The organism is Streptomyces sp. Y7, assembly GCF_043195415.1.
GTDB lineage: Bacteria > Actinomycetota > Actinomycetes > Streptomycetales > Streptomycetaceae > Streptomyces.
Genome location: NZ_JBIDDQ010000005.1, coordinates 230008 through 345350, shown reverse-complemented (window position 1 = coordinate 345350; position 115343 = coordinate 230008). Strand labels below are relative to the sequence as shown.

95 protein-coding genes (2 of these 95 only partly in view) are annotated in these 115343 nt (G+C 72.3%); 46 read left to right on the top strand and 49 right to left on the bottom strand.

All coding sequences use genetic code 11. The annotated features are described in order from the left end of the window. From ACGFW6_RS16985 to ACGFW6_RS16970, 4 genes are all read left to right on the top strand, one after another. Positions 1-53, top strand: the 3' end of a protein-coding gene (locus ACGFW6_RS16985) for a ferric reductase-like transmembrane domain-containing protein (protein WP_393509621.1). The gene continues 1285 nt to the left of window position 1, outside the view; the window shows 53 of its 1338 coding nt (coding positions 1286-1338); the start codon falls outside the window, past its left edge; it ends in the stop codon at positions 51-53. A gap of 18 nt (positions 54-71) precedes the next feature. After that, on the top strand, positions 72-554 hold the full coding sequence (locus ACGFW6_RS16980) for an FMN-binding protein (protein ID WP_393509619.1): 483 nt from the start codon (positions 72-74) through the stop codon (positions 552-554). A 22-nt stretch (positions 555-576) separates the two neighbouring features. Beyond that, positions 577-1296, top strand: coding sequence for an FAD:protein FMN transferase (locus ACGFW6_RS16975; protein WP_393509901.1), 720 nt, complete (start codon positions 577-579; stop codon positions 1294-1296). A 71-nt stretch (positions 1297-1367) separates the two neighbouring features. Further along, positions 1368-2654: a DUF4241 domain-containing protein gene (locus ACGFW6_RS16970; protein WP_393509616.1), complete on the top strand. Its 1287-nt coding sequence runs from the start codon at positions 1368-1370 to the stop codon at positions 2652-2654. A 16-nt stretch (positions 2655-2670) separates the two neighbouring features. Here ACGFW6_RS16970 and ACGFW6_RS16965 read toward each other — a convergent pair whose 3' ends face one another. Then, positions 2671-3174, bottom strand: a complete 504-nt coding sequence (locus tag ACGFW6_RS16965) for a hypothetical protein (protein WP_393509614.1) — start codon at positions 3172-3174, stop codon at positions 2671-2673. Beyond that, entirely contained in the window at positions 3174-4400 is a 1227-nt protein-coding gene (locus ACGFW6_RS16960) for a molybdopterin-dependent oxidoreductase (RefSeq protein WP_393509611.1), read from the bottom strand. Before ACGFW6_RS16960 ends, ACGFW6_RS16965 begins: the two co-directional genes overlap by 1 nt. Positions 4401-4514: 114 nt before the next feature. Here ACGFW6_RS16960 and ACGFW6_RS16955 point away from each other — a divergent pair, with 114 nt between their 5' ends. Continuing rightward, positions 4515-5882, top strand: coding sequence for a hypothetical protein (locus ACGFW6_RS16955; RefSeq protein WP_393509608.1), 1368 nt, complete (start codon positions 4515-4517; stop codon positions 5880-5882). Positions 5883-5949: 67 nt separating this feature from the next. Then, the gene (locus ACGFW6_RS16950; protein ID WP_393509605.1) at positions 5950-6657 is read left to right on the top strand and encodes a DUF2470 domain-containing protein; all 708 of its coding nucleotides are present in this window, start codon (positions 5950-5952) and stop codon (positions 6655-6657) included. 86 nt (positions 6658-6743) lie between these two features. Here ACGFW6_RS16950 and ACGFW6_RS16945 read toward each other — a convergent pair whose 3' ends face one another. From ACGFW6_RS16945 to ACGFW6_RS16900, 10 genes are read right to left on the bottom strand one after another with little or no spacing between them, the layout of a single operon-like run. Then, positions 6744-8462, bottom strand: coding sequence for an ABC transporter ATP-binding protein (locus ACGFW6_RS16945; RefSeq protein WP_393509898.1), 1719 nt, complete (start codon positions 8460-8462; stop codon positions 6744-6746). Beyond that, positions 8366-9154 (bottom strand): ABC transporter permease, encoded by a 789-nt coding sequence (locus tag ACGFW6_RS16940; RefSeq protein ID WP_393509603.1) that lies wholly within the window; start codon positions 9152-9154, stop codon positions 8366-8368. The genes ACGFW6_RS16945 and ACGFW6_RS16940 overlap by 97 nt, the downstream gene beginning before the upstream one ends. Then, entirely contained in the window at positions 9151-10143 is a 993-nt protein-coding gene (locus tag ACGFW6_RS16935; protein ID WP_393509895.1) for an ABC transporter permease, read from the bottom strand. Before ACGFW6_RS16935 ends, ACGFW6_RS16940 begins: the two co-directional genes overlap by 4 nt. 41 nt (positions 10144-10184) lie before the next feature. After that, entirely contained in the window at positions 10185-11753 is a 1569-nt protein-coding gene (locus ACGFW6_RS16930) for an ABC transporter substrate-binding protein (protein ID WP_393509600.1), read from the bottom strand. Between the two features lie 24 nt (positions 11754-11777). Continuing rightward, the gene (locus ACGFW6_RS16925) at positions 11778-12566 is read right to left on the bottom strand and encodes a class I SAM-dependent DNA methyltransferase (protein WP_393509597.1); all 789 of its coding nucleotides are present in this window, start codon (positions 12564-12566) and stop codon (positions 11778-11780) included. Then, complete coding sequence (locus ACGFW6_RS16920) at positions 12563-13786, bottom strand: MFS transporter (protein ID WP_393509594.1); 1224 nt, start codon at positions 13784-13786, stop codon at positions 12563-12565. The genes ACGFW6_RS16925 and ACGFW6_RS16920 overlap by 4 nt, the downstream gene beginning before the upstream one ends. Beyond that, complete coding sequence (locus ACGFW6_RS16915) at positions 13770-14807, bottom strand: dipeptide epimerase (protein WP_393509591.1); 1038 nt, start codon at positions 14805-14807, stop codon at positions 13770-13772. Before ACGFW6_RS16915 ends, ACGFW6_RS16920 begins: the two co-directional genes overlap by 17 nt. Beyond that, positions 14804-15880, bottom strand: a complete 1077-nt coding sequence (locus ACGFW6_RS16910) for a PLP-dependent cysteine synthase family protein (RefSeq protein WP_393509588.1) — start codon at positions 15878-15880, stop codon at positions 14804-14806. The genes ACGFW6_RS16915 and ACGFW6_RS16910 overlap by 4 nt, the downstream gene beginning before the upstream one ends. Continuing rightward, complete coding sequence (locus ACGFW6_RS16905; RefSeq protein WP_393509585.1) at positions 15877-16722, bottom strand: Rossmann-like domain-containing protein; 846 nt, start codon at positions 16720-16722, stop codon at positions 15877-15879. Before ACGFW6_RS16905 ends, ACGFW6_RS16910 begins: the two co-directional genes overlap by 4 nt. Next, positions 16719-17975, bottom strand: coding sequence for an ATP-grasp domain-containing protein (locus ACGFW6_RS16900; RefSeq protein WP_393509582.1), 1257 nt, complete (start codon positions 17973-17975; stop codon positions 16719-16721). Before ACGFW6_RS16900 ends, ACGFW6_RS16905 begins: the two co-directional genes overlap by 4 nt. Positions 17976-18125: 150 nt before the next feature. Between ACGFW6_RS16900 and ACGFW6_RS16895 the strand changes: the two genes are divergently transcribed. Beyond that, on the top strand, positions 18126-19610 hold the full coding sequence (locus ACGFW6_RS16895) for an alpha/beta hydrolase (RefSeq protein WP_393509579.1): 1485 nt from the start codon (positions 18126-18128) through the stop codon (positions 19608-19610). A 168-nt stretch (positions 19611-19778) separates the two neighbouring features. Here ACGFW6_RS16895 and ACGFW6_RS16890 read toward each other — a convergent pair whose 3' ends face one another. After that, on the bottom strand, positions 19779-22673 hold the full coding sequence (locus ACGFW6_RS16890; RefSeq protein ID WP_393509576.1) for a SpoIIE family protein phosphatase: 2895 nt from the start codon (positions 22671-22673) through the stop codon (positions 19779-19781). A gap of 187 nt (positions 22674-22860) precedes the next feature. Between ACGFW6_RS16890 and ligA the strand changes: the two genes are divergently transcribed. From ligA to ACGFW6_RS16870, 4 genes are all read left to right on the top strand, one after another. Beyond that, on the top strand, positions 22861-24951 hold the full coding sequence (gene ligA, locus ACGFW6_RS16885; protein WP_393509573.1) for an NAD-dependent DNA ligase LigA: 2091 nt from the start codon (positions 22861-22863) through the stop codon (positions 24949-24951). Between the two features lie 139 nt (positions 24952-25090). After that, a complete protein-coding gene (locus tag ACGFW6_RS16880; RefSeq protein WP_393509571.1) occupies positions 25091-25816 on the top strand; it encodes a DUF4328 domain-containing protein in 726 nt (241 codons plus the stop codon). Positions 25817-25904: 88 nt separating this feature from the next. Further along, positions 25905-26945 carry an alpha/beta hydrolase family protein gene (locus tag ACGFW6_RS16875; RefSeq protein ID WP_393509568.1) on the top strand — a complete coding sequence of 347 codons (1041 nt, stop codon included), beginning with the start codon at positions 25905-25907 and terminating at the stop codon, positions 26943-26945. Between the two features lie 217 nt (positions 26946-27162). Further along, on the top strand, positions 27163-27912 hold the full coding sequence (locus ACGFW6_RS16870) for a DUF4142 domain-containing protein (protein ID WP_393509565.1): 750 nt from the start codon (positions 27163-27165) through the stop codon (positions 27910-27912). A gap of 79 nt (positions 27913-27991) precedes the next feature. On the opposite strand, the gene ACGFW6_RS16865 is transcribed toward ACGFW6_RS16870, so the two are convergent. After that, positions 27992-28573, bottom strand: coding sequence for a hypothetical protein (locus tag ACGFW6_RS16865; protein ID WP_393509562.1), 582 nt, complete (start codon positions 28571-28573; stop codon positions 27992-27994). A gap of 291 nt (positions 28574-28864) precedes the next feature. Here ACGFW6_RS16865 and ACGFW6_RS16860 point away from each other — a divergent pair, with 291 nt between their 5' ends. Further along, entirely contained in the window at positions 28865-29746 is an 882-nt protein-coding gene (locus ACGFW6_RS16860; RefSeq protein WP_393509559.1) for a MurR/RpiR family transcriptional regulator, read from the top strand. Positions 29747-29814: 68 nt separating this feature from the next. On the opposite strand, the gene ACGFW6_RS16855 is transcribed toward ACGFW6_RS16860, so the two are convergent. Further along, positions 29815-31314: a glycoside hydrolase family 3 N-terminal domain-containing protein gene (locus ACGFW6_RS16855; RefSeq protein WP_393509556.1), complete on the bottom strand. Its 1500-nt coding sequence runs from the start codon at positions 31312-31314 to the stop codon at positions 29815-29817. 128 nt (positions 31315-31442) lie between these two features. Further along, positions 31443-31898, bottom strand: a complete 456-nt coding sequence (locus ACGFW6_RS16850; RefSeq protein ID WP_393509553.1) for a hypothetical protein — start codon at positions 31896-31898, stop codon at positions 31443-31445. 135 nt (positions 31899-32033) lie between these two features. Here ACGFW6_RS16850 and ACGFW6_RS16845 point away from each other — a divergent pair, with 135 nt between their 5' ends. Next, complete coding sequence (locus ACGFW6_RS16845; protein ID WP_393509550.1) at positions 32034-33122, top strand: YbhN family protein; 1089 nt, start codon at positions 32034-32036, stop codon at positions 33120-33122. A gap of 24 nt (positions 33123-33146) precedes the next feature. Here the strand turns inward: ACGFW6_RS16845 and ACGFW6_RS16840 are convergent, their stop codons facing one another. The 5 genes from ACGFW6_RS16840 to ACGFW6_RS16820 form a co-directional block, all read right to left on the bottom strand. After that, positions 33147-33893: a PP2C family protein-serine/threonine phosphatase gene (locus ACGFW6_RS16840; protein WP_393509547.1), complete on the bottom strand. Its 747-nt coding sequence runs from the start codon at positions 33891-33893 to the stop codon at positions 33147-33149. Positions 33894-34125: 232 nt separating this feature from the next. After that, positions 34126-34533, bottom strand: coding sequence for a peptide-methionine (R)-S-oxide reductase MsrB (msrB, locus tag ACGFW6_RS16835; protein ID WP_393509544.1), 408 nt, complete (start codon positions 34531-34533; stop codon positions 34126-34128). 13 nt (positions 34534-34546) lie between these two features. Then, a complete protein-coding gene (gene murC, locus ACGFW6_RS16830; protein WP_393509541.1) occupies positions 34547-35935 on the bottom strand; it encodes a UDP-N-acetylmuramate--L-alanine ligase in 1389 nt (462 codons plus the stop codon). A gap of 185 nt (positions 35936-36120) precedes the next feature. Further along, a complete protein-coding gene (locus ACGFW6_RS16825) occupies positions 36121-36576 on the bottom strand; it encodes an indole-3-glycerol phosphate synthase (RefSeq protein WP_393509538.1) in 456 nt (151 codons plus the stop codon). A gap of 168 nt (positions 36577-36744) precedes the next feature. Continuing rightward, positions 36745-37746, bottom strand: a complete 1002-nt coding sequence (locus ACGFW6_RS16820; protein WP_393509535.1) for a pyrimidine reductase family protein — start codon at positions 37744-37746, stop codon at positions 36745-36747. A gap of 37 nt (positions 37747-37783) precedes the next feature. Between ACGFW6_RS16820 and zapE the strand changes: the two genes are divergently transcribed. The 9 genes from zapE (at position 37784) to ACGFW6_RS16775 (ending at position 46828) form a co-directional block, all read left to right on the top strand. Beyond that, complete coding sequence (zapE, locus tag ACGFW6_RS16815) at positions 37784-38893, top strand: cell division protein ZapE (protein WP_393509532.1); 1110 nt, start codon at positions 37784-37786, stop codon at positions 38891-38893. Between the two features lie 193 nt (positions 38894-39086). After that, a complete protein-coding gene (locus ACGFW6_RS16810; RefSeq protein ID WP_393509529.1) occupies positions 39087-39485 on the top strand; it encodes a hypothetical protein in 399 nt (132 codons plus the stop codon). A gap of 77 nt (positions 39486-39562) precedes the next feature. Further along, entirely contained in the window at positions 39563-40141 is a 579-nt protein-coding gene (locus tag ACGFW6_RS16805; protein WP_393509526.1) for a carbonic anhydrase, read from the top strand. 5 nt (positions 40142-40146) lie between these two features. After that, complete coding sequence (locus tag ACGFW6_RS16800; protein WP_393509523.1) at positions 40147-41604, top strand: SulP family inorganic anion transporter; 1458 nt, start codon at positions 40147-40149, stop codon at positions 41602-41604. A 99-nt stretch (positions 41605-41703) separates the two neighbouring features. Continuing rightward, positions 41704-42636, top strand: coding sequence for a slipin family protein (locus tag ACGFW6_RS16795; protein WP_393509520.1), 933 nt, complete (start codon positions 41704-41706; stop codon positions 42634-42636). A 90-nt stretch (positions 42637-42726) separates the two neighbouring features. Further along, positions 42727-44130, top strand: a complete 1404-nt coding sequence (locus ACGFW6_RS16790) for a PhoX family protein (protein ID WP_393509517.1) — start codon at positions 42727-42729, stop codon at positions 44128-44130. Positions 44131-44193: 63 nt separating this feature from the next. Beyond that, positions 44194-45693 (top strand): serine/threonine-protein kinase, encoded by a 1500-nt coding sequence (locus ACGFW6_RS16785; RefSeq protein WP_393509514.1) that lies wholly within the window; start codon positions 44194-44196, stop codon positions 45691-45693. 88 nt (positions 45694-45781) lie between these two features. Continuing rightward, on the top strand, positions 45782-46630 hold the full coding sequence (locus ACGFW6_RS16780; protein WP_393509511.1) for a polysaccharide deacetylase family protein: 849 nt from the start codon (positions 45782-45784) through the stop codon (positions 46628-46630). Positions 46631-46648: 18 nt separating this feature from the next. Continuing rightward, complete coding sequence (locus tag ACGFW6_RS16775; RefSeq protein WP_393509508.1) at positions 46649-46828, top strand: hypothetical protein; 180 nt, start codon at positions 46649-46651, stop codon at positions 46826-46828. Here ACGFW6_RS16775 and ACGFW6_RS16770 read toward each other — a convergent pair. Then, positions 46820-47491, bottom strand: a complete 672-nt coding sequence (locus ACGFW6_RS16770) for an ABC transporter (RefSeq protein ID WP_393509505.1) — start codon at positions 47489-47491, stop codon at positions 46820-46822. The genes ACGFW6_RS16775 and ACGFW6_RS16770 overlap by 9 nt on opposite strands. Next, on the bottom strand, positions 47491-48360 hold the full coding sequence (locus ACGFW6_RS16765) for an ATP-binding cassette domain-containing protein (protein ID WP_393509502.1): 870 nt from the start codon (positions 48358-48360) through the stop codon (positions 47491-47493). The genes ACGFW6_RS16770 and ACGFW6_RS16765 overlap by 1 nt, the downstream gene beginning before the upstream one ends. Before the next feature lie 80 nt (positions 48361-48440). Here ACGFW6_RS16765 and ACGFW6_RS16760 point away from each other — a divergent pair, with 80 nt between their 5' ends. From ACGFW6_RS16760 to ACGFW6_RS16740, 5 genes are all read left to right on the top strand, one after another. Beyond that, positions 48441-49172, top strand: a complete 732-nt coding sequence (locus tag ACGFW6_RS16760; protein WP_393509499.1) for a peptidyl-tRNA hydrolase — start codon at positions 48441-48443, stop codon at positions 49170-49172. Between the two features lie 150 nt (positions 49173-49322). Continuing rightward, positions 49323-50849 carry a DUF692 family multinuclear iron-containing protein gene (locus ACGFW6_RS16755; protein ID WP_393509496.1) on the top strand — a complete coding sequence of 509 codons (1527 nt, stop codon included), beginning with the start codon at positions 49323-49325 and terminating at the stop codon, positions 50847-50849. Between the two features lie 379 nt (positions 50850-51228). Next, a complete protein-coding gene (locus ACGFW6_RS16750; RefSeq protein WP_393509493.1) occupies positions 51229-52026 on the top strand; it encodes a DUF4142 domain-containing protein in 798 nt (265 codons plus the stop codon). Positions 52027-52129: 103 nt separating this feature from the next. Next, a complete protein-coding gene (locus tag ACGFW6_RS16745) occupies positions 52130-52927 on the top strand; it encodes a TIGR04222 domain-containing membrane protein (protein ID WP_393509490.1) in 798 nt (265 codons plus the stop codon). Positions 52928-53049: 122 nt separating this feature from the next. Then, positions 53050-54666: an alpha/beta hydrolase gene (locus tag ACGFW6_RS16740; protein WP_393509487.1), complete on the top strand. Its 1617-nt coding sequence runs from the start codon at positions 53050-53052 to the stop codon at positions 54664-54666. A 62-nt stretch (positions 54667-54728) separates the two neighbouring features. Here the strand turns inward: ACGFW6_RS16740 and hemQ are convergent, their stop codons facing one another. Both hemQ and hemG read right to left on the bottom strand, forming a co-directional pair. After that, on the bottom strand, positions 54729-55460 hold the full coding sequence (gene hemQ, locus ACGFW6_RS16735; protein ID WP_393509484.1) for a hydrogen peroxide-dependent heme synthase: 732 nt from the start codon (positions 55458-55460) through the stop codon (positions 54729-54731). 4 nt (positions 55461-55464) lie between these two features. Beyond that, positions 55465-56946, bottom strand: a complete 1482-nt coding sequence (gene hemG, locus ACGFW6_RS16730; RefSeq protein ID WP_393509481.1) for a protoporphyrinogen oxidase — start codon at positions 56944-56946, stop codon at positions 55465-55467. Positions 56947-57134: 188 nt separating this feature from the next. Here hemG and ACGFW6_RS16725 point away from each other — a divergent pair, with 188 nt between their 5' ends. Then, positions 57135-58127 carry a DUF4349 domain-containing protein gene (locus ACGFW6_RS16725; protein WP_393509478.1) on the top strand — a complete coding sequence of 331 codons (993 nt, stop codon included), beginning with the start codon at positions 57135-57137 and terminating at the stop codon, positions 58125-58127. Between the two features lie 27 nt (positions 58128-58154). After that, complete coding sequence (locus ACGFW6_RS16720; protein ID WP_393509476.1) at positions 58155-59564, top strand: FAD-dependent oxidoreductase; 1410 nt, start codon at positions 58155-58157, stop codon at positions 59562-59564. 134 nt (positions 59565-59698) lie between these two features. Here ACGFW6_RS16720 and ACGFW6_RS16715 read toward each other — a convergent pair whose 3' ends face one another. Beyond that, positions 59699-60037, bottom strand: a complete 339-nt coding sequence (locus ACGFW6_RS16715; RefSeq protein WP_393509473.1) for a hypothetical protein — start codon at positions 60035-60037, stop codon at positions 59699-59701. 134 nt (positions 60038-60171) lie between these two features. On the opposite strand from ACGFW6_RS16715, the gene ACGFW6_RS16710 reads away from it, so the two are divergent. From ACGFW6_RS16710 to ACGFW6_RS16700, 3 genes are all read left to right on the top strand, one after another. Next, the gene (locus ACGFW6_RS16710; protein WP_393509470.1) at positions 60172-60990 is read left to right on the top strand and encodes a rhomboid family intramembrane serine protease; all 819 of its coding nucleotides are present in this window, start codon (positions 60172-60174) and stop codon (positions 60988-60990) included. Between the two features lie 137 nt (positions 60991-61127). Next, on the top strand, positions 61128-61805 hold the full coding sequence (locus ACGFW6_RS16705) for a TetR/AcrR family transcriptional regulator (protein WP_393509467.1): 678 nt from the start codon (positions 61128-61130) through the stop codon (positions 61803-61805). Between the two features lie 2 nt (positions 61806-61807). Continuing rightward, the gene (locus ACGFW6_RS16700; RefSeq protein ID WP_393509464.1) at positions 61808-62314 is read left to right on the top strand and encodes a nitroreductase family deazaflavin-dependent oxidoreductase; all 507 of its coding nucleotides are present in this window, start codon (positions 61808-61810) and stop codon (positions 62312-62314) included. Here ACGFW6_RS16700 and ACGFW6_RS16695 read toward each other — a convergent pair. The 12 genes from ACGFW6_RS16695 to ACGFW6_RS16640 form a co-directional block, all read right to left on the bottom strand. Further along, the gene (locus tag ACGFW6_RS16695) at positions 62306-63160 is read right to left on the bottom strand and encodes a lysophospholipid acyltransferase family protein (protein ID WP_393509892.1); all 855 of its coding nucleotides are present in this window, start codon (positions 63158-63160) and stop codon (positions 62306-62308) included. The genes ACGFW6_RS16700 and ACGFW6_RS16695 overlap by 9 nt on opposite strands. 111 nt (positions 63161-63271) lie before the next feature. Further along, a complete protein-coding gene (locus ACGFW6_RS16690; protein ID WP_393509461.1) occupies positions 63272-63952 on the bottom strand; it encodes a DUF1295 domain-containing protein in 681 nt (226 codons plus the stop codon). 33 nt (positions 63953-63985) lie between these two features. Beyond that, positions 63986-65155 (bottom strand): Rieske 2Fe-2S domain-containing protein, encoded by a 1170-nt coding sequence (locus ACGFW6_RS16685; protein WP_393509458.1) that lies wholly within the window; start codon positions 65153-65155, stop codon positions 63986-63988. Positions 65156-65228: 73 nt separating this feature from the next. Next, the gene (locus tag ACGFW6_RS16680) at positions 65229-67940 is read right to left on the bottom strand and encodes a PEP/pyruvate-binding domain-containing protein (protein ID WP_393509455.1); all 2712 of its coding nucleotides are present in this window, start codon (positions 67938-67940) and stop codon (positions 65229-65231) included. A 19-nt stretch (positions 67941-67959) separates the two neighbouring features. Continuing rightward, positions 67960-69051: an SAM-dependent methyltransferase gene (locus tag ACGFW6_RS16675; RefSeq protein ID WP_393509452.1), complete on the bottom strand. Its 1092-nt coding sequence runs from the start codon at positions 69049-69051 to the stop codon at positions 67960-67962. After that, entirely contained in the window at positions 69039-69914 is an 876-nt protein-coding gene (locus ACGFW6_RS16670) for a thioesterase II family protein (protein ID WP_393509449.1), read from the bottom strand. The genes ACGFW6_RS16675 and ACGFW6_RS16670 overlap by 13 nt, the downstream gene beginning before the upstream one ends. A gap of 71 nt (positions 69915-69985) precedes the next feature. Beyond that, positions 69986-78019 (bottom strand): aminotransferase class I/II-fold pyridoxal phosphate-dependent enzyme, encoded by an 8034-nt coding sequence (locus tag ACGFW6_RS16665; RefSeq protein WP_393509446.1) that lies wholly within the window; start codon positions 78017-78019, stop codon positions 69986-69988. An 11-nt stretch (positions 78020-78030) separates the two neighbouring features. Beyond that, positions 78031-79662 carry a D-alanine--poly(phosphoribitol) ligase gene (locus ACGFW6_RS16660; protein ID WP_393509443.1) on the bottom strand — a complete coding sequence of 544 codons (1632 nt, stop codon included), beginning with the start codon at positions 79660-79662 and terminating at the stop codon, positions 78031-78033. Between the two features lie 22 nt (positions 79663-79684). After that, positions 79685-81556: an aminotransferase class I/II-fold pyridoxal phosphate-dependent enzyme gene (locus ACGFW6_RS16655; protein WP_393509440.1), complete on the bottom strand. Its 1872-nt coding sequence runs from the start codon at positions 81554-81556 to the stop codon at positions 79685-79687. Further along, a complete protein-coding gene (locus ACGFW6_RS16650; RefSeq protein WP_393509437.1) occupies positions 81553-81900 on the bottom strand; it encodes an acyl carrier protein in 348 nt (115 codons plus the stop codon). The genes ACGFW6_RS16655 and ACGFW6_RS16650 overlap by 4 nt, the downstream gene beginning before the upstream one ends. Beyond that, the gene (locus tag ACGFW6_RS16645; protein ID WP_393509431.1) at positions 81897-82145 is read right to left on the bottom strand and encodes an acyl carrier protein; all 249 of its coding nucleotides are present in this window, start codon (positions 82143-82145) and stop codon (positions 81897-81899) included. Before ACGFW6_RS16645 ends, ACGFW6_RS16650 begins: the two co-directional genes overlap by 4 nt. Before the next feature lie 51 nt (positions 82146-82196). Continuing rightward, positions 82197-83198, bottom strand: a complete 1002-nt coding sequence (locus tag ACGFW6_RS16640; protein WP_393509434.1) for a beta-ketoacyl-ACP synthase III — start codon at positions 83196-83198, stop codon at positions 82197-82199. Between the two features lie 376 nt (positions 83199-83574). On the opposite strand from ACGFW6_RS16640, the gene ACGFW6_RS16635 reads away from it, so the two are divergent. The 7 genes from ACGFW6_RS16635 (at position 83575) to ACGFW6_RS16605 (ending at position 89564) form a co-directional block, all read left to right on the top strand. Beyond that, on the top strand, positions 83575-83823 hold the full coding sequence (locus ACGFW6_RS16635; RefSeq protein ID WP_393509431.1) for an acyl carrier protein: 249 nt from the start codon (positions 83575-83577) through the stop codon (positions 83821-83823). After that, the gene (locus tag ACGFW6_RS16630; RefSeq protein WP_393509428.1) at positions 83820-85052 is read left to right on the top strand and encodes a beta-ketoacyl-[acyl-carrier-protein] synthase family protein; all 1233 of its coding nucleotides are present in this window, start codon (positions 83820-83822) and stop codon (positions 85050-85052) included. The genes ACGFW6_RS16635 and ACGFW6_RS16630 overlap by 4 nt, the downstream gene beginning before the upstream one ends. 95 nt (positions 85053-85147) lie before the next feature. Continuing rightward, positions 85148-85591 carry a DUF6041 domain-containing protein gene (locus ACGFW6_RS16625; RefSeq protein ID WP_393509425.1) on the top strand — a complete coding sequence of 148 codons (444 nt, stop codon included), beginning with the start codon at positions 85148-85150 and terminating at the stop codon, positions 85589-85591. A gap of 13 nt (positions 85592-85604) precedes the next feature. Next, positions 85605-86495, top strand: coding sequence for a DUF6206 family protein (locus ACGFW6_RS16620; RefSeq protein ID WP_393509422.1), 891 nt, complete (start codon positions 85605-85607; stop codon positions 86493-86495). A gap of 1 nt (position 86496) precedes the next feature. Then, positions 86497-87285, top strand: coding sequence for a 4'-phosphopantetheinyl transferase family protein (locus tag ACGFW6_RS16615; protein WP_393509419.1), 789 nt, complete (start codon positions 86497-86499; stop codon positions 87283-87285). Positions 87286-87298: 13 nt separating this feature from the next. Continuing rightward, the gene (locus ACGFW6_RS16610) at positions 87299-88549 is read left to right on the top strand and encodes a RedV protein (protein ID WP_393509416.1); all 1251 of its coding nucleotides are present in this window, start codon (positions 87299-87301) and stop codon (positions 88547-88549) included. A 304-nt stretch (positions 88550-88853) separates the two neighbouring features. After that, positions 88854-89564 carry a response regulator transcription factor gene (locus tag ACGFW6_RS16605; RefSeq protein ID WP_393509413.1) on the top strand — a complete coding sequence of 237 codons (711 nt, stop codon included), beginning with the start codon at positions 88854-88856 and terminating at the stop codon, positions 89562-89564. Positions 89565-89621: 57 nt separating this feature from the next. On the opposite strand, the gene ACGFW6_RS16600 is transcribed toward ACGFW6_RS16605, so the two are convergent. The 5 genes from ACGFW6_RS16600 to hemE all read right to left on the bottom strand — a co-directional run bounded on the left by ACGFW6_RS16600 (position 89622) and on the right by hemE (position 96366). Continuing rightward, positions 89622-89936 (bottom strand): RedY protein, encoded by a 315-nt coding sequence (locus ACGFW6_RS16600; RefSeq protein ID WP_393509410.1) that lies wholly within the window; start codon positions 89934-89936, stop codon positions 89622-89624. Positions 89937-89998: 62 nt separating this feature from the next. Next, positions 89999-91177: an L-prolyl-[peptidyl-carrier protein] dehydrogenase gene (gene redW, locus ACGFW6_RS16595; protein ID WP_393509407.1), complete on the bottom strand. Its 1179-nt coding sequence runs from the start codon at positions 91175-91177 to the stop codon at positions 89999-90001. Beyond that, positions 91174-94065: a polyketide synthase gene (locus ACGFW6_RS16590; protein ID WP_393509404.1), complete on the bottom strand. Its 2892-nt coding sequence runs from the start codon at positions 94063-94065 to the stop codon at positions 91174-91176. The genes redW and ACGFW6_RS16590 overlap by 4 nt, the downstream gene beginning before the upstream one ends. A 136-nt stretch (positions 94066-94201) precedes the next feature. Beyond that, positions 94202-94930, bottom strand: a complete 729-nt coding sequence (locus ACGFW6_RS16585) for a BTAD domain-containing putative transcriptional regulator (RefSeq protein ID WP_393509401.1) — start codon at positions 94928-94930, stop codon at positions 94202-94204. Between the two features lie 380 nt (positions 94931-95310). Next, complete coding sequence (gene hemE / locus ACGFW6_RS16580) at positions 95311-96366, bottom strand: uroporphyrinogen decarboxylase (protein ID WP_393509398.1); 1056 nt, start codon at positions 96364-96366, stop codon at positions 95311-95313. A 104-nt stretch (positions 96367-96470) separates the two neighbouring features. Between hemE and ACGFW6_RS16575 the strand changes: the two genes are divergently transcribed. From ACGFW6_RS16575 to ACGFW6_RS16565, 3 genes are all read left to right on the top strand, one after another. Further along, positions 96471-97148: a DUF3000 domain-containing protein gene (locus ACGFW6_RS16575; protein ID WP_393509395.1), complete on the top strand. Its 678-nt coding sequence runs from the start codon at positions 96471-96473 to the stop codon at positions 97146-97148. Positions 97149-97379: 231 nt separating this feature from the next. After that, positions 97380-98042 carry a response regulator transcription factor gene (locus tag ACGFW6_RS16570; protein WP_030967662.1) on the top strand — a complete coding sequence of 221 codons (663 nt, stop codon included), beginning with the start codon at positions 97380-97382 and terminating at the stop codon, positions 98040-98042. A gap of 203 nt (positions 98043-98245) precedes the next feature. Further along, the gene (locus ACGFW6_RS16565) at positions 98246-99526 is read left to right on the top strand and encodes an HRDC domain-containing protein (protein WP_393509392.1); all 1281 of its coding nucleotides are present in this window, start codon (positions 98246-98248) and stop codon (positions 99524-99526) included. A gap of 72 nt (positions 99527-99598) precedes the next feature. On the opposite strand, the gene ACGFW6_RS16560 is transcribed toward ACGFW6_RS16565, so the two are convergent. Genes ACGFW6_RS16560 through ACGFW6_RS16550 form a run of 3 tightly spaced genes read right to left on the bottom strand, consistent with a single transcriptional unit; the run spans position 99599 to position 102683 of the window. Beyond that, on the bottom strand, positions 99599-100429 hold the full coding sequence (locus tag ACGFW6_RS16560) for a carbohydrate ABC transporter permease (RefSeq protein ID WP_393509389.1): 831 nt from the start codon (positions 100427-100429) through the stop codon (positions 99599-99601). Further along, positions 100426-101373, bottom strand: a complete 948-nt coding sequence (locus ACGFW6_RS16555; RefSeq protein WP_393509386.1) for a carbohydrate ABC transporter permease — start codon at positions 101371-101373, stop codon at positions 100426-100428. The genes ACGFW6_RS16560 and ACGFW6_RS16555 overlap by 4 nt, the downstream gene beginning before the upstream one ends. Then, on the bottom strand, positions 101373-102683 hold the full coding sequence (locus ACGFW6_RS16550; RefSeq protein ID WP_393509384.1) for an ABC transporter substrate-binding protein: 1311 nt from the start codon (positions 102681-102683) through the stop codon (positions 101373-101375). The genes ACGFW6_RS16555 and ACGFW6_RS16550 overlap by 1 nt, the downstream gene beginning before the upstream one ends. A gap of 158 nt (positions 102684-102841) precedes the next feature. Here ACGFW6_RS16550 and ACGFW6_RS16545 point away from each other — a divergent pair, with 158 nt between their 5' ends. From ACGFW6_RS16545 to ACGFW6_RS16530, 4 genes are all read left to right on the top strand, one after another. Beyond that, positions 102842-105244: a glycoside hydrolase family 2 protein gene (locus ACGFW6_RS16545; RefSeq protein ID WP_393509381.1), complete on the top strand. Its 2403-nt coding sequence runs from the start codon at positions 102842-102844 to the stop codon at positions 105242-105244. Further along, a complete protein-coding gene (locus ACGFW6_RS16540) occupies positions 105241-106266 on the top strand; it encodes a LacI family DNA-binding transcriptional regulator (RefSeq protein ID WP_393509378.1) in 1026 nt (341 codons plus the stop codon). The genes ACGFW6_RS16545 and ACGFW6_RS16540 overlap by 4 nt, the downstream gene beginning before the upstream one ends. Positions 106267-106474: 208 nt before the next feature. Then, the gene (locus ACGFW6_RS16535; protein WP_393509375.1) at positions 106475-107701 is read left to right on the top strand and encodes a thiolase family protein; all 1227 of its coding nucleotides are present in this window, start codon (positions 106475-106477) and stop codon (positions 107699-107701) included. Continuing rightward, positions 107698-109824: a 3-hydroxyacyl-CoA dehydrogenase NAD-binding domain-containing protein gene (locus ACGFW6_RS16530; protein ID WP_393509372.1), complete on the top strand. Its 2127-nt coding sequence runs from the start codon at positions 107698-107700 to the stop codon at positions 109822-109824. Before ACGFW6_RS16535 ends, ACGFW6_RS16530 begins: the two co-directional genes overlap by 4 nt. An 83-nt stretch (positions 109825-109907) precedes the next feature. On the opposite strand, the gene ACGFW6_RS16525 is transcribed toward ACGFW6_RS16530, so the two are convergent. The 3 genes from ACGFW6_RS16525 to ACGFW6_RS16515 all read right to left on the bottom strand — a co-directional run. Beyond that, entirely contained in the window at positions 109908-110924 is a 1017-nt protein-coding gene (locus tag ACGFW6_RS16525) for a hypothetical protein (protein WP_393509369.1), read from the bottom strand. A 145-nt stretch (positions 110925-111069) separates the two neighbouring features. After that, a complete protein-coding gene (locus ACGFW6_RS16520) occupies positions 111070-111528 on the bottom strand; it encodes a hypothetical protein (protein ID WP_393509367.1) in 459 nt (152 codons plus the stop codon). Beyond that, positions 111518-115343 carry the 3' portion of a polymorphic toxin-type HINT domain-containing protein gene (locus ACGFW6_RS16515; protein WP_393509365.1) on the bottom strand. Its footprint extends 3032 nt past the window's final position, so the window shows 3826 of its 6858 coding nt (coding positions 3033-6858); the start codon falls outside the window, past its right edge — the gene reads right to left on this strand; it ends in the stop codon at positions 111518-111520. The genes ACGFW6_RS16520 and ACGFW6_RS16515 overlap by 11 nt, the downstream gene beginning before the upstream one ends.

Genomic DNA, 115343 nt, shown 5'->3' with positions numbered 1-115343 from the left:
TGGGCGTGCCCAAGGAGCAGGTCCACTTCGAGCGCTTCAGCCTGGCCGGCTGAGAGGGACGGGAAGACATCGTGAAGCGAGCAATACCTGTCCTCGTCCTGAGCGTGGTGGGCCTGATCCCGGTCTGGCGCTACGAGCCGTCCCTGGGCACGGCCACCACGGAAACCGCGTCCCCGGCCGCCACACCCGCGCCGGAAGCCTCGTCCGGCTCCGACTCCGGCTCGGGCTCGGGCTCGGACTCCGGCTCGGGCTCGGGCTCGGACTCCGGCTCGGGCTCGGGCTCGGGCTCCGGGAACACGGTCGTGAAGGGCTCGACGGTGCAGACCGAGAAGGGGCCCGTACAGGTCGAGGTGACCTTCCAGGGCACCAGGATCGCGTCGGTACGGATGCTCCAGCAGCCGAACCATCCCCAGACGACCGCCGCGGTCCCGCAGTTGGTCTCCGAGACCCTGGAGGCGCAGAGCGCCGACATCGACACCGTCTCCGGCGCCACCGTCACCAGCGACGGCTACAAGGAGTCGCTCCAGGCCGCCCTGGACGCGAAGGGCGCCTGACGTGCGCCGTGTCGAGCAGGTGATGGGGTTCCCGGTCTCGCTGCGCGTCGACGACGCGCACGTGGGGGCGGAGGCCGCGGACGCCGTGTTCGCGTGGCTGCGCGAGGTCGACGCCCGGTTCAGTCCGTTCAGGGCGGACAGCGAGGTGCGCCGTCTTGACCGGGGCGAGCTCGCACGCGGCGACGTCAGCGCCGACCTCGACGAGGTGCTGGCGCTGTGCGAGGAGTACCGGCTCGCCACCGGCGGTGCCTTCGACGTGCGGCTGCCGGGGCGCGGGCTCGATCCGTGCGCGGTGGTGAAGGGCTGGTCCGTGCAGCGGGCGGCCGGACTGCTGAGGGCGGCGGGCGCGGAGCGCTTCGTGCTCAACGCCGGTGGTGACGTGGTCGCCTCCGGCGGGCCCTGGCGGGTGGGGGTACGGCACCCCGAACACGCCGACAAGCTGTGCACGGTGGCCGAGTTGACGGACGGGGCGATCGCGACGTCGGCCCGTTACGAGCGCGGCGACCACATCGTCGACGGCCGCACCGGTCGTCCGGCGACGGGGCTGCTCTCGCTCAGCGTCGTGGCGTCCTCCCTGACCGTCGCGGACACGGTGGCGACCGCCGCGTTCGCGATGGGCGCGGAGGGCGTCGACTGGGCCGCGTCCCGGGCGGGTTGCGAGGTGTTCGCGGTGGACGCCGAGCGACGGGTCCTGCGTACACCGGGCTTTCCGGTGGCCGGCGCGGAGGCGCGGGCCGCGTGACGACGGGGGCGCCCGCGCGGGCGCCGATGTGACAGGGTGACAGGACCGCCCTCCCCGACGCTTAGACCGACGTGATCATTGACGTGACGTACGGGGAGGGCTGGGACGCCGCGTCCCGCCGGGTCCTCGGTCCCCTCAGCCGGGAGCTCGCCGCCGAACGGGATGCCGCGGGCGAGCAGTACGCGGTGGTGCTGCGCGAGCGAGGGCGCCCGCAGCCCGTCGCCGTGCTGCACATCGCCTGGGCGCGGGACTACCTGGGTGTGTGGGCGTACGACGGCCGGGGCCGGCGCCATCGCGAGCTGGACCTGCGCCGGCTGGAACCGGGCCGGCTCTTCCTGCGCCACATCGCGCGGTGGAGCTACGACACCGAGGACATGGCGGAGTTCGCCGACACCGCGGGGCGCGTGCTCGTCGATCTCTTCCCGGACGGCAAGGGCCGCAAGGTCTCCCAGCCGAAGGGGACCGGCGGCGGATCGCTGCACACCCTGGCGGATGTTCCGGCCGAGCGGCGCTGGGCCGCGGTTCCCGCGTTCGGCGACTGGGCATGGGCGGTGGCCCTGGCGACCGAGGGCCGCGGCTCCGACTTCTCCCTGGTGGACGCGCCGGAGGAGGGCCCCGCCCAGGACGGTACGGCCGGGAACCGGGGACGGGCTGGGGCGGCCGGGAACCGGGGACGGGCCGGTGCGGCCGCCCTCGGCTGGCGTCCGCCCAGCCCCTTGCTCCCCCGGTACGTCGAGGAGATGTTCACGCCGGGCACCCGTTTCTCCCCGCCGGACGACGATGCCACCGGCCCGTACGTCGTCGAGCGCGTCATCGACGCCGGAATCCTCCGGCTGCCCACCGGGCGGATCGTCGCCTGCGACCCCGGCTGGATGAGTCCCGGCGAGCCCTTCACGGTGGCGGTGCCGCCCGGCGGCCACCGCGTGCAGATCGCGACGGCGGCCTACCGCACGGAGCACTGGGGCAAGTCGCTGCACATGGAGGACTTCACCGGGGCACGCGTCCTCATCTCCGAGCGGCCCACGGCGACCTGGGAGCTCGCGGTGCGCCCGGGTGAGGACCCGCGGACGCTGCGGGAGGGCGAGTTCTTCGGCTTCGGCGTGGACACGGGCACCGGCTGCTTCGTCGACGCGGCGGCCGCGGGCCGTCTCACCGGCGGCGAGAACACCGGCGCGCGGAATGCCGACGGCATCGTCGTGCTGGACGACGCGCGGTCCGGGGGCAACCTCATCGCGTATCCGAGCGGCATGGGAGACGGTTCCTACCCGGTGTGGATCGGCCGGGACGCCGACGGCGGGATCACCTGCCTCGTCGCCGACATGCTGATCCTGCGCCACCAGGAACTGCTGCCGGCCTGACGGCGGCAGTCCGGCCTCACCCGTCGGGGCCGCGTCCCGCTCCGGAACGCGCCCCTGCGGCACCATCCCCTGAACCACCATCCCCTGATCGCCGGCGGCCGAGCACGAACACCACCGCCGAACCGCCGAACAGCACGGCCGTGATCAGCAGCCATCGCGCCAGGAAGCCGTCGGCGTGCAGACCGGTGGCGGCGGAGTAGCGGTCCGCCACCCGGCCGGTGATCAAGGGGAACCAGACCAGCAGAAGCAGCAGCGACAGCGCGGCGGGGACGCGGACGTACGGCAGCCAGGTTCGGCGGTCGGCTGCCTCGAACCCTCGTAGCAGTGCCTGGTCCGCCCCCGCGTACAGCGGGAGAAGGACCAGGTCGTGAAGGACCGCCGCGCCCACGAACCACAGGACGATCGCGAACCAGTCCCCTTCCAGCAACCGCACCCCCGCGTATGCGGCGAGCGCGAACGAGCAGGCGAGGAGGAGGATCTGGAGGGGGCTGCCGACGGGGAGGGGCTTGGGGCGTCGCATCACAGGTCTCCGAACGTCAGACGTGCCACCCACTTGGTGTTGAGCACGCCGGGCGCGGCGGGCACGATGATCCGCGCCGGGTAGCCGTGGTCGGGGGTCAGGGTCTCGCCGTTGACGGACAGGGCGAGCAGGGAGCGGGAGTCGGCGACCTGGTTGGCGCGCAGGGCGGCCCGGCGGAACGCGCCGCGCTGCTGGAGCGACTCCACCAGGACGTCCGGTGGGCTCTCGGCGTGGCCGACCAGCGCGGCGAGGTCCGTGAGCCGTACGCCTCGCCACCACTGGTCGGACGTCGACCAGCCTTCCACGCACGCGATGGGCAGGGCCGCGCTGTGCAGCGGCAGGGCGAGGAGGTCGGAGCGGCTGAGGCGGACGGTGCGGCCGTCCCGGCCGACGACCACCAGCCGCCACGCCTCCTCGCTGGTGTCGGCCTCACGGATCCCGGCGTACGCGGCCGTCTTGTTGATCTGGAAGCCGTTCGGGCCGCTGCCCGGTTCGGCGCCTCCGTGCGGGGCGAGGAGTGCGGTGCGGCGCAGCGGGCCGCCGAAGTTCTGGCCGACGGTCGTGGCGAAGAGCAGCAGTGAGCCGCCGCCGACGAACCACAGGGCACCCCGCCGCGAGACGGTGGGCTCCGCGGGGCTCGGGGGGACCAGGTCGTTCTTCTCCTCGCGCAGTTGGCGCAGATTGCGCAGGGCCGTGGGTGTCTTCAGCACCGCGTGCGCGACGAACGCGGCGATGAACACCCACGCCCCGTAGAAGTGCAGGGTGTAGAAGGAGCCGGGGAAGATGTAGTCCAGCTGGATGTTGAGCACGCCGGTCACGAACTCGAACAGTGCGCCTCCGACCAGGAGCAGCAGCGAGATCCGCTCCAGCGCGTGGGCGAGCGAGCGGGCCGGCGGCAGGGTGAAGAGCCTCGGCACGACCGACCACAGCTTGGCCAGCAGCACCGGGATCAGGGTGATGCCGAGGGTGACGTGGACGCCCTGGTTGAGCCGGTACAGCCAGTGCGGGTCGGTGGGCCAGGAGAACAGGTAGAAGCCGAGGATGCCCTTGTCCGGGGTCTTGTCGTTCACCGGCGACAGGTTCGGGTTGTAGGCGGCGTAGGACACCAGCCCGGTCACGAACAGCACCGTGATCCCGACGAGCAGGACGATGCCGAGCACCGAGGTGAGCCAGGGGCCGCGCAGCGGGCTGCGCCAGAAGGAGGGCGAGAAGGGAGACCGTGCCATGGCCCGACCGTAGGCCGGGACGGGGCCGGTCAGGGCGCCGTGAACCATGACGAATCTCTGACGTCCGCGCCTGTCACGCGTCCGGCGCACCCCGGGGGTCATAGCTTCGGTGTCGTGACCCGCGATCTCCTGCCCGAGTCCCGTCCGACCGCTCCCCCCGGCGACCGCCGGGGCCTGCGCCGCGACCTGTACGCCGCCGCCGGTGCCGTGCTGCTGTTCGCGCTCGCCGCCCTGGTCGGCACCGCGATCGAGCACCGGGACGGCACGCTCTTCGTCAACTGGCCACCGCTCCTGGCCTATTGGGCGCCGCACGTCGGACCGGGCACCCCGGCCGCGATCGCCGTCGCGGTCGCCGTCGTGGCGTACGGCCCGGCCGTGGCCGCCCGGCTGCCCTGGCGCCGGCTGCTGACGGCCGTCTGGGCGGCGGGCATGGCCTGGACGTGGTCGCTCGCGCTCGTCGACGGCTGGCAGCGCGGCATCGCCCGCCGGCTGACGACGCGGTACGAGTACCTCCAGGTCATCGACCGTTTCCAGGACATCCCGGCGGCCCTGCGGGACTTCACCTCGCACATCGTGGTCGGCGCCTCGCCGGAGCACTGGCCCGCGCACATCGCCGGGCATCCCCCGGCGGCCACTCTCACCTTCGTCTACCTGGACCGGATCGGTCTGGGCGGTGGCGCGTGGGCCGGGGTCTGGTGCATCACGGTCGGGGCGACGGCCGCGCTGGGCATCCTCGTCACCGTCCGCACCCTCGCCGACGAGAGGCTCGCCCGCCGTGCCGCGCCGTTCCTGGCCCTGGCACCCGCCGCGGTGTGGATGGGGACGTCCGCCGACGGCTACTTCGCGGCGGTCGCGGCCTGGGCGGTGGCGCTGCTCGCGCTCGCGGTGACGGGGCACCGGCCGCGGTGGACCGGCCTCGGTTCGGGGCTGCTGTTCGGTCTGACCGTCTGTCTGTCGTACGGCCTGACGCTGTACGTCGTGATCGCCGCGGCCGTCCTGGTGCTGGGCTCCGCGCGTGCCCGGCCCCTGCCGTTCGCGCTGGCGGGCTTCGCGGTCGTACCGCTCGTGCTCACGGCACTGGGCTTCTACTGGTGGGAGGCGTACGACCTGCTGGTCACCCGGTACGACCAGGGCGCCGGCGGGACCCGCCCGCAGGCCTACTGGGTGTGGGCCAACCTCGCCTGCCAGGTGCTGGTGGTGGGCCTGGCGACCGTGGCCGGGCTGCGGCGGACCGGGGCCGTACTGCTGCGCCGGGACCGAACGGCCGCGTTCCGGCTCGGGGTTCTGGTGCTCGGGGCGCTGGTCGCGATGCTGGTCGCCGATCTGTCCGGGATGAGCAAGGCGGAGACGGAACGGATCTGGCTGCCGTTCGCCCTGTGGCTGGTGGCCGCCTGCGCGCTGCTGCCGAGGCCGCGCGCCTGGCTCGCGGCGCAGGCGGTGCTGGCGCTGCTGGTCAATCACCTGCTGCTGACGGGTTGGTGAACACCGCGAGGAGAGGTAAGGTTAGGCTTACCTAAGTCGTTGCGAACCCGATGTGGGAAAGGTGCTCATGCCTGCTGCCGCCTGCTCTGAGCCTACGCCCGCCGAGCGTGCCCGCTCGGTGCTCTCGGCGGCCGGCTCGCTGACCGTCACCACGCAGGGCCACCGCGTCGAACTGATCGGTCTGCACACCGTCGACGCCGCCGCACGTCTGCTCCTCAACAACCCGCCGGACGGACACCTCGCCGCCGAACTGGCCGTGGCGCCGCACGGCGATCTCGCCGCCCTGGTGGAGTTCACCGACGTCGCCCCCGTCGCCGTACGCGAACGCGTGCGCGCCCGGCTGACGCTGGGCGGCTGGCTGACCGTCCTCGGCCCGAAGGCGCTGGTGTTCCATCCGGCCCGGGCCGTGCTCACCGAGGACGGCGGGACGGCGGTGATCGGCCTCGACGAACTGGCCCTCGCCTCACCCGATCCGCTGGCCACGCACGAGGCGGAGATGCTGGCCCGGCTGGACGCGGCCCACGCCGACACCGTGGCCCCGCTCGCCCGGCTGCTCCCGGCGAAGCAGCAGCTCGGCGCGTGCGAGGTACGGCCGTTGCGGCTCGACCGGCACGGCCTGGTGCTCCGCTCGGAGACACCGGACTCCCACCACGACACCCGGCTGCCCTTCGCCACCGCGGCCACCCACCCGGGCGATGCGGTACGTCAGATCCACGTCCTGCTCGCCCGGGCCACCGCCCGCCCGCGCCGCAGGCGCCTGCCGACCACGTCGTAGGCGCCGGGCGCACCCACAGCCGCCGGCCTCCGGGTCGCTCGCGGAGGCTCCCGTCTCCTCCCGCGAACGAACCCGGAGGCCGGCTCTCAGCCACGGGCTCCCGTCTCCAGCCGCCGCGTCGTCTCCATCAGGGAGACCGTGAACGGATGCCGGGGCTCGGTCAGGACGCGTGATACCGGGCCCTGTTCGACGATCTCCCCCGCGTCCAGGACGGCGACGCGGTGGGCCAGGCGTGCCGTGTCCAGGTCGTGGGTGACGAGCACGAGCGACAGGCCGTCCCCCTCCTGGACCAGGCCCGCGAGGACGTCGAGGATGCCGCGCCGGGTGACCGTGTCCAGCCCGGAGGTGACCTCGTCGCAGATCAGCACCCGGGGACGGGCCAGCAGGGCGCGGGCCAGGGCGGCGCGCTGGAGTTCGCCGCCGGAGAGCGCACCGGGGCGTCGACGGGCCAGGTCCGGTGACAGGCCGAGGCGGTCCAGGGTGGCCGATGCCTCCTGGGTGGCCGCCCGTTCACCGGCGCCGCGCAGCCGTACCGCCGTGCGGGCCACCTGTGCCAGCACCGGCCGGTGTTCGTCGAAGGCGGCGCGGGCGTCCTGGAAGACGTACTGCACGGCGGCCAGTCGGGCACGGCCGCGGTGGCGCAGGCTGCGTGGCAGGGGCGTGCCGTCGAGCAGGATCTCGCCGGAGTGCTCGCGGTGCAGGCCCGCGAGGCAGCGGGCGAGCGTGGTCTTGCCGCTGCCGGAGCGGCCGACCACGGCGAGACACTCACCGGGATGGAGGACCAGGCGCGGGGCGCGCAGCACGACGGTGCGGCCGTCGTGCACGGCCGTCAGGTCCCGTACGGCCAGTACCGGCCGGCTCACGTCCTGCCCCGTCTCCTCCGGCGGGGACGTGCTGCTCCGGTCGTCGAGCAGCCGACGGGTCCACTCGTGCCGGGGCGCCGCCCACAGCCGTCGCGGCGGCCCCGACTCGACGACCCGGCCCGCGCGCAGCACGAGGACCTCGTCGGCGAGCGCGCGGACCACGTCCAGGTCATGGCTGAGCAGCACGACCGCGATGCCGCGTGCCGCGACCGCCGCCAACTGCTCGACGATCCGGTTCTTCGTCAACGCGTCCTGGCCGGTGGTGGGTTCGTCCGCGACGATCACCCGGGCGCCGAGCAGCAGTGCCTGGGCCAGGACGACCCGCTGCTGCTGGCCGCCGGAGAGCTGGTGCGGATGACGCCTCAACAGCACATCTGCGTCCGTCAGTTGGGCGTCCGACAGGGCTCGCAGGACCAGGGCGCGGGCCGCCGCGCGCCGCTGGGCCCGCGGCAGGTGGCGGACCTGAGGGCGGGCGATGTCGTGGAGCAGTGCGCCGACGCGGCGAGCCGGATTGAGGACGGCGGCGGGGTGCTGGGGGACGTACCCCACGCGGCCGTCGCCGGTCAGCCGTACCTCACCCGTGACCCGGGCGCCGGGCGGGTACTCGCCGAGCAGGGCGAGCCCGGTGCTGGTCTTTCCGCTGCCGGACGCGCCGACCAGGGCCGTCACCCTGCCCGGCAGCACCTTCACCCGCACTCCGTCGACGATCGCGCGGCCGTCGACCTCGATGCGCAGATCCCGGATCTCGGCGACGGCGGCATCCGTCGCCGTGGACACCGGCGTCCCCCCTTCCGCCGTCACGGGCCTGCCGTCCCCCGCGGTCACCGAAGCTCCATCTCCCCGCATCATCGGCGCCCCTTCCTCTCCAGAGCCGCGTCGAAGAGCAGGTTCGTCCCCATCGTCAGCGCCACGATCAGCAGTGCGGGCACGACCACGGCCCAGGGCTGCACCATCAGGCCGGTGCGGTTGCGGTCGACCATCACCGCCCAGTCCGCGGCGTCGGGCGCGACACCGACCCCGAGGAACGCGGCCGTCGACACCAGGTACAGCACGCCCGTCAGCCGGATGCCGGCGTCGGCGGCGAGGGTGCGCAGCGTCGAGCGGCCGACGTACCCGACGGCGATCCGCCACCAGGTCTCGCCCTGCATCCGCAGCGCCTCCACGGCGGGGCGGGCCGCCGCCTCCCCGGCCGCGGCCCGTACGATCCGGGCCGCGTCGGGCACGTTGACCAGCGCCACGAGCAGCGCGACTCCCACGGCTCCGGGGGCGATCACGGAGGCCACGAGCAGGATCAGCAGCAGCGACGGCACGGCCAGCAGCACGTCCAGCGGCCGCATCAGCAGGTCCTCCAGCCACCGCAGCCGGGTGAGCGCGCCGGCCAGCGCGACCGGGACGGCGACGAGATAGGCGAGCGCGGTCGCGGTCAGGGCGGTGACCACGACGGTACGGCCTCCCAGAAGCGTCTGCCGCAGGACGTCGCGGCCCACGAAGTCGGTGCCGAGCCAGTGGCCGTCGCCGAGGGCGAAGGAGGTGGCGCGCGGTCCCGGGTCGCCCGCGACCAGCGGCCCCACGAGGGCGAGTGCGAGCGGGACGGCGACCACGGCGAGGCCGAGCGCGAAACGGCGGTGCGTCACGCGGCCACCCCCGCGCGGGGCGTGAGCCGGTGGGCCACCAGATCGGCACCGAGGTTGAGCAGCACCGTCAGTACCCCGAACACCACGGCCAGCCCCTGCACCACCGGTACGTCGCGTTCGGCGACGGCGTTGAGGAGGACCGTGCCCAGGCCCGGGATCACGAACAGGGCCTCCACGACGATGACGCCGCACAGCAACCAGTCGACGGTGCGCGCGAGTTGCTGCGCCGCCGGGGCGAGGGCGTTCGGCAGCGCGTGGGCGTGGCGGACGCGGGCGCCGGGGACGCCGCAGCGGCGGGCGTGGGCGACGTACGGGGAGGCCAGGGCGTCGACCATGCCGGCCCGCACCAGGCGGGACAGGGAGCAGACCGGGCGGGACAGCAGGACCAGCACGGGCCGCACCAGCACCGCCGGATGGGCGAGCAGGTCGCCGCCGTGGCCGACGGCCGTGGGCGGCAGCCACGCCAGTTTCAGGGCGAGGACCGTCACCAGCAGTACTCCGAGGGCGAACTCGGGGACCGCGTAGACGGCCAGCGTCACCGAGCTCACCAGCCGGTCCACGAGGCCCCCTTCGTGGCGCGCGGCGAGGACGCCGAGGCCGAAGCCGAGCGGGACGAGCAGCGCCAGGGTGAGTGCGGCGAGGGTCAGGGTCGGACCGAAGGCGTCGGCGATGTACCCGGAGACCGGCCGGCCGGAGGTCAGGGAGGTGCCGAAGTCTCCGTGCGGCAGGCCCGTCGCCCAGTCCGTGAGGCGTTCGTACGCGGGCCGGTCCAGGTCCATCGCCTCGCGGATCGCCGCGATGCGGGCCGGGTCGGGCTGGTCACCGGCGAGGGTCACCGCCGCGTCGCCCGGCAGTGCCTCGGTGAGCGTGAAGACGAGCAGGACGACGGCCGCGGTCTGGGCTGCGCCGAGGACGAGGCGCCGGGCGACGAAGGACGTGCCGCGGTGGGCGGTCCGCCGAGTGCGGGTCCGTCGTCGCTGGTCGCGCAGTTCCCCGCGCCCCTTCACGGCGTTGTCGGCCCACGGGGTCCTCACGCCAGCCACACCTTGTCGAAGCGGGCCCAGTCGAGGGTGTTGGCGGGGGCCTTCCTCTCGACTCCCCTCACCGTGCGCGCCGTTGCGATGATCCAGTCGGCGAAGCCCCAGACGAGGAAGCCGCCCTCGGCGTACAGGCGGCGCTGCATGCGCGCGTAGACGGCCGCCCGCTCGGTCCTGTCGCCGGTGGACTGGGCCTGCCGGTAGAGGGCGTCGAAGTCCTTGTGCCGCCACTTGGTGGCGTTGGTGGTGGAGTCGGTGAGCAGGCGCTGGGAGATGTGGGCCTCGACGGGCATGGCCCCGGAGCGGTAGCAGCACAGGGTGCCGCCGTCGAGGATGTCGCTCCAGTAGGAGTCCTTGCTGCCCATCTTCACGTCGATCGTGACGCCCGCCTTCGCGGCCTGGTCGCGGAAGATGCCGGCGGCCTCGGTGAACCCGGCGGCGACGGCGGAGGTGTCCAGGGTGACCTTGAGGTTCTCGGCGCCGGCCCGCCTGAGCAGGGACCGGGCGCGGTCGAGGTCCTGGGTGCGCTGCGGCAGGTCGGCGGCGTAGTACTCGTAGCCCTTGCCGAACAGGTCGTTGCCGACCTCGCCCGCGCCGGACAGCGCGCCGTCGACGAGTTCCTGCCGGTCGGCGATGAGGAAGAACGCCTCGCGTACCCGCTTGTCGTCGAAGGGCGCGCGGTCGGTCTTCATGCAGAACGCCTGCATGGCGCTGTTGCGCAGCCGCACGATCTCGATCCGTCCCCCGCCCTCGTGGGCGCGGGCCGTCGTCGGGTTGAGCTCGTGCGCGTACTCGACCTGGCCGCCGAGGAGGGCGTTGACGCGGGCGGACTCCTCGTTGGCGACGACGAACTCGATCTCGTCGAGGAGCGGGGCGCCGTCCCAGTGGTCGTCGAAGCGGCGGAAGACGGCGGAGCGGCCGGGCGCGAAGGACACGAACCGGAAGGGTCCGGAGCCGATCGGCCGGTCGTCGAACTCGGTGGCGTTCTCCGGGACGATGTACGCGCCGAACGCGGCCAGTACGTTGGGGAATTCGGCGGTAGGCCGCTTGAGCACGAACTCGATGCTCCGCTTGCCGGTGGCCCGGCTGGCGTCGAGGTCGATGGGCTCCAGGGACGCCTTCGCGCGGAACGCCTGCTTCGGGTCGGCGATCCGGCGGTAGCTGTAGAGGACGTCCTCGGCGGTGACCGGCTTCCCGTCGTGGAAGGCGGCCTGACGCAGCGTCACCTGCCAGCGGTCCAGGGTCTTGTTGGACTCCCACTTCTCGGCCAGGCGGGGGACCGCGGAGAGGTCCGCGTCGTAGTCGGCGAGCTTGTCGAAGAGCGCCTTGGCCCGGGCGACGTCCGCGAAGAGGTTGGCCAGGTGCGGATCGAGCGTCTCGCTCGCGCCACCACCGGCGAAGGCCGCGCGCAGCCGGCCGCCGCGCTTCGGGGTGCCGTCGGTGCCGCCGTCCGCCTTGTCGTCGGTGCCGCCGGCACAGCCGGCGAGGGCGAGGGCGGCGGCGCCCGTGGTGGCGGCGAGGAAGCCGCGTCGGCGCAGGCCGGGGAAACGTTCGTCGTTCATGAGTGGTCCTTCTTGTCTTTCGGATCAGGGGGTGTGCAGACGCGCGACGACGTGCAGCCGGTCCGCGTCGGCGCGGGTGCCGGGCAACTCGCCCTGCCGCCACGGGGGTTCGGTGCGCGGGCCGGGGCCGTCGTGGAGTTCGAGCACCTCGAAGCCGTGCGCGGCGAGGAAGTGCCGCAGTTCCTGTGGGAACAGCAGCCGCCAGGCGGAGCGCTGTTCGACGGGCGGTGAGCCGTCGTCGGATGTCCACAGGCGGGTACGGCGCAGGAGTTGGGCGGTGCGGTCGACGGTCAGGGTGGTGGTGGAGCGGTAGCCGGTGCCCCGCCAGGTGAAGGAGGCGACGGACGGGCTGCCGAGGAGATCGGTACGGCCCAGGAGGTACGCCCCGTTGCGCATCTCCGCGACCAGCAGCCCGCCCCGGGCGAGGGAGCGGCGGCAGGAGGCGAGGAAGCCGTCGAGCTGGTCGTTGGTGTGGCAGTACAGCAGGGAGCTGTCCAGGCAGACCACGGCGTCGAAGGCGTCCCGGCCCAGCTCGAAGCCGTGCAGGTCCGCCCGGACGTACGCCGGGCCGGGGTGTTGGGCGCGGGCGTGCGCCAGCATCGCCTCCGAGAGGTCGGCGCCGGTCACCGTACGGCCCACGGAATGCAGGTGGGCGGCGTCGCGGCCGGTGCCGCAGCCCATGTCGAGGACGCGCGGGCCGGCGCCGTGGCGGCGCAGGCAGTCCTCGGCCCAGCGTCCGGCGAGCCGGTCGGGATCGGGGAAACGGGCCTCGTAGAGGGCGGGGTGGTCGGTGAGGAGGTTGGCGCCGGTCATGCGTCGGCCTTCTCCCGCACCGGCTGCGCGGGCGTCGGCAGCGCTCCGCGGCGACGCAGCCACGCGACCCCGCCGGCGGAGAGCGCCCCGAACAGCGCGCAGCACACCCACGGCAGCCACGGACGCCCTCCGTGCTCCCCCGCGTCCATGGCCCATCCGACGACGGCGTTGCCGAGGGCCGCGGCGATGCCCGAGACGACGTAGAAGATCCCGAAGTACGTGCCGGTCAGCTCGGGCCGGCCGAAGCGGGGGATCAGCTCCATCACGAACGGCGAGGCGATCATGATGCCGAGGTAGAGCAGCAGCGCACTGGCGAGGACCGGCACGGCACCCGCGGCGAGGACCGGTGGCACGAAGGCCAGCCCCATCACCGCGAGCCCGGTGGCGATCCAACCCGCCCTGCTGCCACGGGACTTCAGGCTGCGGGTGATCCTGAGCTGCAGGGCCAGGTTGGCGACCGTGCCGACGAGGAAGACGAGTCCCGCGGCCCCGTCCCAGCCGGTGGCCCGCCTGGCCCCGTCCGGCAGCAGCAGGTACAGCTGGTTCTCCAGGGTGAACATGCCGACCATGGCGAGTGAGAAGGCCAGGAAGGCCCGGTTGCCGAGCACCTCACGCCAGTCCCCGAGGACCCCGCTGCCGCTCGGCTCGACCTTGCGCGCGGGCAGGACGAGGGCCTGCGCCACGGTGAGCACGGCGAAGATGCCGGCGGCGGTCAGCGCGGAGGTGCGGAAGTCGACGAGGAGCAGGGCGCTGCCCAGCAGCGGCCCGACGAGCGCTCCGGTCGTGGCGAACACGTTGAACAGGGCGAACGCCTCCGCCTTGCGCTCCCCCGCCTCCTGTGCGAGGTAGGCCCGCACGGCCGGGTTGAACAGCGCCCCCGCGAGCCCGCTGAGCACGGACGCGGCGAGCAGCACCGGCAGCCCGTCGCCCAGCGCGAACAGCGCGAACCCGACGGTCCGCAGCGCGCACCCGGCGATGATGACGCCCCGTGCCCCGAGCCGGTCGGCGGCCGAGCCGCCGATGATGAACAGGCCCTGCTGGCTGAGGTTGCGCACGCCGAGGACGATGCCTACGACCGCCGCCGACATGCCCAGGTTCTCGCCGAGGTGGGTGGCGAGGTAGGGGATGAGCAGGTAGAAGCCGGTGTTGACGCCGAGCTGGTTGACCAGCAGCAGCTGGACGGCGAGCGGGAACCCGCGCATCTCACGCCACGTCCTCATGGGCGCTCACCTCCTCGACTCCCAGTCCGGGCAGGCCACTCGGGCGCACGAAACCGTCGGCGCCGCCGATGCCGCGCCACGGGTCGTGGGCGAGCAGCAGGTGCCCGTCCAGGTCGGCCCAGCGGGCGCGGTCGGCGAGGTGCACGGCGGGCGCGAGGCCGAGGCTGCTGGCGGTGAGGCAGCCGAGCATCAGCTCGGTCCCGCTGCCGTCGAGCAACTCGGCGATGCGCAGGGCGGCGCGGACTCCGCCGCACTTGGCGAGCTTGACGTTGACGCCGTGGACGCGCCCGGCGAGCCGCCGTACGTCGTCCTCGCCCACCGCGTCCTCGTCGGCGATGACGGGCAGCGGAGACCTCTCGGCGAGGGCGCCCAGCGCGTCCGGGTCGCCGGGTGGCAGCGGCTGTTCGACGGCCTCGACGCCGAGTGCGGCGAACCGGGGCAGCAGCCGCTCGGCCTGCGCCTTGCTCCAGGCCCCGTTCGGGTCCAGCAGCAGCCGCGCTCGGGGGGCCGCGTCCCGCACGACCCGTATCCGTTCCACGTCGTCCTCGGGGTCGGGTGAGCCGGCCTTCACCTTGAGGACCTCGAATCCGCTCGCGGCCAGGCGCCGGGCCGCGGCGGCGGCGTGCGTGAGCGAGGTGATGCCGATGGTGCGTGCGGTGGCGACGCCGAACGACGCCTCGGTGCCGAGGAGCCGGTGGACGGGCACACCGGCCCGCTTGCCGGCGAGGTCCAGCAGCGCGGACTCGACGGCGGCGGTCACGGCCGGGGGTATGGCACCGGAGGGCGGGGCCTCCAGGGCGCTCTCGGGGTCGGGGAACCGTTCCAGGCCGACGGCCGGGATCAGCCGGACGAGCGTGGCGGCGTCCAGCCCGTAGTACACGCTGCTGACGGCCTCGCCGTGTCCGGTGACGCCGTCGTGCTCGACGCTCAGCCACACGGCGTCGCGGGCGGTCATGACGGAGCGGGAGATGCGCAGCGGCTCGGCGAGTTCGAGTCGTACGGTGCGCAGGCGGGCCTTCATCGTGTCCTTCCGGCGGAGAGTGGATCGGCGACCCGCGCGCACCGCGCCCACCCGCTCGCCTCGGCGGCGCAGGGGTGCGGTATCTCCACGGGCCGGGTGGCGGCGCCGGCCAGGTCGAGGCCGTGGGCGGCGATGAAGTCGTCGTCGTAGACGGTGCCGAGGTAGCGGTGCGGCCCGTCGGGGAACACGGTCGCGACGACCGCGCCGGGGTGCACGCGGGCCGCCCAGGCGGCGACGCGGGCGACCGCGCCGGTGCTCCAGCCGCCGCTGACGAACGAGCCCCGGGCGAGCCGCCGGCAGCTGTCCACGGCTTCGGCGGGGCCGATCCAGTGGACCTCGTCGAAGGCGTCGTAGGCGACGTTGCGCGGGTGGATGCTGCTGCCGAGGCCGCGCATCAGGCGGGGCCGCGCCGGCTGGCCGAAGATCGTCGAGCCGGTCGCGTCGACGCCGATCAGGCGCAGCGCGGGCCAGCGCCGGCGCAGCGGGCCGATGACGCCGGCACTGTGTCCGCCGGTGCCGACGCTGCACACGAGGATGTCCAGGTGGTCGAGCTGGGCGGTGAGCTCGGCGGCGAGGGAGGCGTAACCGGCGGTGTTGTCGGGGTTGTTGTACTGGTCGGGCCAGTAGGCGCCGGGGAGTTCCGCGAGCAGTTCGCGCAGCCTGCCGAGCCGGGCCGCCTGCCAGCCGCCCGGCACGGAGGGGCGGTCGACGAGCTCCAGCCGGACGCCGTGCGCGCGCAGCAACTGCCGCATGGACGGCTCCAGTTCGCTGTCGCCGACCAGGACGACGGGGTGGCCGAGCGCCTGCCCGGCGAAGGCGAGCCCGATGCCGAGGGTGCCGGAGGTGGACTCCACCACGGGTGCCCCGGGGCGCAGTTCGCCGCGTTCGCGCGCGCCGAGCAGCATCGACACGGCGGCCCGCGCCTTCATGCCGCCCGCGGCGAGTCCTTCGAGCTTGGCCCAGAACCCGGGGTGGGCCTCGGGCAGTCCGGCCGTGACGCGTACGACCGGGGTACGGCCGAGCAGGGCCAGCAACTCCTGCCGGGCGGTGGGGCGTACGGCCGTGGCGGTCATCGTTCGCCTCCGGGACAGCGGTAGCGGTGGACGACGCCGGCGCCGCCGTCGAGCCAGAAGAAGGGGTACGGCTCCGCGCACACCGCGGTGACACCGTGCCCCAGGAAGCGGGGCAGCACGGCGCTGCCGGTCTGCGCGAACAGCACCAGCCGCTTGCCGTGCCGCAGGGCGTGCGCGCGCAGCGGTTCGAAGGTGCCGTTGCCCAGGGTCATCCCGGAGACCAGCAGCGCGTCGCAGCTCCCGGCGGCGGCGAGCGCGTCGGCGGTGACGGGCTCGCCCCACTCGGTGACGCCGCCCTTGAGGTCGCACGGCACGTAGCCGAGCCCGCGCGAACGCAGCGCTTCCAGAAGGGAGTTGACGACGCCGACGACCAGCACGGTGCCGCCGTCCGGGAGGTCCAGCAGGTCCACCACGGCGCTCGCGCGGGCCCGGGACTTCTCCAGCGACGACCCGGCGGGCAGGGCGACGGGGTGCGCGCCGTGTTCCGGGGTGTGCGGGGCGATGTGCATCAGGTAGGCGTCGAGGGCGGCGACGCGCACCGCGGGCAGCGGATGGCCGAGGAGGCGTGCCACGTCGGCGCCCACGCAGTCGTCGAGGGCGCTGTCGGGCAGTTCGCCGGGCTCGACGGCGCACGAGCCGACGGCCTCGGCGAGCCGCAGGCTGAGCACCTCGTTGCGGTAGCCGGTGCCGCGCCCGTCGTGCCGTACGGCCTGCCGGGTGGTGAAGGCGACGGCGATGCGCAGCGTGCGCGGGTCGGGCCCGAGGACACCGGCACGGACGTCGGCGACGAGCGCGTCGTAGGTCCGGCCGGGTGCCGTCGGCCGGGCGGTGGCGGCGGTCATCGGATCACCAGCCCCGCGCGCAGGTCGGCCAGCATCCGCTCGACGCGGTCGCGGGCGCCGGGGCCGTCGGGGTCGCCCGCCATGACGTGGCCCAGGTACTCGTTGTTGCTGCCGGCGGCCCGTACGGCGGTGCCGGGTTCGGCGAGACGCACCTCCAGCACTTCCGGTGCGTCGGCGAGCCGGTGGGCGTCGAGGGCTTCGAGCGTGCCGGCTCGGTCCGGGACGAGGAAGCCGATGGCGGCGCTGCGCAGCCCGGTGTCGGTGCGCCCGAGGTCGGGCCCGCGGCCGAGGGCGACGTCGACGAAGGCGGCGGCGAGGTCGACGCCGGTGACATGGCGGACGAGTTCGGTGATGCGGTTGCCGGCGGGCCGGGGGTTGACCTCGACGACGCGCGGTCCGGCGGAGGTCAGCTTGATCTCGGTGTGCGCGACGACGGCGTCCGTCAGGCCGAGCGCCTTGAGCGCGCCGAGGGCGGTCTGCTCGGCGGCCTCGAGGTCGGCGGGTGTCAGGGCGGCAGGGAACATGTGACCCGTCTCGATGAAGGCGGGCGCGCCCCCGACGCTCTTGTCGGTGACGCCGACGATGTGCACCGCGCCCGCGTGGGACACGGTCTCGACGCTGACCTCAGGGCCGTCGAGGAGCTCTTCGAGCAGGACGCCAGGGGTGCGGTGCTGCCCCCGCGCGTTGACCGGGAACTCCGCCAACGCCCGGAAGAGTTCGCCGAGTTCACTCTCGTGCTCGATGCGGCGGACGTACATGCCGGCGCACAGGTCGACCGGCTTGGCGACGAGCGGGTAGCCGATCTCGCGGGCGGCCCGCGCGAGGTCGGCCCACTCCTCGTGCACGGCGTGGCGCGGTCCGGGCAGGCCCGCCTCGGCGAGGACCCGGCGGGTGGCGTCCTTGCGGCAGGCGTTCCCCACGGCCTCGGGTCCGGGGCCCGGCAGCCCGAGATGCCCGGCGATGCGGGCCACGGCCGGCAGGTAGTAGTCGCAGGAGGTGATCACCCCGTCGAAGCCCAGCACCGAGTGCAGCCGTGCCACCTCGGGCAGCAGGGCGTCGGTGTCGTTGGTGTCGGCGGTGATGACGTTGCGGGCGCCGAGCAGCGGATGCGCGGCGCCCTCGGGCGCCGAGCGCAGGTAGTGATGCAGGTCACGGGTGAGGAAGGTGAACTCGTGCCCGCCCTCGCGGATGGCCCGTGGCAGCAGCCTGCTCATCGATCCGACCCAGCTCTCGACCATCAGCAGATGAGCCACAACTCCCCTTTTCCTGCCTTGAGTTACGTCGTCAGGGCAGCCCGGGGCACCCCTCGGCGAGAGGGGGCCGGACTTGACGCGCACACGTTATCGATAATCATTTTCATTTGCCACCCCGTTCTCACCCACCCCTCGAACCCCGGAGCGAACTTGTCCGCCCTGCCCCGTCCCACCGCCGTGCTGTGCGCCCTCGTGGCCGCGGCCGCCCTACTCCCCGTCGGCCCCGCCCGCGCGGCGGCCCCACTCGCGTTCGGCGCCTGCCCCGGCTCCGTACCGCGGCCGCCCGCCCCGGACCACGTGGAGTGCGGGCACCTCACCGTCCCCCTCGACCACCGCCACCCCTCGGGCCCGCGCATCGAGATCGCCGTCTCCCGCGTCCCCGCCTCCGGCACCCCCGCCGAGCGGCGCGGCATCCTCCTGGTGAACCCGGGCGGCCCGGGCGGCTCCGGCCTGCCCTACGCCGTGACCAAGCGCGCCAAACTCCCCGCGAGCGTGCGGCGTTCGTACGACGTCATCGGCTTCGACCCGCGCGGCGTCGGCGCCCGCACGCCCGTCGGCTGCGGCGCGATGGGCGGCCTGTTCACGGCTCCGGGCGCCGATCCGGTGCCGGTGGGCCCACGGGCCGAGCGGGCCCACCTCGCCGCACAGCGGGACATGGCCGACGACTGCGCGGCGAGCGCGGGCCCGCAGCTCCTGCGGTACCTGTCCACCGAGCAGACCGCGGACGACATGGACGCGATCCGCGCTGCCCTGGGTGAGCCACGCACGAGCTTCCTCGGTGTCTCGTACGGCAGTTACCTGGGCGCGGCCTACGCGGCGCGCCACCCGCACCGGGTGGGCCGGATGGTGCTGGACAGCGTGGTCGGGCCCTGGGGCTGGTACGACTTCGACGTGATCCAGAGCCGGGCACTGCTGCGCGGCCGCGACACGTTCCTCGACTGGGCCGCCGCCCGTCCGGACCGCTTCGGCCTGGGCGGCGACGGGGCCGCCGTACGGCGTGCGTACCTGCGCGTGCGCCACGGGCTGACCGCCCGCCCGGTGGACGGCTTCGGCCCGGCCGAGTTCGACCGGGCCGTCTACCGCGCCCTCGGCCGCACCGAGCGCTGGACCGGACTGGCCGACGGGCTGCGCGCGTACCTGACCGGAGGCGCCGTGGACGGCCTGCGCCCGCCCTCCGCCTTCGACGGTCCGGAGTCCCGCAACTACGAGGCCGCCAACCGGATCGTGAAGTGCGCGGACGGTCCGGGGCCCACCCCGCGCGAGATCGTGACCGACCTGCGGCGCATACGGCGTCTCGACCCGCAGCCGATCCTGACCGGCCTGGAGGCCACGACCTGCGCGTACTGGCACCACCGCCCCGACCGCCGTACCGCGCTGGGTGCTCCGGCCGCCCCGCCGGTCCTGCTGGTGGCCTCCGCGCACGATCCGGTGACGCCGATCCGGGGCGCGCGCGAGCTGCGGCGACTGCTGCCGGGCTCACGTCTGGTCACCCTGGAGAACGACTACTCGCACGGCGTGTTCGCCAGCCGGGGGAACGCGTGCGTGGACGGCACGGTGGCGGCCTATCTCGTGGACGGGGTTGTGCCGGGGAGCGACGTGGGTTGCGGCGGGGCGGGGCTGCCGGACGCCCGATGACACGACGGGCCGGCTCTGCCGGGGCGCGGTGATGCGTGTTCGTCCTCGAGGCCGGTTCGCAATCCCTCAGCCTGTCCGGGGATTGAGGACGAGGCTCGTTCAGGGGATCGGGGGCGGCAGCCCCGCAGACGCCGCCACCTGGAGATCACGGCACCCCCTGCGGGGACGTCACCCCAGGGGCTGCTCCGTCCAGATGACCTTGCCGTCGGGCGTGTAGCGCGTGCCCCAGCGCTCGGTCAGCTGGGCGACGAGGAACAGACCGCGGCCGCCCTCGTCGGTGCTCTGCGCGCGCCGCAGCCGCGGCGAGGTGCCGCTGCCGTCGGAGACCTCGCAGATGAGGGCACGGTCGCGGAGCAGACGCAGCTGGACCGGGCCCGTGGCGTGCCGGATGGCGTTGGTGACCAGCTCGCTGGCGATCAGTTCGGTGGTGAAGGCCAGGTGGTCGAGGCCCCACGTGGCGAGCTGGGCGGTGACCGCCGCCCGGGAGCGGGAGACGACCGCCGGGTCGCTGGGCAGGTCCCACTGCGCCACGCGGTCGGCGCCCAGGGTGTGCGTGCGGGCGACGAGCAGCGCGACGTCGTCGCCGGGGCGGGCCGGCAGCAGGGCGTCGAGGACGGTCTCGCAGGTCTCCTCCGGCGAGCGGTCGGCACCGGCCAGCACGGCGCGGAGCCGGTCGAGCCCGGCGTCGATGTCACGGTGCCGGTCCTCGACCAGACCGTCGGTGTACAGCACCAGCCGGCTGCCCTCGGCCAGCTCGGTCTCGACCGTCTCGAAGGGCATGCCGCCCAGGCCCAGGGGCGGGCAGGCCGGCAGGTCGACGAACTCGACGCTGCCGTCGGGCGCGACAACCGCGGGCAGGGGGTGTCCGGCGCGGGTGAGGGTGCAGCGCCTGGACACCGGGTCGTAGACGGCGTACAGGCAGGTGGCTCCGACGATGCCGGAGTCGGGGCTGTTCTCCGCCGCCCAGCCCTCGCCGCGGTCGAGCCGGCCGACCAGGTCGTCGAGGTGGGTGAGGAGGTCGTCGGGCGACAGGTCCAGGGAGCAGAAGTTGTGGACGGCCGTGCGCAGCCGGCCCATCGTGGCGGCGGCGTGCAGACCGTGCCCGACCACGTCACCGACGACGAGCGCGACGCGGGCGCCGGACAGCGGGATGACGTCGAACCAGTCGCCGCCGACACCGGCCTGCGCGGGCAGATAGCGGTAGGCGACCTCGACGGCGCTCTGCTCGGAACGGCCCCTCGGCAGCAGGCTGCGCTGAAGGGCGAGGGCGGTGTTGTGCTCGCGGGTGTAGCGCCGCGCGTTGTCGATGCAGATCGCCGCGCGGCCGACCAGCTCCTGGGCGAGGGACAGGTCGTCGTCCTCGAAGGAGCCGGGTTGCAGGGAACGGTAGAAGCTGACCACGCCGAGGGTCGTGCCCCGGGCCCGTAGCGGCACGGTGATCAGCGAGTGGATGCCCGCTTCGAGCACCGGCGTCAGCCGCTCGGGATCCTGCGCGATCCACCCGTCCGCCTCCGTCAGGACCGGTTCCATGACGGACTGCCTGGTCTCCAGGGAGCGGGCCTGCGGCGTGGACGGGACGTACTCGACGGTGTCCCCGACGTCGTACAGATTGTGCGGCTGCTTGCGTACGGCGCGGATGGCCACCCGGCGCAGCGCGGTACGGCCGCCGAGCGCCTCCGGTTCCTCGCCGCGCAGCACCGAGTCGGGCAGGTCGACCGCGACGAAGTCGGCGAACCGGGGGACCGTCACCTCGGCGAGTTCCTCGGCGGTGCTGGTGACGTCCAGGGTGGTGCCGATCCGCACGCTCGCGTCGTGCAGCAGCTCCAGCCGCCGCCGCGCGAGGACGGCCAGCCGGCCGACCCCGGGCTCTCCGACCAGGAGCAACCACCCGTCGGCGCTTGCGGATTCACCGTCCGGGGCGGCGGCGGGCGGGGCCGAGGACGTGTGCGGCGCGGACGTGCCGGGGGTGCTCGGCGGCCGCGGCGGTACGGCCGGTGTCCCCAGCGATTCCGGCGTCGGGGGCGTGCGCTGCGGTGCGGTGCCGACCCGGCCCGCCGCCGGTCCGGCCGGCCTGCGCACCGCCGATCCGAGCTGTCCCCGCGCCGCCGTCCCGGCCGGCCCGGGAGCCACGTCGAGATGGCTCAGGCGTGGGCCGCCCAGCACGCGGGCCTCGACCGCGACGCCGGTCTCCCCCGCCGCGCCCGTGACCTGGCGGCGCAGCAGGGTGGCGGTCCGGCCGCTGGGCAGGGTGATCTCGTCGAGGCTGTGGTGGGGAGAGGCCATGAGCTCCTCGGCCCTGGCGCGCAGCAAGGCCATGTCGACGCGGCCGAGTGCCCCGCCGTCCAGGTCGGGCCGCAGCCCGTCGGGCTGCGACGGCCAGCCCCGCGCATGGCCGTCGGCCCGCCGGTACGCGGCGAGGAGTGCGCGTTCGCGCAGGCTCGCCTGCTCCAGGAGCCGGGTCTCGATGCTCCGGGCGGCCTCGCGGACCATCCGCACCATGGCGGGGTCGCCCTGGTCGCGCAGACACGTGATGTCGAGGACGGCCTCGATGCGTCCGCTGAGCGGGTCCCGGACGGGGGCGCCCGCGCAGGCGAAGGGCTGCAGGGAGTCGGCGAAGTGCTCGCGGCCGGCGATGTAGACGGGGCCGCGCTCGGCGAGAGCGGTGCCGACGCCGTTCGTGCCGACGACCGCCTCGGAGGCGTCGAACCCGGGGGCGAAGCGGACGGCGTCGAGACGGTCGCGCAGCTGCCGGTCGCCGCCGAGCCGCTCGACCATGCGGCCCTGTCCGTCGCACAGCGCGATCGTCATGCTCACATCGGCGAAAGAGCGAGTCAGGTCGGTGAGCACCGGGTCGGCGGCGTGCCGGAACCGGTCGTCCAGCCGGACGTCCTCGGTGTAGCGGACCAGCAGCCGGTGCGGCTCCAGGCCGACGGAGCGGCAGCGCTTCCAGGAGTCGAGCACCGAGTCCCGTACGTCCGACTCGACCAGTGAGCCGGCGAGGAATCGTTCATGGGCATCGACGAGACCGCCGATGTCGTCCCAGGCGACGGACAACGGGACCACTTCCTCACCCGAAGCCGTCCGGCCGCGCACCACTGCCCGGCCCGCGACCCGGGGGCTTCGCCAAGCGTTATCACCCTAAGCCTTCCGTGACGCGCATCACAATCGATCGCCGGCCCTCCGCGAGGGACGGTGACCGCCGGGGGCAGGGCGGAGGGCGTTGTCAGTGGTGGCAGGCAGGATGACGGGCATGACCACACCAGTTGCGCAGATCGTGGACGCCGCCGGATACGCGCGGGCCGTCGAGGACGTCGTGAAGGCCGCCGCCGCCTACTACACGGACGGCACGTCCCCGCTGGACGACGACAGCTACGACCGGCTGATGCGCGGGATCGCCGCGTGGGAGGCCGAGCACCCCGATCAGGTGCTGCCCGACTCACCGGCCGGGAAGGTCGCCGGCGGTGCCGTCGAGGGCGATGTGCCGCACACGGTGGCGATGCTGAGCCTGGACAACGTGTTCTCGGCCGAGCAGTTCACGGCGTGGACGGCCTCGCTGGCGCGCCGGATCGGGCACGAGGCGGAGAGATACAGCGTCGAGGCGAAGCTCGACGGTCTCGCGATCGCGGCCCGCTACACACGGGGGCGGCTGACGCGGCTGATCACCCGCGGCGACGGGACGGCCGGGGAGGACGTCTCGCACGCGATGAGCACGATAGAGGGCCTGCCCGAGACGCTGGCCGAGCCGGTCACCGTGGAGGTGCGCGGTGAAGTCCTGATGACGGGCGCGCAGTTCGAGCACGCCAACGAGGTGCGCACGGCGCACGGCGGGCAGCCGTTCGCCAACCCCCGCAACGCGGCGGCGGGCACCCTGCGGGCCAAGGACCGCGCCTACACGGTCCCGATGACGTTCTTCGGCTACGGCCTGCTGCCGCTGCCCGACACGGAGGAGGCTCTGACCGCGCGGCTGGACGGCCTCGCGCACAGCGAGCTCATGGAACTGGCCGGGCGGCTGGGCGTGCACACCACCGCCACCACCGAGGTGCCGGGCGTCACCGCCGCCACCACGGACGAGGTCCTCGCCCGGGTGCAGGAGATCGCCGCGCTGCGCGCGGGACTGCCGTTCGGGATCGACGGGATCGTCATCAAGGCCGACCTCGCCGCCGACCAGCGGGCCGCCGGTTCCGGATCGCGGGCCCCGCGCTGGGCGATCGCCTACAAGCTGCCGGCCGTGGAGAAGATCACCCGGCTCCTCGACGTCGAGTGGAATGTGGGCCGCACCGGCATCATCGCCCCGCGCGGCGTTCTGGAGCCGGTCGAGATCGACGGCTCCACCATCACCTACGCCACGCTGCACAACCCCGCCGACATCACCCGGCGCGATCTGCGGCTGGGCGACCGGGTGATGGTGCACCGCGCCGGGGACGTCATTCCGCGCATCGAGGCGCCCGTCGCCCACCTGCGTACCGGTGAGGAGAAGCCGATCGTCTTCCCCGAGGCGTGCCCGCGCTGCGGCTCGGCCATCGACACCGGCCAGGAGCGCTGGCGGTGCGAGCAGGGACGCAACTGCCATCTGGTCGCCTCCCTCTCCTACGCCGCGGGCCGCGACCAGCTCGACATCGAGGGCCTGGGCGCCACCCGTGTCGTGCAGCTGGTCGAGGCGGGCCTGGTCGCCGATCTCGCGGACCTGTTCACGCTGACCCGCGAGCAGCTCCTCGGACTGGAACGGATGGGTGAGACCAGCACCGACAATCTGCTGGCGGCCCTCGCCACGGCCAGGACCCGGCCGCTGTCGCGGGTGCTGTGCGCCCTGGGAGTCCGGGGCACGGGCCGCTCCATGTCCCGCCGTATCGCCCGGTACTTCGCCACCATGGACCATGTCCGTGCCGCCGACGCCGAGCAGTTGCAGCAGGTCGAGGGCATCGGGGCCGAGAAGGCACCGTCCATCGTCGCCGAACTCGCGGAACTGGCCGGGCTGATCGACAAACTCGCCGCCGCCGGGGTCAACATGACCGAGCCGGGCGCCACATACGCCCCCGTGGACACCACGGGCACCGGCACGGACCCCGCCGGGACCGACGCACCGGCCGCCGGGCCCCTCTCCGGGATGACCGTGGTGGTCACCGGCGCCATGACCGGCCCTCTGGAGAAGCTCAGCCGCAACCAGGTGAACGAACTGATCGAGCGGGCCGGTGGCCGCTCCTCGTCCAGCGTGTCCAGGAAGACCAGCCTCGTGGTGGCCGGGGAGGCCGCCGGCTCCAAGCGCGCCAAGGCCGAGGACCTCGGCATCCGGCTCGCCACACCGGACGAGTTCGCGCTGCTGGTCGCCGACTACGTCGAATGATCGCCGGGGGCGGGGTCCGCCCCGCCCACCTGCGACATTGTCATGGACGGGATGGAGGGGATCGGCGTATCGTGCCTCGGCCGCGTGCTGTTCCGCGGCCGGTGTCTCTTCTCTTCTCGCCCGTGGGGGGCTCATCACCATGTCCGCTTCCAATGACCTGCGTCCGCGTCCGCAGCTGCCGTCCGGCAGACCCGAATCGTCCGTCGGCCTGCTGGTTGTAGCCGTGGCGGGGCTGGCTCTGGCCGCTCTCTGCGATGTGTTCAGCCTGTTCGCCGGCTGGCGGCTCCGGGCGGTGTTCGAGGGAGACGGCGGTTTCCTCACGGCGCCGCAGAACGACCTGGAGTCCGCCGCCTCGCTGTACGACACGGCCGCGAGGTACCAGGTCATCGTGTACCTGCCGGCGGCGATCGCCTTCGTCGTCTGGTTCTTCCGCATGCGCCGCAACACAGGTCTCATGGCCCCGGACCGGTTCCGCAACGGCCCCGGCTGGGCCATCGGCGCCTGGCTGATCCCCCTGGCGAACCTCTGGCTGCCGTACCGCGTCGCCGTCGACATGTGGGGCGCCGCCACTCCGCTGCCGGCCGAGGGCGAGCGCTTCCGGGCACGGCTGTGGCCGGTGAACCTGTGGTGGGGCCTGTTCGTCTTCAGCGTTCTGTTCAACCGTTTCGCCGGCACGAAGTACAAGAACGCCGAGACCTTGACGGAGATCCGGGACGGCGTCGGGCAGTACATGGCGGCCGACGCGCTCCACATCGCCGCCGCCGCTGCCGCCATGTACTTCGCCATCCGGCTGACCACGATGCAGCGGTTCAAGGCGGCGGAGGGACCGTACGGGGGCGCGGTCGTCAAGGCGCCGGCGGCCTGAGCGCGGTCCCACCGGGCAATCCGCGGGAGCGGCACCCGGCCCCGCTCCCGCAGAGCCGTCCTCCCCGATTCGCGCCATACTCGACCCCATGCGGTCACTACGGGGCCTCGGCGGTCTCGCCGGCGGGCTGGCGCTGGTGGTCGCGGTGGGCTGCACCGGGAGTGACGGCGAGGGTGCCGCGGCCGTGCGTACGCCTTCGGCGTCGGTCCACAGCGAGAGCGAGACCCCCGGCGCGACGGGCTCGGTCTCACCCGGCCCCGTCGACCCGGTCTCCCTTCCGGCGCTGATGGAGCGCGAGCACCGCGGCTCGGATCTGCGGCTCGGTGCCGTGCGGGTGCGCACCGACGCCTATACGCAGTACGCGGTCACCTACCGGTCGAACGGCCTGACGATCTCGGGGATCATGAACGTGCCCCGGGGCGAGGGGCCGTTCCCGGCGCTGGTCCTGGCACACGGATACATCGACCCCGACGTCTACACCACCGGCCGCGGCATGCCCCGCGAGCAGGACGTCCTCGCCCGGAACGGCTATGTGGTCCTGCACACCGACTACCGCGACCACGCGGGCTCCGACGACGACCCCGACAACGACGTCAACCTGCGGCTGGGCTACACCGAGGACGTCATCAACGCCGTGCACGCCCTGCGCTCCGCCTCCCGGCCGGACATCGACGACGGGCGGATCGGTCTGCTCGGGCGGTCGATGGGCGGCGGGGTCGTGTACAACGCGCTGGTCGTGGCCCCGGGGCTGGTCGACGCCGCGGTGGTCTACGCGCCGGTCAGCTCGCGTCCGCAGGAGAACATCGACCAGTTCCAGCGGCCCGAGGGCGACCCGCTCGTCGAGGAGATCGAGGCCGCGCACGGCACGCCCGAGGAGAACCCCGAGTTCTGGCGCCGGGTCTCACCCGTCACCTACGTCGACCGGGTCACCGAGCCCCTGCTGATCCACCACGGCACCGCCGACGACACCTGTCCCCTGGCCTGGACGAGGGCGACGGTCGCGGCGTTCGAGAAGGCCGGCAAGGACGTGGAGCTGCGGACGTACCGGGGCGAGGGGCACACCTTCGGGCCGCGGTGGGCGGACTCGATGGACGTCACGATGAACTTCTTCGACCGGAACCTGCGTTGACCGGCCGGGAGAGCGGGGACGGCCGGGCCGTCCCCGGCCTCGGCGGCCTCCCGGGCACCACCGGTCCCGCCCCAACGGCCGGGGTCCGCCGCACGGTTCGCGGGCGACTGTGACGGACGACGCACAGCGGGCCGCAAGTTTTTTCCCGCGGCGGTGATTGTTTCGCGCGTTCCATCCGTACCTCCTGGAGACCAAGCCGCTCACGTCAGGAGGCACGATGCCCATCTCGCGCCGCATGGTAGGAACCGTCTTCGTGGGAGGCGCGCTCGTCCTCACCCTCTCCGCGCTGGCCTACCCGGCCATGCTGGGCGTGGAGACCACCTCCGCCAACCAGGACCGCGTCATCGCGAACACGCAGTACGGCCCGCTGACCGAGGCCGACCGGGACTTCGTCGTCAAGGTCCGGGCCGCCGGTCTGTGGGAGCACCCGCTGGGCATGATGGCGATGCAGCGCGGGACGACTCCGGAGATGAAGGAGGCCGGCCAGCACCTGGTCGTCGGACACGCCCGGCTCGACCTCGCCTGCCGCAAGCTCGCGTCCGAGCTGAACATCACCCTGCCCAACCAGGCGAGCCCGCAACAGCAGCAGTTCGTGGCGACGGTGGACTCCAAGACGGGCAAGGAGTTCGACGCCACGGGTGTCGCGATCATGCGGGTGACGCACGGCCAGATCTTCCCGGCGATCGCGAAGATCCGGGGCACCACGCAGAACACGCTGGTCCGTCAACTCGCGGACCTGGCGAACGACACCGTGCTCGACCACATGACGATCCTGGAGAAGACCGGCATGGTGAACTTCGACGCGAACAACTTCCAGCAGACCACCCCGCCGAAGCTCCCCAAGGACCAGATGACGCCGCCCGCTCCCCAGCCGGGCTCACCGGTCCTCACGCTCGCCATCCCCAAGGGTCTGGAGGACCTGAACACCGCGTCCCCCACGGCCCTGCCGAGTGCGGACGTCAAGTGATCGCCGGGTGACGGTGACCGTCGGATGAGCGGGGCCCCGGAGTCGCTCCGGGGCCCCGCTCCCATCCGATCGCACCCGCTCAGCCGGTCTTCCATCCCCACGGTGTGTCCAGCCGCTCCCACTCGGCGGCCCACTGGTCCAGCCGCCGCCGCTCGATGCCGAGCCGGACCACCCAGGCGGACCCCAGCACCAGGCCCGCGGTGCCCGCCCCGGCCAGGATGCCGCCGGCGACCGCGTGCAGCAGCATCTCGGTCTCCGTCAGGGGCTCCTTGGGCAGGACTCCGCTGCGGTCCGTCCACACCTCGACCTTGCCGCCTGCCTTCATGTGGGGCGGCACCCGCGCGTCGTCCGTGCGCGTCGCGCCGTCCGGGTCGGTCCAGCGGACGGTGGCCCACACCAGATGGTCGGTGGTCACCCGCGCCGGCCCCGGATCCTCCGCGTCCTTCACGAGGACGGCCGTCACCTTGTGGCTCTGGGCCCGCTGGTGCTCCGCCGAGCGCACGACCGCGTCCGCCGCCGCGAGTCCCCCGAGGACGGCGCCGACCAGCGCCAGCAGCCATCCGCACAGGACGACCCACGCCTCGATGACGTCACTTCGCCGCCGCAGCGGATTGCGCCGCCACCGCCACCAACGCACCTTCGTGCACTCGGACACAGCCATGCCGACACCCCCTTGAGCACCGACAGCACCCTTCCAGTGTGCGCCTGTTGACCCTGCCGCGTCGGTCGAGCCGCTCCTGAATGAAGCATTCAGCATCTCGCGCATCCTTCGGTGATTCCATTCACCATGACGCCGCCCGGGCCGAACCCACCCCGTGCGATGTCACCGGTGAATCACCGAATCACCCGCCGGAGGGTGGGGCACCGCGGCGTCGCCACGGCCGATGCCGGGCCGCCGCTTCGGTCCTGGTATTCAGGCGAGGAGACATACGGTGGCTGTTACCTTCTCCTCATGCCGCCGACGGACGTCACCGCACTGATCCGCACCGAGCTGCCGAAGCTGGCGGGCTCCCTGCGGAAGGTGGGCGAGCTGGTCCTGGAGGATCCGGCCGCCGTCACCCACTGTTCGGCCGCCGAGCTGGGCCGTCGCACCGGCACCTCCCAGGCGACGGTGACCCGCTTCTGCCGCGCCGTGGGCCTCGACTCCTACCAGCATCTGCTGATCGAGCTGGCCCAGGAACGCGGCCGGGGTCAGGTCTCCGACCGGGGCACCGCCGAGACCGGCCCGGAGATCTCCCCCGACGACTCCCTGGAGCGGGTCGTGCAGGTCGTGGGCAGCACGAACCTGCGCGCGGTGCAGCAGACCATCGACCGCATCGACCTCGACGCGATCGAGCGGGCCGCGCAGGCGGCGGCGCGGGCCCGCCGGATCGACGTGTACGGGGCCGGCGGCAGCGCGGCCGTGGCGCGGGAGACCGAGACCCGGCTGTTCCGGATCGGCTGCGCGGTGCGCGGCTGGACCGAGGTGCACGCGGCCGCCACCTCCGCCGCGCTGCTCACCCCGGCGGACCTGGCCATCGGCATCTCGCACTCCGGGGCCACCCGGGAGACGGTCGAACCGCTGGAGCTGGCCAAGAAGCGCGGCGCCACGACCGTCGCGGTCACCTCCGACCCGCGCTCGGCACTCGCCCGGGTCGCCGACATCCGGCTCGTGTCGACCGCCTCGGAGACCGGCTTCCTCACCGGCATCGGCAGCCGGCACTCGGTCCTGGTGCTGCTCGACTGTCTCTACGTCCGGGTCGCCCAGCTCTCCTACCAGCGCGCGAGCGCCTCGCTGGCCCTCACGGACCACATCGCCCCGCAGCACAGCGTGAAGTCCCGGCGCTCACGCTGAGCCGGGCGTCCAGGGGAGTCGGTGACACAACGCCCCACCCGGCTCAAGCGCCCGTCGCGTACCGCGCGTCAGGCGCCCGCCAGCACCTCGGCCAGCGCGCGCAGATTGACCCGCCCCCGCCCGTAGGAGTGCAGCACGCCGCCGTCGGGCAGTCCCGTGTCCACGAGCACCGCGTCCGGTCGCCGGTCCAACAGGGCGTCGCGCAGGCGCACTTGCCAGGGATGCAGCCCGGCGTCGCAGGTGGCCACGACCAGCGGGGCGGCACCGCAGCGGCGCACGATCCCCTCGACCAGGGCGTCCGGGTCCGCGCACTCCCCGGTCACGGCGGTCCCGGTGGCCGTGGGGTCGACGGCGCGCACCTCGTTGAGCAGGTCCTCGCCGCCCCAGTTGAGCCCGGGGTGCGGCGGCGGGAAGAGGTCGACGACATGGGCCCCGCGCGCGGCGGGCGGTACACCCCGGCTCCGTACGGCCCGGCGGGCGGCTCGGAGGCCGAGCCCGGCGCCCCCGGCTGCCGGCGCCGGCACGGTCGTCGTGGTGGGCGGGGTCGCGTACCGCTCGGCGAGCCGTCGCACCCGTCGGGCCGCCTCCCCGACCCGCTCGGGCGCGAGCACACCGGTACGCACCGCGTCGAGCACGGCGTCCCGGCAGTCCAGGGTGACGTTCAGGTCCCCGACGGCGATGATCACCTGGTCCGCGCCGGCGGCGAGCGCGATGCGGGCGCCGGCCGCCTGGCCGTACTCGTCGGCGATGGCCTTCATCTCCAGCGCGTCGCCGACGAGGACGCCGTCGAAGCCGAGGTCGTGGCGGAGCAGGTCACCAAGGATGCGCCGGCTGAGCGTGGCGGGCCGGCCGGGGTCCAGGGCCGGGAAGACGACATGGGCGCTCATCAGCATCGGCACACCCGCGGCGACGGCCTCGCGGAACGGTTCGAGATCGGCCTGGAGCGCCTCGTACGGCCGCGGATCGACCGCCGTGCCGTGGTGACTGTCGGTGGCGGTGCCGCCGTGGCCCGGGAAGTGCTTGGCGCAGGACGCCACGCCGCGGGCCTCGGTCGCGGTGATCCAGGCGCGCAGGTGGCGGGCGACCGCCTCGGGATCGGCGCCGAAGGAGCGGGTGCGCACGATCGGGTTGTCCGGCCGGTGCTGGAGGTCGGCGACGGGGGCGTAGGAGACGGTGATGCCGAGGGTGGCCAGGTGCGCGGCGAGCGCGTCGGCGCAGCGGGCGGTGAGGTTCGGGTCGTCGACGACGCCGAGGGCGTAGGAGCCGGGGACCTCCGGGGCGCCGGCCGCGCCGAGGTGGCCGATGCCGCCGCCCTCGTTGTCGATGGCGACGAGGAGGTCGGGGCGCAGCGCGCGCAGCTCGTCCGTGAGGCGGCGCACCTGCGCGGCGTCGCGTATGTTGCGGGTGAAGAGGATGACGCCGCCGAGTCCGCGGTCGATGAGCTCCTTGAGCGCGTCCGGGACGGTCGTGGCACCGTCGAACCCGGCGACGAGGCAGCGGTGGGCGGCTTCGTCCAGGTCGGCCGGCAGTGCGGTCGACCCGAGGGACGTGTGCTCGACGGGGCTCACCCCGGTAATGCTCTGGATCGGTCAGCCGAAAGTCAACCTTCCGGTGGATGACTGATTCAGCCGCTCGGCATGCGGACAATCGGCCTCGCCGGCGGCCGTCCCGGGGCCCGGCCGTCGACGGCGGCCCGTCACGCGGAGAGCTTCCCGGCCTTCCGCACGGCGTCCGCGAGCTGCTCCAGCACGGGGGCGTACCCGGCGTAGCCGTAGCGCTCCTCCATGGCCCAGGGCACGGTCTGTCCCGCCTTGACGGCGGGCAGTTGCCGCCAGGTCCGCTTCTCGGCGAGCTCCTCGGCGCTCAGGGACGTGGACCGGTTGTCGATCATGATCAGGTCCGCGTGGTACTTGTCGGCGTTCTCCCAACTGAGGAACTCCCAGAAGCCCCACTCGTCGGACTTCCTGCCGCCTCGGCGCAGCCCGGCCCCGCTCCGGCGGCCGAGCCCGGCACCGGCCGCACCACCCCGGCCGCGGCCCGCCCCCGCTCCCGCGTCCACGCCCGCCAAGACCCCCACCACCCCCTCACCCCACCCACACCACACGCCCCTCGCCACACACAGCACGGAGATGTCCCCGGTCGCGTCGCTCATCCGCCGACGCCGCGTCGGCTGCCGGACACCGGCGCGTCACGCCGGGCGGGCACGTTGCCGTCGTCCCCTCCTGCCCTCGCCCTCTAGCCGTCCGCTCGCGTCCGCGCGGGTGCGACGCGGAAGGACGACCGCGCCGTGTCCTCCTCGCTCCCGCTCAGCGATCTCCCCGGACCGCTGCCCGCCTGCCCCGTCCCCGCGGTCGCTGCCCTGTCGGCCGCCCCCGCCGCCTCGGCCGCCCCAGCCGACGCGGGTACCCGCTCCCCGCTCACCCCCGTCCACTCCCCCTTCGCCCCGTCGAGCCTCGCCCGTCACGCGCTGACGCTGCTCCCCCTGCTGCTGATCGGGGCATGGGCGGCGGCCGACTGGCACACCGTTCGTGACGGCGCCGCCCGGCTCCTCTCGGCCGACCCGTGGTGGCTGCTGGCCGGCCTGTTCTTCACCTGCACGGGCTGGGTCGTCGCCGCGGTGGTCCGCCAAGGGGCGATACCCGACCGGCTGCCGCCGGGCCCGCTGCTGGCCTCGCAGTTCGCGGCCGGCGCCGCCAACCACGTCCTGCCGGCGTCCATCGGCGCCCACGCCGTCACGCTGCGCTTCCTGCAGAACCAGGGCATACCGCTGGCCCGGGGCACCGCGTCGCTCGCGCTGTACTCGCTGGCCAAGCCGGTGGCGAAGACGGCCGTGCTGCTCGGCTTCCTCGTGGCCTTCCCCGAGCTGCTGCACCTGGGCGAACTCGTCCCGGACCGGCGGACGCTGGTCCTGGTGGCCGCGGGCGTGGTGACGGCCCTCGTGACGGCGGCCGTACTCATGACGACCGTACGGGCGCTGCGCCGCCCCCTCCTCGGCTTCGTACGCACCGCCCTGACCGACGCGCGGCTGCTGCACACCCGCCCGAGCCGCGTCCTCGCGCTCTGGGGCGGCGCGGCGGCCACCCCGCTGCTGCAGGCGAGCGTGATCGCCTCGGTCGGGTTCGCGCTGGGCCTGCCGCTGTCCTGGACGCAGGTGACCCTGGCCCTCCTCCTCGCGAGCACGGCCGTCGGCGCCGTACCCGCGCCCGGCGGCATCGGTCCGGTGGACGCGGCGCTGGTGTTCACGATGGTCACGTTCGGCGCCCCGATGGGCCTGGCCGCGGCGACGGTCATCGGGTACCGCGTCCTGACGGTCTGGGTCCCGCTGCTGCCCGGCGCGCTGGTGCTCTCGATCATGGTCCAGCGCAAGATCCTCTGACCGCCGGGGGCCTGGTGGGCGCGGCTACTCCTGCCCGATCCGCACCACGGCGACCGTGATGTTGTCGGGCCCCCCGGCCTCGATGGCGGCCTTCCACAGCTCGAAGGCCGCCCGGCCGTCGTCGTGCTCGCCGAGGATCTCGTCCAGGACGTCCGTGGGCACCGGGTCCGTGAGGCCGTCCGAGCAGATCAGGTACCGCTCGTCGGGTGCCGGGCGCTCGGACGTGACATGGGGCTGGACGGCACGGTAGGTGGGCGAGCCGCCCAGGCACTGGGTGACCAGGGAGACGGTCCGGCCGGGCGGGTGCGGCGGATTGTCGTCGACGCTCACCTGGCGCAGCCCGTCGCCGCCGGCCGCGAAGACCTGGCTGTCGCCGACGTTGAACACCAGCACCGAGTCGGACTGCACGACGACGCCCGCGACCGTCGTCCCCATGGCGGTGAGCGCGGTCTCCTCTTCACCGCCGGCGGCCTGGTAGACGGCGCGGTTGCACGCGTTCACGGCGTCACGGACGGCGACCTCGCTGGTCAGAGCCGGCCCCAGCGCCGCGAGCTGCCGGGCGACCAGGGAACTGGCCACCTCCCCGCCGGGATGCCCGCCCAGCCCGTCGGCGACGGCCACGACCAACGGGGTACCGAGCGGAAAGACCAGGGTCTGCGGATTCTCGGTCACCGTGCCGCACAGCGTCCACGGCCCGACGACGAGACTGTCCTCGTTCCGCTCACGCAGCAGTCCGGGATGGCTGATCGCACTCACAGCGACGTACGGCACAAGCCGCCACCGCCTTCCCGCACGGATCACGACACCGGCCGGCCCTCCGGCCCGCCTCCGGATTACGAGTCTAGGAACACCCGCATCTCCCGTGCCAGCGCACCCGCGCCCCGCGGGTGACGCGACCTTGCCCGGGAGCTCGTCATCGCCTCACGCCGGGGGCGCGGACGGGGAACATCTCCCGGCCGGGGTGTCCGGAGCGGTGTCGCCCCGGGCACCCGCGGGCCGTCGGTCAGTCCTCGTCCGGTGTCATCCGGAGCGAGATGCTGTTGATGCAGTACCGCTGGTCGGTCGGGGTCGCGTAGCCCTCGCCCTCGAAGACGTGCCCGAGGTGGGAGCCGCAGCGGGCGCACCGCACCTCGGTGCGGACCATGCCGTGCGAGCGGTCCTCGATGAGCTCGACCGCGTCGGTGTCCTTCGGGTCGTAGAAGGACGGCCAGCCGCAGTGCGACTCGAACTTGGTGGTGGAGGTGAAGAGCTCGGCGCCGCAGGCACGGCAGGAGTAGACGCCCTTCTCCTTGGTGTTGGTGTACTCACCGGTGAAGGCGGGCTCCGTGCCGGCCTGGCGCAGAACGGCGTACTCGGCCGGGGTCAGCTCCGCGCGCCACTGCTCGTCCGGCTTTTCGACGTCGTACGACATGAGTATGTGCCCCTCACTTCGACAGGCGGTCCAGGATGAGCGGGCCGAGGTCGGTGACATCGCCCGCGCCCATGGTGAGAACGAGATCACCGGGCTTCGCCATTCCCGCGACCAGCGAGGGCACCTCGCCCTTGTCGGGCACCGCCGTGACCTCGGCGCCGGCCGCCCGGGCCGCCTCGATGATCAGCTCGCTGGTGACGCCGGGGATCGGGTCCTCACGGGCCGGGTAGATGTCCAGGACCAGCGAGGCGTCGGCCAGGGCGAGGGCGTCGCCCATCTCCTTGCCGAGCTCCTGGGTGCGGGAGAACAGGTGGGGCTGGTAGACGACCACGATCCGGGCGTCACCGGCGGCGGCCCGCATCGCCTCCAGGTCGGCGGTCATCTCGGTCGGGTGGTGCGCGTAGGAGTCGATGACCTGGACGCCCGCGGCCTCGCCCTTCAGCTGGAGGCGCCGCTTGACGCCGGTGTACGCGGCGAGCGCCGGGGCCAGTTCCGCGGCGGGGACGCCGAGGGCCGCGCCCGCCGCGAGGGCGGCGACGGCGTTGAGGGCGTAGTGCCGGCCGGGGACGGAGACCGCGAAGGTGAGCTCCTGGCCGTCCAGCACCACGGTGACCTGGCTCTTCAGGCCCTGCGCGACGATGGACAGCACCCGTACGTCGGCGTCCTCGGCCTCGCCGTACGTCACCGTCCGCACGGTCCCGGCGACCTGCCGGGTCAGCTCGCGGGCTCCGTCCTGGTCCGCCGAGATCACCAGCGTCCCGCCCTCGACGATGCGGTCGGCGAACGTCACGAAGGACTCGTAGATCTCGTCCATCGACGCGTAGTTCGCGTGGTGGTCGAGCTCCACGTTCAGGACGATCGCGACCTCGGGCGCGTACTTGTGGAAGCTGCGGTCCGACTCGTCCGCCTCGGCGACGAAGATGTCGCCGTCGCCGTGCAGGGCGTTCGAGCCGGGGGCGTCCAGGTCGCCGCCGATGGCGTACGACGGCTTCAGACCCAGCTCGGTCAGGGAGACCGCGAGCATCGACGTCGTGGTCGTCTTGCCGTGCGTGCCGGCGACGGCGATCGGACGCAGCCCGCCCATCAGCGCGGCGAGCGCGTCGGAGCGGTGCACCACGGGGATCCCCAGCTCGGCGGCGCGGGCCAGTTCGGGGTTGTCCTGCCGGATCGCCGACGACACCACGACACAGCTGGCGTCGTCGGCGAGGTGCTCGGTGGCGTGCCCGATGTGCACGGTCGCGCCGAGGGCCCGCAGCGCCTCGGCGGTCGCGGACTCCCTGGCGTCGCTGCCGGCCACCTCGGCCCCGCGCTGCGCGAGAATCTTCGCGATCCCCGACATCCCGGCCCCGCCGATGCCGATGAAGTGCGGTCGGTCCATGGCGGTGGGAATGCCGGGTGCCATGTGTGTTCTCCCAGGATTGCGATAGGACGGTGAGGCCCCAGCCTATGGGGTGAGGAGGTCCTCCCCGCGCAGGGGACACCGGGACCGGTGCCCACCCAGGGGGGCGCGGCGAACCGGGCGGCCAGCCGCGGACGACCGGCACCCGGCCGTTCACCCCGGCCGCCACGGCGCTCCCCGGCGAGCGGCTAGGCCGTGCTGTGCGAGAACAGCTTCAGCACCGGCACCCCCACCTTGTGCCGGGCCCTCGAAGCCCAGTCCCGGTGGAAGAACTCCTCCACGTAGTGGGGGTCGGTCAGCACGATGACCTCGTCCGCGTGCACCTCGTCCACCACGGACCTGAGCGCGTCCAGCGGATGGTCCTCCAGCAGGCGCCCGTCCGCCTCCGCGCCTGCCGTGCGCAGCGCCGTGAGCGACACCTCCAGCGCCCGTTCCCCCGTGCTCAGGGCCTCCTCCCCCTCCGGGGTGCTGCCCTCCCGGACGGCCTCGTCCAACTCGCCGAGCGCGATGTCGTCGATGGCGCGCAGCAACCTGTCGGCCTGCTCGCCGCGCGGCTGGAGCAGCACATGAAAGGCGACCTCCTCGTCACCGTGCAAAGTGGTGACGAACTCCACGTCGGCGGACGTCAGGGCCTTCTCGATCATCAAAACGCTTGTGAACACCGGGGCGCCCCTTCTGCGGAAACCATCCTGCCCCGCGCCGGCACGGGGACTGCGAGTTTTAGTGTGCCCGGCGGAAGCTAAACGGAACGGCGGATTCCGCCGTTTTCAGGATCACGGAATCCATAGAACCCATTTCCGAGCCGTCTAACCTCACGTCCGCCGGTAGCGACCGAACAGAAAGCCCTCCTCCTCCAGCAGGGACACCAGCTCGAACCGTTTCGGGACCGCCACCGAGGGGCCGCCGGCGATGCGCTGGGCGTCTCCGGCGGTGAGCATCGGGGAGATCGTCAGACAGAGCTCGTCGAGCACTCCGGAGGCCACGAGCTGACCCAGCAGCCGCGGCCCGCCCTCCGTCAGCAGCCGCGTGCACCCGAGCTCGGCGAGGGCCTGGACGACCCGGACGGGGTCCACGCCGACGCCGTCACCGGCGATCACCACCCGGGCACCGGCCTTCTCCGCGGCCGCCATCCGGTCGGGGGCCGCGGCGGCGCCGGTCAGGACCAGGGTGGGCACCGACGGCGAGGTGAACAGCGGCAGGCCGAAGTCCAGGTCGAGGCTCGCGCTGATCACCGCGATGGCGGGCGCGGGCCCCTGCCCGGCCGCCCGGCGCGCCTCGGCGAACTCCGCACGCGCGCGTGCCGGCCGGTAGCCCTCCTGCCGTACCGTTTCAGCGCCGACGATCACGACGTCCGCCAGCGCCCGCAGGGTGCCGAAGATCCGCATGTCGGCCGCGGTGGAGATGGGCTGCGAACGGCCGTCGTGCTGGGCGGCCCCGTCCAGCGTGGACACCATGTTGGCCCGCAGCCAGGGCTGCGGGTCACCGGGACCGGGCTCCGGATAGGCATAGGCGACGGCGAGCTCGGCGAGGCTCCACTCACGGTCGACGAGATCGCCGCCGGGAAAGCCTGCGGCACCACCGCGCGCACCGCGCTCCGGGACGGCCCCCTCCCCGGCCGCCCCCGTGCCGAGGGCCTCGGCATCCGCGTCCGCCCGGGCACCGCCACCGGCCAGGCCGCCCGGCCCGCCGCCGGTCGCCTCGTCGGCCGCACCGGCCACGGGCCCGTCTCCGGCAGCTCCACTCCCGTCGTCCCCGGCCGCACCGCCGGAGGGCCTCGCTGCTGTTTCGTCGGTCACAGGGAACAGGCGTCGCATGTCAAGGAGTGTGGCACGGCGCCTAACATGGTGACCCGTGTCGTCCTCCACAGCCGCCTCCAAGCCGAGCGCGATAGCCGAAGCGAGCCCGCTGTCCCTGTGCGCCCGCGAGCCGCGCGTGCCCGCGGACCGGCTGGTCGCCGAGATGGTGCCGCCGCCCCGCTTCGACTCGGTCCGCTTCAGCACCTACATCCCGGACCCGAACCAGCCCAGCCAGACCGAGGCGGTCGGTGTCCTGGAGGACTTCGCGGGCGGGCTCGGCGGAGCCCACGCGAGCGGCGCGGGCAAGGCCAAGCGCGGCTTCCTCGGGTTCGGCCGGTCCAAGGCCCCCAAGACCCCGGCCGGGCCTCGCGGCGTCTACCTCGACGGCGGCTACGGCGTCGGCAAGACCCACCTGCTCGCCTCGCTCTGGCACGCCACCCCGGCCGAGCCGTCCCTGAAGGCGTTCGGCACGTTCGTGGAGCTGACGAACCTGGTCGGCGCCCTCGGCTTCCAGCAGACCGTGCAGACCCTCTCCGGCCACCGCCTGCTGTGCATCGACGAGTTCGAGCTCGACGACCCGGGCGACACCGTCCTCGTCTCCACGCTGCTCGGCAAGCTCGTCGACGCGGGCGTGGCGCTCGCCGCCACCTCCAACACGCTGCCCGGCAAGCTCGGCGAGGGCCGCTTCGCGGCGGCCGACTTCCTGCGCGAGATCCAGGGCCTGTCGGCCCACTTCCGTGCCCTGCGCATCGACGGCGAGGACTACCGCCACCGCGGTCTGCCCGAGGCGCCGGCGCCGTACTCCGACGAACAGGTGACCAAGGCGGCGTACGCCACCGAGGGCGCCTCGCTCGACGACTTCCCGCACCTGCTGGAGCACCTCGCCCGCGTCCACCCCAGCCGTTACGGTGCGCTGACCGACGGTCTGAAGGCCGTGTGCCTCACCGATGTGGCGCCGATTCCGGACCAGTCCACGGCGCTGCGGCTCGTCGTGCTCGCCGACCGGCTCTACGACCGTGAAGTCCCGGTGCTGGCCTCCGGGCTGCCCTTCGATCAGCTCTTCAGCGAGGAGATGCTGAAGGGCGGCTACCGCAAGAAGTACTTCCGCGCCATCTCGCGGCTCACCGCCCTGGCGCGCGACGCCAAGGGCCTCGTCACCGACTGACGCCCGGTCACCCTTCAACTCCCCCTGCTCAAGGGGGAGTTCCAGCCATGCCACCCTCGCATTTCAGGCTCTCTTCAGGTTGAAACGTTAAGTTAACCCTGCAAACAACTTTGCCGGGCTAATCTGTTTCTTGACCAACGATTGACCAAGCGTTGGTCTGCGCATGAGGTGTGGACCGTCTGGAGGGAGGCGCATGTTCCGAGGTACGACGGCCAGGACCACGGTTTCGGCCCTCGCCGCCGTCCTGCTCGCCCTCCAGTTCTTCGCACCCACCGCTTCCTTCGCATACGCGCATACGTTCAGTCAGGCCGAGGCCAAGGCTCAACCCGGAACGAAGCCATCCGGGAAGGCTCTGCGCGACGAAACCCTCCTGTCCCGCGGGTGCACGGGCGCCGCGGACCCGACCGGTCCACTGCGCACCCGCGACCGTGCACGCCTTGCCGACAACGGGCCCTCGGCGCCCGACCGTTCGCCGCTCGACCCGAAGCCCGCCTCCGCGCACGCGCCCGCCCCACCCGGCTCCGCGCAGCACCGCAGGTCGAGACCCTCGGCGTCGCACACCCCGGCGGCGCTCCAGGTCTTCCGCTGCTGAGAAGCAGAGCAGCCCCCCACCTCTGTCATGCAAACCCCGACGCGCCCACAGGGGCGCGCCAGGAGGAGTCACCACACATGCAGCCCCTCATCGACAACGCCCGTATGTTCGGACAGCGCCCTGAGGAGTTCGCCAGGCTCGCCGAAGGGCAGTCTCCGCAGGTCCTGTTCATCACCTGCTCCGATTCCCGGGTCGTCCCGGCCCTGATCACGGGAGCCCGCCCCGGCGAGCTCTTCGAGCTGCGCACGGCGGGCAACATCGTCCCGCCGTACGCCTCCGCACACCCCACCAGCGAGGCGGCCACCATCGAGTACGCCGTGGAGGTCCTCGGCGTCCGCGACATCGTGGTCTGCGGCCACTCCCACTGCGGTGCCGTCGGCGCGCTGGTGCGCGGCGACGACCTGGACGCCGTGCCGGCCGTGCGCGACTGGCTCGCGAACGCCACCCCGCGCCCCTCCGGCGCGGCCGAGGACCCGGAGGTCGCCGAGGGCGTCCAGGCCCACGTGCTGACGCAGCTGCTGCGGCTGCGCTCGTACCCGTTCATCGAGAAGAAGCTGAAGGAACGTCAACTGACCCTGCACGCCTGGTACTACGAGGTGCACAAGGGCGCCGTGCGCGCCCACAGCGCCGAGACCGACGCGTTCGAGGCGCTGTGATCGGCATGCTGACCAAATTCCCCCACATACGGCAGGACTTCGCCGCCTCGCTGGTCGTCTTCCTGGTCGCGCTGCCGCTGTGCGTCGGCGTGGCCGTCGCCTCCGGAGTCCCGGCCGAGCTCGGGCTCGTCACCGGCATAGTCGGCGGCATCGTCACGGGGCTGATGCGCGGCAGCAGCCTCCAGGTCTCCGGGCCCGCCGCCGGTCTGACGGTGCTGGTCTACGAGGCCGTCCAGGAGTTCGGGCTGCCGGTCCTCGGTGTGCTGGTGCTCGCCACGGGCCTGCTCCAGCTCCTCATGGGCGCCCTGAAGCTCGGGCGCTGGTTCCGGGCCATCTCGGTCTCCGTCGTCGAGGGCATGCTGGCCGGTATCGGCCTGGTGCTCATCGCCGGCCAGCTCTACGCGGTCGCGGACGCCGAGGCGCCCGCCTCGGGGCTGGAGAAGATAGCCGGGCTGCCCGGGGCACTCGTCCGGGCAGCCGGAAACACCGAGGCCCTGGCCTCGATCGCCCTGGGCGCCGGCACCATCGCCGTACTGGTGCTGTGGAAGCGGCTGCCGCGCCCCGTGCGCACCGTTCCCGGCCCGCTGGCGGCCGTGGGGCTCGCCACGCTGGTCGCCGCGGTGTTCGCCCTGCCGGTGGCCACCGTCGAGGTCAAGGGCCTGCTGGGCTCCGTCCAGCCGCCCTCGCTGAGCGCCTTCGGCGAGCTCGCGAGCGTGGGCGTGCTCGCCACGATCGTCGCCTTCACCCTCATCGCGTCCGCCGAGTCCCTGTTCAGCGCGGCGGCCGTGGACCGCCTGCACGACGGTCCGCGCACCGAGTACGACAAGGAGCTGATGGCGCAGGGCGCGGGCAACACCGTCTGCGGTGCGCTCGGCGCGCTGCCGATGACCGCCGTCATCGTGCGCAGCTCCGCCAACGTCCAGGCGGGCGCGCGGACCAAGGCGTCCCGGGTCATGCACGGCGTGTGGCTGCTGCTGTTCGCGGCGCTGCTGCCCGCCACGCTGGCGCTGATCCCGATCCCCGCGCTGGCCGGCATCCTGGTCCACGCCGGCTTCAAGCTGATCCCGTTCCGCGGGATCGTCTCCTTGTGGCGGAGCCACCGCGGCGAGGCGCTGATCCTCGTCGTCACCGCCCTGTCGATCGTCGCGGTGAACATGTTCGAGGGCGTGCTGATCGGTCTGGCCCTGTCGGTCGCCAAGACCGCCTGGGAGGCCTCGCACGTGAAACTGGAGGTCGTCGACAAGGGCGCGGGACCCATCCAGGCGTACCTGTCGGGCAACGCGACCTTCCTCAGGCTGCCGAAGATCCTCGACAGCCTGGAGGCCCTGCCCCAGGACCGTCCGGTGGAGGTGGACCTGTCCGGACTGCACCACCTCGACCACGCCTGCCGCACGGCTCTGGAGAGCTGGGCCGAGCGGCACAGCGAGGCAGGCACGGAGCCGGTACGCGTCACCGCGCGCTGACATGACCCGCTGGTCCGGGGCCGCCCGTGGCCTCGGACCAGACACCGGGCATATCGTTACAGAAGCGGACTGAATGGCCCTCTCCGCGAGGAGGTCGGCATGGTCGAGGAGCTGCTGGGCGCGGCCGCGGGAGTGGCTGCCGCGGGAGCCGTGTACGTGGCGGCGGCCGCGCGGGTCGTCAAACAGTACGAGCGCGGGGTGGTCCTGCGGCTCGGACGGCTGGCGGGAGACGTGCGGGCTCCCGGGTTCACGATGATCGTTCCGATCGTGGACCGGCTGCACAAGGTCAACATGCAGATCGTCACGATGCCGGTGCCGGCCCAGGAGGGCATCACCCGCGACAACGTGACCGTGCGCGTGGACGCGGTCGTGTACTTCAAGGTGATCGAGCCCGCGAGCGCCCTCATCAAGGTCGAGGACTACAAGTACGCGGTCTCGCAGATGGCGCAGACGTCCCTGCGCTCGATCATCGGCAAGAGCGATCTGGACGACCTGCTCTCCAACCGCGAGAAGCTGAACCAGGGCCTGGAACTGATGATCGACAGCCCGGCCATCGGCTGGGGCGTGCAGGTGGACCGCGTCGAGATCAAGGACGTGTCGCTGCCGGAGTCGATGAAGCGCTCCATGGCCCGGCAGGCCGAGGCCGACCGCGAGCGGCGCGCCCGCATCATCAACGCGGACGCCGAGCTCCAGGCCTCCAGGAAGCTGGCCGAGGCCGCCCATCAGATGGAGGACACCCCCTCCGCACTCCAGCTGCGTCTCCTGCAGACGGTGATGGCGGTGGCCGCGGAGAAGAACTCCACGCTGGTCCTGCCGATCCCGGTGGAGCTGCTGCGCTTCCTGGAGAGGGGCGGCGAGGAGCACGAGGGGCAGCCCCCGCGGCGCTACGCGGCGCACGACGTGGAGAGCCCCGCCGACCCGGGCGAACAGCGGACCGTCGAGCCCCCGGCCGAGCGCGAGATCGAGCCGCCGCCCGAGCGGGAGGTCGAGCGGACGATCGAGGACATCATCGAGGACGCGTCGGGGAAGTGACACGTGCTACGCGCGTGGTTCCAGAGGCTCGCGCCAGGTGATAGACACAGCGGGGTCAAAGTTCCTGTCCGCCAACAGGAAGGCTGCCCCATGTCCGAAAACGCGCCCGTCGGCGCTTCCGCGTCCGGCTCCACGACACGCCGTCAGCTTCTCGCCCGCACCGGGGCGTTGGGTGTCTCGATCGCCTTCGCCGGAAATCTCACCGAACTCTTCGCGGGCACCGCTGCCGCACAGAACCTGGGTCACACGGGATACGGCCCGCTCGTGCCGGACCCCGACGGTCTGCTCGACCTGCCGGAAGGTTTCAGCTACCGGGTTCTCTCCCGCGAGGGCGACCGGCTCCGCTCGGGCGAGGGCCCGGTCCCCTCCAACCACGACGGCATGACCGCCCTGCCCGGCAGAGGCGGCCGCGTCCACCTGGTCCGCAATCACGAGAACCGCGCCGACGGCAGGGTCCCCGTCCCCACGGTCCCGGGCCTCACCTACGACCCGGCCGGCAAGGGCGGCTGTACGGCCCTGACGCTCGACCGGCACGGGCACGTCCTGTCGGAGCGGGTCGCGATCGCCGGCACCGCCGTCAACTGCGCGGGCGGGCCCACCCCTTGGGGCACCTGGCTGACCTGCGAGGAGACCGAGGACAAGGCCGGCACCAACGGCTACACCAAGGACCACGGCTTCATCTTCGAGGTCGATCCGTCGAACCCGTACGCCTCCGGCGCGGTCCCGCTCACCGCGATGGGCCGCTTCCAGCACGAGGCGATCGCGGTGGACCCGAAACGTGGCGTCGTCTACGAGACCGAGGACGCCTTCCTCAAGCCGTTCGGGCTGTTCTACCGCTTCCTGCCGCACCAGCCGCGCGGCGGCCCGGGCACCCTGCGCGCGGGAGGCCGGCTCCAGGCGATGCGGGTGCCGGGCGTGCCCGACCTGTCGTCGATCCAGGAACCGGGCGCGAGCTTCGGGAACATCGAGTGGGTCGACGTACCGGATCCACTGGCCCAGCAGACCCCCATCCGGCTCCAGGACTTCGGCCCGAAGGGCATCACGCACGCGCAGAAGCTGGAGGGCTGCTACTGGGGCGGCCGCAGCGTCTACTTCGTCTCCTCCTTCGCCCACAGCGCGGAGGGTTCGGCGGCGGACCACTACGGCCAGATCTGGCGCTACGACCCCACCGAGCGCCGTCTCACCCTGGTGATCGTCTTCGGCCCGGACACGGACGTGCAGTTGCCGGGCGAGTCCCCGGACAACATCTGCCTCGCGCCCAGCGGCGGCCTGATGGTCTGCGAGGACGGCAACGGCGCCCAGCACGTCTTCGGGGTGACGCGGCGCGGCGAGGTGTACGCGATGGCGCGCAACGCGCAGAACCTGGGCACGCCCGAGGAGCCGGAGTGGGGCGAGTTCGCCGGGGTCACGTTCTCGCCGGACGGCCGGACGATGTACGTCAACTGCTACACACCGGGCACCACGTTCGCGGTGACCGGACCCTGGCGCAAGTGACGGCCCGTTGACGGGAGTCCCTGCGGAAGCCACCCCTCCGTGGCGTCCTCTAACCTGTGCGGCATGAACGCACCGGGGGATCTCGTCGACGGCCGTTTCGAGCTGGTGGAACGGCTCGGCAGCGGAGGTATGGGCACCGTGTGGCGGGCTCGCGACACGGTGCTCGACCGGGAGGTCGCGCTCAAGGCGGTGCGGTCCGACGCGGACACGGTCGGCGTGGTGCGCGAGCGCGTGATGCGGGAGGCGCGGGCACTGGCCCGGCTCAGCCACCCGAACGTGGTGACGGTCCACCAGATAGTGGACGCCGAACCGCATCCGTGGATCGTCATGGAGCTGGTGCCGGGCGTCTCGCTGCAACAGCGGCTGGACGAGGGACCGTTGACGCCCGCCGGCGCGGCCCGGCTCGGCCGCCAGGTGCTCGCCGCGCTGCGGGCCGCACACGCGGCGGGCATCCGGCACCGGGACGTCAAGCCCGCCAACATCCTGCTGCGGCCCGACGGCGGCGCGGTGCTCACCGACTTCGGCATCGCCGCCCTCCAGGGCACGACGGGCCTCACGGCGACCGGTGAACTCGTCGGCTCGCCCGAGTACATGGCGCCGGAGCGGATCCGGGGCCATGGCGACGACCCTTCCGCCGACCTCTGGTCGCTGGGCGTGGTCCTGTACGTCTGCGCCGAGGGCATCAGCCCGCTGCGCCGACCGACGACCCTCGCCACGCTGGCCGCCGTGCTCGACGACCCGCTGCCCGCGCCGTCCCGCTCGGGCCCGCTGACGCCGGTGCTGGAAGCCCTGCTGGTCCGGGATCCGGCGGCCCGCCCGGACGCCGCCCGGCTGGACGCGATGCTGGCGCAGGTGGAGTCGGGGACGTCTCCGTACTGGGCGGCCCAGCCGACGGCGACCGCGACCGCGCCGCACGCGATGCCGGCGCCCACCCCCACCCAGCTGGACACGCCGCGCCCCACGGCCCCTCAGCCGGCGGGCCGCGCCCGGCGCCGCACCCCTCTCGTGGTGGCCGCGACCGCGGTCCTCGCGATCGCCACGGCCACCGCACTGGTCCTCACCCAGCGCGCCGGCGACACCGGTGGCGCCGGCGGCGACAAGGCCGGCGCCACCACGGAGTCGTCGGCCAGGGCATCCACGCCCGGCTCCTCGGACGAACAGACGTCGGCCGCCCCCTCCCCCGCCCCCGAGAAGCCCACGCGCACGCCCGTCGCCAACCCGGCGGGCCGCTGGATCGCCCAGCTCCACTCCGAGCCCGTCTCAGCGGGTATCGGCAACCGGGACCGCAGGCTGGCCACGATCCGCCGGTCCATCCCGCAGACCAAGGTGGTCCGCAGCGACGACTACGCGTCCCTGCGCGGCGGCTACTGGGTGTTCTACGCCCCCGGCCCCTTCGCCAACGGCCGTGCGGCGCTGAACTTCTGCGCCCAGCACGACCGCGACACGGTGAACGCCTGCATCGGCCGCTACCTGAGCAAGAACCCGGCCGACTTCGGCCTCCAGTGCCGCCCCCCGGCCTCCGCGCCGACGGGCACCTGCGGCCGCAAGGGCGGGAACGGCTGACCGACCCGGGCCCGCCGGGCGGGTGACGCAGGCCCGACGCACCCTTCGGCGTGCCGAAGTGACTGTTTGATTATCATATCTTCATTCGGTGATCAGTCCTGTACGAAGCGTCACCGCCGTCTGTGTCCTGGGTGCGGCCCTCGGCGCGCTCGCCGCGTGCGGGGCGCACGAATCGACCCGGGCTCCGCTCCCGGCGCCCAGCGCCACCTCCCCGGCCGCCGGGCCGCCGACTCTCGCGCCCGGCCCCGCCGGCAGGACGGCCGTCTTCGAGCACGGCCCCCGCGACGCGGGTCGGACCGTCGCGCTCACCTTCGACGCCGACATGACCGCCGACCAGGGGCCGCGGGCGGCGCAGGGCGAACGGTTCGACAATCCGGGACTGATCGCGGCGTTGCGGGAGTTGAAGGTGCCGGCGACCGTGTTCATGACGGGGCGGTGGGCCGAGGAGTATCCCCGGCAGGCCCGGTCCATCGGCCGGGACCCCCTGTTCGAGGTCGCCAACCACTCCTACAGCCACTACGCCTTCACCGACCACTGCTACGGACTGCCGACCATCGGCGAGGAGCGGATGCGGGCGGACGTCGAGCGGGCGTACGCGGCGTTCCGGAGGGTGGGGATCCGTGACGCGATGCCGTACCTCCGGTTTCCGGGCGGGTGCTACGACCGGCGGGTCCTGGAGACGCTGACCCCGGCCGGCGTCACGGCCGTGCAGTGGGACGTGGTGAGCGGGGACGCCTTCGCCACGGACGCCGCCGAGGTCGCCCGGGAGGTGCTGCGCGGGGTGCGGCCCGGGTCCGTGGTGGTCCTGCACTGCACGCGCAGCGCCGCTCCGACCACCGAGCGGGTGATCCGCAGCGTCGTGCCTCGGCTGCGGGCTGAGGGGTTCCGGCTGGTGAAGGTGTCCCAGCTGATCGGAGCCTCGGGCGGACGGCGGTGAGCGTCCTACGCTGGAGTCATGAGCGAGGACTACTGCACCATCGGCGACGTGGCGAAACCGCCCGAGGCGGACGGGCCGCCCTACGCGGAGTGTGTCCTGTGCCGGGAGCCGACCGAGTACCCGGAGTCGTACAAGGGGATCACGCTCTGCCCGGTGTGCGAATGGCAGGAGGCACAGCGCACCGCCTGCTCAGGGTGATCTGCGGGAGGTGAGCGCGCAGGCCGCCGCCGTCGCCGCCGCCGTGATCAGCACCGCGGCCGCCAGGGGCAGCACCGGCATCGGGACCGTGCCCGAGCGGGACCCGGTGACCAGCCCGCTGACCGCGGCCTGCGCCGGGGAACCCGTCACGACGACCGACAGCAGGGCCGCGAGCAGCATCGCCGGCACCGCGCGGCCGGTCGAGCGCAGCACCGGCCAGGTGGTGAGGGCGCCGACGGCCGTGCCCAGCAGGGCGCAGGCCAGCGCGGCGAGCAGCCCGGCCGCGCCCGCCGGAAGCCGAGGCAGGCGGGTCTGGAGATCCGCGGTCACCGGGTTGCTGATCAGGGTCACGGCGAGGGTCGCGGCCGCCCCCAGGGCCACGGCGGTGGTTAGTGCCACCAGCACCGCGGCCAGGTGCGCCCGCCCCGGGCCGACCGCCGCGGCGACGCAACTGCGGGCGGCGGGCGGCTCGTTGGTGACGCAGATCCGCACCAGCCAGGCGGCGACGGGCAGCAGGGCCGCGGCCGCGTAACCGAGTGAGTCGAGGATCGGCTGGCCGCCCTGCACGCCGATGCCGAGGAACGCGACGTAGAGGATGAACGGCGGCAGCCAGCGCTGCGAGCGTACGAGCAGGGCGGCCTGGTATCCGAACAGGGCGGTCATCAGCGGCTCTCGTCGTCGGGGTTCGGCAGCGGGCTCACGCTCACCACATGCCAGGGCGGCCGGGCGGTGAGCAGGGCCCGCAGGAGGATGTCCGAGTGGGAAGCGGGCACCGTGAGACGGTGGGTGCCGGGCGTCGGCTCCTCGGCCGCGACGGCCACGCGGGTCGCGTCGGCGGGGAGCTGCCCGCCCTTCGGGCCCTGGACGACGACGGTCACCCGCGGGCCCTCGGACTCGGCGGGCGGCTGAACGCCGCGCGGCTCCAGTCCCGCGTCGCGCACGGTGTACGTCGCGTCGGGCACGCCCGCCAGGCGGCGCGGGTCGTGGTCCACGAAGACCACGGCGGTGCCGCCCGCGGTGCGTTCGGCGACGGCCCGCTCCAGCTCCGCGCGGGCGTCGGTGTCGAGGCCGGTCCATGCCTCGTCCAGCACGAGCAGCTCCGGTTCGGCGAGCAGGGCCTGAGCGACGGCGACCTTCTGGCTGCTGCCCTTCGACAACTGGGCCATGGGAGTACGGGCGTAGGGGGCGGCGCCGAAGCGGTCGAGGCACTCGCCTGCGGCGCGCTTGGCCGCGAGGTGGGACAGGCCGTGGACCTTGCCGAGGTGCGTGAGGTAGCCGAGGGCGGTGAAGGGCAGCGCCGTGGGGAAGCGTTCGGGGACGTACGCGGTGCGGGGTCGGCCGGTGATGCGGCCCTCGGTCGGGGCGTCTATGCCCGCGAGGAGCCGGAGGAGAGTGGACTTGCCGGTGCCGTTGGGGCCTTCCACGCGGATGAGGGTGCCGGGCGGCACGGTGAGGTGGATGCCGCGTAAGACCCATGGGCCGCGTATGCCGTAGCGGCGGTCCACGTTGTCCAGACGAAGATCGCGTTGCATGTGGGGCATCCTCTCGTACCCGCGGCTGCCGCCGGGTGGGGGCTGATCGCGCAGGTCCCCGCGCCCCTTAGGGTGTTGTCGTGAGCCATGATGCGACGTCCGGCGGCGACAGTCCCTTTCGGTCCGAACCCCATGCGCGCGACGACGCGCCTCAGTTCGTGCTCCCGCTGGTCGTACGCATCGAGCGGGGCGCCCCGCCGGCCCGCACGGACGCTCTGGAGACCTCCGCCCGTGCCGTGCTGACGATCCTCAGTGACGCGCGGTCGCTCGGCGAGGGCGAGTGGGCCGAGGCCATGCGTGACTGGCAGGACGCGCGGATCCGCAAGGTCGTGCGGCGGGCCCGCGGGGCCGAGTGGCGGCGGGCCGAGGGGCTGCCCGGGATCACCGTCACCGGGAAGTCGGCCGAGGTACGGGTGTTCCCGCCGGTGCCGCTGGACGGCTGGCCCAAGGAGCTGGCGAAGCTCCAGGTGTCCGGGACCGACCTCGACGATCCGGAGCCGCCGGCCGGCACCGACCACTCGGCGCCCGTGCTCTGGCTGAACCCCGATCTCGACATGTCGGCCGGCAAGACGATGGCGCAGACCGGACACGCGGCCCAGCTCGCCTGGTGGGAGCTCTCGGACGAGGAGCGGACCGCCTGGCGGGACGCGGGCTTCCCGCTGGCCGTACGGACCGCGGACCCGGCCCGCTGGGCCGGGCTGACGAGCGGCGGGCTGCCGCTGGTACGGGACGCGGGGTTCACGGAGGTCGCCCCCGGCTCGTGCACGGTCGTCGCCGACCATCCGGCGCTGCGGCGGACTCCCCGCGTTTGAACATCCCGCGCGTCCCGCCCGTACGAGCCTGTGGCGGGGTGCGGTCCCAACCTCAAATGTTGCTCTGAAGGCGGCCCCCGAGGGGTTCGGCTCCCCTGACGGGGGCCATACCCCCGTCACATCCGACACGAGCAGGCCGAGGAGGGGACGATGGAGCGACTGGGCACGGGAATCGGATGGCGTCCGGAGATCGCGGACGCCGTGGAGCGCATGCCGGGCATCGACTGGGTCGAGGCCGTCGCCGAGAACGTCTGCCCCGGGCACCTGCCGGAGTCCCTGGTACGGCTGCGGGAGCGCGGCGTCACCGTGATCCCGCACGGCGTGTCACTGGGCCTCGGCGGCGCCGAGCGGCCCGACGCCGGGCGGCTGGCCGCGCTCGCCGAGCGGGTGGAGGCGCTGGGGTCGCCGCTGGTCACCGAGCACATCGCGTTCGTCCGGGCGGGCGGTGCGCTGACCGCCTCCCCGCTGCTGGAGGCCGGGCACCTGCTGCCGGTGCCGCGCACCCGGGACGCCCTCGACGTGCTGTGCGAGAACGTGCGCATCGCGCAGGACGCGCTGCCGGTACCGCTCGCCGTGGAGAACATCGCCGCGCTGATCTCCTGGCCGGGCGAGGAGATGACCGAGGGGCAGTTCCTGTACGAGCTCGCCGAGCGTACCGGCGTACGGCTGCTCATCGACGTGGCCAACCTGCACACCAACCACGTCAACCGGGGCGAGGACCCGGCCAAGGCGCTCGCCGAGCTGCCGCTGGAGGCCATCGCCTACGTCCATGTCGCGGGCGGCTTCGAACGCGACGGCGTCTGGCACGACAGCCACGCCCACCCCGTCCCGCAGCCGGTCCTCGACGTCCTGACCGACCTCGCCTCCCGTGTGTCCCCGCCGGGGGTGCTGCTGGAACGCGACGAGAACTTCCCCGAGCCGGCCGAGCTGGAAGGGGAGTTGGGGGCGATCCGGGCGGCGCTGGAGAAGGGCGCCGCCGAGCGGTCCGCGCACAGCGGGGCGCGGACGGAGGAGGCCGCACCCGCGCCGCTGCCGGCCCGGGGGGCGACGCGGGCCCAGGAGACGGGATCCGCTCAGGAGAAGGAATCAGCCCAGAACGCGGGATCCGCTCAGGAGGCGGCTTCGATCCAGGAGGCGGCTTCGGCCCAGGAGGCGGCTTCGGCCCAGGACGCGGGGTCGGCCCGGGACGCGGGGTCCGAAGTGGCGGCGTCGGCTCAAGACGCTGGGTCCGAACTGGCGGCGTCGGCTCAGGACGGCGCCGAGCCCGCCCGGCAGCGGCTCGGGCTCGCGCAGGCCGCCCTGCTCTCGGCGCTGGTCGCCGGGACGCCCGTGCCGGAGGGGTTCGACCGGGTGCGGCTCGGGGTGCAGGCGCGGGCGCTCGCCGGGAAGCGGGCGGACGTCGTGGCGAAGGTCGCGCCCGAACTGCCGGTGATCCTCGGCGACGGATACCGGCGGGCCTTCCTCGGGTACACGCACGGGCACCCGATGACCGGCGGCTACCGGCGCGACGCGCTGGACTTCGCCGGGTATCTGCTGGCCGACGGCCGCTGCGAGGACGCGCGGGTGCGGGCGGAGCTGCGGGAGTGGTGGCTGGAGCGGTCGGGCCCCGCGCCGCGGTCCCGGCGTCCGGGGGTTCGGCTGGCCCGGGCCACGCGCCGAGTGCTGCTGCGCCGGTGAGCGGGGGCGGTCCACATCACCGGTGACCCGGGGGCGGTCCGCGCCACCGCTGACCGGGGAACGGTCCACGCCACCGCTGACCGGGGAACGGTCCACGCCGCCCGCGACCCGGGGGCGGTCCACGTCGGATCCCGCTCCCCCGTGGGCACGGGCGCGGTCGGCGAGTGTGCCGGGGTTAACACCCGGGCCCGCTCCGGCTTCGACGCGCCCGCTTGGTCCCGTATGACCCCGTAAGCCCACCGCAGCCGCTCCCTTTTCGCCCGTAACCACCCCGCTTGCAACCATTCGCTCCTGTACGGCAGTTGGCGTCGGCGCCGAAGTAATATGCCAACCCCATCCCCGAAGCGCACTAACGTGCGGTGCCGCAACAGGAGGCACCATGCGGTCCCGACAGCGACCCCCGATCAACGGCCGGGGCATCTTCAGCGGCACCGGGATCATCGTCACGGGCCTGATGGCGACGCTACTGGCGATGATCTTCCCGATCTGGTCGTACGCCGACCGGTCCGGGACGGGTCTGGACGTACTGAACGCCGACACCGTCTCGACCGGCTACGGGCCACTGTCCGCCCTCGACCGCGACTTCATCACGAAGGTCCGGCTGGCAGGGCTGTGGGAACTGCCCGCCGGCCGGCAGGCCCGGGAGAAGGGCACCACCCCGGCCGTACGGACCGCCGGGGAGCATCTCATCGAGGGGCACGCGTTCCTGGACGAACGGGTGCGGGACGTCGCGGCCCAGCTGAGCCTCCAGCTGCCCAACGAGCCCACCGACCAGCAGCAGGAGTGGCTCGCGACCCTGAACTCCGCCCAGGGCGTGGAGTACGACAGCCGGTTCGCGAACATCCTGCGGCTGGCGCACGGCAAGGTGTTCTCCGTCGTCGCCCAGGTCCGGGCCAGTACGCGTAACTCCCTCGTGCGCAAGCTCGCCGACGACGCCAACACCACCGTGCTGGACCACATCACGGTCCTGGAGGCCACCGGCTACGTCGACTACGAAGCCCTGGCGCGGGACATGGTCGCCGACAGCACCCCGCCACTCACCCCCTCCCCCGCCCCGCCGGGTCCGACGTCCGACCCCGCTCCGGCGGTACCGGTGACGCCGCCCCCGTCGCCGGCGTACACCCTCCCCTCGGCCGCCAGCAGCCCGCGCCCGGCGGGCGGTTCAGGGGACTCCTGACGCACTCGACCGGCCGGATCCGGAACGTCACATCCCGGCAACTCTCCGTCCGTATCGTGAACAAGGCATGGCGCCGCACAGAGCCTTGGCATAGAAACACGGCATGTTCTGGGTGCTTCTTCTGCTGCTGGCCTGGGCCGTCGCCGGCACGGCGTGCACGCGGCTGTGCCTGGCCGCCGTACACGCCGCGGCCATGGAGTCGAAAGAGGCAACCGCGGCCCGGGGCCACGATCTGACGCTGTACGAGGCCGCGTTCCTGTCCGGCGGCCCTCGCCGGGTCGCCGATCTGACCCTGGTCTCCATGGCGCGGCAGCAGCGGCTGCTGCTCGCACGCACCGGGTGGGCGACGGTCGTCGATCCGCGCGGGCGGGACGAGATGGAACGCTCGGTGATAGGGGCCATCGGGCCGGAGGGCCAGTCACGGATCGAGCCGGTACGCGACGCCGCGGCCGCCGCCGACGCGGTGGGCAGCCTCGGCGACCGGCTGGTCAGCGCGGGCCTCGCCGTGCCCGCCGGCGCGCGTAACGGGATCGGCTCCGCGATCCGCCAGGTGCGCCTCGCCGCGGCCGTCGTCGCGGCGCTCGGCGCGATCGCCCTGCTGGCACCCGCCCAGTCGGACATGCCGGCACACCTGGTCGCACTGTGGTTCGCGCTGCCGTTCGTGCTCACCCTGAGCTGTCTTGCCATCGCCCGCATCGAGGTCCAGCCGTACGCGCGTTGGGCCTCACCGGCCGGGCAGCGGCTGCTCAGTGGCCTGGTGCGGCACTCCGGGGGCGGCGGCGACCGTACGTACCTCACGTCCGTGGCCGTCCGCGGCATACGCGCGATCGGCGAGCCGGACCTGCGCGCGGCCTTCGCGCACCGGGAGCAGCATCACGAGGCGATGCACTGGCGGGAGTGACGCGCCATGCGTCGATAACGCATAGGGGGCATTGCGGCGACTTCGGCGAGGCGGTGCTTGCCTTCATCAACAGACGAACCAAATATCCCTTTTGTTGCTGCCGTGCACCGAAGGGAAATGCCATGCGAGCTGCCGCCCTCTACTCGGCCGCGGGGGCCATGCTCCTGTCCACGCTCTCACTGGCCCCGGCCACGAGCGCCGGGGCCGCCCCAGGAGCCGACGAGCGGCACGGCACGGCGGTGGCCGTCGCGCGCGCCGAGGCGGCCGGCGTCGCCTTCGGCAACTGCCCCAAGGATCAAGGGCTGCCGGGCACGGTGCGGTGCGGCACGGTGTCCGTCCCGCTGGACTACGCCCACCCCGACGGCAAGCAGATCCGGCTGCTGGTCAGCAGGGCGCGGGCCACCCACAAGGATCCGCACAACAGCAAGCGCCGGGTGCCGGGCAAGGGCGCGCTGGTCTACAACCCGGGCGGACCCGGCGCCTCCAGCGTCCAGTTCCCGCTGATCGGAGTCATCCCGGCGTGGAAGCGACTCGCCGCGGCCTACGACCTGGTCGGTTACGCCCCGCGCGGAGTGGCGCCCTCCGCGCCGCTGACCTGCCTGGACCCCAAGCAGTACGCGAAGGGCCCCTCGCAGGCGCCGACGTTCCCCTCGGAGGCGTACAAGAAGGAGCGCGTCGCCCGGGCGAAGGCGTACGCGCGTGGCTGCGCCAAGCGCGCCGGCAGCGCCCTGCGGCACTACAACTCCCTCAACAACGCCCGCGACCTGGACGTCCTGCGGGCCGCGCTGGGCGAGGAGAAGCTGACGTTCATGGGGGCGTCGTACGGCACCTACTTCGGCGCGCTGTACGCGCACCTCTTCCCCCAGCACGTACGACGGATGGTGTTCGACTCCGCGGTGAACCCGGACTCGAAGCAGATCTGGTACCACAACAACCTGGCGCAGTCGGCCGCGTTCGAGGGGCGCTGGACGGACTTCCGGGAGTGGGTCGCCGAGCACGACGACGTGTACGGGCTCGGCATCACCGCCGACGCGGTGCTGGCCAACTACGAGAAGGTGCGGACGCGGCTCGCGACGCACCCGGCGGACGGGAAGGTCGGGCCGGGGCAGCTGCAGGAGGCGTTCCTCCAGGCCGGCTACTACGACGACTACTGGCCCTCGCGGGCCCAGGCGCTGTCGGCGTATCTGAAGGGCGACGCGAAGCCGCTGGTCGAGCTGGCCTCACCGGTGACGGAGGCGGCGGCCGAGGAGGAGAACACGAACGCGGTCTACACGGCCGTGGAGTGCAACGACGCGCCCTGGCCGACGGACTGGGCGGTCTGGGACCGGGACAACACCCGGCTCGCGCGCGTGGCGCCGTTCGAGACCTGGGACAACGCGTGGATGAACCTGCCGTGCGCCTTCTGGCAGGCACCCCGGCAGCGGCCGGTGGACGTGCGCACCGGTCCGGGTGAGCTGCCGCCGACGCTGATCCTGGCCGCCGAGCGGGACGCCGCCACCCCGTACGACGGGGCGCTGGAGATGCACCGGCGGCTCGCGGGCTCGGTCCTGGTGACCGAGCGGGACGCCGGGACGCACGGCATCGCGTACGGCCCGAACGCCTGCGTCAACGGCTACATCGACGCGTATCTGCTGGAGGGCCGGCTGCCGGCGCGGCACGCGTCCTGCGAGGGGCACCCGGAGCCGAAGCCCAGTGCTGCGCAGAAGCGCCGTCACGAGGTGGCGGCCCGGCGCGGCTGATCGCGCGGTTCCCCGCGCCCCGTCCGGGGCGCGGGGAACCCGCCGAGCCGCGGTGGTCCCGCCTAGGCGAGTCCGGCGACCAGCTCGGCCACGGACTTGCGGCGGCCGGTGTAGAACGGCACCTCCTCGCGGACGTGCATCCGGGCCTCGGAGGCACGCAGATGACGCATGAGGTCGACGATGCGGTAGAGCTCGTCGGCCTCGAAGGCGAGGATCCACTCGTAGTCGCCCAGGGAGAACGAGGCGACCGTGTTGGCGCGGACGTCCGGGTAGCCGCGGGCCATCTTGCCGTGGTCGGCGAGCATGCGGCGGCGGTCCTCGTCGGGCAGCAGGTACCAGTCGTAGGAGCGCACGAAGGGGTAGACGCTGACGTAGTCGCGCGGCGTCTCGTCGGCGAGGAACGCCGGGATGTGCGAGCGGTTGAACTCGGCGGGGCGGTGCAGCGCCATGTTCGACCAGACCGGCTCCAGCGCGCGGCCCAGCTTGGTGCGGCGGAAGAGGTTGTACGCCTCCTGGAGCTGGTCGGCGGTCTCCGCGTGCCACCAGATCATGACGTCGGCGTCGGCGCGCAGGCCGGACACGTCGTAGGTGCCGCGGATCGTCACGTCCTTGGCGGCGAGCTGGTCGAACAGCTCCTGGACCTCGTCGGCGTAGCCCGCGCGGTCCTCGGGGAGCACGTCCTTCAGCTTGAAGACGGACCAGAGGGTGTAGCGGATGACCTCGTTGAGGTCCTTGGCCAGCTTGCCCTTGTTCGGGATCCTGCCGGACTCGGTGGTGGAGGCGTCGTCACTCATGCCCTTATTCTCCCGCTCCGCCGTGCAGACTCTGCACCGGGTGGGCGGTGAGCTCCTGCACACCGCTCAGGTCGCCCTCCAGCTGGTCCACGGCGGCGTACGCGCTCGCGATGCAGGCCGGGATGCCCACGCCGTCGTACTGCGCGCCGCACACCGCGAGGCCCGGCACTCCGGCGACGTGCTCGCGGACGCGGGCCACGCGCGCGTGGTGGCCGACGGGGTACTGGGGCAGCCCGTCGGTCCAGCGGGTGACGCGGGTGTGAAGCGGGGTGGCGTCGAGGCCGGTGGCCTCCTTCAGGTCCCGGCGTGAGACGTCGACGAGGTGGGCGTCGTCGCGGCCCAGGATCTCCGTCTCGCCGTACCGTCCGACGGACGTGCGCAGGACGATCGTGTCGGGGTCCTCGTCGGCGATCCAGCCCCACTTCTGGGAGGCGAACGTCGACGCCTTGATCGTGCGCCCGTCGACGGGCGGCACGAGGAAGCCGCTGCCCGCCGGGAGGCCGGCGTCGGCGCGGCGGTAGGCCAGGGTGATCAGGGCCATGGAGGCGTACTCGACGCCGTCCAGTCCGGCGGCCGCCCCGGGCACCTCGGCGCGCAGCAGGGCGGCGGCGGCCGGGGCGGGCACGGCGACGACGACCGCGTCGGCGCGCAGCACCCGGTCACCGGCGACGACGCGCCAGCCGCCGGACGCCTCGCGGCGCAGCTCGGTCACCGGCGCCCCGGTCACGATCTCGCCGCCCCGCGCGCGGACCGACTGCGCGACGGCGAGCGGGAGCCGGCCCACGCCGCCCTCGATGCCCATGAACACCGGCCCGGTCTGCTGGTCGGCCGCCGCCCTGGCCTGGATCTCGCGGACCGCTTCGGTGAGCGAGTCATGGGTCCGCGCGGCCCGGTAGAGCTGCGGGACGGCCGAGCGCATCGAGATGCGGTAGGCGTCGCCCGCGTAGACGCCGCCCAGCAGGGGTTCGACCAGGCGGTCGACGACCTCGCGGCCCAGGCGCGCGGCCACGTACTCACCGACCGCCACGTCGTCCCCGACCTCGGTGCGCGGCAGGTCGGCGTCGCGCTCGATACGGGCCAGTCCTTCGTCGGACAGGACTCCGGAGAGGGCGGCCGCGGTGCCGGGGACGCCCATCACGTGTCCCTTGGGCATGGGGCGCAGGGCGCCGCGGGTCCAGATCGAGGCCGTCGCGGTGGCCGGCGGCTGGAGCCGTTCGCCGAGGCCCACCTCGCGCGCGAGGGCGATCGCCTCGGGCCGGCGGGCCAGCATCGACTCGGCGCCGAGGTCCACGCGCACGCCCGCGATCTCGCCGGGCAGCAGCTTGCCGCCGACTCGGTCCGACGCCTCCAGGACACTCACGCGTCTGCCGCGGCCCAGCAGTCGGTGGGCGGCCGCCAGGCCGGCGATCCCGCCCCCGATGACGACGACATGACCGGGCCGCTCGGGGCCGTCGCCGGTGGGTGTGTCCTCGGTGTGCTCGCGCATGATCCCACTCTCTCAAACGCCACTGACACCGCTGCCGGGGCCGTACCGCCGCGCCGCCGTCCGCTCCCCGCGTGCCCGCCCCGAGTCCCGACCGTGACCGCATCGGGACCCTCACCGGCCAACGTTTCGCAAGGCCGCCGCGTCGAAGGAGCATCAGTCGTCACGACGACCCCCGGGGGTATGCCGACATGCGCACACGACGTTCCGTACGACCCGCTCAGGCCCTGGTGGGCCTCATGCTGGCCGCCGCTCTCGCGCTCACCGGATGCAGCGGCGCGAGCGACTCGGGCGGCGACGGCGCCTCCGCCGCCAAGGGAGGGGCCGCCCGGGCCGACTCCGAGGCGAACGCCCAGCAGGGCGCCCCCGACAGCGGGTCCGGCGCCGACAAGGCCACCGCGCCCGCCAAGCTGCCGGCGACCCACATCATCCGCACGGCCTCGCTGACGGTGCAGGTCAAGGACGTACCGAAGGCCCTCGACGAGGCCCGCACCACCACCGAGAACGCGGGCGGCTACATCGGCAACGAGACCACCACCCGTGACGAGGAGGGTCACGAGCGCACCCGCGTCGTGCTGCGGGTGCCCGTCGACGGGTACGCCGAGGTCCTCACGGAGCTGGAGGGCGCGGGCAGGCTGATCGAACGCAGTGCCAAGGCGCAGGACGTCACCGACCAGGTCGTGGACGTGGAGAGCCGTGTCAAGTCGCAGCAGGCGAGCGTGGCCCGGATCCGTGAGCTGATGGACCGGGCGACCAGGCTGAGCGACGTGGTGACGCTGGAGGGCGAGCTGAGCCGGCGGCAGGCCGACCTGGAGTCGCTGCTGGCCCAGCAGGCGTCCCTGAAGGACCGCACGAGTCTCGCGACGATCTCGCTGACCCTCTCCGAGACTCCGGTGAAGAAGGCCGCGAAGGACGACGACCCGGGCTTCCTGGACGCGCTCGCGGGCGGCTGGAACGCGTTCGTGACGATGCTGCGCTGGATCGCGGTGGCGTTCGGCGCGCTGCTGCCCTTCGCGGCGGTGGCGGCGCTGATTCTGCTGCTGTGGCTGAAGGTCCTGCGCCCCCGGCTGCCGCGCCGCCCAGCGACCGCGCCCGCCGGCGTCGTGCCGGGCCCGCTGCCTGCGGCCCGCCCCGCTCCGCGTCCCACGCACACGGGGGACGAGCAGAGCGCCGGACAGGACTGAAATTCCCTGCCCCCGTAGCGTGTTCGCATGAACATGAGCGCTGCGAGGGGTGTGCCGGGCGAGCGGGAACGGCTGGTGGTGATCGGCGGCGACGCCGCGGGGATGTCCGCGGCGTCGCAGGCGCGTCGCCTGAGGAGCGCCGAGGAGCTGGAGATCGTGGCCTTCGAGCGCGGTCACTTCACCTCCTTCTCGGCGTGCGGCATCCCGTACTGGGTGGGCGGCGAGGTGTCCGGACGGGACCAGTTGATCGCCCGTACGGCCGAGGAGCACCGCGCGCGGGACATCGACCTGCGCATGCGGACCGAGGTCGTGGAGATCGACGTGGCCGGCGGCCGGGTACGCGCGCGTGACGTCGATTCCGGCGCCGAGTTCTGGACGTCGTACGACAAGCTCGTGATCGCGACCGGCGCGTATCCGATCCGCCCCGACATGCCGGGCGCCGACGCCCCCGGTGTGCACGGCGTGCAGACCCTGGACGACGGCCAGGCCCTGATCGACCGGCTGGCACGCACGCGTGGCCGTCGCGCGGTGGTGGTCGGCGCCGGCTACATCGGCGTGGAGATGGCCGAGGCGCTCATCAACCGCGGCTACGAGGTGACGGTCGTCAACCGCGGCAGCGAACCCATGTCGACCCTCGACCCGGACATGGGCCGTCTGGTGCACGAGGCCATGGAGGGCCTCGGCATCACCATGGTCAACGACGCCGCGGTCACCAAGATCCTCACCGGTGACGACGGCGCCGTCCGCGCGGTCGCCACCGAGGACGCCGAGTACCCGGCGGACGTGGTGGTCCTCGGCATCGGGGTCCGCCCGGAGACCGCCCTCGCGCGGGCCGCGGGCCTGCCCGTGGGCGACCACGGCGGCCTGCTGACCGACCTCGCCATGCGGGTCCGCGGCCACGAGAACATCTGGGCGGGCGGCGACTGCGTCGAGGTCCTCGACCTGGTCTCGGGGCAGGAACGCCACATCCCCCTCGGCACCCACGCCAACAAGCACGGCCAGATCATCGGCACGAACGCCGGCGGCGGCTACGCCACGTTCCCCGGTGTGGTCGGCACGGCCGTCAGCAAGGTCTGCGACCTGGAGATCGCCCGCACGGGCCTGCGCGAGAAGGACGCGCGCAGGGCGGGCCTGCAGTACGTGACGGCCACCATCGAGTCCACCAGCCGTGCCGGGTACTACCCGGGCTCCTCCGCCATGACGGTCAAGATGCTCGCCGAGCGCCGCACGGGACGGCTGCTGGGCGTGCAGATCGTGGGCCGCGAGGGCGCGGGCAAGCGGGTCGACGTCGCGGCGGTCGCCCTGACGGCCGGCATGACGGTGGAGCAGATGACGGCCCTGGACCTGGGATACGCGCCCCCGTTCTCCCCGGTCTGGGACCCGGTCCTGGTGGCGGCCCGCAAGGCGACGAAGGCGGTGCACGCCGGCACCTCGTGAGAGACGGCGCCGGCAACGCCCTCGACGGCATGGGGAGCGGCGCCGGCAACGCCGTCAGGGGCGCGGGGAACCGCGCGATCGGCCGCGGAGGGCGCGCCGCCGCCCGCCGCCGAACACCCGCACCCCTACGGCGCTCAAGCGCTGCCGTTGATCCTCTCGATGGCCTGCCGAGCCTGTTCGGCGGGCGGCCGGGCCGGCAGCGAGGAAACGGACGCGCTCACACTCGGCGGCATCGCGGCGGCGGCAGCCGGCTGCTCCCCCGCCGGCTTCGCATGCGCCGCCGCGGGCCGCGCAGACCGCAGCCGATGACTCACGGCCTCGTCCAGCGTCACCGGCCGCTGCATCTGCGACGCGAGCCGGCCGGCCTCCTGACCCAGCCGCGCCACGTCCTCCCACGGCAGCCGCACCACCACCGCGACCTCCGCCTCCCCGTCGGGCAACGCGTGAATCTGAGGATCAACTCGCTCGTTCATCGCCTGTTCCTCACGTAGACCCCGCGACCCGCCTTCCCCGTGCCGCGGGCGGTTGCCGAGACATACGCAGGCGGTCACACACCCGTTCACCCCGGACACCGATTCGCCGCACGGATCCCGGGCAGATACCAGTCGTGGTCATCCCCGTCCATGACGTGAATCCGGTGAGCCGCACCCCTTGGGTGACATACGCGCTGATCGCCGCGAACGTCCTCGTCTTCCTGTCCACGCCCGGCATAGCCGGCTCCGTGTCCGGTGAGAGCAACCTGGCCCAGCTGTGCCATCTGCACGCGTTCCTGGACCACTACGCTGCCGTGCCGCGGGAGTTGATCCACGATCAGCTGCCGGGCGTGGTGCCCACCGGCGAGGTGGCCGTGGGCCCGAACGGCCCCGGCTGTGTGATCGGCCGCCCGGACTACGACAAGTCCCCCGCCCTGTCGGTCTTCACCGCGCTGTTCCTGCACGGCGGCTGGCTGCACCTGCTGGGGAACATGCTCTTCCTGCTGATCTTCGGCAACAACGTCGAGGACCGCATGGGCCATGTACGGTACTTCCTCTTCTACGTCGTCTGCGGCTACGCGGCCAGTTACGGCTTCGCGCTTCTCAACGACGACTCGGCCGAACCGCTGATCGGTGCCTCCGGGGCCATCGCGGGCGTCCTGGGCGCCTATCTCGTGCTGTATCCGAGAGCCAGGGTGTGGGTCCTCGTGCCGTTCCTGATCTTCCTGCCGCTGCGGCTGCCCGCCTGGCTGGTGCTCGGCTTCTGGTTCGTGCTCCAGGCCGTGTACTCGTCCGGCGAGGGCGTCTCCGACGCGGGCACGGTGGCGTACGCGGCACACATCGTCGGCTTCCTCACGGGGATGCTGCTGGCCTGGCCGCTCAAACCGGGGACACCGCCGCCACCGGAGCCGCGGGGCCTGCTGTTCGGCAGACGGGCGCGGCCGGGCTGGTGAGGGCTGCTGGGTCCGGTGGGTCCCCTGGATCGGCTGGGGCCGCTGGGGCCGCTGGGGAGATCCCGTGACGAGGCACCTCGGCAACGCGCCACGGGGTCCCTGGACGCGGCATTGAACGGCTGTTTAGCATGTTGTACATGCGTTCAACCCCGGACGACCGGACCACTCGGGCGGTCATCCGCGACGAGGCCCTTCGCCTGTTCGCCGACCGTGGACCGGAGTCGGTGACCGTGCGTCAGATCGCCGAGGCCGCAGGTGTGTCGGCCGGACTCGTGGTGCATCACTTCGGGTCGAAGGACGGTCTGCGTCAGGAGGTCGACGGGTACGTCCTGGCCGTGTTCGAGGCGATGCTGGGGGAACTGACCGACGAGAGCGGGGCTGAGCTCCTCGACCCCGGGACCGGAGCGAGTTCCCTCAGCGAGGCGTTCACCCGCCACCTCCCGGCCGGCTCTCCGCTGCCCGGCTACCTGCGCCGCCTGCTGCTGTCCGACACCGACGTCGGCAGACAGCTCTTCCAGCGCCTGTTCGAACTCAGCCGAGCCGCCCTGAACGGCCTGGCGGCGGCCGGCCTGGCCGCACCCGGCCGGGAGCCGGCGGTCCGCGCGGCCTTCCTGCTCGCCAACGACCTGGCCGTCTTCCTCCTGCGCGACCGGCTCGCCGAAGTCCTCGGCAGCGACCCGCTGTCGGCCGACGGGGTGGCCCGCTGGGCGCCGGAGATGCTCAGCATCTACGCGGGCGGGCTGAACGCGTCACCACAAGGAGACGCTTGCGAGACAGGCCGGGAAACGATGCGGAACTCTCCGTCAGGAAGGTGACGATGACGCGACACCAGAACACGCCCCAGCGCCCTCAACCTCCCACCGGATGGCGGCGTCTGGCGTTCCGGCTGCCCATCCGTCTGTATCACGCCGGGCTGGGGCCACTGCTCGGCGGACGTTTCCTGCTGCTGCGCCACACCGGTCGCAAGTCCGGCCGCGAGCGCCAGGTGGTGCTCGAGGTGGTGTCCCACGACCGCGACACGGACACCTGGACCGTCGCCTCGGGCTTCGGCCCGACATCCGACTGGTACCGGAATCTGCGTCATCGGCCGGAGGCCACCGTCCAGTTCGGCAGGCGACGCTTCCGCGCCACGGCTCACTTCCTGTCGCCGGAGGAAGGCGCCGGAGTCATGGCCGACTACGCCCGTCGGCACCCGCGAGCCGCCCGCCGCCTGGCCTCGCTCATGGGCTTTCCCGTGGCCGACGGCGAGGCCGCCTACCGGCACATCGGTGCGGCCACCCCGTTCGTACGGCTCGAGGGCACGCCCGTGTCCTCCTCACCCTGACCAGAGCGAACCCCGTGCGCGCACCATCTCGGTCAGCGTTTCCTGAATGGTGTCGCGGACCTCGTCCGAGAGCTTGTGGACGAACATCGGGTCCTGAAGCGTCTGCGGGGAGTAGTGGTCGGTCCGGACCGGCTCACCGAACCGGATCGTCCACTTCGTCGGCAGGGGGACGGCGCCCAACGGGCCGAGCAGGGGAAACGCGGGCGTGATCGGGAAGTAGGGCAGCCCGAGACGCCGGGCCAGCGGGCGGGCGTCCGCGATCATCGGGTAGATCTCCTCGGCACCCACGATGGAGCAGGGCACGAGAGGGCTCCCGGTGCGCAGCGCGACGGCCGCGAAGCCGCCCCGGCCGAACCGGCGCAGCCGGTACCTCTCGGTGAACGGCTTGCCCAGCCCCTTGTAGCCCTCGGGCATGACGCCGACCAGCTCGCCGCGCTCCAGCAGCCGCAGTGCGCCGTCCATGCGGGCGGCCGTGTGGCCGGCCTTGCGGGCCAGTGTCCGCAGGACCGGCAGGTCGAAGACCAGGTCGGCGGCGAGAAGCCGCAGCGCCCGGTGCGCGGGGTGATGGTCGCGCAGGGCGATCTGCAGCATGAGCGCGTCCAGCGGCAGCGTTCCGGAGTGGTTGGCCACGACGAGGGCGCCACCCGTGTCCGGTACGTTGTCCAGGCCCTGCACTTCGACGCGGAAGTACTTGCCGTACAGCTGCCTGAAAGGCGCCAGCAGGACGTCGTCGGTGAGTTCGGGGTCGTAGCCGAAGTCGTCCACGCTCTGCTCGTCGGTGAGACAGCGGTCCAGGAGGTCGCGTCCCCGGGCCAGAGCCAGCATGCCCTGGGCGACCGTCTCCATGAACAGGTCCCGGGGGCTCACCCGGTCCTGCGGAGGCTGCCCTTCTCCTCGGCCCGCCTCGTCCATACGGCTCTCGTCCTCTCGGTGCACGAACTCGCGGCAGACGAACTCTCAGTAGACGAACGGCACCAACTTGGCGGTCTTCCCGGAGTACTCGTGGAAGGCGTCGCCGTACCGCTCGGCCAGGTACTTGTCGAGCATGGGGATGTTCAGGAAGGCGAACATGCACGCCATGGTCGCCGGGATGACGAAGGCCCACGGACTGCCCGTCACCAGCGCGAAACCGGTGAAGAGCACGACGTCGCCGAAGTAGTTGATGTGCATGGAGTACTTGAACAAGCCCTCCGTGTAGAGCTTCCCCTTGTGCTCCGGCACCTGCTTCCACAGCTTGCGCTGGTACTCCGAGCCGGTGTTGAGGTACGACCCGACGAGGTAGAGCACGACGCCGAGCCAGGCGAACGCTCCCACGGAGCCGGCGTTGGTGCCGCCCAGATAGGCCATGGTGCCGTGGATGATGACGACCCAGACCCCGACGGTCGCGGCCTCCGACCACTCCATGCTGCGTTTGAGCATGACGAAGGTCGTGGCGACGAACCGGAGCAGGTAGATCGCCGACAGGGCGAGAAGGAGGCCACGGCGGAGCGGCTCGGCGTGGTCGAAGTGGGTGCCGAACCAGTCGGCCACGGTGTCCGTGCCGCCGAACAGGAACCAGGCGGCCATCACCACGGCTGCGGTGTTGCACGTGGTCACCAGCGCCTTCGGGCCGATCGACGTGTCGTACCCGCCGTACATCTCTCACGCTCGCTTTCCGTTGCGGTGGGGGCCTTACGACCGGGCCTTGGCCAGGTTGCCGGTCCGGTTCCTCGGCTCGGCGGCGCGCCTGCCGCGGGTGCCCTTGGTCTCCTTGGGGCCGTTCTCGCCCGCCGGGGCCTGGGGGTCGCCGGGTTCACCGGCCGGGGCGTTCGCGTGGGCGGCGGCCTCCGCCTTGAGGCGGTCGCGCATCTGCAGGAACTTGGCGTTCATCTCGTCGACCGCGATGAGCTTGTTCACGCCGCGTTCGCTCACCTTGGGCTCCTGACGGAGCATGATGCCCACGTCCTGCGGGTCCTGGACGAGCTTCTCCATGAGCAGCGACGCCCGCAGCACCCAGGGCCGCAGCTGCTTGACCGGCACCATGGTCCGCAGCATCGGGTACTCGTACAGCCGCATGATCGCCAGGGTGTTCTCGTCGTCGATGGGGGTGAGCCAGGTGGTGATCTCCAGGAGCCCGGTCTTCACATGCGTCAGGGCAGGGGCCTGGTAGATGAGGTTGAAGTGGGAGCTGTTCCCGGGGTTGTCCTCCTCGCACTGGTCGAAGGTGGAGCGGATGACGGTCCCGTCGACCTCGACCTGGTGGTTCACGATGGTGTTGGCGGCGAGGTAGCGGTCGCGCCCGTCCATCCAGAGGTTGCGCGCGGTGCCGTACATGAAGGTGTAGTCGATGTTGTTCGTCCAGTGATCCCGGTGCACGAAGGTCACGTGGTAGAACTCGAGCAGGCTCTCGATGTAGCGCGTGTAGTGGACGGGCCGGGTCCACGAAATGGTCTCGTAGGGCCTGGGATTGCTGACGAGTTCGGTCGGCAGCTCGATCGCCGGGAGTTCCTCCCGCTCCTGTCCCCACCACAGCCAGACCAGGCCGTGCTCCTCCCGCACCGGGTAGGTCCGCAACTTGAGCGAGGCGGGTATGCGCGCGTCGGCGCCCAGGGCGGGCACCACCTTGCAGGTGCCCTCGGCGTTGAAACGGAAGCCGTGGTAGGGGCATTCGACGGTGTTGCCCTTGAGCCGGCCGTCGGCGATGTTGGCGCCTTTGTGGGGACAGCGCGCCGTCTGGCACACGAGGTTGCCGTCGAGGTCCCGCCACAGGACGAGTTCCTCGCCCATGCGGCGCACCCCGGTCGGCTTGTCGCGCTTGATGTCGGAGGTCTGCAGGATCGGGTACCACTGGTTGGGGATCATCCTGGTGTCTTCCTCTCGTCACCCGCGCCGTGGTGAACCGGGCGGGGTGTAGGGGCGGATGGGCGGCTCCGGCTCAGCCTTCGACGACCTCGGCGACACCGGTGTCGCCGTCGACCATGACCATGTCGCCCGTGTTGATGCGCTGTGTGGCGTACTTGGTGTTGACCACCGAGGGCACGTTGAACTCGCGCGAGACGATCGAACTGTGGGAGAGCATCGATCCGACGTCGGTGACCACGCCGCCGGCGATGGCGAAGAGCGGTGTCCAGGAGGCGTCGGTGTAGCGGGTGACCAGGATCTCCCCCGGCTGGAACTCGTCCGCCTGCCAGACCAGGTCCTCCACGATGCGGGCCCGTCCGACGATGCGTCCCGGACTGGAGCCCAGTCCCTCCAGGCGTGTCCCGCCGGCCGCGGGCCGCACCGACCGGGTCGGGTCGTGCTCGCCGACGAACGTCAGCGGGGGCTCGGGCAGCCGGTTGTGGTAGTCGTGCGCGCGCCGGCGCTCGTCGAGTTCCGTGCGGGGGAACGCCTCGCGGCCCGTGCGCGTCCCGGCCAGGTAGGTCCGGACGTCCTCGAAGTCGAGGTGGGCGACCTCGTCCAGGGAGTGCAGGACGCCTTCCGCGTGCAGCCTGCGCCCGACCTCGTACACCACGTTCCTGACCAGCCAGATCGACGTGATCATGGACATGCGTGTGGTCTCGCGCAGCTCGCTGCACAGGGAGTACAGCGCGATGACCGTCTCGAGGGTCTTGCGCTGGGGCAGCGGCAGCTTCTCCAGCGCCGACCTGGCGTCGCCCTCCGCCCGGGCCCGGCTGCGCCCCATGAGGTCGTCGACGGAGAATCCGTCGGCGGCATAGCGGCGGATCATCTGGAAGAGGTACGAGGGGTCGTCGATCCAGCGCGGATGCGTGAGCTCCATCTCCTGCCGGCCGCGGGTGCCGTTGGCCCGCAGGAACGGTTCCATCTCGGCGTTCCAGAAGGCGCGGCCCTCCTCGTCGGCGCGCAGCCGGCGCGCGACCTCTTCCAGCGGAGTCTCATCGATGATCTTCATGACCCGCGGCCGGGCCCGGGCGGCCTGCGCGACCTTCCAGATCTCCTGCGCGGATGCCACGGTCCGCAGGCTGGACATGTCGGTCTTGAGGCGGTTCTGCAGGTTGTCGCCGTCGGCGCCGAGCCAGCTGCGGCAGAGCTCCGTCAGGACTCCGTAGAAACCGAACGCATTGATGTAGTAGGGCATGTAGCCCACGTGTGCGTCGTGGAAGAAGTCGAGGTAGCGGAGGAGTTCGGCGTTGAGCTCGCGGCGGCTCATCCGGGTGAGGTCCAGTCGCCGGGCGCGGTCGAACTCGTAGAGCCGGGTGGCGACCATCTCCTCGGCGCGGTGCTTCATGGTCAGCATCTCGGTCGCCGTCGACCGCACCCAGTGGAGGGTGGACAGGAGGTCGTCGATGCCGCCGGGGAAGGTGCCGAAGGGGTTCTCGTAGGTGGAGAGGTCGGCTTCCTCGCTGACGAAGCGGCTGGTGAAGTGGCGCTGGTCGCGGGTGGGCAGGCACTGGCCCAGCAGATGGGCGGTGTAGGAGATGTTGAGGTAGACGTGGCCCTGCAGGTAGCCCATGTGCAGGTCGACGTCGCCGGTGTCGCGGACGCCGAGGGCGGCGGCGCAGTCGCGGTGCACGTGCTGCTGGTAGTAGCGGGCGAAGCTCAGGCCCAGCGGTGACATCAGGCCGACGAAGATCTCGCCGATGTCCATCCTGGACCAGAGCGTGCCCTGACGCACCGCGTCCGGTTGCGGTGCGACGTAGGGGCTGTGCTTCTCCTCGGTGGTGTTCTCCCGGGGGCGCGTGGTGATCGGCCTGGTCTGCAGCAGATACAGGGTGCCGTCCCGCAGGGCCCACTCGACGTCCTGCTCGGTGCCGTAGTGGGCACGGACGTCGAGGGCGAGCCGGGCGAGCTCCGTGAGCTGTGCGCGGGTCAGGCACGGGGTGCTGCGGTCGGCGGCGTCGACCTTGGTCATGCCGATGGTGCCGGGGGTCAGGGAGGCGCACTTGGTCACCTTGTAGCGGACGCGCTCCTCGACCACCTCCAGCGTGCGGTCGTCGACGGCGAAGAAGTCGCTGGAGACCCGCCCGGACACCAGGCCCTCTCCCAGACCGCAACAGGCCTCCACGACCAGCCGGTTGGGCTGTCCGCCGACCGGGTCGACGGTGAACAGCACCCCGCTGACGTCGGCGTGGACCATCTCCTGCACGACCACGGCGATCGAGCCCGCGGAGCCGCTGTCCCGGTAGGCCGCGGCGCGGTCGGACCAGAGCGAGGCCCAGCAGGTCTTGACCGCCTCCAGCAGCGCCTCGTCGCCCGAGACGTCCAGGACGGTGTCGTGCTGTCCGGCGAAGGAACGGTCGGCGGAGTCCTCCCGGCAGGCGGACGACCGGACGGCGACCCGCGGGCGGCCCAGGTCCTCGTAGGCGGCGAGGACGGTCCGGGCGATGGTCTCGGGCATCTCCCGGCCGGCGATCAGTGCACGGATGGTCCGGCTGTCCGCGCCGCGCGCCTCGGCGGCGCGGACCTCGGCCGCCAGACCGGTCTCGCGCAGGAACAGGTCGAACAGACCGGTGCTCAGACAGAAGGCGGGCGGGACCGGAAGGCCGGCTTCGATCATCTCGCCCAGCCGGGCGGCCTTGCCCCCGGCGGTCTCGACGGTGGCACCGGTGCGGCCGAGAGTGATCACCAGGTCCGCGTGCGGCGCCTGCGCGGCCGGGGCCGGGATGCTGTCGGTTCGGGTTTCCATGATGAGGTCTCCTGGCCTGTCAGGCGCTGTGGGCGGGAGAGTTGGTGCCGACGAAGGCGCGGAACGGCTGACCGGGAATGATCCGAGTGGCCCGTACGCCGGTGAAGCCGGCCTCCTCCATCTGGGAGACCAGCTCGTCCGCCCGGGGCAGGGGGCCGCCGAAGTCGGCGAAGGTGAACCAGAGGTTGAGCACGTCGAGGCCGAGGTTGCCGCCGCCCTGGCACGACGTGGTGAGCAGCATCCGGCCACCCGGGGCGAGGAGGGACCGAGCCCGTTCGAGCGCCTCGACGCGCTCGGTCTCGGGGAAGTAGTAGATGTTGTTGTGGAGGGTGACCAGGTCGAACTGGGGCTGCAGGTCCAGCTTGCGCAGGTCTCCCTGGCGGGTCTCCACGCGCTCGGTCAGGCCCCATGCGGCCATGTTCTCGGCGGCACGCGCGGCGACCTCCTCCTGGAGGTCGACGGCGACGGCGGTCAGCCGGGGGTTCGACTCGGCGGCGTAGCGCACGTAGGCGCCCGTCCCGCAGCCGATCTCCAGCAGTCGGACCGGGCCGTCGCGGTCGAGGGTCCGGTCGATGGCCGCCTGGACCATCGAGCGCAGCGCCAGGGAGGAGCGTGCGATGACGGTTCCGTCCTGGTCCGCCAGGGAGAAGCGGCGGCCTGCGGAGAGCATGCGGGGCGCGTCCAGCAGTACCGGCACATGGAAGCGCAGGATCTCTTCGAGGGCCGCGGCGACGGCGTCGTTCCCGGGCTGCGCCAGGAGCCTGGCCGTGGGGCTCTTGAGCCGGTAACAGCCCTCGCGGCGCCCCAACTCGCCGAGCCGGACGCCGGTTTCGAGCCAGGCCCGCAGCCGGGGACGGTCGTCCTCGGGGATGTCCAGATACTCGGCGAGGCTCTCCAGGTCGCACGGGCGCACCGCCAGGCACCGCAGGACGCCCGAGCCCGCGGCGGAGGCCAGGAACGCCGCCCGGTACAACGGGTTGACGAGTGCGGTCGAGAGCGTCAGCAGCACCGGGTTGCGCGGGTCGGTGACGATCTTCGCCACGGACAGCGCGTCCATGAGCGGTTCCTCGACCCGGTGTTTGACGTTCCTGGCCAGGCTCAGCAGATCCATGAGGGTTCCCTCTTCGGAGTGGGGAGTCGGTCGGGCGCGTCCGGGGCCGGCCCGCCCGGCTCGTCGGTGAGCCGGGCGAGTTCGTTCCGTATCTCGCGCAGGAGTGCCGGCCACGAGAGGCCGTTGAGGAAGAAGTGGTCGCCCTCCAGGTGGTGGTGGAGGAGGGAGCCGCGGGTGTACGACCGCCAGGCCTCCACGGAGGGGCGCGGCGCGATGGGGTCACGGGTGGCGGAGAACGCGGTCATGGGACAGTCCAGCGGGGCCCGCGGAACCCACCGGTACTCCTCGCACGTGGTCAGGTCGGCGCGCAGCACCGGCAGGCGCCGGTCCAGGTAGGCACTGCCGACGGTGTCGTCGTCACCGAGGCCGCCGAGGGCGCGGACCAGTTGCCGCAGGTCCGCGTCGGACAGGGTCCGGTCGTCGCGGTCGCCGTAGAGGTGGGGCGCCCGGCTCCCGGACACGAACAGGTGCCGAAGGGTGCCGTGTCCTCGCTCGCGCAGCTCGCAGGCGACCTCGTAGGCGAGAAGCGCGCCCATGCTGTGGCCGAACAGGGCGTAGTCGTGGGCGAGTTCGGCCTGCACCAGTGCTTCCGCGATGTCGCGGGCCAGTGGCCGCATGGCCGAGTAGGGCCGCTCGCGCAGCCGCCTTCCGCGCCCGGGCAGCAGGACGGGGACGACGTGCACGTCCGCTCCCAGGCGGGCGTCCCAGCCGCGATACACGGAAGGGGTGCCGCCGGCGTACGGGAAGCAGATCAGTCGGAGAGGCGCGGCCTGGGCTCCGCCGGGCGTGAGCCCCGGGAACCAGCCGACGGCGGGTGGCCGCGGGGCTGTGGCGGGCCCCGGCGGCCGCTCGGTGATGGGCACGTGGATCCTCGCAGTCCTCGGTCGTCACTGTTCGTGGTCTTCGCGGGTGCCGGTGTGCGTGGCGGTCGTTCTCAGCGGGGGACGTGCTTGCGGCCCTCGGGCGAGTTGAGCCAGGCCAGGGTGAGATCCATGGCCTCCTGGAAGCCGACCTCGCTCTTGAAGCCGAAGTCGTCCCGGGCGCGGTCGATGGCGTAGGACTGGTCCCGGTCGAAGAGATGGACGGCGTGCCGGGTGAGCACCGGGCGGGCCTTGACGCCCAGGGCGCCGTAGATCCGCTCGGACGCCGTGGCCACACCGCGCGCCAGCGGCGTGGGCAGGCTGAAGGCCGGCGGCCGCACGCCCAGGCCCTGCGCCAGGGCCTCCACGTACTCGCGCCAGGTCGTCAGATCGGCGTCGCGCAGGTTGTACGTCCGGCCGGCCGCGGTCTCGGAGGTGCAGGCGGCGATCATGCCGTCGACGAGGTTGCCCACGTAGACGAGTCCGGCCGGCACGTCCCCCCGGCGGATGTAGACCATCTGCCGGCTCAGCAGGAGGGTCGCGATCTCGATCACGAAGTCCTTGCTGCGCGGCCCGTAGACCGAGACCGGCCGCACGACGGTCAGGGGCAGTCCGGTTCGCTCGGCCGTCTCCCGCACGGCGCGTTCGCCGAGCACCTTGCTGCGGTTGTACGGCAGGCCGATGTCCCGCGGTTCCGCGGACTCGTCGCAGGGCGTGACCGGGTAGCCGTAGACGTCGGTGGTGCTGACGTGCAGGAAGCGTTCGACGGTGCCCGCGTGGTGTGCCGCCTCGACGAGGCGGCGGCTGCCGTCGACGTTGACGCTCCGGAATTCCTCCCAGGGGCCCCAGTCGGCGGACATCCCGGTGCAGTTGTAGACGTGCCGCACGCCGGCCGTCGCGCGGCGCAGGCTGTCGGGGTCGCCGAGGTCACCGGTGGCGATCTCGACGTCGACGCCGGCGAAGGCGGAGCGGTCGCTGCCGTCGCGGACCAGCACCCGTACCCGGTGGCCGTGTTCGGCGAGCCGCCGGGCCAGGTGTCCCCCGATGAAGCCGCTCGCGCCCGCGACCAGGACGTCCGCGCCGGAGTCGCGGGGAGTGACGTGCGGGTGTCGCGTTACCGTCTCCGGCACGGAGTCGGACGCGGTGGCGCCGGGCGCGGTCCGCTCCGTCGCGCCGGGGGCCGTGGGTGAGGTCTCGGTCTCGTGGTCCGCCATGGCGCGCCCCAGGATGTCGAGGGAATGTTCCAGGTCTTCTTCGCTGTGGTCGGCGTTGATGAAGAACCGCAGGCGGCACTCGTCGCGGGCGACGGCCGGGTAGCCGATGGGCATCACGTTCACGCCCCGCTCCAGCAGGGTGTTGGACAGCGTCATGGTCTTCTCCCAGTCGCCGATGATGACCGGGATCACCGCGGACGCGCGGGAGACGCCGATGTCGAGGCCGCGGGCCCTGGCCTCGTCGCGGAAGTGCTCGGCCAGGCGCCGTACCCGGGCCACCCGCTGCGGATCGTCCCTGACGACCCGGATCGCCTCCAGGGCCGCGGCCGTGTTCGCCGGGGAGATCCCGGTGCTGAAGATGTGCAGCGGCGCGGTGAACCGGAGGTACTCGATGAGCGGGCGGCGGGCGGCGATGTAGCCGCCGAGGCTGCCGAGGGCCTTGCTCAGCGTGCCCATCCACAGGTCGACGTCGTGGCGGTCGACGCCGAAGTACTCACCGACGCCCCGGCCCGTACGCCCCAGTACGCCGATGGAGTGCGCCTCGTCGATCATCAGCATCGCGCCGTGGCGCTTCTTGACCTCGATGAACCGGAGCAGGTCGGGGATGTCGCCGTCCTGGCTGTAGGCGCCCTCGATGAGCACGAGGGCCCGGCGGTGGTGCGCGCGCAGCGAGCCCAGCATCGAGTCCAGGGCCCGCCAGTCGTTGTGCGGGAACGGCCTGCGCCGCGCCCCGGACAGGATGGCGCCGCGTACGGCACTGTCGTGGATCCACTCGTCGTGCAGGACCAGGTCCTCGGGGCCGAGGATGTGGCCGATCGTCGCCACGTTGGTGGCATGGCCCCCGGCGAAGACGATCGCGTCCTCGGTGCCGAGGAAGGAGGCGATCTCGGCATCCAGTTCGTGGTGCAGCGGCGTCTCGCCGAACAGCAGTGGCGTCGCCGAACTGGACGTGCCGTAGTGGTCGATGGCCTCCTGCGCCGCCTTGCGGACGCGCGGGTGGTGGGAGAGCGCGAGGTAGTTGAAGGACGCGAAGTTGAGCACGGTACGGCCCTCGACGGTGGCGCGTCCCGCGTTGTGTCCCTCGTGGACACGGCCGTACGGGTTGGCGCCGCTCGACCTGGCCTGGCCCAGCCTGCCCTGCAGTTCCGCGTACTCGGCCCACTCCTCGAACTCCCGTTCCTGGCGGACCGCGGGGGCAGGACGGCTCGTCGCGGCCGGTCCGTTCGTGGGCTCCCGGCGGGGTTCGGGCGAGGGTGCACCGCTCGCGACGGCCGGTGCCGTCCGGGGGAGCAGGTCCGCCAGCTCCCGGACGCTGGGGTCCTCGGACAGCGACTCCCGGTGCCGTTCCAGGCATCCGGGGAACGCGCGGGCCAGCGCCCGCTCCAGTTCGGTGCGCATCAGCGAGTCGAAACCGAGGTCCCGGCCCAGGTGCGCGTCGAGGGAGATCTGGTCGACGGGGAAGGCACACACCCGCGCGACGTGTTCGAGGAGCACCCGGCGTGTGTCGGGCTCGCCGGCGGGTGCGGGGGCGGCGTCAGCGCCCTCGTGCCGCGCGGCTGTGCCGGTCGCGTCGGTCGCGGGATCCCGCATGTCCGGCACCTCCTGCGTGGGCGGCGTGAACCAGTACGACTGCCGTTCGAAGACCGTGTGCGGTACGGGCACGCGCGCTCGCCGGTGTCCCTCGTCGAGCGCCGCCCAGTCCACCTCGCCGCCGGCGCAGTGGAGGCGGCCGAGCGACTGCAGGAGGGTCTCCCAGTCGGAGCTGCCCGCCGGGCCGCCCCTGCGCAGCGAGGGCAGCCACAGCAGCGGGTTCTCGCTGTCCGGGGAGGTCGTCGTGCGGGCCAGATTGAGCAGGGTGGGGTGCGGGCCGATCTCGACGAAGGCGTCACAGCCCAGGCGGCGCAGCGTCGCGAATCCGTCGGCGAAGCGGACCGTGCCGAGCATGTGCTCCGCCAGGTCGTCGGCGCCGATGCGTCCGGTGATCTGCTCGCCGGTGCCGTCGAAGATCCACGGGATGTTGGGCTCCGCGAACCTCACGGCCTGGGCCGCCTCCCGCAGCGGTCCCGCCGCACCGGCCATCAGCGGGGAGTGGAAGGCGTGTGAGACGGCCAGCGGCCGCACCACGACGGACCTGTCCTGGAGCAGGGAGCGGGCTTCGTCGATCTCCTCCCGGGCCCCGGACAGGACCAGGTGGCCGGGACCGTTGACGGCGGCCGGCGAGACGGAGGCGAAGGTGTCGGCCACCGCGTGGATCACGTCCGCCGCCCCGACGCACGCGATCATCGCGCCGTCGCCCGGCTGGTCGTCCATGTGCCGACCGCGTATCGCCGCCAGCGTCAGCGCGTCCTCCAGTGACATCACACCGGCCACGCACGCGGCGCCGTACGCCCCGATGCTGTGGCCGAGCAGCGCGGCCGGCCGCACGCCCAGCGACATCCACACCTCGGCGAGGGCCACCTCCAGCGCCACCAGGGCGGGTTGGCAGTAACGGGTGCCGCGCAGCCGGGCTCCGCCGGCGTCGGCGAAGAGCAGTTCCGGCAGCGGCACGCCGAGGTGGGGACGCAGCACGCCGTCGGCGCGGTCGATGGTGCGGGCGAAGCCGCCGTGGGTGTCGTAGAGCCCCTTGCCCATGCCGGTGTACTGGGTGCCCTGACCGCTGAAGAGGAAGGCCGTCCGCGGCGCGGGTCCGGCCCGGAGCCGGTCGCGGACCACGGCGGTCGACGCCTCGCCGCGGACCAGGGCGTCGAGGGCGCTGTCCAGTGCCTCGGCGGAGCCGCCGATGGCGACGGCCCGGTGGCCGAGGCGGGCGCGGCCCGTGTTCGCCGTGTGGCACAGGTCGGCGATGTCCGCGTCCGGGCGGGCGGCCAGGTGGGTGCGCCACTTCTGCGCCAACGCGGTGAGTGCCGCCGGTGTGTGGGCCGAGAGGCACAGCGCGTGCACCGGGCGCTTCGGCGCGGGCGTCTCGACCCGGGCCGGCTCGGGGGGCGCTTCGAGAATCAGGTGCGCGGTGGCGCCGCCGAACCCGAAGGAGCTGACGGCGGCCCGTGCCGGGGTCCCTTCGGGAAGGCTGGTGAGCCGGGTCGGCACGTCGAGGGCCGCGCCGCTCACCAGATGGCGGTTCGGGGTGCGCAGGTGCAGGGTCGGTGGCACCTGGCGGTGGCGCACGACGTGCGCCGCCTTGATCAGGCCGGCGATGCCCGCGGCCGCTTCCAGGTGACCGATGTTGGTCTTGACCGAGCCGACGAGGCAGGGTTCGCCGTCCGCGCGGTCGCGGCCGTAGACGGCCGCCAGCGCCTCCCACTCGACGGGGTCGCCCAGTGCGGTTCCGGTGCCGTGGGCCTCGACGTAGTGGACCTCACCGGGAGTCAGGTCGGCCTGGTCCAGGGCCTGTTCACAGACGGCTCGTTGCGCCGAGCCCTTCGGAGCCGTCAGACCGTTGCTGCGGCCGCCGTGTCCCGTCGCGGAGCCCCGGATCACGGCGTGGATCCGGTCGCCGTCGGCCAGTGCGGCGGTGAGGGGCTTGAGCAGGACGAGGCCCGCGCCCTCGCCGCGCGCATAGCCGTCGGCGGAGTCGTCGAAGGTGCGGCAACTGCCCTGCGGCGACAGCATGCCGCCCGCGGCGAAGGCCACGGAGAGCCCCGGCGTGACCATGAGGTTCACACCACCGGCGAGCGCCGCCGCGCACTCCCCGCGGCGCAGGCTGTCACAGGCGAGGTGGACGGCCAGCAGGGACGACGAGCACGCCGTGTCGACGGCGAGGCTCGGACCGTGCAGGTCGAGCGTGTACGACAGCCGGTTCGCGGCGATGGAGTGGGCGTTGCCGGTGGCGCCGTGGACGTCGATGGCCTCCGGTCGGCTCATCTGCAGCTCGGAGTAGTCGTGGCTGCTGATGCCGACGAAGACTCCGGTGGCGCTGCCCGCGAGCCGCCCCGGGTCGAGGCCCGCGTCGTCCAGGGTCTGCCAGGCGACTTCGAGGAGCACCCGTTGCTGCGGGTCCGTGCGGCCGGCCTCCCTCGCCGACATGCCGAAGAAGGGGGCGTCGAACTCGTCGACGCGGTCGAGGAAGCCGCCGTGGGCCGGCGCGTTCACCCGGCCGGCGTCCCAGCGGTCGCGGGGCACCTCGGTGATCGCGTCACGGCCGTCCACGAGGAGACGCCAGAAGCTGTCCGCGTCGGGGGCCCCGGGGAAGCGGCAGCCGACCCCGACGATGGCGATGGGCTCGCCCGCGCCGCCGTCCCCCGCCGCGCGCGTGGCCGGCTCCCGCACCTGGTCGAGGCAAGCACCCGCGACCGGGGCGTCCGCGCCCTGCGCAACGGGTACCGCCGGGGGCGCGTGTCCGTCCGCTCGCCGCGCAACGGGCACCGCCGGGGCCGGGCGTTCGGCAGCACCCCGCGCAAGGGGCACCGCAGTGGCCGGGTGTTCGGCAGCGCCCCGCGCAACGGGCACCGCCGGGGCCGGGCGTTCGTCCGCGCCCCGCGCAAGGGGCACCGCCGGGGCCGGGCGGTCGTCCGCACCCCGCCCAACGGGCACCGCCGGGGCCGGGTGTTCCGTGCCGAGGTGTCGGGCCAGGGCTCGTACCGACGGGTGGTCGAAGACCGCGCCGGTGGTGACCTCACGCCCCGTCACCTGGCCGAGTTCGGTCGCGATCTCCACCGCCTGCCTCGAGTCCAGGCCCAGGGACGCCAGCGGCCTCGTGGCGTCGATCGTCTCCGCCGGCAGTCCCAGACGGCCCGCGATGCGCTGGATGAGCCAGCCCTCGATGGCCTCGGCCCCGTGCGGCGCGGTCCGCCGCGCGTCGTCGGCGGGCGCGGGGCCGGGCAGCGCGGTGTCCGCCCCGGGCCGCTCGCCGAGGAGGAGGGCGATCAAGGTGTCGACGCGTGGCCGCACGAGCAGTTCACCGATCGGGATCGCGATGCCGAGCCGCTGCTCCAGATCGCGCACGGTGGTCAGCAGCGCCGGGTAGTCGAGATCCAGCTCGGCGAACGTCCAGTCGGTGATGTCCGGGGCGTCGTCCGCCGGGGAGAGGCCGGTCAGCGCCTCGGTGACCGAGTCGATCACCAGGCGCCCGCGTCGGCCGTCGGGCGCCCCGGTGAGCGCCCCGCCGCGGGCCGGGACCTCGGTGTCCCGCGTGACGCTGGCCGCGATCGAGGTGAGCCTCAGGTCGAGGAAGTCCCGCTTGGACGCCTGGCGTTGCACCTTGCCGCTGGTCGTCTTGTGCACGGTCGACCGCTTGAGCAGGAGGACGGCATGGGGTGTGACGTCGTGCGCCTCGGCGATGGCGGTGCGCAGCCGCGCCAGCAGCGCGGGCGCGTCCGCCACGCGCCGGCCCTCGACCTCGTAGGCGACGACCATCTGCTCGGCGCCGTCCACCTCCACCGAGAACACGGCGCCACTGCCCGTGCGCAGTGACGCGTCGGTCCGCTCCGCGGTGAGCTCGATGTCGTGCGGGTAGTGGTTGCGGCCCTGCACGATGACGACGTCCTTGGTACGGCCGACGACGTACAGGTCACCGTCGCGCAGGAAGCCGAGGTCGCCGGTGCGCAGGTGGGGTGTGTCGTCCTCCCCCTCGATCAGGGCCCGGAACGCCTCGTCGGTGGCCTCGGGCCGACGCCAGTAGCCGTGGGCGACGTTGCCGCCGGCGATCCAGATCTCTCCGATCCGGTCCCGTGTCGTGATCCGTCGCCGTGTGCCGGGGTCGACGATCGCGATGTCCACGCCGTCGACGGCCGGGCCGCATCCGACGACCTCGGTCACCAGGCCGTCGTCCGCCCCGGCCACGGGCTGCACCGTGCCGTCCCCCAGGGCCCGGGACGCGAAGGTGCCGACGGTGGGCGCCACGTCGGCCGGCACACCGGTCACCATCAGCGTCGCCTCGGCGAGGCCGTAGCACGGCAGGAGGGCGCTTTCCCGGAAGCCGCAGGAGGCGAAGCGGTCGGTGAAGCGCCGCAGGGTGTCGGCGCGCACCGGCTCGGCGCCGTTCAGCGCCAGCCGCCAGTGGCTCAGGTCCAGGCCCTCGCACTGCTCGTCCGTGATCCTCCGGACGCTGTGCTCGAAGCCGAAGTTGGGCGCGACGCTGGTGGAGGCCCGTGTGCGGGACAGTGTCTCCAGCCACAGCAGCGGCTGCCGTACGAAGGACATGGGCGCCATCAGATGCGCGGGGAACCCCCCGTACAGCGGGGTCAGGATGCCGCCGATGAGACCCATGTCGTGGTACGGCGGCAGCCAGGAGACCATGGCCGAGTCGGCGTCGTGCCTCAGCCGCCGGTGGATGGCGCGGAGGTTGTGCATCAGGTTGTCGTCGCCGACCATGACGCCTTTGGGGGACGACGTCGAACCCGAGGTGTACTGGAGGAAGGCCGTTGCCTGCCCCGAGGGCCCCGGGGCGCGCCAGTCGTCGGCGCCGGTGGTGCCGAGGCCGTCGGTCACCAGCAGGCGCAGGCCCCCCAGGCCGAGCGCGGCGAGTTCGTCGTGCCGGTCGGCCATGAAACGGGAGATCTCCCCGGTCGTCAGCGCGTGCGTGGCCCTGGCGTCCCGGGCGATCGCGGCAAGACGGGGCATGGTCTGGCCGAAGCGCCGGATGTCCGGTGGGTACGCCGGTACGGCGACGGCGCCCGCGTACAGACAGCCCAGGAAGGCGGCGACGTAGTCGAGCCCCGGCGGGTGGAGCAGCAGGACGGGCTTGCCGGCCAGGTTCTCGCGCTGCAGGACGACGGCCACCGCCCGCACGCGCAGATCGAGTTCGCGGTAGGTGAGCGACTCGCCGTCGCTGCCGGCGCCGGTGAGGAAGCGGTACGCGAGGGCGTCCGGGCGCTGTTCGCAGTGGTGTCGCACGAGCCCGGCAACTGTCCTCGGTTCCTCGTCCCGGCGGGAAGTGTCCCTCGGGCCTTGGTTCATGAGCGTCTCCGTCACTTTCCGGGCAGAGCCCGCGCGGGCCGGGCCGCGCCGGCGGTTTCGCACAGCCGGCGGTAGTCCGTCTTGCCGTTGGCGTTGCGCGGCAGCGCCTCCAGGCGGGTCGCCGTCTGCGGGAGCATGTAGCGGGGCAGATACCGCGCGCAGTGCCGCTTGATCTCGATGAGGCCCGGCCCCGGACCGGCGGTCCGCAGCGTGTAGTAGAGGGCGATTCGCCGGTCGTCGCTCTGCGTGTCGACGACCACGGCGGCGGAGGAGATGTCCGGGTGCCGGAGCGCGGCGGCTTCTATCTCGCCCAGTTCGACGCGGTAGCCGGAGAGTTTCACCATGCGGTCCTTGCGGCCGCGGTAGACGAGTTCGCCCTGTTCGTAGCTGACGAGATCACCGGTGGCGTGGCGGCCCTTCCAGTGGTCCGCGGCCGCGGGCTCGGTCTCCCGGCGCCAGTAGCCGGGCGTGACACAGTCGCCTTCCACGACCAACTCGCCGAAGGCGTCCTGCCCGTCGAGCACGCGCCCGTCCTCGTCGACGACAAACACCCGGGCGCCGGTGACCGGGAGGCCGATCGGTACGGGTTCGTCGCGTGTCAGGTCCTCGGGGCTGACGCGGTGGTAGGTGCAGACGTTGGTCTCCGTGGGGCCGTACAGGTTGTACAGCTCCGTTCCGGCGGGCAGCAGCGCGGTCAGCGCCCGCAGCTGCCGGATCGGGAAGACCTCGCCGGCGAACAGGACGTAGCGCAGGCTGCGTGCGGTCTCGGGGGTGAGCGCTCCGGACGCGGTGAGCAGGTGCAGCACCGACGGCACCGAGTACCACACGGTGACGCCGTGCTCGCGGATGCCCGCGGCGAGCGCGGCGGTGTCGCGTGTCCGGTCGTCGGCGACGATCCAGACGCGCGCCCCGGCCGACAGGGCGGTGAACAGGTCGAACGTGGACAGGTCGAAGTTGAACGAGGCGTGGTTGGCGAAGACGTCGTCCGGGCCCACGAGCAGCTCGGCACGCGCCCACCGGATGAAGTTCGCCAGATTGCGGTAGCTGATTCGGACGCCCTTGGGCGTGCCCGTGGATCCGGAGGTGTAGAGGATCGAGGCGAGGTCGTCGCGGTCCACGCCGGGCAGGAACACGATGTGCCGCGCGGCGCCGGCGGCGAAGTCCTCCCAGGTCTCCACGCGGGCCCCGGCGCCGTCCGCCGCGGGCAGGGGACGCGATGGCCGGTCGGCCGTGTCCTGCGACACGACGACCGTCCTGACCGAGCCCGGCAGTTCGAGGCCGGCCAGCAGCTCCCAGTGGTGGCGGTCGGTGAAGAGGACCAGCGGTTCGCAGTCGGCGAGGATGGTGCGGACCCGGCTCGCCGGCTGGCCGCCGTCGAGGGGGACGTAGACGCATCCGGCCTGCAGGGTGGCGAGGATCGCCTCCGCGTAGCGCGGCTGCTTGTCCATCCAGATCGCCACGCGGTCGCCGACCGCGGCGCCGATGCCGAGCAGCCCCGAGGCCACGGCGGCAACGCCGGCCTGCAGTTCGCCGTAGGTCACCGTCCGCTCCCCCACGAGGGCGGGACGGGCCGACTGCGCCGGTGAGAGGGACCGTGGCAAACGGATCAGCGCGGTGTCGGACTGGCTCGTCGTGTGCGTCATGTCTGCTCCCGTCACCGTCGCCTCACGCCGCCGAGGGCAGTACACCGACCTCGCGGGCCGACTCGACGAAGATGCCCGCGGCGTTCTCCAGGTCCTCCCGCGTGTGCTCGCAGGTGACGCTGACGCGCAGTCGGGCGTCGCCGAGCGGCACGCCGGGGAAGACCACCGTCTGGCAGTAGAGTCCGCGGGCCCGTACCGCCCGGCCCATCTCCATGGCCTTGCGCTCGTCGCCGATGACGATGGGCAGGATGGCGCTCCGCGTGTTCTCCAGGTCGAAGCCGGCGTCGGCCAACTGGCCGTGCAGCAGCCGGATGTTGGACCACAGCCGCGTGATCCGCTCGGGTTCCGACTCGATGACGTCGATCGACGCGATCAGTCCCGCGGCCACTCCGGCCGGGATGTTGGCGGCGAACACGTACGAGTTCGAGTAGAAGCGGAGGTACTCGACGACCTCTTCCTCGCCGACGACGAAGCCGCCCATGCCCGCCAGCGTCTTGCTCATCGTGCCGAGTTCGAGGTCGACCTCGCCCTTGAGGCCGAAGTGCTCTGCCGTGCCGGAGCCCCGCTCGCCGAGGACGCCGGTGGCGTGGGCGTCGTCGATCATGATCCTGGCGTCGTACTCCTTCGCCAGGCGGACGATCTCGGGCAGGTCGCAGATGTCGCCGTGCATGCTGAACACACCGTCGGCGACGATCAGCCGGCCCCCGGACCGGTCGTCGGCACGCTTGAGGATCCGCTCCAGGTCCGCCATGTCGTTGTGCTGGTAGATCTTGCGGATGCCGCCCGAGAGCCGGGCTCCGTCGGCGATGCTCATGTGGTTGAGCCGGTCGACCACGAGGGTGTCGTAGCTCTTGACGAGCGCGGAGATCGCACCCAGGTTCGCGGCGTAGCCACCGGGATAGACGATGCAGGCCGGGCGTTGTTTGAAGGCCGCGAGCCGGCGTTCCAGCTCCTTGTGGAGCGTGTTGGTGCCACCGATGAAGCGGGAGCCGGTGTGGGTCGCCCCGTAGCGGCGGGTGGCGTCGCACACCGCCTCGATCACCTCGGGGTGGTTGGCGAGGCCGAGGTAGTTGTTGGAGGCGAACATGAGGAACTCGCGTTCGCGGCCTTCGAGTTCGTCGAAGATGACGGCCCGGTTGCCGCACCGGGAGCGCAGCGGCATCCCGTACCAGTAGAGCCGTTCGGCCTCGCGCCGCCGCAGGTACGTGCCGAAGGTGCGGGTCTTGGCGAACAGGTCCGGGCTGCGCTCCTCCACGAAGTCCTTCATGGAGCGGCCGTCCCACTCCGCCGGGTACCCGGCGGGTCCGTCGCCCTCCTCCGGCGCGATGAGCGGGGCGGGACCGACGGACGGCGGCCGGTGGGCGGAGTCGGTCTTCTCGCTCGCGGAGCGCAGCCCGGCCGCGAGTGCGCGCAGGGACGTCACGCCGGTCGGGTCCATCGCGCCGTCGGCGAGGCCGAGTTCACGTGCGGCGTCGGCGACGATCGAGGCGAGGACGACGGAGTCGATGCCGAGCTCGCTCTCCAGGTCGGCGTCGACGGGCAGCTGGTGAAGCTGGTACTGGGTGTGCCGTTGTGCCGCGGCGACCACCGTCTCCAGCACCGCGTCGGCGTGCGGTCCGGCAGGACCGGCGTCGCCGCCCAGGGCCTGCTCGACGGCGTCGACGAGTTCCCGGATCGTCGTGGGGCCTTCGGCCAGCGGCGGGCTCAGGGTGAAGTGTTCGTTGACCGACGCCAGGATGGATTCGAGGATCACCGAGTCGATCCCGAGGTCCGCCTCGAAGTGGCTGTCGGGCAGGAGGTAGGACTCGTCGTACAGCGTGCGCGAGGCGACGATGTCCAGGATCTGGCGGTGGACGGCTCCCCCGTGCCGGGTGTCCCCCGTGGTGTTCGTCATCGGACGCCCTCCTCCTGACGCCGGAGCCGTTCGACGAGGGACGCGATCGCGTCGACGGTCCGGAAGTTGGCCGGGGAGACCTCCCGCAGCGGAACGGTGATCCGGAAGCGGTCCTGCAGGTAGTGCACGAGGGAGAAGATGTCCGCCGAGTCGATGATGTTGAGTTCGGCGAGGGGGACCTGCCCGTCGAGGCCGTCGGCGTCGCCGTCGAGCCAGACGTCGGCGATGTGGTCGATGATTGACTGCTGGGTGCTCATGGTCGTCCTCGGCTGTGTGTCCGGCAGCCCTTGGCCGGGTTGCCACGGGTCGACGGCGGCGGTGGCGGGTGGGGTGCGTGCGGTCATGACGAGGCCGTGGTGGTGGTCTGCCGTTCCAGCAGCTCGGCGACCTGGCTGATCGTGTCGCCGGGTGAGGCGGCGTCGTCGTCGAGGTGCACGCCGAGTTCCGACTGGATCACCAGGAGCAGTTCCACGAGGAACAGGGAGTCCATGTCGAGGTCCTCGAACGTGGTGTCCGGGCCGATCTCGGCGCGGTCCACCTCGAAACGGTCGACGAGAAGGCCGACCAGCCTGCCGTACATCGCACTCATGGCTGAGCTCCTGCTCTCTGTCGTTCTCGGTCGGAGGCCGGATGCCGTGGGTCAGGACCGGTCCAGCCGCGGCCAGGTCAGCACCGTCGACCCCCAGGTCAGCCCACCGCCGAACGCGGTGAGCAGCACCCGCTGCGCCGGCTGCAGCACCCCCCGGGTGTGCGCCTGGTCGAGCGCGAGGGGGATGGACGCGGCCGCCGTGTTCCCCACCTCGGCGATGTTGCTGAAGCACCGCTCCCTGGGAAGCCCGATCCCCTCCGCGACGTGGTGGGTGATGCGGAGGTTGGCCTGATGGCTCACCAGGTGGTCGACGTCGCCGGCGTGCCAGCCCGCACGGGCGAGCACGGCCTGCGCCGAGCCGGTCATGCGGCGTACCGCGTGGCGGAACACCTCCTTGCCGGACATGGCGAAGTACGCCTCGTTCGCGCGCGGCGCCTCCCCGGAGAGGCGCTGCCGCGAGCCGCCCGCGGGCACGGTGATGAGGGACTCGCCCTCTCCGTCGCTCCCGAGGTCGAAGGGGCCGAGCGCTCCGGGTTCTGTGGCGGTGCCGGAACGCAGGACGACGGCGCCGGCTCCGTCCCCGAAGATGACGGAGGTGGACCGGTCATCCGGGTCGAGAAGGGTCGAGAAGGTCTCCGCCCCGATCACCAGGACCCGGTCGGCCACCTCCGCGAGGATCAGGCCCGCCGCGGTCGCCAGCCCATACACGAAGCCCGTGCACACGGCGGACACGTCGTAGGCGGCGGTCCCCGTCATGCCCAGGCGGGCGGCCACGACCGGAGCGGTCGCCGGACAGGGACGGTCCGGCGTGGTCGTGGCGACGATCACGGCGTCCACGGTGGGCTCGCCCGAGCTCTTGAGGGCCTTCGCGCCCGCGCCGACGGCGAGGTCCGAGGTGGCCGTGCCCGGTGCCGCGACGTAGCGCTGTGCGATGCCGGTCCGTGAGCGTATCCACGCGTCGGAGGTGTCCAGCCGGCCGGCCAGCTCGTCGTTGGACACGGCCCGGTTCGGCAGGCAGCTGCCGACGCCGGCCATGACGGCGGCCCGGTTCACCGGAGTCCGCCACAGGGGTCTTCGGCGGTGCCCTGCTTCGGCCTGTCCGCACGACGTGCCACCACGTGAGCTCCTCGTCCTCCGGGGCCTGGGCTGCTGTCCGAGCCGAGTCTTGTCCGGTGGCCTGACCGATGGCTTACCAAGCACTGACCGATGACTGACGCGGCGTGCGGCCGCGGTTCTGGGGCGGTCGGTGCGGTGCGGACTCCGGAGGGCGGGGCGCCGGTCCGGTCAGCGAGCCGTAAGCCATCCGTCAGTGGCCGGTAAGTCCCACGTCCCAGACTCGGTACGGCGAACACCCGGCACGTGAATGCGCGTTCGCCCCTGCTCCCCGCGGAGCGTGAGGACGGGCCTCCGGAAAGGTAGGGCGCATCCCATGAGTGCGATGTACGGCAGGCTGGTCGGCCTTCTCGTCGACCGTTTCGAGGTGGACCGCGCCGAGATCGGCCCGGACACCACGTTCGAGGACCTCGACATGGACTCCCTGTTCCTCGTGGAACTGCTCCTGGTGATCCAGTCGGAACTCGGCGTGCACCTCGACGACGACGCCGCCTCACCCGGCGACACGATCAGCCAGGTCGCCGAGCTGCTGGAACGGCAGACCACCACCACGGCCTCGTCATGACCGCACGCACCCCACCCGCCACCGCCGTCACCGGGATCGGCCTGGTCACCGCCGCCGGCATCGGCAGCGACGCCACCTGGCAGGGGGTGTGCGCGGGCAGGTCGGCCGCCGCCAGGAACCCGCTGCTGGCGGGCCTGTCCGTGGACATCTCCTGCACGGTGCCGGGCTTCTCCGCGCGTGAGCACGTGGGGCGGCGCAGTTCTCTGACGCACGACCGGTTCATCCAGCTCTCCATCGCCGCGGCGCGGGAGGCCGTCGCCGACTCCGGCCTGGACCCCGGGACGTGGGACGGTGCGCGTGTCGCGGTGGTGGTGGGCTGCGGTCTGGGCGGTGTGGCGACGTGGGAGACCCAGCACCGGCGCATGCTGGAGCAGGGGCCGCAGGCGGTGTCCGCGCTGCTGATCCCGATGCTGGTGCCCAACATGGTCGCCGGCCACCTGGCCATGGACCTGCGGGCCACGGGTCCCAACTTCGTCACGGCGACAGCCTGCGCGTCCGGGGCCACCGCGATCGGCGCGGCGCTGCAGCTGCTGCGCGACGGCAGTTGCGACGTCGTGATCGCGGGTGGCGGCGAAGCGGGCGTGAGTCCTCTCATGGTGACCGGCTTCGCCCAGATGGGGGCGCTGTCGAGACGGCTCGACGAACCCGCCGCCGCCTCCCGGCCGTTCGACGCGGACCGCGACGGGTTCGTCATCGGTGAGGGCAGCGGCATGCTGGTCCTGGAGCGGGAGGCGGACGCGCGGGCCCGTGGAGCACGTGTCCGGGCGCGACTGGCCGGATACGGCGCGTCGGCCGACGCCCACCACATGACCGCCCCGGACCCCGAGGGCACCGGCGTCATCCAGGCCCTGCGCACGGCACTGGCCGCCGCGGACGTCATGCCGGACGAGGTGGACCACGTCAACGCCCATGGCACGTCCACGCCGTTGAACGACGCGGCGGAGGCGCGGGCACTGCGCAAGGTCCTCGGCGAGGGTGCCGCCGTGACGTCGGCCAAGGGCGTCATCGGTCACACGCTGGGGGCGGCCGGTGCGATCGAGGCCGCGCTGACCGTGCTCACCGTCGAGCGCGGGACGATTCCTCCGACGGCCAACCTGCAACGGCCGGATCCCGGCATCGAGTTGGACGTGGTCGCCGGTTCGCCGCGCCGGCGCGGCGTGGAGGTGGCGGTGAGCAACTCGTTCGGCTTCGGCGGTCAGAACGCCGTCCTGGTCGTCACAGCCGCATGAGTCGTCACAGCCGCGTGAGCGGGCGGCCGCCGTCGACGGATCTTGTCCGGAAACACCCCCGGCCAGTCGGCCCCGACATCGGAAGAATCCGACAGGTGACCAAACCAATCCTGATCCTGCAGCGCGTCGTCGGCGTCCTCTACGTCATCGCGGGCGTCGGCAAGTTCTTCCCGGAGGTCGAGTCGGTGGAGCAGCGTCTGAACGACGCCGCCGACGCCAACCACGACATCGCCGTGCTCGGGGACTTCACCGACTGGCTCGCCGAGAGCCCGACAGCCGTCACCGTCTTCGTCGCGGCCGCGATGGTCGTCAGTGGCCTGGTGTTGATCCGCAACCGGGAACTGGTGCTCGCGGCGCTCTACGGACAACTGCTGATGCTGGTCCTCTTCGTGATCATCCTGGTCGGCAGCGTGCCCGAGATCCTGCTGCTCGACGCCGCGTTCTTCGCCGCCGCCGTCCTTCTGATCGTGGTGCACCGCCGTGCACCGGCCGGCTCCTCCCGTCACCGCGCCGAAGCCGGGGCGGACACAGAGACGTAAAGGCCCGATGCCCATGTCCTTCACCGTTCCCCACGACGAACTCGGCCATCTGGAGACCCAGGTCCAGGGCGCGCTGCGCACCGCGGACGACAGCTCCCTGGACATCCTGGGCCATGGCGAGGTCACCCTGGTGCTCCGGCTGCGGACCGCCCAGGGTTCCTATGCCTGCAAACGGCTGCCGGTGTTCCCCGACCGCGCGCGCTTCGAGAACTACCGGCGTGGCCTCGACGAGTACCTGCGGCGCCTGGCCGACACCGGCCTGAACGTCGCCGGCACGCGGTTGTGGCACGCCCATCGGCCGGGCGGGCGGATCGTGGCGTACTGCGTGCAACGCGAGCTGCCGGAGCGGCGGCTGTGCTCCCGGCTCCTGCACACCGAGGACGAGACATGGGCCAAGGACTTCTTCTCGCGCTTCCTGGACCAGGTGGACCGCACGGTGTCCCCCTCCCTCGGGCTGGACGCCCAGGCGTCCAACTGGATGGACATGGGCGGCGAGTTGACGTATCTCGACGTGACCTCCCCTCTCATGCGTGACGACAGGGGCCGGGAGAAGCTCGACGTCCGGCTCTTCTTCACCTCGCTGCCGTGGGTGCTGCGCGACGCGGTCCGGCTGTCGCTGACCAAGTCGATCTTCGACAAGTTCTACGGGACGCGCGGTGTGCTGCTGGACTTCCTCGGCAATCTCCACAAGGAACGGCTCGACTCGCTGATCCCGGCGTTCCTGGACCAGGCCAACGGCCGTCTGGCCGAGCCCATCACCGCCGAGGAGGTCGCGGCCTACTACCGCGACGACGCGCGGATGTGGGAGCTGATCCAGCGGCTGCGCAAGGCCGACCGCTTCTGGCACCTGAAGATCCGGCGCCGCCCCTATCCGTTCCTGCTGCCGCCGCCCGTGGACCGCTGACGTGAGCACCGTGACCGCACCGCCTGCCCGCGTGACGGTGACCGGGCTCGACGACTGCCTGACCCTCGATCCGGGACGGCCCTTGTACGTCCGTCACGTGCGCGGGCCCCTGACGGTGTCCGTGGTGTCGATCGCATGGCTGCGCACGATCGACGACCGGGCTCGTACGGCCCTGGAGTCCCGGCACCTGAGCGCCGCCGAGTCGGTACGGGCGCGTCAACTGCGGCTGCCCAAAAGGCGCTTGGAGTGGCTGGCGGGGCGCCTGGCGCTCAAGCACGCGGTGTGCGCGTACGGGCGGCGGCACTTCGACGCGCGGACGGGCACCCGCGACGTGCACATCAACGCCGTCACCCAGGGCCTGCGGGCCGGCAGGCCGTGGGTCGACCTCCCCGTCGAGGTCGGGCTGTCCCACTCGGTGGACTTCGCCGTCGCCGTGTGCGGTCCGCGCGCCGTCGGCATCGACGTCGAGCGCACCCGGCGCATGCCCCCGATGCTCACGGAGCTGCTCACTCCCACGCCCGGTGCGGCGACGGACCCGGAGTCCGCCGGTGTGCGGGCCATGCCGCTGTCCTTGCGCTGGGCGTGCAAGGAGGCGGTGCTGAAGCACTTCGGTTTCGGCCTGCGCGTCGACCCGCAGGAGGTCGAGCTGACCGGCTGGCGTCCCGACGGCCGTTTCTCGTGGCGAGCCGGGCCGGGTCTGCGGCGTCATGTGTCCCGGGGCGACGGGACTCGGTTCGACAGTTGGGCACGTGAAGTCGACGGCTACTCCGTGGCGTTGGTGTGGCGATAGGAGCTCAGCGGCAGTGACATCGACATCCCCCTCCCCGTCCGCTCCCGCGAACCGGGGAGTGGCCTTCCAGGACGCGCTCCAGGTGGCGGCCGAGATCGCCGCCCGCAGTCCGTCCTCGCACAACTGTCAGCCCTGGGGCGTGGGGTGGACGATCGGCGCGGGCGCTCGGCGCACCGCGACGGCGCTGCTCGCGGAGACCGCCGAGCGGGCGGGCTGCGGTCCCGCCGCGCAGGACGAGTTCGAGTACCTGGTCCTCGCCCTGGACCGTGCGCGGCGGCTCACCGCGCTCCCCGCGCACGGGGTCGAGATGCTGGTCAGCTGTGGCGCGTACGCGGAGATCCTGCTGCGGGCCCTGGCCGCCCAGGGCTGGCGGGCGGACGGGGTCCGCTTCGTCGACCCGGCCGGGCCGGTCCACGGGCTGAGGGACGCCGATCCCGACCGGATCTTCGGTGGCCGGTGGCCGCGTGCCTGGGTGCCGCTGTGCGTCGTCCGCCTGGCGCACGCGCACACCCCCGGGAACGAGCTCGCCGAGCTGGGCGACACCGTTCGCGCCCGGCACACCAACCGGGGTCCCTACCGTCCCGACAGGATCGACCCCGCCGCGCTCGCGGGGCTGTCGACGGCAGGATCGGGGCTGTCGTTGGTCCGGGCAGCGGCGGGGCACGACGCGGAGGTCACCGTCCGCCACATGACGGACGGTGCGGAGCGCGCCGCGGTCGCCGACCTCGTCCGTAGGCACGGCGGGCGCGATTTCAGCCACCGTGCCGCCTGGAGGGAGACGCACTCGTTCATACGCCGTGACGAGGCCGACGCCGAGACCAGCGGGGACGGCTTCACTCTGGGTCAGCTCTTCGGACCGATGGCGCCGCCGCGTCGACTCGGCATGCGGATCGCTCTGGCGCCCGCGACCATGCGGGTCCTGCGTCATGTGGGCTACCACCGGCTCCTCGCCCGTCAGCTCGCCGCGGTGGTCCGGTGCTCTCCTGCCGCCGTCGCCCTGGGCTTCGACGACGAGGCGCCCGGCGTCGAGTCCGTCGTCCGCGGCGGCGCCGTTCTGGCCGACTACTGGCTCGGTGCGACCCGCGCCGGACTGGTCCTGCATCCCGTGAGTGTCATCCTCCAGCACGACGACGCCCGGGCCGAGTTGGAGGGTCTGCTCGGGCTGCCGGGGCGGGCGTTCTTCGTGAGCAGACTGGGACGTGCGGCCACGCAGTTCCCGCCGTCTCGCCGGCTCGCGGCGTCCCGCGCGCTGCGACTCGTATGACGCTCACCGGATAGGCGGCTGTCAACGTCCAAGTCTCGTGTTTTCACTACCTCATTACGTGCTAGCCTCAATGTGCGCTTATACGAATTGTTACATGGGCGAAAAAGAGGACCTCACAATCAGTCGCCCTGGGCAGCAATGAGTGTCGGAAGCGCGCTTCGGCGCACTCTCGGGGGAGGCACGGACTTTGCACCACCGCATGCGACCACGACCGAAATCCGCCCGCCGGTCCACCTGGACAGTCCACCCAGCCATCGCCCGATGAGGGCGTTCCCGGCCCACGTCATACCCCTGGCCATGACGGGTGGACGACCCCTGCACCCGCGCGGTCCCATCCCATGGGAGGAAGCCGGTGATCATTCGTGTGCTCATTTGCTGCGAGGACGCAATCCTGGGTGCCGGGATGCGAGCGCTGCTCGACCAGGAACCCGACATCACCGTGGTCGGCAACACGACGGGCGCCGAGTCCGCGGCAGCCGCCGCGCAACAGGAGCCTGACGTCCTCGTGATCGTGTCACCTGCGCTGACCGTGGAGCACAAGCGGGAACTCGCCGCTCTGTCCAACGGCACGAAGGTGGTCCTCATCGCGAAGACGGAGAACGCGCTGCGCTGCGTCGAGGCCCTGCGCGTCGGTGTCCAGGCGGTCCTGACTCCGGGCACCTCGGCCGACGAACTGGTGCACATACTGCGGACGGTCAGCGCCGGCGGGGCCATCGTCATATCCGAGGAGGCCAGGCCGAGCCTCCTCCACCACCCACCGGACGAGACCTGCCCGGAGCCGGCCATGAGCCTGATGGCCCCTCTGACACCACGGGAATCCGAAGTGATTGTGCTGCTCGCCCAAGGGAAGTCCAATGCCGGGATAGCAGAGAAATTGTCTGTTTCCACGGCGACGGTACGGACCCACGTTCACCATTTACTGAGGAAGCTCGGAGTGGGCACACGCGCACAGGCCGTAGCCGTCGCCTACGAGTCCGGCCTCATCTCGGCGATCGGGCGAAAATCGGCCACCTGAGCCGGCACCGAACTGAAAAGGATTCAGTTTGTGTTTCAACCTTGCCGCGTGAAACTCCTACGCCCGGTACCCGTCGCCGATCCGTTCTCCCGTCACCTCCTCGACGACCCGCGCCATATGACCGAAGTCCTCGACGAGCCGCTGAAACGGTGAGCTTTCCATGTCGCGCTCGAACGCCTCGCGACTGGTCACCTCGATGATCTCGAAGTATTGAAGGGGGCCGACCGACGGTTCGGACGGCCCGGCCACCACTCGCTGGACACCGAAGGCGAGGACGCTGGGCAGCTCGGGGCAGGTCGCGTAGTCGACCTCCCGCACCCACTTCTCGAAGCGGTCGGCTTCGACGCCGTCGTGCAGTTGTATGCGGTGCATGATGATCGGCAAGGTGGGCCTCCGGCCGGATGGGGGGTGGGGCGCCGTCGCGGGCGGGACCGTCAACGGCGTCGGCGTGGGCGCGGGTTGGTTCCCAGACCCAGCGCGCGGGCGATGTTGTTCTTCTGGATCTCGCTGGTGCCCGAGAAGACGCGTGCGGGCAGGGCGTCACGCAGGAAGGTCTCGGCCTCTCCCTCGACGATCCCCAGGCCGCCACGGACCTGGACGGCGTCCAGGCCCAGCTGTACGGCGGCCTCGCTGACCGCGAGTTTCGCGAGTGCCGGTGCGATCTCGTCCTGGCTGCCGCGTGCCAGTTGCCAGGCGGCCTTGTACAGCAGGAGCCGGGCGGACTCCAGGCGCACCGTCATGTCCACGATCCGGTGGCTGACCGCCTGGAAGCCGCCGATGGGGGAACCGAACTGTTCGCGCTCCCCGGCGTATTCGATCGTGGACTCCAGGATGCGGCGCATCGCGCCCAGGTATATGGCGAACAGGCAGACGCGCTCCCACTTCATGGACGCGGAGAAGACACTGGCCCCCGAGCCCTCGGCGCCGAGCATCTGTCGGGCCGGGACGACGCAGGCGTCGAAGTGGACATCGGCCGTGGGCGATCCACGCAGTCCGACCTTGTCGTAGACCGGACCGACGCTGAGTCCGGGGGTGCCGGCCTCGACGATGAACGCCGTGAGTCCGAAGAAGCCCCCGTTCGGCTCGGTGGCCGCCTGCACCACGAAGGTGTCGGCGACGGGAGCGTTCGTCGTGAAGCACTTGCTGCCCTGGAGCACGTACGCGTCTCCCTTGCGCTCCGCGCGGGTTCGCAGGTTCAGCGCGTCGGATCCCGCCTCCGGCTCCGTGATGCCGTGCGCGGCGATCCGCTCTCCCGAGCAGAGCGCGGGGAGCCACTCCCGCTTCTGTTCCTCCGTCCCGAACTCGACGATGGGCATCGCCGAGGCGAACAGATGGGCGGCGACGGAGAAGGCGAACCCGGTGTCCTCGGTGCCGTAGCCCAGTGCCTCCATGACGACGGACGAGGTGACCGCGTCCAGACCACTGCCGCCGTACTCCAGGGGTACCGCACCCCCCACCAGCCCCTGTGCGCCCGCGAGCCGCCAGCGCCTGCGGAAGTCACCGGCGTCGAACACGGTGCGCTCGGCGTCCTTGCGGCCGTCGAGCTCGCGCCGGGCGAACGCGACGACCATCGCGCGCATCTCCTCGGTGTCCGCGTCGAATTCGAAGTTCATCGCGCTCCGTCCAGGTGCTCTTCGACGAGTACGTGGTAGTTGATGCCTCCCGTGCCGAAGGAGCTGACGGCCGCCCGCCTCGGCTGCCCGGGCCGGCGGTGCCACGGCGAGGGTGCGGTCGGGACGACGGCCGGGACGGCGTCGAGGTCGAGCGCCGGATTCAGGGTCCGCAGGTTGGCGTTGGGCGGCAGCGTCCCTGCCCGCAGGGCGAGCAGCGTGCGCAACAGCCCGGCACTGCCCGCGGCCGCGAAGGTGTGGCCGAAGAACGACTTGGCCGACCCGATCTCCAGCGGTCGGGAACGCTGCTCGCCGCCGTACATCCGTGCCGCGGCCGCGATCTCGACCCGGTCTCCGACCTTGGTCCCGGTGCCGTGCGCCTCCAGGTAGTCGACCGCGGACGGCCCGAAGTCCACCTCGGCGAAGGCTCGTCGCATGGCCAGCAGCTGCCCCTCCACGTCCGGGGCGATCAGGGACTTGGCGTCGTTGGACGCCCCGATGCCGCTGATGAGTCCGACGATGTCGTCACCGTCGCGGCGCGCGTCGCCGTACCGCTTGAGCAGGAAGAGGCCACACCCGTCGCCCGGGCTGAAGCCGTCGGCCGCCTGGTCGAAGGGTGCGTTCGTGCTGTGCGACAGCAGCCCGAGCGCCGAACAGAGCACCATGTCCCGGGTGTTGCAGGCCAGCTCGACCCCGCCCGTCACGGCGAAGTCCGCGGTCCCCTGCCGAAGCGCGCCGACGCAGAGGTCGAGCGCCGCGAGGGACGAGGCGCACGCGGCCTCGACACCGAGGGGCACGGCGTCGAGCCGGTACTCGTTGGCCAGCAGTGCCGCGACGCCACTCGCCAGGCAGCCGTCGAGGGCAGCCGGTGACATCGCGTGGTCCGGCGCCCCCGGCATCCTCTCGCGCACCGTTTCCAGCAGGGCCTTCTTCTGCAGTGCCGACAGACCGTCCAAGCCGGGAAGTCGCAGGACCGTCTCGTCCCAGGACCGCAGGGACATCTCCGCGTGGGCACGGCGCTCGCGCGTCAGACCCAGATTGGTGCCGATCGCGACGAGTCCCGTGCCGGTGAGCCGTCCGGCCGCACCGCCTGTCCCCGGGTGCGCCGCGCGTCCCCGGAACAGCTCGGCGGCCACGGCGAGCGCAAGGCGCTGAGTGTCGTCCATGGCCGCGTGGCGCAAGGGGATGATCCGCACGTCGCCGGGAGGCTCCTGCGGCACCGGCACATGACCGCCGTGGTCGGTGTAGCTGTGGGTGAGACTGAGGGCTCCCGGTGCGTAGTACAGCTCCCGGTCGAGCACGGACTCCGGAACAGGGCCGATGCGGGTCTCGCCGGAGCTGACGACCTGCCAGAAGCTGTCGGCGTCGGCCGCGCCCGCGAAGCGGCCGGCGACTCCCACCACCGCGATCGGTTCCGGGCACGGCACGGCCGTGGTCCCGCCCCCGGTTCCCTGGACCCGGCCCGGCGTGGACGACGCACGGCGTTCGCCCGGCCCCGTCGGCTCTGCGGCGGCGCCGGCCCCGTCATCCGCGTACTCCTGGACCACGAGGTGGCAGACGGTCCCGGTGAACGAGGCTCCGAGCACCGCGGCTCGGCGCGGAGTGGCATCGGCGCTCGCGCGCCACTCCTCGCTCCGGGCCGGCAGCCGCAGCGGTGTGCCGCCGGGAGGACCGCTCTCGACTGCGCCGCCCAGCGCGCGCTGGGGAGGAATCCGCCGGTGGTGCAGGGCGAGAGCGACCTTGGTGACGGCGGCGACACCGGCGTTGGCGAAGGTGTTCCCCAGCCGCTCCCGTACGCTGCCCACGGCCACGGACGCCGAAGCGGCACCCCCGTGCAGCCCTGCCAGCGCCTCCAGTTCCGCCTCGGCCTCAGCGGCGACGGCCGAGCCCACGCATTCCACGTACGTCACCGACTCGGGTCGCACCGCGGCAGCGCGCAGGGACGCCCGCGCGAGCGAGCGGCGCACCTCGGCGGAGCGTGAGGAGCGGAAGGCGCCCGGACGGGAGTCATGGCGCACGGAGGAGTCGAGGATCACGGCGTAGGTCCGGTCGCCGTCCCGGACGGCGCGGGAGAGCCGCTTGAGCAACAGGGCACCGACGCCTTCGCCGACCCGGCCGGGCTCGTGCCCGGTGGTACCCCGGCTCGTCGGACCCATGAGTCCCTTGGCCCGCAGAGCGCTGGTGAGGAAAGGGCTCTCCCACCGCTGTCCCGTGACCACGAGGACCGCGTCGGACACCCCGCGGCGGAGGTTGCGCACCGCATGGTCGAGGGCCACGAACGAGGTCGCCTCCGCCGCCTCGACCGCGAGCGTGCGGCCGCGGAATCTGAAGGCGGTGGCGATCCGGGCGGGGATCGTGCTCGCCATCTCGCCCACCCGGTCGTGCGGGGAGGCGCCCGTGTGCCGTGCCACCAGCGACCGCAGTTCGCCGGCGGCCGCCCGCGCCGCCGCCTCGTCGACGCCTTCCGCCACGGCCGCCAGCTCGACCTCGTGGGCGTAGCGGCCGGCTGCGATCCGCAGCGCGTTGGCGTGCTGGCGATCCAGGCCGAAGCAGGTGCCGGTGATGACATCGGTACGGTCCGCCGGCAGTGCCTGTCCTGGATGCCCGGCGTCCGACAGGCACTGGCGTGCCGCCTCCAGCATGAGGACCTGCATACGGGCCATGGCCCCCGCCTGCGCCGGCGGAATACCAAATCGGGCAATGTCGATGCGCAGGTCGTCCAGAGAACCGGCAGCGGGATCCCCGACGCCGCACGAGAATTCCCGATTCAGTAATTCCCAGTACTCGTCCGCTCCCGAAACACCGGGATAAAGGGCCGCGATCCCCACGATCGCCACAGGCTCATCAGGGGACACGCACTCGTCGCGGCGCAATTCCGAATCGGAGGGCATGATGCGGTCTCTCCTACAAGTCGTTCGGCCCGTCACCCGCGCGAATTCCGCATGGACCGAAGGCGGGGAACAGGAGAACACGGGTGGCGGACGAACACATCGGCGCGAGCCCGGCCTCGACGCGCCGGGCCGTCCGCTACCTGCTGACCGCCGCGGGTTCGCCCTGACTCGGCAGGACCGCGGCCGGCAGCCTCAGTGCCGGGTCCTGGGCCAGGATCTCGGCGTGCAGGCGCTGCAGTGGCGCTCCCGGCTGTATCCCCAGTTCCTCGTCGAGTCGCCGCCTGGCCCACCTGAAGAGGTCCAGCGCCTCCCCCTGCCGGCCCGCGCGGTACAGAGCGACCATGAGGAGTTCGCAGAAGCGTTCCCGTAGCGGGTGGAGGGCGACGAACTGGCGCAGTTCCGCGATCGCGCGGCCCTCGTCGCCGACCGACAGCAGAGCGCCGACCAGGTCTTCACAGGCGGTCAGCCGGCGTTCGTCGAAGAGGGCCGCCGCGCCCCGCACGCGCAGGCCGTCGCCCGCGTCGAGGAGGGCAGGACCGCGCCAGAGATCGAGAGCCGACTGCAGGACCTCCCGTGAGCGCTCGGGCCGCCTCGGCAGGTGCACGGCCCCCTGGGAGGCCAGATCGAGGAACCTGTTGCCGTCCACGCACTCCGGTGGCACCTCCAGGAGGTAGCCGTTGTTCACCCCGCGCAGCACGGAGCCGCCGCGCCGGCTCGAGGTGGGCTCGATCGCCCTGCGCAGTCGGGTCGCGGTGGCCTGCAACGCGTTTCGGGCGTTGCGGATGGCCCGCCCGGACCACAGTTCGTCGACGAGGTCTTCGTTGGACACCGCCCGCCCCGCCTCCAGCGCAAGGGTGGCGAGCATGGCGCGGACCTTGTTGGCTCGAATGGCGCGTATCTGCCCATCTGCGACGACGGAAACCGGGCCCAGTATATTGATTTGCAAGTGTCGCTCCCCCGAGTCCGACGCACAATGGAATCATTCCTGCCGGTCAGCAGGAACGCACCATTCGAAAGGATCAGTGACTCCAGGGAACTACCGTTGGCCGGCGACAGGAGTTTTTTGATCCGCTCAACTCTGGCTTGAGTTTTTCAGCCATCGCCGAGCCCTGTCATCCATCCAATGATGTATTTCCGCACTCCACCATTGGTTGACCCGCGGCGGGCCGCCGCATCCACCATTCGTTGAGGTGCTCGCGCGGCAGCAGGACCGACGACGCTACGGAGTGCGGTGGCGAGCGCTTCTCAGCGGGCGGTCCGCGTGTGGACGTACTCGACCAGCCGGGTCAGGGCGTCCGGGTCGGTGGACGGCATGACGCCGTGGCCGAGGTTGAAGACGTGGCCCTCCAGGCCGGCCGCGGCGTCCAGCACCTCGCGGGTCTTGGTCTCGACCGCCTCGGGGGTGGCGAACAGGACGGTCGGGTCGAGGTTGCCCTGGAGCGCCTTGCCGGGGCCGACCCGGCGGGCGGCCTCGTCGAGCGGAACGCGCCAGTCGACGCCGACGACGTCCGCGCCGGCCTCGCCCATGAGCTTCAGCAGCTCACCGGTGCCGACACCGAAGTGGATGCGCGGGACGCCGTAGCCGGCGACGGCGTCGAAGACCTTCGCGGAGGCGGGCATCACCGAGCGGCGGTAGTCGGCGGGCGCGAGGGCGCCGGCCCAGGAGTCGAAGAGCTGGACGGCGGAGGCGCCGGCCTCGATCTGCACCTTGAGGAAGGCCGCGGTGATGTCGGCGAGGCGGTCGAGCAGGTCGGCCCACAGCTCCGGGTCGCCGTACATCATCGCCTTGGCGTTCTCGTACGTGCGGGACGGACCGCCCTCGACGAGGTAACTCGCGAGGGTGAAAGGCGCGCCGGCGAATCCGATGAGCGGGGTGGCGCCGAGCTCGGCGGTGAGCAGGCCGATGGCCTCGGTGACGTAGGAGACGTCCTCGGGCGTGAGGTCGCGCAGCTGGGCGAGGTCGGCGCGGGTGCGGATGGGCCGCTCGACGACCGGGCCGACGCCGGGCTTGATGTCCAGGTCGATGCCGATGGCCTTGAGCGGCACGACGATGTCGCTGAAGTAGATCGCCGCGTCCACGTCGTGCCTGCGCACGGGCTGGAGGGTGATCTCGGTGACCAGCTCGGGCCGCATGCAGGAGTCCAGCATGCCGATGCCCTCGCGCACCTTGCGGTACTCGGGGAGCGAGCGCCCGGCCTGCCGCATGAACCACACCGGCGTGTGCGGCACGGGCTCGCGCCTGCACGCCTTCAGGAAGGCGGACTCGTACGTGGCTGACGGCGGCGTCTGGTTGGCACTCACGGGGGCAAGTCTCGCACGGCCGCGACGGCCCGAGCGCCGGGGTTGCCGTGTTGTCCGGGTGTCCCTCCCTGCACGAAGCCGTCGTTCCCCTTAATCTTCCCGGCATGGCTGCGGCTCAGGGAAGACTGTCGGACGGTACGGGCGGAACGGATGACGCGAAGGAGGCCGGGGAGGGGGACCGGCATGCGCACAGTACGGCTCCAGCGGCTTTCCGTGCCGCTGTCGAGGCACTGCGGGCGAGTCGGCTGCGGCCGCAGATCGAGGTCGAGCAGACCAAGGCGCCCCAGCGGCTCGCCCCGTACGCGTACGCCCTGGAGGCGGCCGTCGTCGACGGCGACCAGGACCTGGCCGACGGCCGGCTGGTGCTGCTGCACGACCCGGCGGGCCACGACGCCTGGCGGGGCGCCTTCCGGCTGGTGACGCTGGTGCGCGCGGAGCTGGAGCCGGAGATGGCCGCCGACCCGCTGCTGCCCGAGGTGTGCTGGTCCTGGCTGACCGGCGCGTTCCAGGCGCGCGGGCTGTCGTACGGCGAGCCGAGCGGCACCGTCACGCGCGCGAGCTCCCACTACTTCGGTGGCCTGTCCGAGCGGCCGGCGGCCTCGCAGATCGAGATCCGTGCCTCCTGGACCCCGCGTGAGGGCCTGGGCGGAGTCCCGGACACCGCGGCGCATCTGGCGTCCTGGTGCGATCTGCTGGCCCAGATCGCGGGTCTGCCGCCGGCCGGTCCCGGGGACGCGTCGGTGGTGACCCTGCCGCAGCGCCGCGACCCGCAGTCCCGGTGAGCCCGCACGGCATCCGACGGCCGGACGCTTGACCGTCACTTTGTCGATACGGCCACTTTCGGTCAGGAAACAGTCCATGGTCGATGCGATTCCTTCACCGAACGATCGACCACGTGTCTGAATTGCCCCAATTGTTACTCACTAAATCGTGATCTTTCCCTAAAGGGCCAGAGGTTTGGTGCCGAAGACGACTGTGACCTTGAAAGCCGTCCCCGCACCCCAGGAGGCCCGGTGTCCGTTCTCCTCGAGCAGCCCGCAAGCCTGGTCGCCTACCGCCCGAACAAGCCGACCGCCATGGTGGTCGTGGCCGACCCCCGCGTCCGCTCCACCGTCACCCGTCATCTCTGGGCTCTCGGTGTGCGCGATGTCATCGAGGCCTCGTCCATCGCGGAGGCCCGTCCCCGCGTCGGCAACCCCCGCGACATCTGTGTCGCCGACGTCCACCTTCCCGACGGCTCCGGCCTCACCCTGCTGTCGGAGACCCGCGCCGCGGGCTGGCCGAACGGCCTCGCCCTGTCCGCCGCCGACGACATCGGTGCCGTACGCAACGCCCTCGCCGGCGGTGTGAAGGGCTACGTCGTCACCGGTACCCGCACCAACGTCGGGCTCCCCACCCGGCCCGGTGCTGCCCCCATCGGCGCCGCCGCCGCCCGTATGCACCGTCGCCACCCGGGTGCCCCGAGCCACCCGGGCGGCTACCGCGAGCTGTCCGGCCGTGAGGTCGAGGTACTGCGGCTGGTGGCGGAGGGCCAGTCGAACAAGGCGATCGGCGTCTCGATGGGCCTGTCCGCCCTGACCGTCAAGAGCCACCTCGCCCGCATCGCCCGCAAGCTCGGCACCGGAGACCGCGCCGGTATGGTCGCCGTGGCGCTGCGCACCGGCATCATCCACTGAGCCCACCCCATCGAGCCCTGCCGCCATCGATTCAACGCTTGATCATTCACTGACGTGAACGGGATCGGCCGCTGATCCCCGTCTCGTCCCCTGTCCGTCGTGAGCCGGATCCTTCACTTGACTGACTGGTTTACGACCCTTGAGCGCCCGCCGACGGAACGTTCCGTCGGCGGGCGCTGTCCATACACAGATACCCTTGACATGTGACCGACGCCCAAGAAACCGCAGCAGACAGTTCACTGCGAACCACCGGAGGCGCCCCTCCGGAAGACGACGGATCTTCTGTTACGGAGGCGCCGATCCCTTTGCTGGAGCCCCGCGAGGGCATTCCGCCCGTGATCGCCGACGAGGCCGCGCTCGCCGAGGTGATCGCCGCCTTCGCCGCGGGCTCGGGCCCCGTCGCCGTCGACGCCGAACGCGCCTCCGGCTACCGCTACGGCCAGCGCGCCTATCTGGTGCAGCTGCGTCGCGCGGGCGCGGGGTCCGCGCTGATCGACCCCGTGGCCTGTCCCGACCTGTCCGGCCTCGGCGAGGCGCTGGCCGGAGTGGAGTGGGTGCTGCACGCCGCCACCCAGGATCTGCCCTGTCTGCGTGAGATAGGCATGGTGCCGACCCGGCTGTTCGACACCGAGCTGGCCGGACGCCTCGCCGGCTTCCCCAGGGTCGGTCTCGGCGCGATGGTCGAGAGCGTGCTCGGCTTCGTCCTGGAGAAGGGCCACTCGGCCGTCGACTGGTCGACCCGCCCGCTGCCGGAGCCCTGGCTGCGGTACGCGACGCTGGACGTCGAGCTGCTCGTGGACCTGCGCGACGCCCTGGAGAAGGACCTCGACCGGCAGGGGAAGCTGGAGTGGGCGCGGCAGGAGTTCGACGCGATCGCGTCCGCGCCGCCCGCCGAGCCGCGCAAGGACCCCTGGCGGCGCACCTCCGGGATGCACAAGGTGCGCAGACGGCGGCAGCTCGGTGTCGTGCGGGAGCTGTGGCAGACACGGGACCGGATCGCGCAGAAGCGGGACGTCTCGCCGGGCAAGGTGCTCAGCGACGCGGCCATCGTCGAGGCGGCGCTCGCCCTGCCGGCCACTGTGCACGCCCTGTCCGCGCTCAACGGCTTCGGGCACCGGATGGGCCGACGGCAGCTGGAGCAGTGGCAGGCCGCGGTCGACCGTGCGAAGGCCCTGACCGAGGCGCAGCTTCCGGCGCCCGGCCAGCCCGTCGCGGGTCCGCCGCCGCCGCGGGCGTGGGCGGACAAGGACCCGGCCGCCGCGGCCCGGCTCGCCGCCGCCCGGGCCGCGGTCTCGGTGCTGGCCGAGCAGCTCAACATGCCGCAGGAGAACCTGATCACCCCGGACACCGTGCGGCGGGTCTGCTGGGAGCCGCCGAAGGAAGTGAGCGCGGAGACGGTCGCGGAGGCGCTCGCCGGCCACGGCGCGCGGCCGTGGCAGGTCGAGCAGGTCACGCCGGTCCTGGTGGCCGCGTTGTCCGCCTAGTCGCCGTCACCGGTTCTCCCGGTACGGCGACCGCGGGCACCTGTGGCCGCTCGCGCGGTTCGGACGGGGCGCCTACCTGGTCGCTCCCTTCGTGAAGCCGTTGTAGATGAACCGCTGCAGGAGCAGGAAGACGATCAGTGTCGGCAGGATCACCAGGACCGCTCCTGCCGAGATCGTTTCCCAGTGGGCGCCGAACGGGCCCTTGAAGCGGAACAGCGACGTCGAGATCACGCCAAGATCTTCCGAGGGCATGTACAGAAACGGAATGTAGAAGTCGTTGTAGGTGGTGATGCCCTTGACGATCACCACCGTCGCGATGGCCGGCTTCAGCAGGGGGAAGATGATCCGGCGGTAGACCGTGAAGGCGTTGGCGCCGTCCAGGCGGGCCGCCTCGTCCAGGGAGACCGGGATGGAGCGGACGAACTGGAGGAAGATGTAGATCGACACGATGTCGGTGCCCATGTAGAGGGCGATCGGCGCCCAGAGACTGTCGAACATGCCGAGGCTGTCGACGATCTGGAAGGTCGCCACCTGGGTCGTGACGCCGGGGACCAGCGCGGCGACCAGGAACAGGGCCACGACCAGTTTCTTGAAGCGGAACGTGAAGCGGTCGATGGCGTACGCCGTCATCGAGCCGATCAGGACCGTGCCGCCGATGGCGAGGAGCAGGATGACCGCCGTGTTGGCGAAGGCCGAGAGCATACGGCCGTCCTGGAACGCCGTCGCGTAGTTGGAGAAGTTCAGCAGGTCGGCGGGGAGGTCCAGGGCCCCGCTGCCGTTCGCCATCTCCCGCTCCGACTTGAGGGACGTCAGAACCACGGCCGCCAGTGGGAGCAGGACCACCACCGTCGCGGCGATCAGCGACCCGTACATCAGGGCGCGGGCTGCGGTACGGCGCGTCATACGAGGTCCGCCTTGTCGTCGGGGACGAGGCGCCGCTGTACCCAGGTGACCGCCAGGACGATCAGCAGCAGCGCGACAGCGGCCGCCGAGGCGAGCCCCGTCCTGTTGAACTGGAAGGCCAGCTTCACGGTCTGGATCACGAAGGTCTCGGTGCCGGTCGCCCCGCCGGTCATGATGTACGGGATCTCGAAGACCGACAGCGAGCCCGAGACCGACAGGATCACGGTCAGGGACAGCACCGGCTTGATGCCGGGCGCGATGATGTGGCGGAACTGCTGCCAGCGGTTCGCGCCGTCCAGTTCGGCCGCCTCGTACAGCTCCCCCGGGATCGACTGGATCGCGCCGAGGAAGAGGACGAAGTTCAGGCCCAGGTAGCGCCAGACGGACACCGCCGCGAGCGAGGTGTTCGCGGAGGCCGGGGTGCCGAGCCAGGCCCGGTCCGTGTGCACGCCGAACAGGCTCAGCACCGAGTCGAGGGTGCCGCCGTCCTGGAAGAAGTACAGGAAGACGAAGCCGATCGCGACGCCGTTGATCAGATACGGGAAGAACAGCACGCCCTTGAAGAAGTTCCGGAAGCGGACGTCGAAGCTCAGGATCGTGGCGAAGTACAGGGCGGCGACGATCTGGACCACGGAGGCGGCCAGGTAGTAGCCGCTGACCCAGAACACCTCGAACAGGTCGGGGCGGGTGAGGAGTTCGGTGTAGTTCCCGGTGCCCGTGTAGTGCAGCTCGGGGCTCACGCCGTCCCAGTCGGTGAAGCTGTACGCCACCATGTTGGCGATCGGCGCACAGGTGAAGACGATCAGCAGGGCCAGCGGCGCGAGCAGAAACAGCCAGGGGGTGGCCCCTCGCCACAGCCGTGCCGGGCGCGGGGCGGGGGCCGGTCCGGGCACCGGGGGCCCGGGGGCGGGCTGGACGGCCGCCTTCTCGGTCGTGTCCGTCATCAGGACCCCAGGGACGCTTGCGTGTCGGTCCACTTCTTCGCGAGGCCGGCCAGGAAGTCCTCCAGGCTGCCCTTGGTGGCGCCGCGCGCGAGGTCGACCAGGTCCTGGCGGTAGTCCGGCTTGTTGATGCCCACTTCGGACCGGTTGTCGATGGACTTCACCTCGGCGCCCTTGGTGTCGTCGAGGTCGAGGAGCTCGACTCCCCGCTCCTCGTAGGGCGCGAGGACGTCGGGCAGCGGGGCGTCCTTGAGCGGGGACAGCGCCAGGTTGTCCGCCGCGTAGCCGGACTTGTCGGTGAACCAGTCGAGCCAGGCGCGGGCCGCCTCCTTGTGCTCGGAGTGGATGTTGACGGCCTGGTTGTAGTCGGGCAGGGCGACCGCGCAGAACCTTCCGTCCTTCTGCGCCGGGAACGGCATGAACCCGATGTCGTCCGGGTCGGCGCCGGCCTGCTCCGCCGCGCCCCGCATCTGGATGACCGCCCAGGAGCCGAGCCACATCGTGGCGATCTCGCCCTTGGCGACACGGGGCTTGGACGCCTCCCAGTTGGTGGTCGTGGGGTCCTTCTCGATCAGGCCCTCGCGCACGATGTCGTACAGCAGGGTGTCGGCGGTGCGCAGGTCCGCGCCCTCGGCCCACGGGTCGCCCTCGGCGAGCCTGGTCGTGGCCTGTTCGTCGCAGCTGACCGAGCCGTTGACCTGGGTCCACTGGGTGAGCGGCCACATGTCCTTGAAGTTGGTGTAGTACGGGACGGCGTCGGTCCTGGACCTGATGGCCTTCAGGTCGTCGAGGAACTCGTCCGGCGTGGTGGGCCAGTCGGTGACGCCGGCCCGCTGCCAGACCTTCTTGTTGTAGATGAACCCGGGGACGGCACCGAGCGGGCTCTGGCCGTAGACCTTGCCGTCGACGGTGGTGTAGTCGGTGAAGCGGTACTTCTTGCTCCGCTCGGCCGGGGTGCCGAGGGAGGCGAAGAACCTCGGGTAGTCCTTCTTCTCGATCACGCCGGGGATCATGAGGACGTCGCCGTAGTTCTCCGTGTTCATACGGATCTTGACTTCGCCCTCGTAGTCGGTGACGGCGTCGAACTCGACCTTCACCTTCGGGTACGTCCTGCCGAACTCGTCGGCGTACGCCTTCATCGTTCCGTCCTGGACGAGGTCGGTGCGATGGGTGAGGACCGTGATGGTGCCGCTCACCTCTGACGGGTCGTCGGGCGCCTTGGCCTCCGCGCCCTTCGAGCTTCCTCCGGTGCCGGTGCACGCCGAGAGCATCAGGGCTGCTGTGGCGATGGCGAGGACTGTACGGCGGTTCATGTGCGTCAGCTCCGTTCTGGGGACGGACGAGGACGAGCATGTGCGGGTTGGCTGGTTCGGAACTCTGACAACGTTTTCTTAACCGGTAAAGTCCCTATCTCGCCAACGATGCCAAACTGTTTCCCAGTACTGGGATGAATCGGTTTAGGAGTGCGCGCATGCTTCAGGCGACACCACTCACCGACGGATGGATCCTGCGACACCCCGAGGGCGCGGCCGCCGCGCTGCCGGCCGCCGTGCCGGGCTGTGTGCACACCGACCTGCTGGCCGCCGGAGTGATCCCGGACCCCTTTCTCGGGCGGGCCGAGACCGAGGTGGCGTGGGTGGGGCGACGGGACTGGACGTACGAGACCGATCTGGACGCCGCCTCCGCCCATGAGCAGAGCGACCTCGTCTTCGACGGGCTCGACACCGTCGCCGAGATCCTGCTCGACGGCCGGGTCCTCGGCCGGGTGCGGAACATGCACCGCTCGTACCGCTTCGACGTCACGGGCCTGAGCGGGCGGCTGGCGGTGCGTTTCGCCTCCGCGTACGCCGAGGCGGAGGCCATGCGCGGCAGGCTGGGCGAGCGGCCCGCCGCCTATGCCGAGCCCTACCAGTACCTCCGCAAGATGGCCTGCTCCTTCGGCTGGGACTGGGGGCCGACCCTGGTGACCGCCGGGATCTGGCGGCCGGTTCGGCTGGAGCACTGGTCGACGGCACGGATCGCGCGCGTGCGGCCCGTCGTGCGGGTCGAACAGGGCACCGGGCAGGTCGAGTTGGCGGTCGACGTGGAGCGGACCCGGGTCGAGGCGCCGCTCACGATCGAGGCGACGGTCGCGGGCGTGCGGGCGCGGGCCGAGATCGACGGGACGGAGGGGACCGTACGGCTGACCGTGCCGGACGTACGGCTGTGGTGGCCGCGCGGTTACGGCGAACAGCCCCTGTACGACGTCGAGTTGCGGCTGCTGCACGGGGATGCCGCACTGGATGCGTGGCGGCGCCGGATCGGCTTCCGGACCGTCGGGCTCGATCGCTCCGCGGACGAGCACGGCACCGGCTTCACCCTCGTCGTCAACGGCGAGCGGCTCTTCGCGCGGGGCGTCAACTGGATCCCGGACGACGTGTTCCCGTCCCGGGTGACCCGCGAGCGGTACCGCACCCGGCTGCGGCAGGCCGCCGGCGCGGGCGTGGATCTCGTACGGGTCTGGGGCGGCGGGATCTACGAGAGCGAGGACTTCTACGACGCCTGCGACGAACTGGGGCTGCTGGTGTGGCAGGACTTCCCGTTCGCGTGCGCGGCCTACCCGGAGGAGCAGCCGTTGCGCGGGGAGGTGGAGGCCGAGGCCCGCGAGAACGTCGTACGGCTGATGCCGCACCCCTCGCTGGTGCTGTGGAACGGCAACAACGAGAACCTGTGGGGGTTCCGGGACTGGGGCTGGGAGCCACGGCTGGCCGGGGACTCCTGGGGCGAGGGGTACTACCTGGGCGTCCTGCCGCGGGTGGTGGCCGAGCTGGATCCGACGCGGCCGTACACGGCGGGCAGCCCCTGGTCCGGGACGTGGGACCGGCATCCGAACGATCCCGCTCATGGCACGCACCACTCCTGGGAGGTGTGGAACCGGCGGGACTACGCCGACTACCGGCTGAGCGTGCCGCGCTTCGTGGCCGAGTTCGGCTGGCAGGCGCCGCCCGCGTACGCCACGCTGCGGCGGGCGCTGCCGGGTGAAAAGCTCGCGCCGGACTCCCCCGGGATGCTGCACCACCAGAAGGCGGACGACGGGAACGGGAAGCTGAGGCGGGGGCTGGAGCGGCATTTCGCCCTGGCCGAGCAGGGCGCCGAGAACGGCTCCGCGCGGGACTTCGACCGGTGGCACTACCTCACCCAGGTCAATCAGGCGCGGGCCGTCGCGGCCGGGATCGAGCACTGGCGGTCGCGGTGGCCGGTGTGCGCGGGGACGGTCGTCTGGCAGCTCAACGACTGCTGGCCGGTGACCTCCTGGGCGGCGATCGACGGGGACGGGCGGGAGAAGCCGCTCTACCACGAGCTGCGGCGGCTGTACGCGGACCGGCTGCTGACGCTGGGGGAGCGGGAGCGGGGGCTGGAGCTGGCCGTCGTCAACCAGGCCGCCCGGGCCTGGACCGGTACGGCACGGCTGCGGCGGATGTCGGTCGAGGGGACGGTGCTCGGCGAGACGCGTGTGGACTTCGGCGCCGGGCGGCGTGCGGTGGCCCGGCTCGGCGTGCCGAAGGAGCTGGAACCCGTCGGGCCGAAGGAGTTCCTCGTGGCGGACGCGGACGGTTCACGTGCCGTGCACTTTCCCGCGCCGGATCGCGAAGTACCGTATCCCCGGCCGGAGTTCGACGTCGCCCTCGTGCCGGGCGGGGTGCTGGTCACGGCCCGCACCCTGGTACGGGACCTGCTGCTCCAGGCCGATCGGCTGCACCCGGACGCCCGGGCCGACCGGGGGCTGGTGACGTTGCTGCCGGGCGAGGAGGTGACCATCGGGGTGAGTGGCTGGGAGACTCCTGACGCGGCCGCCGCCCGGTCCGCCCTGTACTGCATGGAGCCCTCCCGATGACGACCTCGCGCGTCACCATCAAGGACGTCGCCGCGCGTGCCGGTGTGTCCAAAGGTGCCGTCTCCCTCGCCTTCAACCACAAGCCCGGTCTGTCCGAGGCGACCCGGGACCGGATCTTCCGGGCCGCGCGGGAGCTCGGCTGGGCGCCGAACCTCACGGCGCGGACGCTGGCCGGGTCGCGGGTGGACGTGGTGGGGCTGGCGATCTGCCGGCCGGCCCGGCTGCTCGGGCTCGAGCCGTTCTACATGGAGTTCGTCTCGGGCGTGGAGAGCGTGCTGACCGAGCACTCCTGCTCGCTGCTGCTGCGGCTGGTGCGGACCGTGGAGGAGGAGGCCGGGCTGCAGGACACCTGGTGGCGCGGGCGGCAGATCGGCGGGTCGATCCTGGTCGACTTCCGGGCGGACGACCCCAGGCCGGCGACGGTCGAGCGGCTCGGGATGCCGGTGGTCGCGGTCGGACACCCCTCGCTGACCGGCGGACTGACGTCGGTGTGGACGGACGACGCCACCGCCGTGACGGAGGCCGTGCGGTATCTGGCCGCGCTCGGGCACCGGCGGATCGCGCGGGTGGGCGGGGCGGCGGCACTCGGGCACACGGCCATCCGTACGGCCGCGTTCGACGAGGCCGCGGGTGCGCTGGCGCTGGCGGGGGCGTGGCAGGTCGCGACGGACTTCTCGGGCGACGCGGGGGCGCGGGCGACCCGGTCGCTGCTCGCCGCGGCACCGGAGGACCGGCCCACGGCGATCGTGTACGACAACGACATCATGGCGGTGGCGGGGCTGGCGGTGGCGGCGGAGATGGGGCTGCGGGTGCCGGAGGACGTGTCTCTGCTGGCGTGGGACGACTCGCAGCTGTGCCGGCTGACGCATCCGACGCTGTCGGCGATGAGCCATGACGTGCACGGGTTCGGGGCGGAGGTGGCCCGGACCCTGTTCGGGGTGATCATGGGGGACGGGGCGGGGTCGCATCCGGTGCCCACCCCCGTGCTGACTCCCAGGGGGTCCACGGCTCCGCCTCGGTGAGGTCTCGTGCGGGCGCATGGGGGCTGGTCACGCAGTTCCCCGCGCCCCTGGGCGGCGTGGCTCCGACCCCCGATCGAGTGTGACCTTCGCCGCTCCATCCTCCAGGACTGTGCAGCTACGTTACTCATAAGTAGCATGAGCCTGAGCGCGCGCTCAGCGCTTGCGTGCCGCAGCAGTGCAGATCCCGCACCTCTGGAGGAGAGCCATCGTGCCTCGTACCGTCAGGGACGTCGTCTTCGTCGACGGCGTCCGCACCCCGTTCGGCAAGGCGGGCCCGAAGGGCATCTACCACGAGACCCGCGCCGACGACCTCGTCGTGAAGGCGATCCGGGAGCTGCTGCGCCGCAACCCCGGTCTCGACGCGAAGCAGATCGACGAGGTCGCCATCGCCGCGACCACGCAGATCGGCGACCAGGGCCTGACCATCGGCCGCACCGCCGGCATCCTCGCCGGTCTGCCCCAGTCGGTGCCCGGCTACTCCATCGACCGTATGTGCGCCGGCGCCCTGACCGCCGTCACCTCGGTCGCCGGTTCGGTCGCCTTCGGTGCCTACGACATCGCCATCGCCGGTGGTGTCGAGCACATGGGCCGCCACCCGATGGGCGAGGGCGTGGACCCCAACCCGCGCTTCGTCAGCGAGAAGCTGGTCGACGAGTCCGCCCTGTTCATGGGCATGACGGCGGAGAACCTGCACGACCGCTACCCGCACATCACCAAGCTGCGCGCCGACGAGTACGCCGTGCGCTCGCAGGAGAAGGCCGCCAAGGCGTACGCCAACGGCAAGATCCAGGCCGACCTGGTCCCGATCTCCGTGCGGCGCACCAACCCCGAGGCCGGCGAGACGGGCTGGGGCCTGGTCACCGCCGACGAGCCGATGCGCCCGGGCACCACGCTGGAGAACCTCTCCGGTCTGAAGACCCCCTTCCGCGTCCACGGCCGGGTCACCGCCGGTAACGCGGCCGGTCTGAACGACGGCGCCACCGCCTCCCTCATCGCCTCCGAGGACTTCGCCCGCGAGAACAACCTCCCGGTGAAGATGCGCCTGGTCTCCTACGCCTTCGCGGGCGTCGAGCCGGAGGTCATGGGCTACGGCCCGATCCCGGCCACGGAGAAGGCCCTCGCCAAGGCGGGCCTCGACATCTCCGAGATCGGTCTGTTCGAGGTCAACGAGGCCTTCGCCGTCCAGGTCCTGGCCTTCCTCGACCACTACGGCATCGCGGACGACGACGAGCGCGTCAACCAGTACGGCGGCGCCATCGCCTTCGGCCACCCGCTCGCCTCCTCCGGCGTCCGTCTGATGACGCAGCTGGCCCGCCAGTTCGAGGAGCAGCCGGAGGTCCGCTACGGCCTCACCACCATGTGCGTCGGCTTCGGCATGGGCGCCACGGTGATCTGGGAGAACCCGCACCACAAGGACGCCGGAGGCGACAAGTGAGCACCGCTGAGCTTCTCAAGGGAGCGGCCGAGCTGTTCCCCGACGAGGTCGTGACGTCGGCGCACGTACGCCACCTCGACCTGCCGTTCGGCGCCGGGCGCTTCGCGCTCATCACGCTGGACAACGGCTTCGACCACACCAAGCCGACCACCTTCGGCCCGCAGTCGCTGGCCAACCTCGACACCGCCATCGACCAGGTCGAGGCGGAGGCCGCGGCCGGCGACATCGTCGGCGTCGGCATCACCGGCAAGCCGTTCATCTTCGCCGTCGGCGCCGACCTCAAGGGCGTCGAGCTGCTGAAGGAGCACAAGGACGCGCTGGCCATCGGCAAGGGCGGCCACGAGGTCTTCAAGCGCCTCGCGGCCCTCGCCGTGCCGACCTTCGCGTACTACAACGGTGCCGCGATGGGCGGTGGCGTCGAGGTCGGTCTGCACTGCAAGTACCGCACCGTCTCCAAGGCGCTGCCGGCGTTCTCGCTCCCCGAGGTCTTCCTCGGCCTGGTCCCCGGCTGGGGCGGCTGCACGATCCTGCCGAACCTGATCGGCGCCGACAAGGCCGTCCAGGTGATCATCGAGAACAGCCTCAACCAGAACAAGCAGCTCAAGGGCCAGCAGGTCTTCGACCTCGGTATCGCGGACGCGATCTTCGAGGGCGCGGACTTCCTGGAGCAGTCGCTGATCTGGACCGCGAACGTCCTCAAGGGCGACGTCGAGGTCGAGCGTCCGGTGATCGACCGCGGTGAGGGCTGGGACCAGGCCGTCGCCAAGGGCCGTTTCATCGCGGACTCCAAGGTGCACGGCGCCGCTCCGGCCGCCTACCGCGCCCTCGACATCATCGCCGCCGCCAAGAACGGCGACCTGCAGCAGGGCTACGACGCCGAGGACAAGGCGCTCGCCGACCTGATCATGGGTGGCGAACTGCGCTCCGGCATCTACGCCTTCAACCTGGTGCAGAAGCGCGGCAAGCGCCCGGCCGGCGCGCCGGACAAGAACCTGGCCCGCCCGGTCACCAAGGTCGGTGTCGTCGGCGCCGGTCTGATGGCCTCCCAGCTCGCGCTGCTCTTCCTGCGCCGCCTGGAGGTCCCGGTCGTCCTCACGGACATCGACCAGGAGCGTGTCGACAAGGGTGTGGGCTACGTCCACGCCGAGATCGACAAGCTGCTCGGCAAGGGCCGTGTCAACCAGGACAAGGCCAACCGCCTCAAGGCGCTGGTGACCGGTGTCCTGGACAAGGCCGAGGGCTTCGCCGACGCGGACTTCGTCATCGAGGCGGTCTTCGAGGAGATCGGCGTCAAGCAGCAGGTGTTCGCGGAGGTCGAGGCGGTCGCCCCGGCGCACGCGATCTTCGCGACGAACACCTCCTCCCTCTCCGTCTCGGAGATGGCGTCGAAGCTGAAGAACCCCGAGCGGGTCGTCGGCTTCCACTTCTTCAACCCGGTCGCGATCCTGCCGCTGCTGGAGATCGTCCGCGGCGAGCAGACCGACGACGCCTCGCTGGCCACGGCCTTCGCCGTCGCCAAGAAGCTGAAGAAGACCGCGGTCCTCACCAAGGACGCCCCGGCGTTCGTCGTGAACCGCATCCTCACCCGCTTCATGGGCGAGATCCAGAACGTCATCGACGAGGGCACGCCGGTCGCGGTCGCCGAGAAGGCGATCGAGCCGCTGGGCCTTCCGATGTCCCCGCTGGTCCTGCTGGAACTGGTCGGCCCGGCCATCGGCCTGCACGTCTCGGAGACCCTCAACCGAGCCTTCCCGGACCGGTTCACGGTCTCCCCGAACCTCGCGGCCGTCGTCAAGGCGGGCAAGCGCGGCTTCTACGTCTACGACTCCGGCAAGCCGGAGCTGGACCCCGAGGTCGCCGCGCTGCTGAAGCAGGGCGACTCCGTCCTGACCGAGGAGCAGGTCCGCGACCGTGTCCTCGACGCCGTCGCCCAGGAGATCGGGCTCATGCTCGACGAGGGTGTCGTCGCCGAGGCGCAGGACATCGACCTCTGCCTGATCACGGGCGCCGGCTGGCCCTTCCACCTGGGCGGCATCACGCCGTACCTGGACCGCGAGGGTGTCTCCGAGCGCGTGAACGGCAAGAAGTTCCTGGCTCCGGGCGTGGCGTCGGTCCCGGCGTAACACGACTCGCACACGAGTGAGGGCCCCTGCTCCGGCAGGGGCCCTTTCGTGTGCGGGACTCCGTAGCGGCGCGTGGCGGTCGGTCAGACCTCCCGCCACGCCTCCAGGGCCAGCCCCGGCTCGTCCTTGCGGCGGGTGAGGAGGAGTTGGTCGTTCGACGGTGACAGCGTTGCCGCCACGACCCGGCCGTCCTCGTCCACCGCCAGCGCGACCACCGCGTCCGCCGGGAGCTGCGGGCCCGACTCGGTCCACCACGCGCCCGCCGCCTCCTGTTCCGTCGGGTACGCGGCGAAGGCGACGCGGCCGCTCGCCGAGCGCTGGGCGAGCAACGTGCAGTCGTGGCCGTCGAGTTCGCAGCGGATCGCGGTCACCGGGCCGGGACCGGCGGACGTCAGGAGGGTCACCGGCTTGGTGCCGGGGCGCCAGGCGCACAGGTCGCCGGAGTCGTCGGCGTAGAAGAGGGTCGTGTGGTCCGCGGAGGTGGCCAGGGCGTGCAGGGTGCCCGGGCGGACCGGGGTCTCCATCGCCTCCTCCAGGACCGGGACGCTGCCGGGCTTCTCCTGCCGCCAGTGCAGCAGGGCGCCGGGCACGGCCGCGTACAGCTCGACCCGTCCCGACTCCCCCGTCACCGCGGCCAGTCGGTCGTCGACCTCGGCGCCCTTCAGGTCGCGCCAGGGGCCCCAGCCGCCCACCTCCTTCTGGCCGCGCATGCTCACGCCGCCCTGCCGGTTGCGCACGAAGACGTGCGCCCGCCCCTGGGCGTCCACCGTGACGGCGGGCGTGCCGGTGCGGTCGCCGGTCTTGTCCGGGTGGCCGATGGACGTCCAGTCGAGCGGGGCCAGACGGGGCCGGAAGTGGGTGGAGTGGACCAGGCCCGCCTCACCCTCCTTGGTGGGCCGCCAGGCGGCCAGGTGGGCATAGGCGTCGGCGCCCTGGCCGACCGCGGGGCCGGGGCGCAGCTTCTGGTCGCCGCCGACCTTGCGCGGGGGTTCCCAGGGGCCGCCGGGGCCGAGTTCCGCCCGGCACAGGAGGGCGTCCTCGGTCGGCAGATAGACGCTGAGGCGGCCGTCACGGCCGCGAATGAGCCAGTCGCCGTTCACCGGATCACCATATGCGGGGCGGGCCCGCCCTCGTGTCCCGCCCCCACTTCTCGGCGCACGGCATCGGTCCGCCGGCGGCGGGCATGGGTCGGCCCCCGCTCCGAGGTGACCTGGAGCGGGGGCCGGGTGACGATGGCGGAACAGGTCAGACGGTGTCCGGTGGGAACCCGTGGTGAGGGCCGCCGCGGACGAGTACCCGCCAGGCCTCGATCTGCCCCGAGCAGTCGGGGAACGCCACGAGCCGGAACGCGGGTTCCCAGGTCACGGTGAGCTCGCCTGCCTCCCCCACGCCCACGCCGACGACGGAGGGCCGCAGTTCACCGAGAATCGCGCTGAGCTTGGCGGCCCGGGCGTCGTAGATCATGCGGAACTCGTCGAAGGCCCGCGGTCCCGCTCCCTTCTGCGCATGGCGCATGTCCGCGGACCCCAGGAGGATCGTCCCGTCCTGCACGATCCTGAACGGGCACTGCAGATGGATCATGACGGTCTCGCCCCGGGGGCCGTCGAACTCCACGACCCCCATGTCCGCGGCCCTGCCGACGGAACGGACGACCGCGCCCGTCAGGATCCCGGCGATCTCGTCGGCCCGCACATCAGCAGCCACCGAACAACCCCCTGCCTTCCTCGACGATGCGATGGTAGCCGTAGCCGCGGCCGGTGATCCGGTCGTGCAGCATGCGGCGCTCGGCGGGGGTGACGGTCCGCCCGAGTTCGCCCTCGATCTTCCTCAGCGCATCCCTGAACTCCTTGTTCTCGGCCTGGTTGCCGCGCGGGGAGTGCTTGCCGTCGTCGTCGAGGTCACCGTTGTCCCAGGTCTCCTTCATCTCCGCGAGACCCTTTTCCCAGTCGAACCCGCCGTCGTCGTTGTGGACGAGGAGCGGGGTCGTACCGGCGACGACGTAGTACGTGTGGATGTCGTCGATGGTGAGGTCGTGGGTGCGCTGGAGCCTGTGGAACTCGTGGGTCTTCTCGACCCGGACCGTGCCGCCGTCGACCGTGCGCAGGGTCATGCCCGGTGCGAGCCGGCCGGCGTCGATCCAGGCGCCTTCGGAAGGCGACCAGAACGGATGCGTGGTCGTGGATGTCAGCGATTCCGTGCCACGGGCGCCCGCGCGGGAGACCGTGAGGTCGACGAAGTGCTTGTCGTCCTTGGTGATGATGGTGGCGACGACGGTCCGCGTGGTGGTCCGGCCGCTCGCCGGGTCGGTGACCACGATCTCGTCGCCGAGCCGGACATCCTCGATCCGCTTGGTGGATCCGTCGGACATCAGCACGTGCGTGCCGGGCGTGAAGCTGTGCCGGCCGCCTCCGACGAGGCACTGGATCGGGATGGAATCCGTTTTCTTCAGGGCCGCCTTGAAGCCCTTGAAGACGACCTTGGCGCCCTTGCCGAGGAGGCCGGTGCCCACCGCGATGCCCGCGTCGATCGCCGCGGCCTTGCAGGCGCTGCCGGAGCCCGTGGCGCAGCCGACGTAGTCGTCGATGCCCAGGACCTCCAGGATCCCCGGCCCGTTCTGGTCGCCGAACCAGCCGAGTTCACCCACCGCGGAGCAGAACTCCGAGCCCGAGACGGTCAGTCCGGTGCACCGGGCCCGCGCCCAGTTCATCAGGTTGTGCTGGTAGTCCAGGCGCTCGTGGTAGTAGGGGAAGTGCTCGGCGAGTTCCGCCTGGGTCGGGATGTAGACGCCCTGGATGGTGATCGAGTCACCCTTGGGCTGGATGATGATGGGCTTCTTGCCGTAGGTGCCGTTCCGCTTGGCCTCCCGCGCCATCTGGCGGGCGGTCTCGTTGCAGGAGGTGCTGTGCGTCGGGCAGTTGTTGGAGTCGCTGTTGATGACGCCGTCGGTGTCGCCCGGGACGCCGGCGCAGATGCCGTCCGCGCCGCCGCCGGGCGCGCCGTGGATGCAGCGCAGGCCGTCGGGGTCGCTGAAGGTGAGCGGGCTGTTGTTGCCGTAGGCGTAGCCGTTCAGCGCCTGCGGATCGCCGGGGGTGAGCAGCGGGTCGACCGAGAGGAACCGGCCGGTCGCCGGGTCGTACTCACGGGCGCCGAGGTGCTGCAGCCCGGTGGAGTCGCTGTCGTCGACGCCGCCCACGAAGCCCTGCACACCGGGCCAGTTGCTCGGCTCGGTGCCGCGGCTTCCGCCGAAGGGCAGCATGCGACGCTGTGTCAGCTGCTGGCTGCCCGCGTCGACCGCCAGCTGTCCCGTGCCCAGGTTGTCGGCGATGGTGAACGAGACCGAGCCGTCGTTGGCGAGCACGGCCTGGTGCCCGCTGCCGAGGTCCAGGGTGCGGGTGGCCTCGGCGGTGGTGCTGCCCTTGGCCACGGTGATCCGGGTGGCGCCCAGGTAGAGGGTGTTCTCCTTCGACGTGCGGGCGATGAGCCGGTTGCCGGACGCGTCGTAGACGTACTCGGTGATGTCGTCCGGCTTGCCCTCGACCGGCTTGGTCACCTTGACCAGATGGCCTTCGGCGTCCCAGTCGAGGTCCTGGGTGGTGCCGGCGAGGGTGCGGGTGTCGGTGTTGCCGACGACGTCGTAGCCGTAGGAGTCCTGCGCGGTGCCGCCGGGCCCGGTCTGGGTCACCGTGTTCACGGCGTGCGGACGCGGCTTGCCCGGGTCCGGGTAGTCGTAGGTGCGCACGGTGTCCTTGGCCGTGTCACCGGTGACGTCGTGCAGGGTCTCGGTCTCCCGGTTGCCCACCTTGTCGTAGGTGTAGGAGTGCCAGTACGGCGCGGGACCGCCGACCGTCTGCCCGCTGGGAGCCGCGGCGCAGGTCGTCGTGGACTGGCTCCACGCCGTCGTCATCCGGCGCAGGTGGTCGTACGTGAAGCACTGGGTGTCGGTGCCGGAGCGGGAGACGTCCGAGACGGACAGGACGTTGCCCGTCTCGTCGTAGCCGTAGGTGTTGTTCCGGTCGACGCCCGGCACGTCCTGACGGTCCACCCGGGAGGTGGCGAGGCGCTGGGTGCCCCACTCGTAGGTGTGGGTGACCCAGGTCTTCTTGCCGCCGTTGTTGGACAGTTCGAACTGCAGCGGCTTGCCGGTGAGGCTGTAGCTGGTGGCGACGTCGATCCCCTGGCTGCCGCTGAGCGCGATCGGCCGCTGGGTCTGGTCCTCGTAGGTGAACGCCACCGTGGTGGCGGGCAGGGCGCCGGCGGCCGGGGAGCCGGTCGTGCGCACCGAGCCGTCCACGTTGTACGCGGTGGCCGACAGATAGGTGCCGGCGAGCGCTCCCTCACTCGCGGGGATCGTCACGGTCGAGCGCAGCACGCGGTACAGGCGGTCGTAGGCGACGACCTTGCTGGTGTACGCCTCGGAGCCGACGTAGCGGGTGGACTCGGCCAGGTGGCCCTTCGCGCCGCTGACGGTGTCGTAGACCCACTTGGCGCGCAACTTGCCGGTGGCGCTGTTCTCCCGCAGCTCGGTCTGGCGGCCGAGCCCGTCGCGGACGTAGTAGAGGTCGGTGGCACGGTCGTCGGAGACCGACAGGACCTGACCGCGGTCGTCGTACTCGGTGGAGCTCGGCCCCTTGTCCGGGTCGACGGCCGTCCTGACGTTGCCGAGCAGGTCGTACGTGTAGCTCCAGACGTTGCCCGCCGGGTCGGTCAGCTTCTCCAGCTCGCCGCGCGGGGTGTAGCCGTAGCGCGTGGTGTCGAACGCGGCCTGCGCGGAGCGGGTGTGGTGCTGGCGCAGTTCGGTGGTCCGGCCTCGGGCGTCGGTGACGGTGGTGGTGGCCGTGCCGCCCTCCGGGGGGATGACCGTGGTGCGGTCGCCGCCGTAGAGGGTGCGGGTGGTGCCGAGCACCGGGCCGCCGTCGCCGTTGCCCGCGACCTGCTCGTTCACCGTCGGGCGGCCCATGCCGTCGAACGTGGTGCGGGTCTGGGTCTCGACCGAGAGCGCGTCCGTGGGCTTGAACAGGGTCCGTGACGGTGCGCCGGTGGCGTAGTACGTGTCGAAGGTCCTGGCGGACAGCCCTCGTTCGTCGTAGAAGACGTCGGAGAGCAGCCGTCCGCCGTCGGGGCCCGGCTTCTGCGTCTGCCGCTGCCGCAGGAACCCGTCGTACAGGCTGTACGCGGTGACCTGGCTGCCGCCCGTGCCGAGCGCCTTGGTGGCGACCGCGACCGGCTGGCCGTCGGTGACGAGGTAGTCGAACTCGTAGCTGGGTGTCAGGGTGGTCTGCCGGTCGGCGAGCCACACCTTGGTGGAGCGGCCGAGGGCGTCGTAGGCGAAGGTGGTCACCTTGCCGTTGGGGTCCGTCTGGGTCAGCGGAAGACCGCGCGCGCCGTGGGTCGTGGTGTTCGCCAGAGCCGTGGTGGCGTCCCCGGTCTTCGCCGGCGGGGTGGTCGTCACCGTCTTCGTGACGAACCCGGTGGCCGGTGTGCGGTCGGTGGTGGTCGTGCGGCCGTCCGTGCGCGCGGTG

Bases quoted from the DNA above. Each gene is read 5' to 3' on its own strand.
- ACGFW6_RS16875 (WP_393509568.1), top strand. From the start codon at position 25,905: ATGCGGTCACTACGGGGCCTCGGCGGTCTCGCCGGCGGGCTGGCGCTG.
- ACGFW6_RS16585 (WP_393509401.1), bottom strand. From the start codon at position 94,930: ATGCTCGCCACCCTTGCGCTGGAGGCGGGGCGGGCGGTGTCCAACGAA.
- ACGFW6_RS16905 (WP_393509585.1), bottom strand. From the start codon at position 16,722: ATGACCGCCGCCACCGCCCGGCCGACGGCACCCGGCCGGACCTACGAC.
- ACGFW6_RS16800 (WP_393509523.1), top strand. From the start codon at position 40,147: ATGCTGACCAAATTCCCCCACATACGGCAGGACTTCGCCGCCTCGCTG.
- ACGFW6_RS16810 (WP_393509529.1), top strand. From the start codon at position 39,087: ATGTTCCGAGGTACGACGGCCAGGACCACGGTTTCGGCCCTCGCCGCC.
- ACGFW6_RS16765 (WP_393509502.1), bottom strand. From the start codon at position 48,360: ATGCAACGCGATCTTCGTCTGGACAACGTGGACCGCCGCTACGGCATA.
- ACGFW6_RS16755 (WP_393509496.1), top strand. From the start codon at position 49,323: ATGGAGCGACTGGGCACGGGAATCGGATGGCGTCCGGAGATCGCGGAC.
- ACGFW6_RS16795 (WP_393509520.1), top strand. From the start codon at position 41,704: ATGGTCGAGGAGCTGCTGGGCGCGGCCGCGGGAGTGGCTGCCGCGGGA.
- ACGFW6_RS16540 (WP_393509378.1), top strand. From the start codon at position 105,241: ATGACGACCTCGCGCGTCACCATCAAGGACGTCGCCGCGCGTGCCGGT.
- ACGFW6_RS16915 (WP_393509591.1), bottom strand. From the start codon at position 14,807: ATGAAGGCCCGCCTGCGCACCGTACGACTCGAACTCGCCGAGCCGCTG.
- ACGFW6_RS16705 (WP_393509467.1), top strand. From the start codon at position 61,128: ATGCGTTCAACCCCGGACGACCGGACCACTCGGGCGGTCATCCGCGAC.
- hemG (WP_393509481.1), bottom strand. From the start codon at position 56,946: ATGCGCGAGCACACCGAGGACACACCCACCGGCGACGGCCCCGAGCGG.
- ACGFW6_RS16850 (WP_393509553.1), bottom strand. From the start codon at position 31,898: ATGAGCGACGCGACCGGGGACATCTCCGTGCTGTGTGTGGCGAGGGGC.
- ACGFW6_RS16545 (WP_393509381.1), top strand. From the start codon at position 102,842: ATGCTTCAGGCGACACCACTCACCGACGGATGGATCCTGCGACACCCC.
- ACGFW6_RS16650 (WP_393509437.1), bottom strand. From the start codon at position 81,900: ATGACCGCACGCACCCCACCCGCCACCGCCGCCGTCGACCCGTGGCAA.
- msrB (WP_393509544.1), bottom strand. From the start codon at position 34,533: ATGTCGTACGACGTCGAAAAGCCGGACGAGCAGTGGCGCGCGGAGCTG.
- ACGFW6_RS16590 (WP_393509404.1), bottom strand. From the start codon at position 94,065: ATGCCCTCCGATTCGGAATTGCGCCGCGACGAGTGCGTGTCCCCTGAT.
- ACGFW6_RS16860 (WP_393509559.1), top strand. From the start codon at position 28,865: ATGCCGCCGACGGACGTCACCGCACTGATCCGCACCGAGCTGCCGAAG.
- ACGFW6_RS16870 (WP_393509565.1), top strand. From the start codon at position 27,163: ATGCCCATCTCGCGCCGCATGGTAGGAACCGTCTTCGTGGGAGGCGCG.
- ACGFW6_RS16880 (WP_393509571.1), top strand. From the start codon at position 25,091: ATGTCCGCTTCCAATGACCTGCGTCCGCGTCCGCAGCTGCCGTCCGGC.
- ACGFW6_RS16740 (WP_393509487.1), top strand. From the start codon at position 53,050: ATGCGAGCTGCCGCCCTCTACTCGGCCGCGGGGGCCATGCTCCTGTCC.
- ACGFW6_RS16775 (WP_393509508.1), top strand. From the start codon at position 46,649: ATGAGCGAGGACTACTGCACCATCGGCGACGTGGCGAAACCGCCCGAG.
- ACGFW6_RS16950 (WP_393509605.1), top strand. From the start codon at position 5,950: ATGCCTGCTGCCGCCTGCTCTGAGCCTACGCCCGCCGAGCGTGCCCGC.
- ACGFW6_RS16725 (WP_393509478.1), top strand. From the start codon at position 57,135: ATGCGCACACGACGTTCCGTACGACCCGCTCAGGCCCTGGTGGGCCTC.
- ACGFW6_RS16750 (WP_393509493.1), top strand. From the start codon at position 51,229: ATGCGGTCCCGACAGCGACCCCCGATCAACGGCCGGGGCATCTTCAGC.
- ACGFW6_RS16600 (WP_393509410.1), bottom strand. From the start codon at position 89,936: ATGCACCGCATACAACTGCACGACGGCGTCGAAGCCGACCGCTTCGAG.
- ACGFW6_RS16575 (WP_393509395.1), top strand. From the start codon at position 96,471: ATGGCTGCGGCTCAGGGAAGACTGTCGGACGGTACGGGCGGAACGGAT.
- hemQ (WP_393509484.1), bottom strand. From the start codon at position 55,460: ATGAGTGACGACGCCTCCACCACCGAGTCCGGCAGGATCCCGAACAAG.
- ACGFW6_RS16805 (WP_393509526.1), top strand. From the start codon at position 39,563: ATGCAGCCCCTCATCGACAACGCCCGTATGTTCGGACAGCGCCCTGAG.
- ACGFW6_RS16965 (WP_393509614.1), bottom strand. From the start codon at position 3,174: ATGCGACGCCCCAAGCCCCTCCCCGTCGGCAGCCCCCTCCAGATCCTC.
- ACGFW6_RS16675 (WP_393509452.1), bottom strand. From the start codon at position 69,051: ATGGATCTGCTGAGCCTGGCCAGGAACGTCAAACACCGGGTCGAGGAA.
- ACGFW6_RS16790 (WP_393509517.1), top strand. From the start codon at position 42,727: ATGTCCGAAAACGCGCCCGTCGGCGCTTCCGCGTCCGGCTCCACGACA.
- ACGFW6_RS16700 (WP_393509464.1), top strand. From the start codon at position 61,808: ATGACGCGACACCAGAACACGCCCCAGCGCCCTCAACCTCCCACCGGA.
- ACGFW6_RS16550 (WP_393509384.1), bottom strand. From the start codon at position 102,683: ATGAACCGCCGTACAGTCCTCGCCATCGCCACAGCAGCCCTGATGCTC.
- ligA (WP_393509573.1), top strand. From the start codon at position 22,861: ATGACCACACCAGTTGCGCAGATCGTGGACGCCGCCGGATACGCGCGG.
- ACGFW6_RS16635 (WP_393509431.1), top strand. From the start codon at position 83,575: ATGAGTGCGATGTACGGCAGGCTGGTCGGCCTTCTCGTCGACCGTTTC.
- ACGFW6_RS16690 (WP_393509461.1), bottom strand. From the start codon at position 63,952: ATGTACGGCGGGTACGACACGTCGATCGGCCCGAAGGCGCTGGTGACC.
- ACGFW6_RS16975 (WP_393509901.1), top strand. From the start codon at position 577: ATGGGGTTCCCGGTCTCGCTGCGCGTCGACGACGCGCACGTGGGGGCG.
- ACGFW6_RS16910 (WP_393509588.1), bottom strand. From the start codon at position 15,880: ATGACCGCCACGGCCGTACGCCCCACCGCCCGGCAGGAGTTGCTGGCC.
- ACGFW6_RS16660 (WP_393509443.1), bottom strand. From the start codon at position 79,662: ATGACGCACACGACGAGCCAGTCCGACACCGCGCTGATCCGTTTGCCA.
- redW (WP_393509407.1), bottom strand. From the start codon at position 91,177: ATGAACTTCGAATTCGACGCGGACACCGAGGAGATGCGCGCGATGGTC.
- ACGFW6_RS16630 (WP_393509428.1), top strand. From the start codon at position 83,820: ATGACCGCACGCACCCCACCCGCCACCGCCGTCACCGGGATCGGCCTG.
- ACGFW6_RS16770 (WP_393509505.1), bottom strand. From the start codon at position 47,491: ATGACCGCCCTGTTCGGATACCAGGCCGCCCTGCTCGTACGCTCGCAG.
- ACGFW6_RS16785 (WP_393509514.1), top strand. From the start codon at position 44,194: ATGAACGCACCGGGGGATCTCGTCGACGGCCGTTTCGAGCTGGTGGAA.
- ACGFW6_RS16820 (WP_393509535.1), bottom strand. From the start codon at position 37,746: ATGCGACGCCTGTTCCCTGTGACCGACGAAACAGCAGCGAGGCCCTCC.
- ACGFW6_RS16695 (WP_393509892.1), bottom strand. From the start codon at position 63,160: ATGGAGACGGTCGCCCAGGGCATGCTGGCTCTGGCCCGGGGACGCGAC.
- ACGFW6_RS16555 (WP_393509386.1), bottom strand. From the start codon at position 101,373: ATGACGGACACGACCGAGAAGGCGGCCGTCCAGCCCGCCCCCGGGCCC.
- ACGFW6_RS16685 (WP_393509458.1), bottom strand. From the start codon at position 65,155: ATGATCCCCAACCAGTGGTACCCGATCCTGCAGACCTCCGACATCAAG.
- ACGFW6_RS16920 (WP_393509594.1), bottom strand. From the start codon at position 13,786: ATGAGGACGTGGCGTGAGATGCGCGGGTTCCCGCTCGCCGTCCAGCTG.
- ACGFW6_RS16930 (WP_393509600.1), bottom strand. From the start codon at position 11,753: ATGAACGACGAACGTTTCCCCGGCCTGCGCCGACGCGGCTTCCTCGCC.
- ACGFW6_RS16865 (WP_393509562.1), bottom strand. From the start codon at position 28,573: ATGGCTGTGTCCGAGTGCACGAAGGTGCGTTGGTGGCGGTGGCGGCGC.
- ACGFW6_RS16745 (WP_393509490.1), top strand. From the start codon at position 52,130: ATGTTCTGGGTGCTTCTTCTGCTGCTGGCCTGGGCCGTCGCCGGCACG.
- ACGFW6_RS16925 (WP_393509597.1), bottom strand. From the start codon at position 12,566: ATGACCGGCGCCAACCTCCTCACCGACCACCCCGCCCTCTACGAGGCC.
- ACGFW6_RS16665 (WP_393509446.1), bottom strand. From the start codon at position 78,019: ATGAACCAAGGCCCGAGGGACACTTCCCGCCGGGACGAGGAACCGAGG.
- ACGFW6_RS16680 (WP_393509455.1), bottom strand. From the start codon at position 67,940: ATGGAAACCCGAACCGACAGCATCCCGGCCCCGGCCGCGCAGGCGCCG.
- ACGFW6_RS16645 (WP_393509431.1), bottom strand. From the start codon at position 82,145: ATGAGTGCGATGTACGGCAGGCTGGTCGGCCTTCTCGTCGACCGTTTC.
- ACGFW6_RS16825 (WP_393509538.1), bottom strand. From the start codon at position 36,576: ATGATCGAGAAGGCCCTGACGTCCGCCGACGTGGAGTTCGTCACCACT.
- ACGFW6_RS16560 (WP_393509389.1), bottom strand. From the start codon at position 100,429: ATGACGCGCCGTACCGCAGCCCGCGCCCTGATGTACGGGTCGCTGATC.
- murC (WP_393509541.1), bottom strand. From the start codon at position 35,935: ATGGCACCCGGCATTCCCACCGCCATGGACCGACCGCACTTCATCGGC.
- ACGFW6_RS16720 (WP_393509476.1), top strand. From the start codon at position 58,155: ATGAACATGAGCGCTGCGAGGGGTGTGCCGGGCGAGCGGGAACGGCTG.
- ACGFW6_RS16655 (WP_393509440.1), bottom strand. From the start codon at position 81,556: ATGACGAACACCACGGGGGACACCCGGCACGGGGGAGCCGTCCACCGC.
- ACGFW6_RS16960 (WP_393509611.1), bottom strand. From the start codon at position 4,400: ATGGCACGGTCTCCCTTCTCGCCCTCCTTCTGGCGCAGCCCGCTGCGC.
- ACGFW6_RS16715 (WP_393509473.1), bottom strand. From the start codon at position 60,037: ATGAACGAGCGAGTTGATCCTCAGATTCACGCGTTGCCCGACGGGGAG.
- ACGFW6_RS16620 (WP_393509422.1), top strand. From the start codon at position 85,605: ATGTCCTTCACCGTTCCCCACGACGAACTCGGCCATCTGGAGACCCAG.